General features: G+C 59.8%; 107 protein-coding genes and 1 tRNA gene (2 of these 108 only partly in view). 37 read left to right on the forward strand and 71 right to left on the reverse strand.

All coding sequences use genetic code 11. From position 1 onward, the window contains the following. The 3 genes from ehuR to HQN82_RS18980 form a co-directional block, all read right to left on the reverse strand. Positions 1-1350 carry the 5' portion of a MocR-like ectoine utilization transcription factor EhuR gene (gene ehuR, locus HQN82_RS18970; RefSeq protein WP_173615580.1) on the reverse strand. It extends 99 nt beyond the left edge of the window, so 1350 of the gene's 1449 nt are visible here — the first part of the coding sequence; its start codon is at positions 1348-1350; the stop codon falls past the left edge of the window. Positions 1351-1519: 169 nt separating this feature from the next. Beyond that, entirely contained in the window at positions 1520-2923 is a 1404-nt protein-coding gene (locus HQN82_RS18975) for an aspartate aminotransferase family protein (protein ID WP_173615581.1), read from the reverse strand. Positions 2924-2936: 13 nt separating this feature from the next. Then, a complete protein-coding gene (locus tag HQN82_RS18980; protein WP_173615582.1) occupies positions 2937-4415 on the reverse strand; it encodes an NAD-dependent succinate-semialdehyde dehydrogenase in 1479 nt (492 codons plus the stop codon). Positions 4416-4535: 120 nt separating this feature from the next. Between HQN82_RS18980 and HQN82_RS18985 the strand changes: the two genes are divergently transcribed. After that, positions 4536-5003 (forward strand): Lrp/AsnC family transcriptional regulator, encoded by a 468-nt coding sequence (locus HQN82_RS18985; protein ID WP_006699972.1) that lies wholly within the window; start codon positions 4536-4538, stop codon positions 5001-5003. Positions 5004-5221: 218 nt separating this feature from the next. On the opposite strand, the gene HQN82_RS18990 is transcribed toward HQN82_RS18985, so the two are convergent. The 3 genes from HQN82_RS18990 to HQN82_RS19000 form a co-directional block, all read right to left on the reverse strand. Beyond that, complete coding sequence (locus tag HQN82_RS18990; RefSeq protein ID WP_004437482.1) at positions 5222-5665, reverse strand: SRPBCC family protein; 444 nt, start codon at positions 5663-5665, stop codon at positions 5222-5224. 23 nt (positions 5666-5688) lie between these two features. Then, the gene (locus HQN82_RS18995) at positions 5689-6312 is read right to left on the reverse strand and encodes a TetR/AcrR family transcriptional regulator (protein WP_173615583.1); all 624 of its coding nucleotides are present in this window, start codon (positions 6310-6312) and stop codon (positions 5689-5691) included. 194 nt (positions 6313-6506) lie between these two features. Next, entirely contained in the window at positions 6507-7406 is a 900-nt protein-coding gene (locus tag HQN82_RS19000) for a LysR family transcriptional regulator (RefSeq protein WP_004437488.1), read from the reverse strand. A 119-nt stretch (positions 7407-7525) separates the two neighbouring features. Between HQN82_RS19000 and HQN82_RS19005 the strand changes: the two genes are divergently transcribed. The 6 genes from HQN82_RS19005 (at position 7526) to HQN82_RS19030 (ending at position 13871) form a co-directional block, all read left to right on the forward strand. Continuing rightward, entirely contained in the window at positions 7526-8458 is a 933-nt protein-coding gene (locus tag HQN82_RS19005) for a ring-cleaving dioxygenase (RefSeq protein ID WP_137069732.1), read from the forward strand. A gap of 140 nt (positions 8459-8598) precedes the next feature. Next, positions 8599-9291 carry a hydrolase gene (locus tag HQN82_RS19010; protein ID WP_173615584.1) on the forward strand — a complete coding sequence of 231 codons (693 nt, stop codon included), beginning with the start codon at positions 8599-8601 and terminating at the stop codon, positions 9289-9291. A gap of 70 nt (positions 9292-9361) precedes the next feature. Further along, positions 9362-9652, forward strand: coding sequence for a XapX domain-containing protein (locus tag HQN82_RS19015; RefSeq protein WP_173615585.1), 291 nt, complete (start codon positions 9362-9364; stop codon positions 9650-9652). Next, complete coding sequence (locus HQN82_RS19020; protein ID WP_173615586.1) at positions 9652-11634, forward strand: amidohydrolase; 1983 nt, start codon at positions 9652-9654, stop codon at positions 11632-11634. Before HQN82_RS19015 ends, HQN82_RS19020 begins: the two co-directional genes overlap by 1 nt. A gap of 201 nt (positions 11635-11835) precedes the next feature. Next, the gene (locus tag HQN82_RS19025; protein WP_173615587.1) at positions 11836-12276 is read left to right on the forward strand and encodes a DoxX family protein; all 441 of its coding nucleotides are present in this window, start codon (positions 11836-11838) and stop codon (positions 12274-12276) included. After that, entirely contained in the window at positions 12273-13871 is a 1599-nt protein-coding gene (locus HQN82_RS19030) for an MFS transporter (RefSeq protein WP_006700134.1), read from the forward strand. Before HQN82_RS19025 ends, HQN82_RS19030 begins: the two co-directional genes overlap by 4 nt. Positions 13872-13919: 48 nt before the next feature. Here HQN82_RS19030 and HQN82_RS19035 read toward each other — a convergent pair whose 3' ends face one another. Then, positions 13920-14702, reverse strand: a complete 783-nt coding sequence (locus tag HQN82_RS19035) for a pyrroline-5-carboxylate reductase (RefSeq protein ID WP_173615588.1) — start codon at positions 14700-14702, stop codon at positions 13920-13922. Positions 14703-14821: 119 nt separating this feature from the next. Beyond that, positions 14822-15673 carry a LysR family transcriptional regulator gene (locus HQN82_RS19040; protein WP_173615589.1) on the reverse strand — a complete coding sequence of 284 codons (852 nt, stop codon included), beginning with the start codon at positions 15671-15673 and terminating at the stop codon, positions 14822-14824. A gap of 170 nt (positions 15674-15843) precedes the next feature. On the opposite strand from HQN82_RS19040, the gene HQN82_RS19045 reads away from it, so the two are divergent. After that, positions 15844-17322: an MFS transporter gene (locus tag HQN82_RS19045; protein WP_427832751.1), complete on the forward strand. Its 1479-nt coding sequence runs from the start codon at positions 15844-15846 to the stop codon at positions 17320-17322. Between the two features lie 18 nt (positions 17323-17340). Here the strand turns inward: HQN82_RS19045 and HQN82_RS19050 are convergent, their stop codons facing one another. The 10 genes from HQN82_RS19050 to HQN82_RS19095 all read right to left on the reverse strand — a co-directional run bounded on the left by HQN82_RS19050 (position 17341) and on the right by HQN82_RS19095 (position 28202). After that, a complete protein-coding gene (locus HQN82_RS19050; RefSeq protein WP_173615591.1) occupies positions 17341-18507 on the reverse strand; it encodes an alpha-hydroxy acid oxidase in 1167 nt (388 codons plus the stop codon). Position 18508: 1 nt separating this feature from the next. Next, positions 18509-19801 (reverse strand): hypothetical protein, encoded by a 1293-nt coding sequence (locus HQN82_RS19055; RefSeq protein WP_173615592.1) that lies wholly within the window; start codon positions 19799-19801, stop codon positions 18509-18511. Positions 19802-19823: 22 nt separating this feature from the next. Then, the gene (gene hutC / locus HQN82_RS19060) at positions 19824-20555 is read right to left on the reverse strand and encodes a histidine utilization transcriptional repressor HutC (RefSeq protein WP_173615593.1); all 732 of its coding nucleotides are present in this window, start codon (positions 20553-20555) and stop codon (positions 19824-19826) included. A 58-nt stretch (positions 20556-20613) separates the two neighbouring features. Further along, complete coding sequence (locus tag HQN82_RS19065) at positions 20614-21627, reverse strand: zinc-dependent alcohol dehydrogenase (protein ID WP_173615594.1); 1014 nt, start codon at positions 21625-21627, stop codon at positions 20614-20616. 3 nt (positions 21628-21630) lie between these two features. Next, on the reverse strand, positions 21631-22959 hold the full coding sequence (hisD, locus tag HQN82_RS19070; protein WP_107341927.1) for a histidinol dehydrogenase: 1329 nt from the start codon (positions 22957-22959) through the stop codon (positions 21631-21633). 37 nt (positions 22960-22996) lie between these two features. Then, positions 22997-23797, reverse strand: a complete 801-nt coding sequence (locus HQN82_RS19075; RefSeq protein ID WP_107341926.1) for an ABC transporter permease — start codon at positions 23795-23797, stop codon at positions 22997-22999. Then, positions 23794-24738 carry an ABC transporter permease gene (locus HQN82_RS19080; RefSeq protein ID WP_173615595.1) on the reverse strand — a complete coding sequence of 315 codons (945 nt, stop codon included), beginning with the start codon at positions 24736-24738 and terminating at the stop codon, positions 23794-23796. Before HQN82_RS19080 ends, HQN82_RS19075 begins: the two co-directional genes overlap by 4 nt. A 125-nt stretch (positions 24739-24863) precedes the next feature. After that, positions 24864-25979, reverse strand: a complete 1116-nt coding sequence (locus tag HQN82_RS19085; protein WP_063947077.1) for an ABC transporter substrate-binding protein — start codon at positions 25977-25979, stop codon at positions 24864-24866. A 33-nt stretch (positions 25980-26012) separates the two neighbouring features. Continuing rightward, on the reverse strand, positions 26013-27143 hold the full coding sequence (locus HQN82_RS19090; RefSeq protein ID WP_173615596.1) for an ABC transporter ATP-binding protein: 1131 nt from the start codon (positions 27141-27143) through the stop codon (positions 26013-26015). 291 nt (positions 27144-27434) lie between these two features. Continuing rightward, positions 27435-28202 carry an SDR family NAD(P)-dependent oxidoreductase gene (locus HQN82_RS19095; protein WP_173615597.1) on the reverse strand — a complete coding sequence of 256 codons (768 nt, stop codon included), beginning with the start codon at positions 28200-28202 and terminating at the stop codon, positions 27435-27437. Between the two features lie 123 nt (positions 28203-28325). Here HQN82_RS19095 and HQN82_RS19100 point away from each other — a divergent pair, with 123 nt between their 5' ends. After that, on the forward strand, positions 28326-29435 hold the full coding sequence (locus tag HQN82_RS19100; RefSeq protein ID WP_173615598.1) for a histidinol-phosphate transaminase: 1110 nt from the start codon (positions 28326-28328) through the stop codon (positions 29433-29435). 103 nt (positions 29436-29538) lie between these two features. Here HQN82_RS19100 and HQN82_RS19105 read toward each other — a convergent pair whose 3' ends face one another. The 7 genes from HQN82_RS19105 to HQN82_RS19135 form a co-directional block, all read right to left on the reverse strand. Next, positions 29539-29823 carry a copper-binding protein gene (locus tag HQN82_RS19105; RefSeq protein ID WP_173615599.1) on the reverse strand — a complete coding sequence of 95 codons (285 nt, stop codon included), beginning with the start codon at positions 29821-29823 and terminating at the stop codon, positions 29539-29541. A 23-nt stretch (positions 29824-29846) separates the two neighbouring features. Continuing rightward, the gene (locus HQN82_RS19110; RefSeq protein WP_173615600.1) at positions 29847-30323 is read right to left on the reverse strand and encodes a cupredoxin domain-containing protein; all 477 of its coding nucleotides are present in this window, start codon (positions 30321-30323) and stop codon (positions 29847-29849) included. Between the two features lie 35 nt (positions 30324-30358). Continuing rightward, on the reverse strand, positions 30359-31708 hold the full coding sequence (locus tag HQN82_RS19115; protein WP_173615601.1) for a multicopper oxidase family protein: 1350 nt from the start codon (positions 31706-31708) through the stop codon (positions 30359-30361). Between the two features lie 14 nt (positions 31709-31722). Beyond that, on the reverse strand, positions 31723-33201 hold the full coding sequence (locus tag HQN82_RS19120) for a TolC family protein (protein ID WP_173615602.1): 1479 nt from the start codon (positions 33199-33201) through the stop codon (positions 31723-31725). Then, positions 33198-33428, reverse strand: coding sequence for a hypothetical protein (locus HQN82_RS19125; RefSeq protein WP_173615603.1), 231 nt, complete (start codon positions 33426-33428; stop codon positions 33198-33200). The genes HQN82_RS19120 and HQN82_RS19125 overlap by 4 nt, the downstream gene beginning before the upstream one ends. 87 nt (positions 33429-33515) lie before the next feature. Then, positions 33516-33944: a hypothetical protein gene (locus HQN82_RS19130; RefSeq protein ID WP_173616013.1), complete on the reverse strand. Its 429-nt coding sequence runs from the start codon at positions 33942-33944 to the stop codon at positions 33516-33518. A gap of 271 nt (positions 33945-34215) precedes the next feature. Beyond that, positions 34216-34659 carry an acetyltransferase gene (locus HQN82_RS19135; RefSeq protein WP_173615604.1) on the reverse strand — a complete coding sequence of 148 codons (444 nt, stop codon included), beginning with the start codon at positions 34657-34659 and terminating at the stop codon, positions 34216-34218. 226 nt (positions 34660-34885) lie between these two features. Here HQN82_RS19135 and bioB point away from each other — a divergent pair, with 226 nt between their 5' ends. Genes bioB through HQN82_RS19160 form a run of 5 tightly spaced genes read left to right on the forward strand, consistent with a single transcriptional unit; the run spans position 34886 to position 39996 of the window. Next, positions 34886-35905, forward strand: a complete 1020-nt coding sequence (gene bioB / locus HQN82_RS19140; protein ID WP_173615605.1) for a biotin synthase BioB — start codon at positions 34886-34888, stop codon at positions 35903-35905. Next, positions 35902-37047, forward strand: a complete 1146-nt coding sequence (locus HQN82_RS19145; RefSeq protein WP_173615606.1) for an 8-amino-7-oxononanoate synthase — start codon at positions 35902-35904, stop codon at positions 37045-37047. Before bioB ends, HQN82_RS19145 begins: the two co-directional genes overlap by 4 nt. Next, on the forward strand, positions 37044-37682 hold the full coding sequence (bioD, locus tag HQN82_RS19150) for a dethiobiotin synthase (RefSeq protein ID WP_173615607.1): 639 nt from the start codon (positions 37044-37046) through the stop codon (positions 37680-37682). Before HQN82_RS19145 ends, bioD begins: the two co-directional genes overlap by 4 nt. Further along, positions 37679-38971: an adenosylmethionine--8-amino-7-oxononanoate transaminase gene (locus HQN82_RS19155; RefSeq protein ID WP_173615608.1), complete on the forward strand. Its 1293-nt coding sequence runs from the start codon at positions 37679-37681 to the stop codon at positions 38969-38971. The genes bioD and HQN82_RS19155 overlap by 4 nt, the downstream gene beginning before the upstream one ends. A gap of 38 nt (positions 38972-39009) precedes the next feature. Continuing rightward, a complete protein-coding gene (locus tag HQN82_RS19160) occupies positions 39010-39996 on the forward strand; it encodes a beta-ketoacyl-ACP synthase III (protein WP_173615609.1) in 987 nt (328 codons plus the stop codon). A gap of 29 nt (positions 39997-40025) precedes the next feature. On the opposite strand, the gene HQN82_RS19165 is transcribed toward HQN82_RS19160, so the two are convergent. Continuing rightward, a complete protein-coding gene (locus HQN82_RS19165; protein ID WP_173615610.1) occupies positions 40026-40919 on the reverse strand; it encodes a DMT family transporter in 894 nt (297 codons plus the stop codon). Between the two features lie 44 nt (positions 40920-40963). Then, a complete protein-coding gene (locus HQN82_RS19170) occupies positions 40964-41365 on the reverse strand; it encodes a tautomerase family protein (RefSeq protein WP_173615611.1) in 402 nt (133 codons plus the stop codon). A 91-nt stretch (positions 41366-41456) separates the two neighbouring features. On the opposite strand from HQN82_RS19170, the gene HQN82_RS19175 reads away from it, so the two are divergent. Further along, the gene (locus tag HQN82_RS19175) at positions 41457-42299 is read left to right on the forward strand and encodes a LysR family transcriptional regulator (protein ID WP_173615612.1); all 843 of its coding nucleotides are present in this window, start codon (positions 41457-41459) and stop codon (positions 42297-42299) included. Between the two features lie 58 nt (positions 42300-42357). Here HQN82_RS19175 and HQN82_RS19180 read toward each other — a convergent pair. After that, positions 42358-42431, reverse strand: a tRNA-Gln gene (locus HQN82_RS19180). Between the two features lie 122 nt (positions 42432-42553). Then, positions 42554-42991, reverse strand: coding sequence for an Lrp/AsnC family transcriptional regulator (locus tag HQN82_RS19185; RefSeq protein WP_006698144.1), 438 nt, complete (start codon positions 42989-42991; stop codon positions 42554-42556). A 130-nt stretch (positions 42992-43121) separates the two neighbouring features. On the opposite strand from HQN82_RS19185, the gene rocF reads away from it, so the two are divergent. Then, the gene (rocF, locus tag HQN82_RS19190; RefSeq protein WP_173615613.1) at positions 43122-44042 is read left to right on the forward strand and encodes an arginase; all 921 of its coding nucleotides are present in this window, start codon (positions 43122-43124) and stop codon (positions 44040-44042) included. A gap of 13 nt (positions 44043-44055) precedes the next feature. Beyond that, positions 44056-45111, forward strand: a complete 1056-nt coding sequence (locus HQN82_RS19195) for an ornithine cyclodeaminase (RefSeq protein ID WP_173615614.1) — start codon at positions 44056-44058, stop codon at positions 45109-45111. Between the two features lie 23 nt (positions 45112-45134). Here the strand turns inward: HQN82_RS19195 and HQN82_RS19200 are convergent, their stop codons facing one another. The 5 genes from HQN82_RS19200 to HQN82_RS19220 form a co-directional block, all read right to left on the reverse strand. Next, positions 45135-46016, reverse strand: coding sequence for a DMT family transporter (locus HQN82_RS19200; RefSeq protein ID WP_004437576.1), 882 nt, complete (start codon positions 46014-46016; stop codon positions 45135-45137). A 293-nt stretch (positions 46017-46309) separates the two neighbouring features. Then, on the reverse strand, positions 46310-47302 hold the full coding sequence (gene iolG / locus HQN82_RS19205; RefSeq protein ID WP_173615615.1) for an inositol 2-dehydrogenase: 993 nt from the start codon (positions 47300-47302) through the stop codon (positions 46310-46312). A 232-nt stretch (positions 47303-47534) separates the two neighbouring features. Beyond that, a complete protein-coding gene (locus HQN82_RS19210; RefSeq protein ID WP_173615616.1) occupies positions 47535-48785 on the reverse strand; it encodes an adenylate/guanylate cyclase domain-containing protein in 1251 nt (416 codons plus the stop codon). A gap of 231 nt (positions 48786-49016) precedes the next feature. Then, positions 49017-49247, reverse strand: a complete 231-nt coding sequence (locus HQN82_RS19215) for a helix-turn-helix domain-containing protein (protein ID WP_004437583.1) — start codon at positions 49245-49247, stop codon at positions 49017-49019. A 248-nt stretch (positions 49248-49495) separates the two neighbouring features. After that, positions 49496-50608, reverse strand: coding sequence for an RHE_PE00001 family protein (locus tag HQN82_RS19220; RefSeq protein ID WP_173615617.1), 1113 nt, complete (start codon positions 50606-50608; stop codon positions 49496-49498). Between the two features lie 291 nt (positions 50609-50899). On the opposite strand from HQN82_RS19220, the gene HQN82_RS19225 reads away from it, so the two are divergent. Further along, entirely contained in the window at positions 50900-52204 is a 1305-nt protein-coding gene (locus HQN82_RS19225) for an MFS transporter (RefSeq protein WP_173616014.1), read from the forward strand. Between the two features lie 61 nt (positions 52205-52265). Here the strand turns inward: HQN82_RS19225 and HQN82_RS19230 are convergent, their stop codons facing one another. The 5 genes from HQN82_RS19230 to HQN82_RS19250 all read right to left on the reverse strand — a co-directional run bounded on the left by HQN82_RS19230 (position 52266) and on the right by HQN82_RS19250 (position 57615). Next, the gene (locus tag HQN82_RS19230; protein WP_107340608.1) at positions 52266-53603 is read right to left on the reverse strand and encodes a sensor histidine kinase; all 1338 of its coding nucleotides are present in this window, start codon (positions 53601-53603) and stop codon (positions 52266-52268) included. Between the two features lie 21 nt (positions 53604-53624). Continuing rightward, the gene (locus HQN82_RS19235) at positions 53625-54278 is read right to left on the reverse strand and encodes a response regulator (RefSeq protein ID WP_107340607.1); all 654 of its coding nucleotides are present in this window, start codon (positions 54276-54278) and stop codon (positions 53625-53627) included. 66 nt (positions 54279-54344) lie between these two features. Beyond that, the gene (locus HQN82_RS19240) at positions 54345-56012 is read right to left on the reverse strand and encodes a phosphoethanolamine transferase (RefSeq protein ID WP_173615618.1); all 1668 of its coding nucleotides are present in this window, start codon (positions 56010-56012) and stop codon (positions 54345-54347) included. A gap of 186 nt (positions 56013-56198) precedes the next feature. Beyond that, positions 56199-56462, reverse strand: coding sequence for a spike base protein, RCAP_Rcc01079 family (locus tag HQN82_RS19245; RefSeq protein WP_173615619.1), 264 nt, complete (start codon positions 56460-56462; stop codon positions 56199-56201). A gap of 241 nt (positions 56463-56703) precedes the next feature. After that, positions 56704-57615, reverse strand: a complete 912-nt coding sequence (locus HQN82_RS19250; protein WP_173615620.1) for a LysR family transcriptional regulator — start codon at positions 57613-57615, stop codon at positions 56704-56706. 141 nt (positions 57616-57756) lie between these two features. On the opposite strand from HQN82_RS19250, the gene HQN82_RS19255 reads away from it, so the two are divergent. The 6 genes from HQN82_RS19255 (at position 57757) to HQN82_RS19280 (ending at position 64940) form a co-directional block, all read left to right on the forward strand. Then, positions 57757-59931 carry a TonB-dependent siderophore receptor gene (locus HQN82_RS19255; RefSeq protein WP_173615621.1) on the forward strand — a complete coding sequence of 725 codons (2175 nt, stop codon included), beginning with the start codon at positions 57757-57759 and terminating at the stop codon, positions 59929-59931. 28 nt (positions 59932-59959) lie between these two features. Continuing rightward, positions 59960-60862, forward strand: coding sequence for an iron-siderophore ABC transporter substrate-binding protein (locus HQN82_RS19260; RefSeq protein WP_173615622.1), 903 nt, complete (start codon positions 59960-59962; stop codon positions 60860-60862). Continuing rightward, positions 60859-62823 carry a Fe(3+)-hydroxamate ABC transporter permease FhuB gene (gene fhuB / locus HQN82_RS19265; RefSeq protein ID WP_173615623.1) on the forward strand — a complete coding sequence of 655 codons (1965 nt, stop codon included), beginning with the start codon at positions 60859-60861 and terminating at the stop codon, positions 62821-62823. Before HQN82_RS19260 ends, fhuB begins: the two co-directional genes overlap by 4 nt. Positions 62824-62857: 34 nt before the next feature. After that, positions 62858-63667, forward strand: coding sequence for an ATP-binding cassette domain-containing protein (locus HQN82_RS19270; RefSeq protein ID WP_173615624.1), 810 nt, complete (start codon positions 62858-62860; stop codon positions 63665-63667). Positions 63668-63915: 248 nt separating this feature from the next. After that, the gene (locus HQN82_RS19275; protein WP_004437608.1) at positions 63916-64443 is read left to right on the forward strand and encodes a DUF992 domain-containing protein; all 528 of its coding nucleotides are present in this window, start codon (positions 63916-63918) and stop codon (positions 64441-64443) included. A gap of 98 nt (positions 64444-64541) precedes the next feature. Further along, positions 64542-64940 carry a c-type cytochrome gene (locus HQN82_RS19280; RefSeq protein WP_173616015.1) on the forward strand — a complete coding sequence of 133 codons (399 nt, stop codon included), beginning with the start codon at positions 64542-64544 and terminating at the stop codon, positions 64938-64940. 2 nt (positions 64941-64942) lie between these two features. Here HQN82_RS19280 and recX read toward each other — a convergent pair whose 3' ends face one another. The 6 genes from recX to HQN82_RS19310 form a co-directional block, all read right to left on the reverse strand. Continuing rightward, the gene (recX, locus tag HQN82_RS19285; RefSeq protein WP_173615625.1) at positions 64943-65533 is read right to left on the reverse strand and encodes a recombination regulator RecX; all 591 of its coding nucleotides are present in this window, start codon (positions 65531-65533) and stop codon (positions 64943-64945) included. Between the two features lie 62 nt (positions 65534-65595). After that, on the reverse strand, positions 65596-66516 hold the full coding sequence (locus tag HQN82_RS19290) for an SMP-30/gluconolactonase/LRE family protein (protein WP_006698128.1): 921 nt from the start codon (positions 66514-66516) through the stop codon (positions 65596-65598). Between the two features lie 32 nt (positions 66517-66548). Next, a complete protein-coding gene (locus HQN82_RS19295; RefSeq protein ID WP_173615626.1) occupies positions 66549-67496 on the reverse strand; it encodes an ABC transporter permease in 948 nt (315 codons plus the stop codon). Next, positions 67493-68434: an ABC transporter permease gene (locus tag HQN82_RS19300; RefSeq protein WP_173615627.1), complete on the reverse strand. Its 942-nt coding sequence runs from the start codon at positions 68432-68434 to the stop codon at positions 67493-67495. The genes HQN82_RS19295 and HQN82_RS19300 overlap by 4 nt, the downstream gene beginning before the upstream one ends. Beyond that, entirely contained in the window at positions 68431-69894 is a 1464-nt protein-coding gene (locus HQN82_RS19305; protein ID WP_173615628.1) for an ATP-binding cassette domain-containing protein, read from the reverse strand. The genes HQN82_RS19300 and HQN82_RS19305 overlap by 4 nt, the downstream gene beginning before the upstream one ends. 89 nt (positions 69895-69983) lie before the next feature. Further along, positions 69984-71000 carry an ABC transporter substrate-binding protein gene (locus HQN82_RS19310; protein WP_173615629.1) on the reverse strand — a complete coding sequence of 339 codons (1017 nt, stop codon included), beginning with the start codon at positions 70998-71000 and terminating at the stop codon, positions 69984-69986. Positions 71001-71301: 301 nt separating this feature from the next. Here HQN82_RS19310 and HQN82_RS19315 point away from each other — a divergent pair, with 301 nt between their 5' ends. Beyond that, on the forward strand, positions 71302-72537 hold the full coding sequence (locus HQN82_RS19315) for a GAF domain-containing sensor histidine kinase (RefSeq protein ID WP_173615630.1): 1236 nt from the start codon (positions 71302-71304) through the stop codon (positions 72535-72537). A 1-nt stretch (position 72538) separates the two neighbouring features. Further along, positions 72539-73261, forward strand: a complete 723-nt coding sequence (locus HQN82_RS19320; RefSeq protein ID WP_004437639.1) for a response regulator transcription factor — start codon at positions 72539-72541, stop codon at positions 73259-73261. 4 nt (positions 73262-73265) lie between these two features. Here the strand turns inward: HQN82_RS19320 and HQN82_RS19325 are convergent, their stop codons facing one another. Next, the gene (locus HQN82_RS19325; RefSeq protein ID WP_173615631.1) at positions 73266-74282 is read right to left on the reverse strand and encodes a DNA topoisomerase IB; all 1017 of its coding nucleotides are present in this window, start codon (positions 74280-74282) and stop codon (positions 73266-73268) included. A gap of 87 nt (positions 74283-74369) precedes the next feature. Further along, on the reverse strand, positions 74370-75599 hold the full coding sequence (locus tag HQN82_RS19330; RefSeq protein WP_173615632.1) for a PQQ-dependent sugar dehydrogenase: 1230 nt from the start codon (positions 75597-75599) through the stop codon (positions 74370-74372). Positions 75600-75782: 183 nt separating this feature from the next. Between HQN82_RS19330 and HQN82_RS19335 the strand changes: the two genes are divergently transcribed. Then, positions 75783-75968 (forward strand): hypothetical protein, encoded by a 186-nt coding sequence (locus tag HQN82_RS19335; RefSeq protein ID WP_107340591.1) that lies wholly within the window; start codon positions 75783-75785, stop codon positions 75966-75968. On the opposite strand, the gene HQN82_RS19340 is transcribed toward HQN82_RS19335, so the two are convergent. The 3 genes from HQN82_RS19340 to HQN82_RS19350 form a co-directional block, all read right to left on the reverse strand. Continuing rightward, positions 75969-76595 (reverse strand): class I SAM-dependent methyltransferase, encoded by a 627-nt coding sequence (locus HQN82_RS19340; RefSeq protein ID WP_173615633.1) that lies wholly within the window; start codon positions 76593-76595, stop codon positions 75969-75971. It lies immediately after the preceding gene. 7 nt (positions 76596-76602) lie between these two features. Then, on the reverse strand, positions 76603-77271 hold the full coding sequence (locus HQN82_RS19345; RefSeq protein WP_173615634.1) for a pseudouridine synthase: 669 nt from the start codon (positions 77269-77271) through the stop codon (positions 76603-76605). A 135-nt stretch (positions 77272-77406) separates the two neighbouring features. After that, positions 77407-77994 (reverse strand): IMPACT family protein, encoded by a 588-nt coding sequence (locus tag HQN82_RS19350; protein ID WP_173615635.1) that lies wholly within the window; start codon positions 77992-77994, stop codon positions 77407-77409. A gap of 68 nt (positions 77995-78062) precedes the next feature. Between HQN82_RS19350 and HQN82_RS19355 the strand changes: the two genes are divergently transcribed. Beyond that, positions 78063-79292, forward strand: coding sequence for a TIGR03862 family flavoprotein (locus HQN82_RS19355; protein ID WP_173615636.1), 1230 nt, complete (start codon positions 78063-78065; stop codon positions 79290-79292). On the opposite strand, the gene HQN82_RS19360 is transcribed toward HQN82_RS19355, so the two are convergent. The 3 genes from HQN82_RS19360 to HQN82_RS19370 all read right to left on the reverse strand — a co-directional run bounded on the left by HQN82_RS19360 (position 79284) and on the right by HQN82_RS19370 (position 82435). Beyond that, complete coding sequence (locus HQN82_RS19360; RefSeq protein ID WP_107340586.1) at positions 79284-80345, reverse strand: quaternary amine ABC transporter ATP-binding protein; 1062 nt, start codon at positions 80343-80345, stop codon at positions 79284-79286. The two genes, HQN82_RS19355 and HQN82_RS19360, sit on opposite strands and share 9 nt — an antisense overlap. After that, positions 80338-81225 carry an ABC transporter permease gene (locus HQN82_RS19365; RefSeq protein WP_006698119.1) on the reverse strand — a complete coding sequence of 296 codons (888 nt, stop codon included), beginning with the start codon at positions 81223-81225 and terminating at the stop codon, positions 80338-80340. The genes HQN82_RS19360 and HQN82_RS19365 overlap by 8 nt, the downstream gene beginning before the upstream one ends. A 211-nt stretch (positions 81226-81436) precedes the next feature. Beyond that, complete coding sequence (locus HQN82_RS19370; RefSeq protein WP_173615637.1) at positions 81437-82435, reverse strand: ABC transporter substrate-binding protein; 999 nt, start codon at positions 82433-82435, stop codon at positions 81437-81439. Between the two features lie 364 nt (positions 82436-82799). Between HQN82_RS19370 and HQN82_RS19375 the strand changes: the two genes are divergently transcribed. Continuing rightward, positions 82800-85763: a PAS domain-containing protein gene (locus HQN82_RS19375; RefSeq protein WP_107340585.1), complete on the forward strand. Its 2964-nt coding sequence runs from the start codon at positions 82800-82802 to the stop codon at positions 85761-85763. A gap of 18 nt (positions 85764-85781) precedes the next feature. Here the strand turns inward: HQN82_RS19375 and HQN82_RS19380 are convergent, their stop codons facing one another. The 10 genes from HQN82_RS19380 to HQN82_RS19425 form a co-directional block, all read right to left on the reverse strand. Next, on the reverse strand, positions 85782-86726 hold the full coding sequence (locus HQN82_RS19380) for a 2-hydroxyacid dehydrogenase (protein ID WP_173615638.1): 945 nt from the start codon (positions 86724-86726) through the stop codon (positions 85782-85784). A 245-nt stretch (positions 86727-86971) separates the two neighbouring features. After that, positions 86972-89320, reverse strand: coding sequence for a polysaccharide biosynthesis tyrosine autokinase (locus HQN82_RS19385; RefSeq protein ID WP_173615639.1), 2349 nt, complete (start codon positions 89318-89320; stop codon positions 86972-86974). Between the two features lie 108 nt (positions 89321-89428). Next, the gene (locus tag HQN82_RS19390) at positions 89429-90334 is read right to left on the reverse strand and encodes a UTP--glucose-1-phosphate uridylyltransferase (protein WP_173615640.1); all 906 of its coding nucleotides are present in this window, start codon (positions 90332-90334) and stop codon (positions 89429-89431) included. Positions 90335-90401: 67 nt separating this feature from the next. Beyond that, positions 90402-91397: a glycosyltransferase family 2 protein gene (locus HQN82_RS19395; protein ID WP_173615641.1), complete on the reverse strand. Its 996-nt coding sequence runs from the start codon at positions 91395-91397 to the stop codon at positions 90402-90404. Further along, positions 91397-92341 carry a glycosyltransferase family 2 protein gene (locus HQN82_RS19400; RefSeq protein WP_006698114.1) on the reverse strand — a complete coding sequence of 315 codons (945 nt, stop codon included), beginning with the start codon at positions 92339-92341 and terminating at the stop codon, positions 91397-91399. The genes HQN82_RS19395 and HQN82_RS19400 overlap by 1 nt, the downstream gene beginning before the upstream one ends. Continuing rightward, a complete protein-coding gene (locus HQN82_RS19405) occupies positions 92338-93336 on the reverse strand; it encodes a glycosyltransferase family 2 protein (RefSeq protein WP_004437687.1) in 999 nt (332 codons plus the stop codon). Before HQN82_RS19405 ends, HQN82_RS19400 begins: the two co-directional genes overlap by 4 nt. Positions 93337-93353: 17 nt before the next feature. Then, the gene (locus HQN82_RS19410; protein WP_173615642.1) at positions 93354-94535 is read right to left on the reverse strand and encodes a glycosyltransferase family protein; all 1182 of its coding nucleotides are present in this window, start codon (positions 94533-94535) and stop codon (positions 93354-93356) included. A gap of 65 nt (positions 94536-94600) precedes the next feature. Then, positions 94601-95392, reverse strand: coding sequence for an endo-1,3-1,4-beta-glycanase ExoK (gene exoK / locus HQN82_RS19415; RefSeq protein WP_173615643.1), 792 nt, complete (start codon positions 95390-95392; stop codon positions 94601-94603). Between the two features lie 4 nt (positions 95393-95396). After that, entirely contained in the window at positions 95397-96545 is a 1149-nt protein-coding gene (locus HQN82_RS19420; protein WP_272955773.1) for an acyltransferase family protein, read from the reverse strand. A gap of 371 nt (positions 96546-96916) precedes the next feature. Beyond that, complete coding sequence (locus HQN82_RS19425) at positions 96917-98395, reverse strand: lipopolysaccharide biosynthesis protein (protein WP_136883288.1); 1479 nt, start codon at positions 98393-98395, stop codon at positions 96917-96919. Positions 98396-98512: 117 nt separating this feature from the next. On the opposite strand from HQN82_RS19425, the gene HQN82_RS19430 reads away from it, so the two are divergent. Further along, positions 98513-99478, forward strand: a complete 966-nt coding sequence (locus HQN82_RS19430) for a glycosyltransferase family A protein (RefSeq protein ID WP_004437703.1) — start codon at positions 98513-98515, stop codon at positions 99476-99478. Positions 99479-99529: 51 nt separating this feature from the next. After that, positions 99530-100495: a polysaccharide pyruvyl transferase family protein gene (locus tag HQN82_RS19435; protein WP_173615644.1), complete on the forward strand. Its 966-nt coding sequence runs from the start codon at positions 99530-99532 to the stop codon at positions 100493-100495. Between the two features lie 171 nt (positions 100496-100666). Here HQN82_RS19435 and HQN82_RS19440 read toward each other — a convergent pair whose 3' ends face one another. Together HQN82_RS19440 and HQN82_RS19445 are read right to left on the reverse strand one after the other, a co-directional pair. Next, positions 100667-101656, reverse strand: coding sequence for a glycosyltransferase family 2 protein (locus tag HQN82_RS19440; protein WP_173615645.1), 990 nt, complete (start codon positions 101654-101656; stop codon positions 100667-100669). 109 nt (positions 101657-101765) lie between these two features. Then, entirely contained in the window at positions 101766-102044 is a 279-nt protein-coding gene (locus HQN82_RS19445) for an exopolysaccharide production repressor protein (RefSeq protein WP_004437712.1), read from the reverse strand. 339 nt (positions 102045-102383) lie between these two features. Between HQN82_RS19445 and HQN82_RS19450 the strand changes: the two genes are divergently transcribed. Then, positions 102384-102650, forward strand: a complete 267-nt coding sequence (locus HQN82_RS19450; protein ID WP_004437715.1) for a DUF6074 family protein — start codon at positions 102384-102386, stop codon at positions 102648-102650. A gap of 71 nt (positions 102651-102721) precedes the next feature. Here the strand turns inward: HQN82_RS19450 and HQN82_RS19455 are convergent, their stop codons facing one another. Further along, positions 102722-103621: a tetratricopeptide repeat protein gene (locus HQN82_RS19455; RefSeq protein ID WP_173615646.1), complete on the reverse strand. Its 900-nt coding sequence runs from the start codon at positions 103619-103621 to the stop codon at positions 102722-102724. Positions 103622-103754: 133 nt separating this feature from the next. Continuing rightward, the gene (gene rpsU / locus HQN82_RS19460; protein ID WP_003508541.1) at positions 103755-103982 is read right to left on the reverse strand and encodes a 30S ribosomal protein S21; all 228 of its coding nucleotides are present in this window, start codon (positions 103980-103982) and stop codon (positions 103755-103757) included. 316 nt (positions 103983-104298) lie between these two features. On the opposite strand from rpsU, the gene HQN82_RS19465 reads away from it, so the two are divergent. Genes HQN82_RS19465 through HQN82_RS19485 form a run of 5 tightly spaced genes read left to right on the forward strand, consistent with a single transcriptional unit; the run spans position 104299 to position 109792 of the window. Then, positions 104299-105552, forward strand: a complete 1254-nt coding sequence (locus HQN82_RS19465) for a sarcosine oxidase subunit beta family protein (RefSeq protein ID WP_003522141.1) — start codon at positions 104299-104301, stop codon at positions 105550-105552. Further along, positions 105552-105962: a hypothetical protein gene (locus tag HQN82_RS19470; protein WP_173615647.1), complete on the forward strand. Its 411-nt coding sequence runs from the start codon at positions 105552-105554 to the stop codon at positions 105960-105962. The genes HQN82_RS19465 and HQN82_RS19470 overlap by 1 nt, the downstream gene beginning before the upstream one ends. Before the next feature lie 11 nt (positions 105963-105973). Further along, positions 105974-106288: a sarcosine oxidase subunit delta gene (locus tag HQN82_RS19475; protein WP_173615648.1), complete on the forward strand. Its 315-nt coding sequence runs from the start codon at positions 105974-105976 to the stop codon at positions 106286-106288. Continuing rightward, positions 106285-109245 (forward strand): sarcosine oxidase subunit alpha, encoded by a 2961-nt coding sequence (locus tag HQN82_RS19480; RefSeq protein WP_173615649.1) that lies wholly within the window; start codon positions 106285-106287, stop codon positions 109243-109245. The genes HQN82_RS19475 and HQN82_RS19480 overlap by 4 nt, the downstream gene beginning before the upstream one ends. Then, entirely contained in the window at positions 109238-109792 is a 555-nt protein-coding gene (locus tag HQN82_RS19485) for a sarcosine oxidase subunit gamma (RefSeq protein ID WP_006698104.1), read from the forward strand. The genes HQN82_RS19480 and HQN82_RS19485 overlap by 8 nt, the downstream gene beginning before the upstream one ends. Here the strand turns inward: HQN82_RS19485 and HQN82_RS19490 are convergent. The 4 genes from HQN82_RS19490 to HQN82_RS19505 all read right to left on the reverse strand — a co-directional run. Beyond that, positions 109789-110832 (reverse strand): DUF2332 domain-containing protein, encoded by a 1044-nt coding sequence (locus tag HQN82_RS19490; RefSeq protein ID WP_173615650.1) that lies wholly within the window; start codon positions 110830-110832, stop codon positions 109789-109791. The two genes, HQN82_RS19485 and HQN82_RS19490, sit on opposite strands and share 4 nt — an antisense overlap. Before the next feature lie 21 nt (positions 110833-110853). Next, positions 110854-111342, reverse strand: coding sequence for a MaoC family dehydratase (locus HQN82_RS19495; RefSeq protein ID WP_173615651.1), 489 nt, complete (start codon positions 111340-111342; stop codon positions 110854-110856). A 54-nt stretch (positions 111343-111396) separates the two neighbouring features. Then, positions 111397-113352 carry a glycogen debranching protein GlgX gene (gene glgX / locus HQN82_RS19500; RefSeq protein ID WP_173615652.1) on the reverse strand — a complete coding sequence of 652 codons (1956 nt, stop codon included), beginning with the start codon at positions 113350-113352 and terminating at the stop codon, positions 111397-111399. A 197-nt stretch (positions 113353-113549) separates the two neighbouring features. Continuing rightward, positions 113550-113633, reverse strand: the 3' portion of a protein-coding gene (locus HQN82_RS19505; RefSeq protein ID WP_173615653.1) for an alpha-D-glucose phosphate-specific phosphoglucomutase. Its footprint extends 1545 nt past the window's final position; only the last 84 of its 1629 coding nucleotides appear in the window; the start codon falls outside the window, past its right edge — the gene reads right to left on this strand; it ends in the stop codon at positions 113550-113552.

A 113633-nucleotide genomic window follows, 5' to 3' on the forward strand; every position in this document is an offset into this window, starting at 1 on the left:
GCCGAGGCATATGCGGATGCCGCCGCCATGGCCGGGACCGGCAATGAATGGTTCTGATGGAGTAACCGCGACATTCTGGTTCGTCAGCGCGCGTACAAGGCCGTCCTCCGTCCAGCGCGGCGGAACCTTCAGCCACGCGCAGAAGGAAAGGGGATGGGTCGAGGCGATATGCTGGCCTAAGATATCCACGGCAATTTTCTGCCGCGCCCGCGCTTCGGCGCGCTGCACATCCAGCAGCCGCAAGGCAGTGCCGTTTTCGACCCAGCGCGTCGCTATTTCTGCGGTGAGATAGGTTCCGCTCCAGCTCGACACCCGCAGGATGGACGCGGCGCGGATGGAGTAGGCCGGCGGCACGACAAGATAGCCGACGCGCAGCCCCGTCAGGACCGCTTTCGTGAAGCTGGTGACGAAAAAGCCGAGATCAGGCAGCATTTCAGTGATGGATGGCAGATCATCCTCGATGATCGGGCGATAGACTTCGTCCTCAATGACAAAGATGCCATAACGTTCAGCGATCGCGGCGATCGCCTGCCGTCGCGCTGGGCCAGACACATGCCCCGTGGGATTGTTGAGGGTCGGAATGAGCACCAGCGCTCGCACACCTCCGGCTGCGCAAGCGGCCTCCAGCGCGTCCGGTAAAACGCCCTCTTCATCGGTCGGCAGGCCCTTGAGACTGAAGCCGAGGATGTTCGACAGGCCGATAATGCCGTGGTCCGTGAGGTTCTCGCAGAGAACCACGTCGTTCGATCGAATGATGCAGCTCAGGGCAAGGAAAATGCCGTGGGCTGCGCCGTTAGTAACGAGGATACGTTCCGCACCGGCGGTCACGCCCATCATGGTGAGCCAGGTTCGGGCGGTTTCCCGGTGGCTGTCGAGGCCGGCCACCGGCCGGCAGGGGCGCATGAAACCCGAATTGTCACCATCGGCCAATTCACGAAGGATGGCGCGTGAGGCGTTTTCATGCTCGTCGAGATAGACGCCGCGGATAATGGAGAGATCGAGGACCTCAGTCGGGCTGTGGTCGAGCATCATGCGGCCCGCCCGGTCCGTCACCCGTGTCTTCACGAAGGTGCCTCGGCCGATTTCGCCGCTGAGATAGCCCAGCCGCTCGGCCTCCTTGTAGGAGAGGCTGACGGTCTGGACGGAAAGGCCGAGTTCACGGGCGAGGTCGCGATGGGTCGGCATGCGGTCCATCGGCTTCAGAAGGCCGGCGTCGATATCGGCGATGATGCGTTCGGTCAGTGCCGAATGTTTCGTTTCGCCCTTCTGCTTGGCGAGAACTGGCCGCCATGCCACCGGTTTCGTTGCGTGAACCGGATCGAGGCTGAGCGGATTGGCTTGACGGCGCATGAAATTGTCTCGTTTTAGACGAAGATGATTTCATGACATTATGCACGGTTCGGCGAAAAGATGAAGCCTTATGCAGCGTGGATGACAATTGCATCCAAAACAGGCGCAATCGTCATCTCCCTGCTGTCCGGACGTGCAGTTCCCGGGTCCGGTAAACGCTGGCTGGTGATCAGATTTTTTCGCCAGCCTGGACCAGATCATCCATGACGCTGCGGACGGCGGCTTCGGCGATGGCGATGATCTCGTCCACCTCCGCCTTCGTCGTGACGAGCGGCGGTGCAAAGCCCAGAATATCGCCATGCGGCATGGCCCGCGCAATAAGGCCGCCATTGCGTGCCGCCTTCGAAACTCGCGCACCAACCGCAAGACCCGGTGCAAAACGTGTCTTCTTTTCCCGGTTCGCCACGAATTCGATGGCGCCCATCAGGCCCACGCCACGCACCTCGCCGACGATTGGAAGCTGTGCGAACCTTGCCTTCAACTGCTCCTGAAAATAGTTGCCGACGGCCCGCGCATTGCCCGGCAGGTCTTCCTTTTCCACGATATCAAGCACGGCGTTTGCCGCAGCCGCACCGATGGGATGTCCGGAATAGGTGTAGCCGTGCGAGAAGGCGCCGACGCGATCAGCGCCGTCCTCCATCACCTTATAGACTTTCTCTCCTACGATCGCGCCGGAGAGCGGGAAATAGGCTGATGTCAGCCCTTTGGCGACAGTGATCAGATCCGGCTCGATGCCGTAATGTTGCGAGCCGAACATGGAGCCTGTACGCCCGAAGCCGGTAATCACCTCATCGGCAATCAACAGGACATCGTATTTTTTGAGAACGTCCTGTATCGCTGGCCAGTAGCCTTCCGGTGGCGGCGTGATGCCCCCCGTGCCGAGCACCGGTTCGGCAATAAAGGCACCGATTGTGTCGGGGCCTTCGCGCAGAATGAGCGCTTCCAGTTCGTCAGCGCGCCGTTTTGAGAATTCCAGTTCTGTTTCACCGGCTTCAGCGCCCCAATAATGGTGGGGGACGCCGGTGTGCAGCACGCCAGCGCGCGGCAGGTCCATGTGGTCGTGATAAAAGCTCATGCCGGTCATGGAACCGGAAACGACGCTGCAGCCGTGATATCCCCGCTCGCGGGAAATGATCTTCTTCTTCTCCGGCTTGCCGCGCAGATTGTTGTAATACCAGACGAGCTTGGCCTGGGTCTCGTTGGCGTCCGAGCCGGACATGCCGTAAAACACCTTGCTCATCTTGCCGGGCGCCATCTTCACCAGCCGGTCGGACAGGATCGCCAGTTCGTCGGTCGTGTGGGCGGCGTAGGAATGATAATAGGCGAGCCGATAGGCCTGACGGGAAATGGCTTCCGCCACCTCGGTGCGACCGTAACCGACATTGACGCAATAAAGACCGGCAAAGCCATCGATCAACTGCTTGCCGTGCGCGTCCTGAATGCGGATGCCTTTGCCGGTTTCAACGATGGTCGGTTCCCCGAGCTTGCCGCTGGCGAAGTCTTTCAGCTGCGTGAAGGGGTGCAGAACCGCATTTCGATCCATTTCCGCGATATTTTTGATGTCGATGGTCATAGGCGGGTTCCTTTCAGGCAGCCAGATTGCCGAAGCAGACATATTTGGGTTCAAGATATTCCATCAGGCCGTGGCGCGAGCCTTCGCGACCGAGGCCGGATTGTTTCCAGCCGCCGAAGGGAATTGGCGCACCGGTGAATTTCGGCGTATTGACGGCAACCATGCCGTATTCCAGCTGGTCGGTCAGGCGCATCGCCCGGCCCAGATCGTTGGTGTAGACATAGGCCGCAAGCCCCATCTCGGTTGCATTGGCGCGGCGGACGACCTCACTCTCATCATCGAAGGGAAGGATGGCGGCCACAGGCCCGAAGGTTTCCTCACGTGCGATCAGCATGTCGTCAGTCACATCAGCCAGCACGGTTGGCGTTACGAAATTGCCTCCGAGCGGACTGTCCTGCCCGCCGCAGACGAGGCGCGCGCCGGCGGAGAGCGCCTGTGCGATCTGCTGACGGCACTTTTCGGCGACCGATGGCCGTGTCATCGGCCCAATGTCGATGCCCGGTTCAAGGCCGTGGCCAACGGTCAGTCTGGAAGTTGCGTCGGCAAACTGATCGATGAAGCGGTCATAGAGCGCTCGCTGAACATAGATGCGATTTGCCGCCAGGCAGTCCTGGCCAGATGTAGCGAATTTGGCGCTGATGCACCCCGCCACCGCTTGAGAAAGATCAGAATCCCCAAATACGATGAAGGGCGCATGACCACCCAGCTCCAGCGACGCTTTCTTGACGGTTGCCGCCGACTGGGTAAGGAGCAGCCGCCCGACCTCCGTCGAGCCAGTGAAGGAGAACGCCCGCACATCGGTATGCTCCAGAAGACGACGCGCCAAAGGCGCGGCTTCACCGGGCAGTACCTGCAATACGCCGGCCGGCATGCCTGCCTCCTCCGCAAGTTTTGCCAGAGCCAGTGCCGAGAGTGGAGTTTCGGGTGCCGGCTTGACGATCATGGTGCAACCGGCGGCAAGGGCCGCTCCTGCCTTGCGGGCTATCATGGCTGACGGGAAGTTCCATGGCGTGATCGCTGCCGTTACGCCGATCGGCTGCATCCGTACGGAGAGATTGCCACCTTTCAGGTGGCTCGGTATTGTCTCGCCATAGGATCGCTCGCCTTCGCTCGCGAACCAGTCGAGAAAATTGGCCGCGTAGGAAATCTCCCCTAGCGATTCTTCCAGCGGCTTGCCCTGCTCGGCGCTGATGATAGTGGCGAGATCGCGCGCATTGTCGCGCATCAGTCTGCCCCAGCTCCGCAGGATGTCGCCGCGTTCTACTGGCAGCGTCTCGCGCCAGTGAAGGAAGGCTGCGCTGGCGGCCTCTATGGCGGAATCGACATCATCGAGAGAGCAGGCGGTCACATCCACGAGATGGTCGCCGCCTGCTGGGTCGATAACGCTCAGCCCCTCGCTGCGCTCCACCCATACCCCGTCCAAAAAGGCGCGGTGCTCGATCAGATCGGGCCGGCGAAGGTTCTTCAACGCGGCGCTGGCAATACCTTTCATGAATATGCTCCGTTTTCATTTGCGTGGAGCTTAGCGTCGCTGCATGATCGATCTCCGGCATTTATTTCCTGCTTGACGCAGAAATAATGCTAATTTTACCCGTATACGCAGGAATTCTGCATGACCAATATTGATCGAGCCGACAGGGCGCTGCTTGACGCCGTGCAAAAGAACAACCGTCTGACGTCGGAGGAGCTGGCGCGGATCGTCAATCTCTCGCCGACGGCCTGCCAGAGGCGGCTCAAGCGATTACGGGAGGAGGGAGTGATCGAGGCGGATGTGGCGATCATCTCGCCCAAAGCCGTGGGACGGGGCATCACCATGATCGTCCTCGTGTCGCTGGAACGGGAGCGCGCGGACATCGTCGATCGCTTCAAGGCGGCGATCCGTGCGACGCGCGAAGTCATGATCGGCTATTATGTCACCGGCGATGCCGATTTCATTCTGGTAATCACGGCAAAGGACATGGAGGACTACGAGGCCTTCACCCGCCGCTTCTTTTACGAAAACCATGACATCAAGGGGTTCAAGACAATGGTCGTCATGGACCGCGTGAAGGCCGGATTCGCCTTTCCTATCGAAGACTGACCGGCCAGAGGCCTGCCAACATGTCTGTGTCGAGACTTCGGCCTTTTGTACGGTCGTTCTAGTTCTGGACGGGCTGCAAGGCCCTGCCCAAGCAGCGGGGAAAGGAAGGAGGCCCGGATATCCGTGCGATGACAGATCCGGAGCCTCGGGGAACTGGGAGTTCATGTCCTCCCTGCGCAGGCAGATCATGCGCTCGCAATTTGGAACATTGCCGCGCGCTATTGCGTGATTTCGGGTTCCACGAGCTTGGCAAGCTTGCGCAGTGACTCCTGCCAGCCGAGATAACAAGCATCAGCCGGAATGATATCCGGCACGCCCTCCTGTTCGATATTCACTTCGGTGCCGGATGCCACTGCCTTCATGCTCACCGTGACTTTCATCTCGCCGGGCAGGTTGGGATCGTCGAAGCGGTCCGTGTAGACAAGGCGCTCTCCGGGTACGAGTTCAACATAGGTCCCGCCAAAGGAATGGCTGTCGCCCGTCGTGAAATTTCGGAAAGACATCCGGTGATTGCCGCCGACCTTCGCATTCAGTTCATGAACGGTACAGGTGAACCCGAATGGCGGGAGCCAGCTTGAAATCGCGTCCGGTTCGATGAAAGCGCGATAGAGCTTTTCGGGTTTCGTTGCGAAGACGCGATGTAGACGAATGACGCTTGGCATGGTTTCCTCCTGTTGATGCGTTGTCATTCAACGTGGTCGATCATTGTCGGGCTGAACAGCAGCCGGATATAGCGGTGAAGATGGTCGAGGCTTTCGACGGCTTGCTGCGGATTCCCGCTCGCTTTTGCCAGAATGAAGGCGCCCTGGATGACGGCTTGAATGTGCAGGGCAAGACTTTCCGCCGTAAATGTCTCTGTTATCTTGTATTGATCCAGGGCTGCTTCGATATCGCTCACAAGTGTTTCGGCGTGGCCTGAAATGCTGTTCCAGCACGCCTGCCGGATCGCCTCGCTGGTCTCGTAAACCTCCTGCGCCATGGTGCCGACAAAGCAGGTAAAATCCGGCAAGTCGCCCTGTATCAACTGCTTGCGGAAGGCGACATAGTTCAGCAGTCGCTCCAGTGGATCAGCGGCATCATGATAGGACGCGGTTTCGAACACCGCACCGGTTACCTCCGACCAGTGCTGGGCAGCAGCGACCGCCATCTCCTCCTTGCTGGAGAAATGGTGGAAGAATGCACCTTTGGACAGTTCGGCCTTGGCGCAGACATCGTCGACTGTTGTCGCGGCGTAACCTTTCGTCCGGATGACGGTAAATGCCGCCTCCAGCAGGCCCGGCCTGGTCAGTGGGTTCTGTTTCCTTGCCACATCAACTCTCCCTTGCTTGATTAAATACAGACTAGTCGGTATTTAATCAAGCAGAATTTTACTGGAGTGTTGTCCGGTGACTTCCCGGTCCAATATTGTAGGGCGGGATGGTGCACAACAGAAGGCGCGCGCACGGATCCCGCCAGGGAGCGTCGCTCCCGCGCCGTCATTAAAATGCGCAGATTTGGGCAGTTCTACTCCAGCGCCACCATGTAGGCTGGTAACTGTTCTTCGAAAAATTTCGAGAAAGTTGCGATGCGGGGCGGCAGGGCCTGATAGGGCGGATAATAGAGCGTCAACCAGAGTTCCGGCGGCGACCAGCCGGGCAGGACATGGACGAGGCGCCCACTGTGGATATGCTGTGCGATGTTGAAGCCCGGAAGCAAGGCGACCCCTGCACCATCCGCAGCCATATCGGCCAGAACCTCGCCGCTATTGGCGCTGAAAGCACGACCTGCCGTTATCGTGATACTTGACCCGCCATCTGACAAAACCCAGTTCTCCCGACGGCTCTCGCCGCTGTAGGCAAGGCAATCGTCAGGCGTCAGTTCAGCGGGGTGTTTCATCTGCGCGAACCGGCTGCCCGGAGCCGCCACCAATATGCGCGGCACAGCCCTGATCTTGCGCCATATGGTGAATTTGTCCGATGGGGCGGACGAGATACGGATTGCCAGATCGTAGTCATCATCCACGATATTGACCAGGCCGTCCGATAACGAAATCTCGAAGCACATTTTCGGATAGAGTTCCCGGAAGCCCGACAGGATCGGCGGCAGCACCGTTTTGCCGAGCCATGTCGGCGCGCTGATCCTCAGGCGTCCCTCGTCGGCCTTGTGGGCGTTGCGAACATCCCGCCGGGCGTTCTCCAAAGCCTCGACTGCCGGCTGAATCTGTGCGGCGAAGACGGCCCCGTCCGTCGTGAGCGATACCTGACGGGTGGTCCGGACAAATAATTGCACGCCGAGATCATCTTCAAGTGCTGCAATCGCACGGGTGACGGCCGCTGCCGTCATGCCGAGTTCACGGGCCACCTGCGCGAAGTTGCGCTTTTCGGCCGCCATCAGGAAGGTTTTGAGAGCTTTGTGATCGTTCATCTCTATTATTTCAAAAATCGCAATTCATTCGAGAAAAATATTGCAATTCCGCGATGCAATCAAGCGGGTTACATCTCTCTCCATCGAAACGGGCACACCAAAAGCGAAAGGCGCCGACGATGATCAAGGATATCAAGGGCCTGCACCACGTTACCTCAATGGCGTCGGATGCGCGGCAGAACAACAGCTTCTTCACCGATACGCTCGGGCTGCGCCGGGTCAAGAAAACCGTCAACTTCGATGAGCCAAGCGTCTATCACCTTTATTACGGTGACGAAAAGGGAACGCCTGGCACCGTCATGACCTACTTTCCCTTCGCCAACATGATGGCCGGCCGTCCGGGCGTCGGCGAAGTGGGCGAGACACAGTTTTCCGTTCCCAAGGGTTCGCTCGGCTTCTGGAAAGATCGTCTCATTACGAAAGGTGCCGCCGGACTACAGGCCGATACGGTCTTCGGTGCACAGCGCCTGCGTTTCACCGGTCCGGATGGCGATGGACTCGCGCTGATCGAAACGGATAACGATACCCGCGCTCCATGGCTTGCCGAGGGCATTTCCGAAGACAACGCCATACGCGGCTTCACCGGTGCGCGCTTCAATCTGAATGATACGGCGGCGACCGAGGAACTGCTTCGCTTCATGGGATATGAGCGCGCCGATGCAGAAGGCGATGTAACCCGCTTCGTCATTCCCGGCGGCAACGGCGCCGATACGATTGATCTCGCCACACTGCCAAAGACGCCCTTTGCCCGTCCGGGAGCCGGTTCGGTTCATCACATCGCTTTCGCGGTTGAAAACCGTCAAAAGCAGCTGGACGTGCGCAAGGCGCTGATGGACACCGGCTATCAGGTCACTCCTGTCATCGACCGCGATTACTTCTGGGCGATCTATTTCCGCACGCCGGGCGGCATCCTGTTCGAAATCGCCACCAACGAGCCCGGTTTCGACCGCGACGAGGATACCGCGCATCTGGGCGAAGCGCTCAAGCTGCCAAGCCGTTATGAGCCTTTCCGCAATCAGATCGAGGCGAATCTCGCTCCCCTTGCGGCATAAAGCGGGTCCTTGATCCGCATCGACTGAAGAAATCATATCCACGCTTTCAAGACGGCTGCCCCTGCGGGGCAGCTGATCGGCGAAGCCTTGTCAATTTCACCGCCGTCGACCGGCAATCACCACCTGAATGGAGAACCACCATGTCGAAGCTTGAAGTCCTTACTCCCGCCAACAGCCAGCTCATCTTCATCGACCAGCAGCCGCAGATGGCTTTCGGTGTGCAGTCGATCGACCGCCAGACCCTGAAGAACAATGTCGTCGGTCTCGCCAAGGCGGCAAAGATTTTCAACATCCCGACGACCATCACGACGGTCGAAACGGAAAGCTTCTCCGGCAACACCTTCCCGGAACTGCTCGCGGTTTTCCCGGAAAACGACATTCTCGAGCGCACCTCGATGAATTCCTGGGACGACCAGAATGTCCGCGATGCGCTGGCGAAAAATGCCGCTGACGGTCGCAAGAAGATTGTCGTCTCCGGCCTCTGGACGGAAGTCTGCAACCTCACCTTCTCGCTTTCTGCCCTGCATGATGTCCCCGACTACGAAATCTACATGGTGGCGGATGCGTCTGGCGGTACTTCAGTCGATGCGCATAAATATGCCATGGACCGCATGGTGCAGGCTGGCGTCATTCCCGTTACCTGGCAGCAGGTGCTGCTCGAATGGCAGCGCGACTGGGCACATAAGGAAACCTACGACGCCGTGACGTCGCTGGTGAAGGAACATTCCGGCGCTTACGGCATGGGCATCGATTATGCGGTTACACATGTTCATGGCGGTGCAGAGCGCGTCAAGCACGGCAAGCGCATCGGCCCGAACCCGGCCAAGAAATAAGCTTTCAACCCACCGCACCGGAAGGATCGTCATCCAGCCGGTGCGGCTTCAACCTGTCGAGGAGGTTTCCATGAAAGTCTATCTTCTGTCACTTGGCGCCGGCCTGCTGGTCGGCATCGTTTACAGCCTGCTCAATGTGCGCTCCCCTGCGCCGCCCGTCATCGCGCTCGTCGGTCTGCTCGGCATTCTGGTTGGAGAGCAGATCATTCCCTTCGCGAAGACGATTGTCGGCAGGGAACCCGCTGCAGTCTCCTGGATCAACCAGATCAAACCACATATGTTCGGCCATATGCCCAGAGGTGGCGCTGAAGCAACCGACCTTGCCGAAGTCAAACAGACCATCAACCGGGAGAAAAGCTGATGCCGACCCGACGCACTTTCCTCGGCGCGGCATCCAGTCTCGCCTTTCCGAATCTGTTTTCACCGGCTAAGGCCGCTGATCCCATCAAGAGCGGAGCTTCGTCCATGCATCCAGATACCATCCTTCACAATGGCCGCGTCACGACACTTGATCGCGGCAATCCGAATGCATCAGCGGTTGCCATCAAGGATGGCCTGTTTCTGGAGGTGGGAAGCGATACCGAGGTCATGGCGCTTGCGGGTCCGGAAACGAAGATCATCGATCTCAAGGGCAAGCGGGTTCTGCCGGGCCTGATCGACAACCACACCCACGTCGTGCGTGGCGGCCTGAACTTCAACATGGAACTGCGCTGGGATGGTGTTCGCTCGCTTGCCGATGCCATGGACATGCTGAAGCGTCAGGTCGCGATAACGCCCGCCCCGCAATGGGTGCGCGTCGTCGGCGGTTTCACCGAGCACCAATTCGTCGAAAAGCGTTTGCCGACCATCGAGGAGATCAATGCGGTCGCGCCGGATACGCCGGTCTTCCTTCTGCATCTCTACGACAGGGCGCTGCTTAACGGCGCAGCGCTGCGTGCCGTCGGTTATACCAGGGACACGCCCAACCCGCCGGGCGGCGAGATCACCCGCGACGCCAACGGCAATCCCACCGGCCTGCTGCTCGCCAAGCCGAATGCCGGCATTCTCTATTCGACGCTTGCCAAGGGGCCGAAACTGCCGCTCGACTATCAGGTCAATTCCACCCGCCATTTCATGCGTGAGCTGAACCGGCTGGGTATGACCGGCGTCATCGATGCCGGCGGCGGCTTCCAGAATTACCCGGATGATTACGAGGTGATCCAGAAACTGTCAGATGAGAACCAGATGACGGTTCGTCTGGCCTACAACCTCTTCACACAGAAGCCGAAACAGGAAAAGGAAGACTTCCTCAACTGGACGCAATCGGTCAAATACAAGCAGGGCAACGATTATTTCCGGCACAATGGTGCGGGTGAAATGCTGGTCTTTTCCGCGGCCGATTTCGAGGATTTCCGTCAGCCGCGGCCCGATATGCCGCCGGAGATGGAAGGCGAACTCGAAGACGTTGTCCGTATTCTCGCGGAAAACCGCTGGCCCTGGCGTCTGCATGCCACCTATGACGAGACCATTTCGCGGGCGCTGGATGTCTTCGAAAAGGTCAATCGTGATATCCCGCTCGAAGGCCTGAACTGGTTCTTCGACCATGCGGAAACCATCTCTGACCGCTCCATCGACCGTATCGCCGCGCTTGGCGGCGGCATCGCCACGCAGCACCGCATGGCCTACCAGGGCGAATATTTCGTCGAGCGTTATGGCCAGGGCGTGGCCGAAGCCACACCACCGATCCGGCGCATGCTCGATAAGGGTGTGAACGTTTCGGCTGGAACGGACGCAACGCGCGTCGCCTCCTATAATCCGTGGGTGTCGCTGTTCTGGATGGTGACCGGCAAGACCGTTGGCGGCATGCAGCTTTATCCGCGCGCCAATTGCCTCGACCGCGAAACGGCGCTGCGCATGTGGACGGAAAAAGTGACCTGGTTCTCGAATGAAGAAGGAAAGAAGGGCCGCATCGAGAAAGGCCAGTTCGCCGATCTCGTGGTGCCGGACAAGGACTTCTTCTCCTGTGCGGAAGATGAAATCTCCTTCCTTACCTCGGAACTGACGATGGTGGGTGGCAAGGTCGTCTATGGCGCCGGCGACTTCAAGGCACTGGACGAGAGCAATATTCCGCCCGCCATGCCAGACTGGTCGCCAGTGCGGAAGTTCGGCGGCTACGCCGCCTGGGGTGAACCGGATGGCGCCGGCGCCCGTTCGCTGCGCCGCACGGCCATCTCCACCTGCGGCTGCGCCAGCGATTGCGGTGTGCATGGTCACGACCATGCCGGTGCCTGGACATCGAAGCTGCCGATTGCCGATCTCAAAGGCTTCTTCGGTGCCCTGGGCTGCTCCTGCTGGGCGGTATAAGCCTCATCGACAAAAGAACCCCCACGGGCGTAGCATGTGCCGCCCGTGGGATACGACCAATAGCCGATAAAAGAATATTACAAATTTCGCAATTATATCGAAACTATTGATGCAATTGTTGGCGATAATCCTTTGCGCCAATATCGCTCCATCAGATGAACGCCAGCGCCGCTCGAACCGAACGGCCAGTAGGAGCACATTATGACTGAGCCGTCTTCAACCCTTCGCCTTCGGGGCTTCCTTGCGGATATCATTGCCGCACCCGCCACAAAAACCCTTGCGCTTCTGGCGCTTTGCTCGGCCTATATTCAGGGACCGCTGACGAAGATTTTCGACTTTCCCGGGGCGATTGCCGAGATGAACCATTTTGGCCTTCAGCCGGCGGTCGCATTCGCCGTCGTCGTCATCCTGTTCGAACTCACCGCCTCCGCTCTGGTCGTGTCGGGCTTCCTGCGCGGGGTCGGAGCTCTGGCACTGGCGGGCTTCACTCTTCTCGCCACCTTCATCGCTCTCCGCTTCTGGGAAATGGCGCCTGGCATGGACCGCATGATGGCCACCAATGCCTTCTTTGAACATCTAGGTCTCGCTGGCGCATTTGTTGTCGTCGCTGCAATCGATCTCACGAAAGGAACGGGCAAATGAGCGCCGCAAAATCCTCCGCAAGCAGTTTTGCTCCGCTTGCACAACCGGTCTTCGCCGTCCTCTGGGCCGCGACGGTGCTGGGCAATACCGGCAGCTTCATGCGTGATGTCGCGAGTTCCTGGTTGATGACCGATCTTTCGGCCTCTCCGGCGGCTGTCGCCATGGTGCAGGCCGCTGGAACTCTGCCGATCTTTCTTCTGGCGATCCCGGCCGGCGTGCTGACCGATATTCTCGACCGCCGCAAATTTCTGATCGCGGTTCAGCTGCTGCTGGCCTCGGTCAGCGTCACACTTATGGTTCTTGCGCACACCGGACTTTTGTCCGTCAGCGCCCTGATCGGTCTCACCTTCCTCGGCGGTATCGGTGCGGCGCTGATGGGACCGACCTGGCAGGCCATCGTGCCGGAACTGGTGAAGCGCGAGGATATCAAGAGCGCCGTGGCTTTGAACTCGCTCGGCATCAATATCGCCCGTTCCATCGGTCCGGCTGCTGGCGGCATCCTGCTTGCGGCCTTCGGCGCGGCCTTTACCTATGGCGCCGATGTCGCCAGTTACTTCGTCGTCATCGCCGCCCTTTTGTGGTGGCCGCGGGTAAAGAACGCTGATGATGCGTTGGCCGAAGGTTTCCTCGGCGCTTTCCGGGCGGGCCTCCGTTACACCCGTGCGAGCAAGCCGCTTCATGTCGTGCTGCTTCGGGCCGCGATCTTCTTCGCTTTCGCCAGCGCCGTCTGGGCGCTGCTGCCCCTGGTTGCCCGGCAATTGCTCGGCGGAGACGCCAGCTTCTACGGTATCCTGCTCGGTGCTGTCGGCGCGGGCGCCATCGGCGGCGCGCTGGTCATGCCGAAGCTGCGCGAACGTTTCGATGCAGATGCCCTGCTTCTCGGTGCTGCCGTCATTACCGCACTCGTCATGGCCGCGCTTTCGCTCGCACCGCCCAAGTGGCTTGCCATCATCGTCCTGCTGTTCCTCGGCGGCGCATGGATCACCGCTCTGACGACGCTGAACGGGGCAGCCCAGGCAGTTCTGCCAAACTGGGTGCGTGGCCGTGGCCTTGCTGTCTATCTCACCGTCTTCAACGGCGCGATGACGGCCGGTAGCCTTGGCTGGGGTGCTGTTGGTGAAGCCACAGGTGTGCCGGGTGCATTGCTGATCGGTGCTGCGGGACTGCTGGTTGCGGGCCTAGTCATGCACCGCCTGAAACTGCCTGCGGGTGATGCGGATATGGTGCCATCCAACCATTGGCCGGAACCGCTCGTTGCCGAGCCGGTGGCCCATGATCGCGGCCCGGTTCTGATCCTGATCGAATATAATGTCGAAAAGCATCACCGCTCCGCTTTCCTGCATGCACTCGACGAGCTTTCCCAGGAACGTCGCCGCGATGGGGCTTATGGCTGGGGTGTCACGGAAGACTCCGCCGATCCGCAGAAGATCGTCGAATGGTTCATGGTGGAATCCTGGGCGGAACATCTTCGCCAGCACAAGCGGGTCTCCAATGCCGATGCAGATTTGCAGGGCAAGGTGCTGGCTTATCATTCCGGGCTGGAAAAGCCTGTCGTGCGCCACTTCCTGACGATCAACCGTCCGGGCAAGGCATAAACAGAAGGGGCCGAAAGGCCCCTTTTGTTCCTACCGTTGCAACGGCTGCTATCGCGCAATCCGCTCGAGCACGCGGCTCAATGCATCTTTCAAGGCCCTTGAACCGCCTTTGCCATCGAAGTCTTTGAGCACCTGTTCGTTGAGGCCGCCTTTGGTGGCGAATTCACGGCTGATCTCGTTAAAATCCGCCTTGCTTCCGGCCAACACCGCCACCTCAGAGAGGCCGCCAAAGAGGGGTGCAAGATAGGCACGCGCCTTTTCTTCCGGCAGTCCGTTTTCGGCCAACCATTCCGTTGCCGTCTGCATGATGCCGAAATAAGTAGCCATCAGAGCGCTTCCGGCGGCCAGAAGGTCGTATTCGGCCTTGGTCTCGCATTCCACCGCATTGCCGAGCACGTTGAAGATTGCTGCCGTATCCCTATCGGCGGGATAAATGGCGGTGACGCTTTTGCGGCGGGCGACGAAGGGCAGCGGGATCGCCTGGGTGAGATGTACATCCGCATCGATCCAGTCGAGAAGGGCTTCCCGGCTGGTCGCAGCCACGACGCTGATGACTTTCTGTTCGTCCCTGAACCGTAGCGGCCGGATGACCTCCTCGGCGATCTGGGGACGGATTGCCAGCATGACGGTATCGCAGCCATCGACGATCGCCTGATTGTCGCTCGAGACGATCACCTGCGAAAAATCGGCAGCCAGTTCAGCCGAAACATCCGCGCTGCGCTGGGACACCATGACATGTGGTACGGCGGCGGGTCTGGCAAGCAGGCCACGTACCATCGCGTCGGTGATGGCGCCTGTTCCGATAAAACCGATTTTTTGGGGCAGGGACATGAATACTCCACTGTGGCGGCTGGATCGAGAGATGGTCGGTCCTTCCAGTTTGGCGCGATGCTAGATTTTCCACCGGTAAATGTCGACAGGCGGTCGGGCTATCTGTGACGCCACGGCACTTAGGCCGGCCGATGCTCGCGAAAAGCGGCAGCGAGCGTTCGCAACGCCTCACGCGATCTGCTGTCCGTCAGGGTCGAGAACATGATGATTTCGGTGGAAGGCAGGGAAGGCAGCCCAAAACGCTGGCTCACTTCCACGGTGCCGGGTGGGGCAAGACGGGAGGAGAAGGCGGAAATCGCAAGTCCCGCCGAAACGGCCGCGGTTACCATGGACGATGTGCCGCCGAGGAAAACCTCCGTCCAGGCTATGCCAGCCCCGTCCAGGGCGCGGGTGGCTATATCACGCACGCCGCAAGCGGGAGACAGTGCCGCAAGCCGCAACGGTTCACCCTGACGATGTTCGAATTGCGGGGCTGCATACCAGCCGAAATGCTCCGGTCCGAGAACCTCGCCGTCGCGCCGATCGTCCTCGCGTCTGATGATGGCCGCGTCGATTTCCCCACGGTCGAACGCGTCGAGCAGGGAGCGTGAATGGTCCATCCGCACTTCAATCGTCAGGCCCGGGTCATGGTCGTTGAGGCGGGCCAGAAGGGTCGGCACCTCCGGTCCTGCCACGTGGGCGGCAATGCCGAGGCCAAAACGACGGCGCGGTGAGGAAAGGCCTGCCAATGCACGATCGTGTGCGGCGAGAAACTCGCGGGCGGGCGCCAAAAACACTGCACCCTGCGCGGATAGCCGCACCGAACGCGGTGTGCGTTCGAGCAGCCGCTGGCCCAACCTGTCTTCCAATCGCTTGAGCTTGACGCTGATTGCCCCTTGGGTGGTGCCGAGCGCTTCGGCCGCGCGGGTGAAGCTCTGCATATCCGCGATGGTAACGAAGGCTTCGACGGCCTCCACATCCAGCGTGCTCATGTCGACTATTCCAATTTGTTGTCTCTGAAATAGCCAATCATCCAATTCAGTTATGGTCAAGCTTTGTCTAGCCTGTCGCCTCCGTAGATCGGTTCACAGTTGCGAGCCGAGCCAAGAAAGGCTGAAGAATGACCCTTGTTATTACTGAACAAACGGGCAGCAGAAGCGCCATGGCGCTCGCTGCCGTTTGTCTCTCCGCTCTGATGTTCGGACTGGAAATCTCCAGCGTTCCGGCGATCCTGCCGACACTGGAACAGGTACTACACGCCGATTTCCGGCAACTCCAGTGGATCATGAATGCCTATACCATCGGCGTGACCATGGTGCTGATGGCAACCGGTGCGCTGGCCGACCGCTTCGGTCGCAAACGTGTCTTTATTGCCAGTATTGCTGCCTTTGCCTTGTCTTCCCTTGCCTGCGGAATGACGCAGAATGTTCCGGTGCTGATCGGCGCGCGCTTCTTTCAGGGCTTGAGCGGTGGAGCGATGCTGGTGTGCCAGATCGCCATCCTGTCGCACCAGTTCCGTACGGCGCGGGAGCGCGGCATGGCCTTCGGCTGGTGGGGCATCATCTCGGGCGTTGGGCTCGGTTTCGGCCCGATCATCGGTGGCGCCATTGTTGCGCTGTGGAGCTGGGAATGGGTTTTCCTCGTTCACGTAGCGCTCGCCATCGTGACGTGGCTGCTTGCTTCGGGCGGTGTGAGAGAATCGCGTGACCCGGAGGCGGCACGTCTGGATATCGCCGGCATGGCCACGCTTTCGCTGTCCGTTTTCTGCCTTGCCTTTTTCATCACACAGGGACCCGAGCTTGGTGTTGCGAGCCCGGCGGCGCTTCTGATCCTTGGCGCCTCGGCCGCGAGCTTCATCGCCTTCCTGATTGCCGAAAAGCTTAGTTCAAGACCGATGTTCGACTTCTCCGTGTTCCGCATCCGGCCTTTTTCCGGGGCGATCATCGGTTCGGCGGCGATGAATATCAGCTTCTGGCCGTTCATGATCTATCTGCCGATCTGGTTTCAGGCTGGCCTCGGTTATGACAGCGTCACCGCCGGGCTCGGCCTGCTAGCCTATACGCTGCCAGCCTTGGTGGTCCCGCCGCTGGCGGAGCGCCTATCGCTGCGCTACCAACCCCGCCTCGTCATTCCGGCAGGACTGTTCACTATCGGCCTCGGCTTCATGCTGATGAAGCTGGGAAGCGGTATCGAAGAGGCGAACTGGCTTACAATGCTGCCCGGCTGCATCCTCGCCGGAATAGGGCTCGGACTTACCAATACCCCCGTTACCAACACGACCACGGGCGCGGTTTCGCCCGCCCGTTCGGGCATGGCTTCGGGCATTGACATGAGCGCACGCATGATCTCGCTTGCCATCAACATTCCGATCATGGGCTTTATTCTGGTCGAGGGCGTGGGGGCTTCGCTTCGGGCGAACCTGCCTCCCGGTGTCGATATCGATACGCTACAGTCGGTCGCGGAGCGGATCGCTGCAGGCACTGCCGCTGCCTCGGCGCACGGCATTTCGGAGGAAACCGTCCATCAGGCGCTTGCGGACGGCTTTGGTCTGGTCATGCTTTATGGCAGCATCAGCGTCTGGCTGCTTGCTGCCGTCAGTTTCATGATCTTCGGCCCGGCGCGCAAGATTGACGCACGGTAGCGCGGATTGAAGCTCCCGCTAGTGGGTTGTTTCAAAACTCAGGCGATCAGTAACCACCTCACGACCGCGGGCCTTCAATTCATCGATAGAGGCAATCCCCATCAGCGTGAGGCTGATGGAGATTTCCTTTTTAAGAATGGCGATCACACCTGCCACGCCGTGTTCACCTGCAGCGGAGAGCCCGTATGCATAGGCCCGGCCGAGCATGACGCCATCTGCGCCGAGGCCAATTATCTTGATGATATCAGTGCCTCGTCGGATGCCGCCGTCCACCATCAGACAGAAATCCGGGCCGACGGCCGCGCGGATGCTTGGCAGTGCACGGATCGTGCTGGATGCGCCGTCCAGCTGGCGGCCACCATGGTTCGAAATCACGATACCGTCGCAGCCCGCGTCGCGCGCCTTGACCGCATCGTCGGCATCCAGAACGCCTTTGATAACGAGTTTCCCCCGCCAGCGCTCGCGTAACCAGGCGATATCTTTCCAGGATAGGGTGTTGTCTATACCGCGGGACAGATTGGCTGCCTGCTCCAGCGCGCCGCGGCCGAATTCTGCACGATGTTCAATCGCGCGGACCGATGGCGTTCCGCGTAGCGCTATGTCCGCCAGCCAGCGAGGCCGGAGTAGCAAACGGGCAAACAGCCCAGGCGTTACCTTCGTCAACGAACGGAAACCGTTTCTCACGTCGCGTTCACGGATGCCGGTAATGGCCGTATCGACCGTGACAAAGAGCGTATCGACACCAGCGTGTTCGGCAGCGACAATGAACTCCTCGCAAAGTGTACGGTCCTTCAGCACATAAAGCTGGAAATGCAACGGACCTGTTGTCTCGGCTCTGAGATCGGCGAGCGATGCGATCGAAAACGTCGACAGGCAGAAGGGAATTTCGACGGCATGGGCGGCGCGAACCGCCTTTGCCTCGCCTCCGCCGGCATAAAGGCCGAGAAATCCCACCGGCCCCAGCATGAAAGGCAGGGGATGGCGCGCGCCAAGATAGGTGGCGGAGAGATCCTGCGGCCTGGGTTCCACCAGCACATTCTGCTTGAGCGCAAAATCGCCGAAGTCCACCCGGTTGGCCTGCATCGTCATCTCGTCGAAGGATCCGCCATCGATGTAATCGAAGAAGATTTTCGGCAATCGACGGCGTGCGAGTTCGCGATAGTCGGAAACGTTGACCGGCTTCATTTCAGCCTCGGTCCGGATCGATAGCGTCGAAGAAGCGGGTCAGGGCGTCCTCGCCCTCGACCGGTTCGCTCCCCGCCATGACGGCACTCGACAGGCCGATCAGGGATGATACCGGGTTATGGCTCGTCGCGCCCGCGCGAAGGTTCATCACCAATGTCGGGCACAGGAAAAGGCCGAGGCGGACAACCCGGCGCCAGTCGTGGGGGAGCATGTCACGCGCTTTCAGCTGGGCAAGGAGCGGCCGCCACATGGCCTCGCCCTTCACGGCAAGCAGATCGCGCCGCACTACACTGGGCTCGTAGCTGGTGGTGATCCGAAGCATGTTGCCGTCGAGCGTGGCGCTTGCCGAATAGGTCCTGGCTGCAAGGGCGGGATCGTAGAGCCAGAGCGGATGGGCGAGGATGTTGTGGAACGTCGTCTTCACTTCCGCGAGGAGCGTCGGGATATTCTCACCGGCGAAAGCGGGGTCGAAGAAGGAGAGGCGGGCGTCGCTGCCGTCGTCCTCATACCAGACATTGGCGTTATGGGCGTCGCCATGGGCGGTAACGCCGCCTGCATCGGCGAGTTTCGCTGGGTTCAGCCGTTCATGGGCCTCATCGAAAAGCGCTGCGAGACTGTCACGATACGTGATGCCGTTGACGCAGAAGCGAAGTCCGGAGAGGGTTTGCCAATCTAGGGTCATGCCCGGCAGTTCGAACGTGTTGCCAACATAGAAATTTGCCAGTCTGCCACCGGGATAGATGCCAGTGATGGGATCGATCAGGCGCTCATAGAACAATCGATGAACCGGCTCGGCGGCCACTTGCGTGGGCGTGACGCCGTGCAGCGTTTCCAGATACACTTTCAGAACCGCCTCATTCAGCCTGCGCTCGGCCTCCACCGCCTTTGCGCGGGCCGCCGGATCGTCCTTGAGGTCCAGCGCACGCAAGACGTCGGAAAAGCGCGGGTCGCTGCGGCGGCGATAGACAAGTATCTGTTCACCCGGCAGCACGGACATGAGCAACGGCTGGTCGACCGGCAGACCTGCGCGGGCAAGAATATCGGCGCGGTAATATTCGCCGCTCATGGCCTCTTCCCCCTCCTCCTGATGGAACTTGAAGAAGAACTGCCCCTCGCCGGTTTCGAAAAAGCCATTGAGGGAATTGAGGCTGTATTGATCCTGATTGATCGCCACATTCCCTGCTTCGATGCTGAAAAGGTCACGCAGCAAGTCGGCGAGCATTTTTTCCGCTCTGCCATCGGCGGCCTTGGCGATTTTTCGGATTTCCGCGGTGCGGCTGGCGGGCTGGTTCATGGCAATTGTTCCGGATGTTGTCTTATTTGCTGCCGTGCAGATAGCGGCTTCCAAGCGAGTAGCGGCTGCCGACATAGGTCAGCGTGTTGACGGTCGCGACGATCGGGCCCGTCCAGGTCTTTCGGTGCAGGACGAGGCAGCTGTCGCCAACGCGGATCTGCAACAGACGCGCATGGGCGTCGCTGGCCGGCAGGGCGCTGATCAGGTGCTCGACTTCGGTGAGCGGTGTTGCGTTCTGGAGGTAGTCGTAGGTTGCCGCCGTGGTGAAGTCCTGCTCGACATAGCCCGAAACGAGGCTGGGGTTGACATAGCGTTCCTCGAGCTGCACCGGCAGGTCGTTTTCAAAATGAATGACGACCGAATGGTCGACGGGCCGGCTGGTGCTGAACTCGAAGGCAAGCAGGAGTTCGGGTTCCGGCCGTGCGATGCGTTCCAGCACGACAACTTCGGCGCGGTGGCGACCACCACGGGCTCTGATTTCGGTCATGATGTTGCTGATCTCGATCAGCGTTGACTGCGGTTTTGGCGGCGCGACAAATGTGCCCACGCCCTGGATGCGGCGCAGATGCCCTTCCGAGGTGAGCTCCCGAAGCGCCCGGTTAACTGTCATGCGCGAAACGCCCAGCGTCGAAACCAGCTCGTGCTCCGAAGGTAAGCGGCTGTTGCGCGCCCATTTGCCGCTGCCGATGTTGCCGAGAACGAAGTCCTTCACCTTCTCGTAGAGTGGCGAGGCGGAATCTGAAAGTGCAGTCATGGTCCCTGTCTCCGCCTCCGCGTCGCTGCGCCGGCATTGTTGAAGTGACGTGTCAGACCTATTTCGACACGTCTATTATCGTCTTCAAAGCGCTGCTTTCGCCCCACAGCAACCGGTCATAGGCGCCGGGGACATCATCGAGTGATGGCAGCACCTCGATAAAACGATGAAGAGCCGGCGCGAGCTCTGTCAGCAGCGCCGTTGCGTCAGACAGTTCGTCGCAAAAGGCGTGGCAACCGATCAGCGAAATTTCGCGCTCGACAAGAATATTGGGATCGAAATCAAGCTTGCCGTGGCTGATGCCGACAAGCGCCAGCCCGCCGCCACCGGAAAGCAGTTCGATGGCCCGCCCTATCGCCTGAATGCTGCCGGTGGCGTCGAGCGCATAACGAAGGCGGCCACCCGAAAGCGCGGCGTCTATCACAGGCTTGTCGAGTGTCACGATCTTGCCGCCTGTCACGTCACTGACGCGCCGGGCTCGCTCCGCATTCAGGTCGGCGAGCAGAACCGGGCCGTCGTGCAGGCGGGAGAGGATGAGAGCGCAAAGCCCGCCGATCGTGCCGCAGCCGATGACGAGCACCGGTTCCCCTCTGGGAACAGCAAGGCGGCGCACCGCATGCAGCGCCACGGCGAGCGGTTCTGCCATGGCAGCGATATGTGGCGAGAGTTGCGGATCATGGCCGACCAGCAGCTTGGCCGGTACCTGCACTTCATCGGCAAAACCGCCGTCGCAAACTTCGCCGACAAAGCCCAGGTTTTCACACACATTGCTGCGGCCACTCAAGCAGGCCGGGCAGACGCCGCACCACATGCGGGAATCTGATGAAACGACATCGCCGATGGCAAAACCGTTCACACCGTCGCCGATCGCGGTGATGCGTCCGCAGAATTCATGACCGGCGGTGGATGGACGACGGGAAATCCATTGTCCGGTGCGGTAATTGTGCAGGTCAGAACCGCAAATGCCCGCTGCCCTGACTTGCAGATTGACGAAGCCTGCCGGCGGCGAAGATGGGGAGGCCATCTCCTCCACACGCAGGTCGTTCGCATCGTAAAGCCGCACCGCCTTCATGGATCAGGCACCCTTTTTCAGATAGGCGTCGCGCACCGGGGACACCGCCAGGGCATGCGAGGAAAAGCCTTCGTAAAGAGCGAGGTTATGGGAATGTCTGGCGAATTCGGGATAGGCTGGCGGCGTGACATAGCCGATCGAGCTGCGCTTGACGAAGTCGGTCACCGAGAGCGGCCCGAAGGTGCGTGCCCAGCGGCTTGTCGGTAGGACGGCGTTGGGGCCGAGCGAGAAATTGGCAATGCTGACCGGCGTGTGGGTGCCCATCAGAATTTCGGAGGCTTCGGTGATATGTCCGAGATGGATGAAAGGTTCTTCCGACAGTAATTCGAGATGTTCCGGCGCATAGGCATTGACGAAAGCGTAGCTCTCTTCAATCGAGGACGTCAGGACGATACCGCCGGTCTTGCCGGTGAGAACGGTCTTGGAGAATGCGACGCGCTGCTCCGACATCTTGGCCCAGTGTTCGGGCAGGGCCGCGATCGCCTCTTCAACGACGCGCCGGCTATGGGTGACGAGATAGGCCGAGGAATCGGGGCCGTGTTCCGCTTCGATCAGCAGGTCAAGCGCGGCGAGGCCGCCATGCACCGTATCGTCGGCAAGGATCATGACTTCCGAAGGGCCGGCCGGCAAGCCGGTATCGATGACGCCGGACAGCGAACGCTTGGCGGCGACGACCCATGGGCTTCCCGGACCGACGATCTTGAGTGCTGGCTTCACGGTCTCCGTACCGTAGGCGACGGCGGCCACCGCCTGGGCGCCACCGACCTTGTAGACGGTATCGACGCCGGCGAGGCGCGCGGCAACCAGTGTGGCCGCATCGACCGAGCCATCGGGCGCTGGCGGTGTGACGATGGCAAGGTTCGGAACACCGGCAACGACCGCGGGCACAGAGGTCATCATGGTGACCGACGGAAAGGAGCCCTTGCCGCGTGGAACATAGAGCGCCACAGACTGGATCGGTGTGAAGCGGTCACCCGCAAAGGCACCGGGGCGAATTTCCTTCAGCCACATGGCTTCCGGCTTCTGTTCCTCATGGAAATGGCGGATATTGTCGATGCCGAACTGGATGGATTCGATGACGCTTGCATCAACCAGCTTGAAGGCTGCGTCGAATTCGGCTTCGGTGACTTTAAGATTGGCTTCGGTCACGTCGGCCTTGTCGAGTTCGCGACCGAAGCGAGCCAGTGCACTGTCGCCCTCGGTGCGAACGGCTTCGAGGATTGGGGCAACCTTTTCGATGAAGCTCGAGATGTCGCTTTCCGAACGGCGCAGCAGGGCGGCCTTCTCATCGGCATCGAGCTTGGAATAGTCATAAAAAGACACTGATGTCATCGTCTTGTCCTTGATGGCTGGCCATACGGCCGATTGGTCACTTCGATTTCAGGAAGATGTCGAGGCCGACGAGGCGGTCGAGCAGCGCGATCGCGATCCCGGCGCAGGCGATGAACACCACGGAAATGGCGGCAAGGTCCGGTGTGATGATCGAGCGGATGGAGTTGTAGATCTGGACCGGCAGTGTGACGCTTCGCGCGTCTACCAGAAGCAGGCTTACGAGGAACTCGTTCAACGCCAGAATGAACATTAAGAGCGAACCGGTGATCACGCCCGGCAGGACGGCGGGAAGCGTGATGTAAAGGAAACGCTGCAAGGGTGGCGCACCGCAATTTGCGGCCGCAAGTTCCAGATCCGGCGACAGGTTGCTCGCGCTTGCCGTCACCGCCCAGATCATGAAGGGCAGGTTGATGACCGAGCAGGCGATGCCGACGGGCCATAGCTTGCCGAGCACACCCATCTGTCCAAAGGCGAGCATCATGCCGATGCCGGAACCGATCAGCGGAATCGTGAAGGGAAGCAGCAGATAGATCTGGATGGAGCGGGCAAACCGCACCCGATATTTGGCGAGCGCAATACCGGCGAGCGTGCCAACGGGAATGGATACCAGGGTGCAGATCGCCGCGACGATCAGTGAGCGGAAGAAGGCCTGGCGCAGATCGGTGGCGTGGGCGATCTTGCTATACCATTGCAATGAAAACCCGTCCGGCGGGAAAGTGATGATGTTGCCCGAAGTAAACGAGGCACCGAGAACCACGATGGTGGGTGCCGACAACATGACGAGCGCGGTCGAGACGAAGGCCCAGATGACGATGGATTTGCTGCGGCTGCCGGTCATTTGCGGTCGCCCCCCATGGCAAGCGTGCCTGCACCGAAGACCATGAAGACGACACCGACGAGAATGGAGCCAACCGCGACGAGCAGCAGCGAGAGTGTCGCGCCAAGGCCTTGGTCGGAGGTGCGGAAGAACTGGTCGTAGATCGCGTTAGCGATGAAATCCTGCGTCCCCCCGCCAAGGATGGCGGGAATGGCAAAGTCCGTAAGGGAGAGCGTGACCACGACGAGACCGGCTCCGACGAGGCCAGGGCGGGAAAGCGGCAGGACGACATGGCGGAAGGTGCGCAGCCAGCTGGCGCCGAGGGAGGCAGAGGCGGCCTCGAGTTCCGCCGGAATGGCGGTCAGGGCAGGTGCCAGCATCAAAACAGCGAAGGGCAGCATGTATTGAACAAGGCCGAACAGGACAGCCGGGTAATTATAGAGAAGGCGTATCGGTGGGACACCGACCAGGCCGAGAGCCTCGTTGACCATGCCCTGGTTGCCTAGAATGATCAGCCAGCCATAGGCGCGTACCACCTGACCGATGAAGAAGGGCAGGAACAGCGCAACGAGCAGGAATTTGCGCAGCGCCGAGGACGGCGTGCGCACCATGAGGTAGGCGTAAGGAAAGGCGAATATCAGCGTGACGACGGTAACGATAAGCGAGCCTATCAGGCTGCGGCCGGCGACGGTGGCAAAGAATTTTTCCGTCAACGCTCGCTGGTAATTGGCGAGCGTGTAGGTCTCGGACATCAGAAACGTATTCGTGTCCAATGTCCGAAGACTTGTATCGCCGATCTGGATGAGGCCGAGGACCAGAAGGCCAACCAGCACGATGGCCGGCAGCAGCATCAGATAGGGCAGACCCTTCTTGAAGCTGGAAGGCCAGAAAATGGCCGCAAATCGTTCGAGCATATCCATGACGCGCCACGTCAGGGGATATGCGACACGGGAAGCGCGCATGAATACCGATCCTCGAGCGGACCCGGCAAAGGCTATGGCGCATTTGCCAAAGAGACCGCGTTACCTCTTAACCTCAAGTGGAATGCCCGCCGTCACCTGAACGACGCGACGGGCGGGACAGGGCTTCAGCCCTGCATGATTTCCTTGAACTTGGCGAACCACTGGCTTTCGTTTTCGACCTGGATCTTGGACGAAACCCGGATCAGGTGTTTGAACTCCTCTTCCGTCGTAGGATAGGAAGGATCGCCCACGAGGTCGGCCGGCGGTTTGACGCCCGGAATGACGCCGGGAAGTCCGAGGCCATCAAGCCAGACCTGCTGGGCTTCCTGGGTCAGGGCATGGTTGATGTACTGCTTCGCCCAGTAGAGCTCGTTCTCCGGCAGGCCCTTCGGAATCCACAGGCCGTCGGTATCGAATTTCGCACCTTCTTCCGGAACCACCCATGCGATCTCGATGCCGTTCTTCTTGGCTTCGCGGGCATTGGTTGAAATGGTGCAGGCGGCGTCGATTTCGCCTTTCTGGAACCAGGTGGTGAAATCGGGGTCTTCGCCCAGCAGCGGCTGCTGCGCCTTGATCTTCGAAATGAAGTCCCAGGCGGGTTGCATGTTGCCGGGAATGTCCTCGAGCTTGCCGCCACCTGCGACCTGCGCCGGGAAATGGAAGCCGATGCCGTCATTATAGAGCGCGATACGGCCCTTCAGCTTCGGGTCGAGAAGGTCCTTCCAGGACTTTGGTGCTCCGTTCGGGAATGCCGAGGGGCGGTAGGCGAGCACATAGACGTAGCCATAGGTGTTGACGATCGGATAGCCATCGAGACCGACCGGCTTGGCAAGATCGGTGGCATTTTTGAGATTGGGCAGGTCCGAGAGGTCTTCGGTGACACCACGCAGCGCCGACTTCGTGGCATTCGTCGTGGTGTCCCAGTTGATATGGATCGGCGGAACGCGCTTCTGGGCGACAGCGGCCCAGACCTTCGGCTGGATTTCGTTATCCTCGGTCAGATCGTGGCGCACCGCGATGCCGGTTGCCTTGGTGAAGCTGTCGGAGACACCTGCCTTCAGCGCATCTACCCAACTGCCGCCCCAGGCGCGAACGATGATTTCGGCTGGTTTTTCCGGCTCCTGCGCAAAGGCGCGGCTGACGCCGAGCGTCGACAGGCCGGCATAAGCGCCGGCTGCGGAGAACGACGCCAGCAACGTACGACGGCGGAGCTGGGCGGTCAGAAATTTATCATGCGACATTGAACATTCTCCTCTGGTCCGACCTTCTGGGGGTCATTTTTGAAAGATATGCATATCCCGTGCATTCCAGCCCAGACGAACGTCGTCGCCCGGAGCGAATTGTAGATGTGATTCCGGATCATGATCGAACACGCGCATCACGACACCGCCGAGAGCCTGGACCCGAATTTCATAAACCACGCGCTCGCCTTCGAAAATGCAGTCTTCGACCTTGCCCTCGACCACAGTCGAAAGGCCTTCGAGGCGGCCATTGGTCGAAGCGATGCGAATTTGCTCTGCCCGAACGGCCCCGGCACAGGCCGCGCCGACGGCGAGATTTTCGTCCGAAGCGACACCGATGAGATTGATGCCCGCCGCCGTGATCGTGACATTGGTTGGTGTGACTTCGGCAACCTTGCCTTCTATGAAGTTGGTGACGCCGATGAAGTTTGCGACGAAGGCGTTTGACGGCGCGCGATAGGCTTCCACCGGCCGTGCCTTTTGCTGGATTTCGCCGCCGTTCATCACGATGACCTCGTCTGAGACCACCAGTGCCTCGCGCTGGTCGTGAGTAACGTTGATGGTGGTGACGCCGAGTTCCTTCTGGATACGGCGGAACTCCAACTGCATTTCCTCGCGCAGCTTGCGATCAAGTGCCGCGAGTGGCTCGTCGAGCAAAAGCAGATCCGGTTCGAACACCAGAGCGCGGGCAATGGCGACGCGCTGTTGCTGGCCGCCCGAGAGTTCGTTAATGCGGCGATCACCGTAACCGCCGAGGCGAACGAGGTCGAGATAACGCTCGACCTTCTCGGGAATGGTGCGGGCATCATGTCGGCGCATTTTCAGGGGAAAGGCGACGTTTTCGGCGGCGGTCATGTGCGGAAAAAGCGCGAGCTTCTGGAACACCATGCCGATGGCGCGCTGGTGTGGTGGCACGGCGCTGACCGGCTGCCCGTTGATGAAGATTTCACCGCTGGTCGGGCGATCAAAGCCGGCAATCATCCGCAGCAGCGTCGTCTTGCCCGAACCGGAAGGGCCGAGGATGGTCAGGAAACGGCCCTTGGGCAGATCAAAAGAGGCGTGCTGGACGGCGTGGACATTGCCGAAGGACATTCCCACGTCTTTGACGGACACCGCGATGGGGCCAGCGGAAGGATCGACCGGACGAAGTACTGCTGCCCCCATGACATTTCCCCTGTCACGCTTTGATGGTGGCTAATCCCCTCAAAGCTGTCTATGCCCCTTCAGCGGTGTGTTCCGCCGCGCTATATGTACTTGTATATACATATCTGTACAACTGCCGTCAACCGGATTTGCGTAATTTTTCACCTGAAATCCTGTTGCGTAATATTTATGCAAGTGCGGAATATCTAGCGGCGGCTCAGCGACTTTGTTGGTCATCGCGTCGAATGACAAGCGCCGAAAACCTCTATTCGGTACTATTTCGCAGTCGTTTTAACGGGAAGTTTATCGCCCTCAGATCGAGGCCAGATAGCCGCCGTCCACCGGAATGCAGTGACCTGTAATGTAGGCCGCAGCATCGCTGCAGAGAAAAACGGCAACGCCGCCGATATCGCTTTCTTTGCCGAATCGTCGTTGCGGGATCTTCTCCAGCATCCGCGACTGCCAATCGTCGTTCTCGTAGAAAACCTCCGTCATGGCCGTGCGGAAATAGCCCGGTGCAATGGCGTTTACCCTGATGTCATGCGCCGCCCATTCGCTCGCAAGGGCATGGGTTATACCCAGCAGGCCGGATTTCGAAGCGCCATAAGGGGCGGCGGTTGGAATGCCGACATAGGATGTCAGCGAGCAGAGGTTGACGATGGCGCCCCCGCCGCTTTCGGCCATGATGCGCCCGGCTGCTTTCGCGCAGAAAAACGCGCCCTTCAGGTTTGTTGAAAGGATCGACTCCCAGAGTGCTTCGTCAACGTCGAACGACGCGCGAACGTTTTCGAAACCGGCGTTGTTGATGAGGATGTCGAGACCACCAAGTTTTTCCGCGGCTTCTGCCGTCACGCGGGCGCATGCCTCGATGTCGCGAACGTCCTGCGCGAGCGCCACGCAGCGTCGGCCAAGGTTGCTGATGCGCGAATGCGTTTGCGAGAGCGCCTCGACCGTGCGTGCGGTGATGGCGATATCGGCGCCAGCCTGCGCCAGCGCGACGGATATGGCCTGGCCAATGCCGCGGCTTGCGCCGGTCACGAGCGCGCGGCGGCCGGAGAGGTCGAAGTTCGGCTGAGTCATGGCGGCCCCATTGTTGTTCACCCATGCGATGACATCATTTTCATCTTAAAATGTCTATACATATTTACGGATGTGATTTGCGGGCTTATGACTTGTCCATCCGCATCTCATGGAGACTGCAAAATGGAAAAGCCTTCAAGCCCTATCCGCGACGAAATTCGCGCCATTGCCCCTTACAATGCAGGTCTGACGATTGAAGAGGTGCGAGCGAAATATGACGTCGGCACCATCGCGAAGCTTGGTTCCAACGAGAACCCGCTTGGGCCATCGCCTGCGCTGCGCCACCTTTTTCCCGATATCGGCGAACTGGCACGTCTCTATCCTGATCCGCAGGGCCGGGCCTTGTGCGGTCAGCTTGCTGCGCGGTTCGAGGTAGATGACAGCCAGGTGATCCTTGGCAATGGCTCGGAGGACCTGATTGCAGTTATCTGCCGATCAATCGTTCGCCAGGGCGATACGGTCACGACGCTTTATCCCTCTTTCCCGCTGCACGAAGACTACACCACACTGATGGGCGGTGTGATCGACCGTGTGCCTGTGATGTCCGATTTGACGATCGACGTCGATGCATTGCTCGCGGCCATCGCGCGCAAACCGCGCATGCTGATCTTCTCGAATCCGATGAACCCCGTTGGTTCATGGCTGACGCCCGCTGAACTCGATAGGGTAATCGCTGCGCTCGACAAGGACACAATAGTCGTCATCGACGAAGCTTATGCCGAATATGCGGCTGGCGAGGACTATCCTTCCGCTGTCGAGATGCTGCGGGATGCGAAAGTGAACTGGGTGGTCCTTCGCACTTTCTCCAAGGCCTTCGGCCTTGCGGGTCTCCGCATAGGTTACGGCGTCGTCGGTCGCGGGGAGCTCTGCGATTTTCTCCACCGCGCCCGAACGCCCTTTAATACCAACGCCATTGCGCAGGCTTCGGCCATTGCCGCTCTCAACGATGCTGCGCATCTGCGGAAATCCGTCGAGCTGGCTCTTCTGGAGCGTGCGCGTATCGCAGGCGAACTCAAATCGTTGGGTTACCGCATGGCGCCGTCGAAATGCAATTTCCTCTTCATCGATGTCGGGGTCAGCGCTGTGCATGTGGCGGAAAATCTGCTCCGCCTCGGCGTCATCGTGAAGCCATGGAAACAACCGGGCTTCGACACCTTCATTCGTGTCAGCATCGGCTCCCGCGAGGAGAATGATCATTTCCTCGACGCCTTCAGGCAAATAGCGGCTGGCTAGGCTTTGGCACCAGACCTCTCTGGAAGTGCATTCACCAGTAACAAAAGGGGCAGAAATTTTTCTCACTGCCCCTTCCGTTTCTTCTAAAATGATGACGCCAGTCTTATTTCACCTTTGCGACGACAAGCTTGCCGTCGGCGCGTTCGGCGATGAACTCGATATTGGCGCCTTCCTTGAGCTTGGCGAGCATCGCATCGTCCTTGACGCGGAACACCATCGTCATGGCGGGCATGTCGAGGTTCTTCAGTTCTTCATGGATGATGGTGACCTTCTTGGCGGCAGCATCGACTTTTTTGACTGTTCCCTTGGTGAATTCCTCTGCAAACGCGCTGAATGGAGCGGTGAATAGAAGTGCTGCTGCGACGGTGAACTTAATGATGGTCTTCATGGTGAGATTCCTTCGGTCGTGGGTTACTTGGCGGATACTTTGAGATCGCCGCGCATGCCGGCCTCGTAATGTCCGGGTTTCAGGCAGGCGAATTCGAACGTGCCGTCATTGGTGAATTTCCATATGATTTCGCCGCTTTCTCCCGGCGCGAGGGTGATAGCGTTCGGGTTGTCGTGTTCCATCTCCGGCGCCTTGGCCATTGCAGCCTTGTGCTCCAGATTGGCTTTTTGCTCGTCCATGATGAATTCATGGTCCAGCTCGCCGGCATTCTTGACAGCGAAGCGAACCGTCTTGCCTTTCTTGAATTCGAATTTGGCGGGCGTGAACAGCATCTTGCCATCGGGTGTCTCTTTCATCGTCACCTGAATGGTCTGGGTCACCTTTGCCTTGTCGCCCGGTTCGCCCACCGCCATCGCTTCATGGCCGCCGCCGTGGGTGCCGGATGCGAGCGCTGGCGTGGCAAGAGTGGTGAGAAGCAGTGCAATTTTCAGTCTGGTCATGTCATTGTTCCTTGATTCGTAAGGGTGGGTCGTCTTCAGCCGTGTTTCATCGGATGCGGCGTGATCTGCGTTTTGGGGTCGGTGTTTTTTTGGCTGTCCGGCAATTCACCGGTCCATTCCCAGGCTTGCGTGCCGGGCGGGTTTTCGTACCAGCCGGGATCGGCGTAATCGCCCGCGGAGATGCCTTCGCGAACCTTCACCACGGAGAACATGCCCCCCATTTCGATTGGGCCGTGCGGGCCCCACCCTGTCATCATGGGAACGGTGTTCTCAGGGATTTCCATTTCCATCGCGCCCATGTCGGCCATGCCGGCGGTGCCCATCGGCATATATTCCGGCCGGACCTTGCGGATCTTTTCGGTGACGCTTTTTTTGTCGACGCCGATGAAGGTGGGGACGTCATGTCCCATGGCATTCATCGTATGGTGCGACTTGTGGCAATGGATCGCCCAGTCGCCGACATATTTGGCGTCGAATTCATAAGCCCGCATGGCGCCGACCGGAATATCGATGCTGACCTCCGGCCAGCGCGCCTCCGGCCGCACCCAGCCGCCATCCGTGCAGGTCACCTTGAAATCGTAACCGTGCATGTGGATCGGATGGTTGGTCATGGTCAGGTTGCCGACACGCACGCGCACCCGGTCGTCCTTGGAAACCACCAGCGGATCGATGCCCGGAAACACCCGGCTGTTCCATGCCCAAAGATTGAAATCCGTCATCGTCATGATTTTGGGGACGGAGGTGCCGGGATTGATGTCGAAGGCGTTGAGCAGGAACACGAAATCGCGGTCCACCGGCATGAAGGTGGGGTCTTTCGGATGGACAACGAAGAAGCCCATCATTCCCATCGCCATCTGAACCATCTCGTCCGAGTGCGGGTGGTACATGAAGGTGCCCGACTTCACGAGGTCGAACTCGTAGACGAAGGTCTTGCCGACGGGGATATGCCGCTGCGACAGTCCACCCACCCCGTCCATGCCCGATGGCAGGATCATGCCGTGCCAGTGGATCGTCGTATGTTCCGGCAGCTTGTTGGTAACAAAAATGCGCACCCGGTCGCCTTCCACGGCCTCGATGGTGGGGCCCGGTGACTGGCCGTTGTAACCCCATAGACGGGCAGTCATGCCCTCGGCCATTTCGCGTTCCACCGGCTCGGCGACAAGGTGGAATTCCTTGACGCCATTGTTCATGCGGAAGGGCAGGGTCCAGCCATTCAAGGTGACGACCGGATTATAATCGGGACCGGTGGTGGGCTTTACCGGCGCCTGCGTTGCCGCCGTTTCCATCACTGCCGCTTCCGGCAGGCTACTGTTGGAGGTTTTCGCCCAGGCCGCCGAGGAGACCATCGCGGCGCTGACGCCCAGAAGTTGTCTTCTATTCAACATGGCCTTTTCCTTTCTCAATGTCCGCCACCACCGCCGCCGGAAGCGGCGGCAACCTCGGTCTCTCCGCCAGACGCGCCTGCGCCGCCGCCATAAATGGCAGGGGCGAGGCCGGCTTCGGCGAGCCAGAAGTCGCGTTTGGCATTGATGGCCAGCAGGTTTGCGTTGACCTTCTCGCGGCTGTCGGCCAGCAGCTCGAACGTGTTGGTGAGCATGCCGTTATAGGTCAGCAGCGACTCTTCTTCGATTTTGGTGCGCAACGGCACCACGCTCTTGCGGTAATGCCGGGCGATATCGTAATTCGAGCGATAGGCCTGATAGGCAGAGCGGGCTTCCGAGCGGATATTGACCGCCTTTTCCGCCAGCAGATTGGCTGCACGCATATAAGCGAGCTCGGATTCCCGCATGCGCGCCTGGCCGGAATCGAAGATCGGAATGACGAATTCCAGTTCCGCGTTGCCGGTCGTCTGCTTGTGCTTTTCGCCGTCTTCCAGCTCGCGCTCGGTCTCGAAACCGGAGCGCAACTCGAGATCGGTGACATAGCGGGTGGCTTCCGTGAGCTTGAAGGAGCGCGCAGTCGCCTCAAGATCGAGTTTTGCCATCTGCAGATCGACGCGGCGTTGCAGCGCCTCCGCCTCGATCATGTCACGCTTGGCGAGTGTTTTTGGAAGTTGCGGCAGGCGGTTGGGAATGGCGTATTCGATATCCGCTCCCCATAGACCCATCAGCCGCGTCAGTTCTTCCTTGGCAAGGCGGGCTTCAAGTCGCGCTCTGGCGATCTGGCCCGTCAACTCGGCATAAAACACCTGCTCGCGGGCCTGGCCTTCCTTATTGAGCGAGCCCGCCTCGCCAAGCTTCTTGGCGAGTTCAGAGGCGGCGTCCGCCGCGGTCTGCGCCTGCGCCAGTTGGCCGACATTTTCGAGGGCGGCAACGGCGTTGATCCATGCCCGGCGCGTATCTGCCGCCAGTTGCAGCGTTTTCAGCGCGGCGGCAAGCTGCGCCTTGCGGAAGTTGGTATCGGCAATCGCCACATTCTGCTTGAGGGTGGCGAGTGCCAGGATATTGGTGACGACCACACCCTCGATTGACTTATAGGCCCTGAGGCCGGGGGTGCCGATCCCCGTCAGCCCGATACCGACCCGCGGATTGACCAGCATGGTCGATTGCCAGGCGGTTGCGGCGGCTTCCCCCAGATCGGCATAGGCCGCCTGCAGGCCCTTGTTGTTCAGCAGCGAAACCTGTACGGCGGTTTCGGCATCAAGGACCTTGCTGGCCGCCATCAGCTTTTTGACGCGGGCCTGTGTTGCCTGCGCTTCGACCCGGTTCTGCACCCAGATGGCCTGTTTTCCGGTCGCTTCCGATGTCTTTGCCGAAACGTTGATGAAGCCAGCATCCGACGCCGCATATTGTGCGGCCGAGACACAACCACCGAGAAAAAGCGGCATGGATAGAACGGCTGCCAGTTTTGCGCCGAGTTTGAATGCACGTGGTGTCATGATGCGTCTCCTTTTGGAGCCTGCGCATCGTTCTGGTCACGCCAGGGTTTGGGATCGACCGGCATGCGGGCCGTGTAAGCCGAGACCGGGCTTTGGTAGCGGAGTGCGGCAACGGCAAGCGTCGGGTTTGCCGCGTCGTCATAGGAGGCGGCGTCATTCATCATCGATGTGGCTGTGCAGCCGCCCAGAAGCAGGGGCGCCGCAACCACAATATAAATTGGGTTCATGGGTCGTTTCCGAACAGGAGATGTAACGGCGTAGCGGCGCTACAGCCGCTCACGCACTGTCATTGCCCAAAGGCGGGCTCTGCCTGTTCAGATGTTCGGGGGGCGGTGAAGAAGCGGGGTCTGCCCCAGCGCCTTGCTGTCGTCGAGGAAGGAACGGATGCTGCTGACGACGGGCGTGCCGACTGTGCCGTGACCGATCAGAACCGCCATGCCGAGACAGAAATCGCCGCAGCATTGTGGCTTCGCGGTTTTTTTGACACCACCGTCCTCGTCGGACATTCCATGCAGGTCCTGGGCGCCGTGGCGACCATGAGTGTCGGACATCATCGCCGAGCCGCCATGATCCATCATCTTGCCGTGATCCATCGTGGCGGATTGAGTGTGTTGCATGCCTCCGGCGTCGGGACCATGCATTGCGGCATTCACGGTGGAAACGCTGTAGCCAGCCAGTGATAGGATCATCACCAGTCTAAACATAAGGGCCAGCAATTTCGATGCTCGCAACGTTTCACGCATGGCCTTAAGAAAAGCCGCTGTCCCGTGATTTGTCAATGGATATGGTTCATAACCATTGATGAAAACCTCGATGTGAAGCTGATCGCCCTTCCGACGTCATGCGAAAGACCACAGCCAGATGTGGCACTTTCGCCGGCGATGCGGGTAATATCGGCCTCGGCGATGAATTCGGGAGGAGGCAGCGCAAAGCGGCTCCGTCGCAGAAATTGCGGGCTCGGAAATGGACGATGGTGTGCATGGCACTGTCATCCCCCGCGCCGCCGGCAGTCTATTATTCCGTTGGGCGAAATCGAAGATGGATGAGCGGATAGGGCCGCCCCTGTCCGTCGAGATCGGAGCGTCCCGTCGGCTTGAAGCCCAGCCGGCGATAAAAGCCCAGTGCTTCGCCGTTTTGCTCGTTAACGTCGGTTGTCAGTGCCGGGTGAAGCGCAAGCGCACTTTCCACCAGGGCCTTGCCGATGCCTTTGCCGTGATGGTCCGGATCGATGAACAGCGCCTCCATATGGCCTTCATGCAAAAACATGAAACCCAGGGCGCGGTCTGTCTCGTCGACGGCAAGCGTCAACGGCGCCTGCGGCAAAAATGCCCTGACTTCCTCGCCGATCGCAACGCGATCCTGCGGAAGTAGAAAGCCATGGGTTGCGTCGACGGCCCTGCTCCATATGTCGAGGATGCGCGCCGCGTCGCCGTTGGTGGAGGTGCGAAGTGATATCATTTCCGAGCTTTAGCAATTCGGACGTATTCGCGCCATGGGCCTGCCCGATGTTTTCCTGGGCAAATATGTGGGGAATTACCACCCTCGAAATGCGGCCTGTCCCGATCCGATCCTGTCTGCCTTTCGCGTCGAAAAAACTCTCAAGAAAAAAAGCTTGCAAAATGCTATTGGAAAAAAATAGATAAAAACAAGTTCTATCTATTTATTTAAGGATTGGGAGTGATGTATGGATCAGATGGCGCTGCGGGCTGACGAAAAACCGGCCGCTTTGAGCGATGCTGAAACGAATTCCACCGTTGAAGAGGCAAAAATTATCTATAATTTACCTTTCAACGATCTTTTGTTTCGAGCGCAGCAGGTGCACCGGCGTCATTTCGATGCCAATGCAATCCAGATGAGCCGGCTTCTTTCGATCAAAACGGGCGGCTGCCCCGAAGATTGCAGTTACTGCAGTCAGTCCGCCCGAAATCCGACCGGTCTGAAGGCTTCCAAACTCATGGAAGTCGAGCGGGTACTGGCGGAGGCGCGCAAGGCAAAAGAGGGTGGGGCGACGCGTTATTGCATGGGTGCTGCCTGGCGTAATCCCAAGGAGCGCGACATGGAGGCTGTGGTCGCCATGGTCGAAGGCGTGAAGGCGCTCGGCATGGAAACCTGCATGACGCTCGGCATGCTGACGCCGGAGCAATCCGAGCGGCTGGCCGATGCCGGGCTGGACTATTACAATCATAACGTTGATACGTCAGAGCGGTTTTATTCCGAGATCATTACGACCCGCACCTTCGAAGACCGGCTGGCGACGCTCGCGAATGTCCGCGATGCCGGCATCAAGGTCTGTGCCGGCGGCATTCTCGGCATGGGGGAAACGGTTGAGGACCGGATTTCGATGCTGGTGACGCTCGCCAACCTGCCGGTTCCGCCGGAAAGCGTGCCGATCAACATGCTGATCCCGATCCCCGGCTCGAAACTGGCCAATGCCGATCCTGTCGATCCGATCGAATTCGTCCGCACCATTGCACTCGCACGCATCCTGATGCCGCGTTCGCATGTGCGGCTTTCGGCCGGGCGCACGGAGATGAGCGATGAGACGCAGGCGCTCTGTTTCCTGGCCGGCGCCAATTCCATCTTCATCGGCGAAACGCTGCTGACGGCGGATAATCCGGGGGAAGATCACGATACGGCGCTCTTCCGGCGGCTTGGCTTGAAGCCGATGGAATTGCCGCCTGTGGAAGCAGGAGGCTGCCGGTGAACCTTGCGGCTCTCTCCCCCTATGAGGCGCAGCTTGCCGGCCTCAGCCGCAAATCGCGGCTTCGTGCGCTTGCACCGCGGGAGGGGGTCGATTTCACTTCGAACGATTATCTCGGCCTTGCCGAAGCGCCGCGCCTGAAGGCGGCAATCGTTGATGCCATGGCTAGAGGCCTGCCGGTCGGCGCCGGCGGCTCGCGGCTGCTGCGCGGTAACCATCCCGAACACGAGGCGCTGGAAGCGGAAGCGGCGGCGTTCTTCGGGGCCGAAAAAGCGATCTATTTCAGCAGCGGTTTTGCCGCCAATGTCGCGCTTTTTTCCACCCTGCCGCTGCGGGACGATCTTGTCCTCCATGATGCCCTTATCCATGCCAGCGTGCATGATGGCATTGCGGCGGGCAAGGCCAAGGCGGTGGCTGTACCGCATAATGAGGTTGAGGCATTCGAGCGGGAAATAATCTGCTGGCGGCAGGCGGGCGGTCGCGGTCGCCCATGGATCGCAGTCGAAAGCCTTTATTCCATGGATGGCGATTGCGCGCCGCTCGCGGCGCTCGCCGATCTTGCCGAACGGCATGGCGGTTTTCTGGTCGTTGATGAAGCCCATGCCACCGGCGTCTTCGGCCCCGGTGGGCGCGGACTTGCTGCGGCACTGGAAGGCCGGGGCAATGTGGTGGCGCTTCATACCTGCGGCAAGGCGCTCGGGGCCTCCGGCGCGCTTGTGAGCCTGCCTGCGGTTCTTGCCGATTATCTCGTCAACCGCGCCCGCGGTTTCATCTATTCCACCGCCCCTTCGCCGCTGATGGCGGCGGCGGTGCGGGAAGCCCTGGGCATCGTCGCGGACGAACCCTGGCGGCGGTCGCGACTGGCTGAGCTGGTCAGTTTTGCCGGCGAAGAGTTGCACCGCCAACTCGGCGTGACGCCCAGCGGTTCACAGATCCTGCCGGTGATGATCGGCGACAATGCCCGCTCGCTGAAGATTGCCGCGCGGCTGCGGCAAGGCGGTTTCGATGTGCGGGCGATCCGCCCGCCGACGGTGCCGGAAGGCACGGCGCGGCTGCGCATCGCCATCACGCTCAATGTGCAAGAAGGCCAGATTGCCGACATGATCGGGCTGCTTGCCCTCTCGTTGCGGGAGGAAGCGGCATGAGCCCGCGTTTTGTCATCTCCGGCACGGATACCGGTATCGGCAAGACGGTTTTTGCAGCAGCGCTCACCCACGCCCTTCAGGCCCATTACTGGAAGCCCGTGCAGTCAGGACTTGAGGAAGAAACCGATAGCGAGACGGTGGCAAGGCTTGCAGGCGTGCCGCACACGCGCATCCTGCCGGAAGCCTATCGGTTGAAGACGCCGGCCTCGCCGCATCTTTCGGCGCGTCTCGACACTGTCACAATCGATCCCGCACTTTTACAGCCGCCGCGGCTGGATGGGCCGCTTGTCATCGAAGGCGCAGGCGGGCTTCTGGTGCCGCTGACGGAGAGGGTACTCTTCGCCGATGTCTTTGCTCGCTGGCAAATTCCGCTCATTCTGTGCGCCAGAACCGCGCTCGGCACCATCAACCACACGCTGTTGTCGCTCGAGGCGTTGCGGCAACGCGCCATTCCGGTGCAGGGCGTGGTTTTCATCGGTGAGGAAGACTGGGAAAACCAGCGCGTCATAACCAACATCGGCGCGGTGCGTCCGCTCGGGCGGTTACCACGCCTGGTGGATCTGACCAGCGAGGCGCTCCATCAGGCCTTCGCCCAACACTTCAATCTCGCTGATTTTCTGGAGGTGCCGGCATGAGCCGTTCCCCGGTCTGGCATCCCTTCACCCAGCATGGGCTGGAACCCCCGATGAAACATGTAGTCTCGGCGCAAGGGGCGTTTTTGGTGGATGAGGATGGCAATCGCCTGTTCGACGCCATTTCATCCTGGTGGGTCACCACCCACGGGCACCGGCATCCGGCGATCATGGCGGCCATCCGCGCCGCCACCGAAACCCTGGACCAGGTCATCTTCGCCGAATTTTCCCATGAGTCCGCTGAGACGCTCGCCCGCGGGCTGATCGAGCTTGCCCCTAGTGGGCTAAGCCATGTGTTTTATTCCGACAGCGGCTCGACGGCGGTGGAGGTGGCGCTGAAAATGGCGCTCGGTTATTTCCACAATCGCGGTGAAAAGCGCGATCGTATCGTGGTGATGGAGCATGGCTATCATGGTGATACGATCGGCACCATGTCGACAGGCGAGCGCGGCGTGTTCAATGCCGCCTACGAGCCGCTGCTTTTCGGCGTCGACCGTCTGGCCTTCCCGGAGGCGGGCAGCGAGCAGCGTACATTGGATATGTTCGAGACCTATTGCTGCTCGGGCCGCATTGCCGCCCTGCTGATCGAGCCACTGGTGCTGGGGGCCGGCGGCATGAAGATTTATGGCGCCGATGTTCTGGCCGAACTGAAACAGATAGCCGAAGGCCACGGCTGCCTCGTCATCGCCGATGAGGTGATGACCGGTTGGGGCAGGACCGGAACCGTGTTTGCCTGCGAGCAGGCGGGAATTTCGCCGGATATTTTTTGCACCTCCAAGGGGCTGACCGGCGGTTCCCTGCCGCTGGCGGCGACGCTGTGCAGCGAAGAGATTTTCGATGCGCATTTTTCGACCGACCGTCGCAAAACCTTTTTCCATTCGAGTTCCTATACGGCCAATCCGATCGCCTGCGCCGCTGCCGTCGCCAATTTTCAGGTCTGGCGGGATGAACCGGTTCTCCAGCGCATCGGGCTGGTGCAACAGGCGCTGGGCGATAATATCGGGCGATTTGCAGATGATGGCCGTTTCGCCAATCTCCGGCAGGCGGGCACCATCGCCGCGCTCGATCTCGTGGTGCCGGCCGGCGGCTATCTTTCCGAGGCCGGCCCGCGCATGCGCCAGCTGTTCCGCGAGCGCGGTTTCCTCATCCGCCCGCTCGGCAACGTACTTTACCTGATGCCGCCCTATTGTTCGACGCCTGACGACCTGACACGTGTCTTTGACGTCATCGATGAGGTTGCCGGGATCGTTACCCGGGGTGCACCGGTAAATTCGCGCGCCGCCGGGACATAGAAAATGGCGATGTTCAGACCATTGGGAAAGCCCTGACAATGCGGACACGCTCTTCCCGCATGGCCGGTTTTGGCCATGCCGTTCCGGCCCGTTGCGTCAACAATGCCGAGATCGAGGCCAATCTGGGGCTGGAGTTCGGCTGGATCGAGCGGCGTACCGGCATTCGCTCCCGTTATTGGGCAGAGAAGGACGACACGTTGAGTGGCCTTGCGCAAAAGGCGGGCCGGATGGCGCTGGCGGACGCGAAAATCAAAGCCGATGACATCGCGTTGACGCTGCTTGCCACCTCCACGCCGGACCATCTTCTGCCGCCTTCCGCGCCGCTGCTCGCGCACAAGCTGGGCTTGACGCGATCCGGAGCGATCGATCTTGCCGGGGCCTGTTCCGGTTTTCTTTATGCGCTTACCGTCGCAGATGGTTTTGTCCGCACCCATGGCCGCGCTGTCCTTGTCGTCGCTGCCAATATTCTCAGCCGTCGCATCAATCCGGCGGAAAGGGCGAGCGCCGTCCTGTTTGCCGATGCTGCCGGCGCGGTGGTGCTCACCCCCAGCCCTGAGGCGAAACGCGGGCTGTTGTCGGCCGATCTGGTTGCCGATGGCAGCGGTTACGATCTCATCCAGATTGCGGCAGGCGGCAGCAGCCGGCCCTTTTGCGCCGATATGCCCGCCGAAGATGCCCTGATGGCGATGCGCGATGGCAGGGAGGTTTTCTCCCGCGCCGTGGCGCTCATGACCGAGACCTCACAGCGCGTGCTGGAAAAGGCGGAACTGACCGCAGCCGATATCGGCCGCTTCGTACCGCATCAAGCCAATGCCCGCATGTTTGATGCCGTCTGTGGCAATCTTGGTATCGAGCGGGGAAAGACGGTTCGCACCATCGAAAGCTTCGGCAATTCTTCCGCCGCAACCATCCCGCTTTCGCTGTCCATGACCAACAGAGGACGACCTTTCGCGAGCGGTGAAAATCTGCTTCTGACGGCAGCCGGCGCGGGCATGACGGGCGGAGCCGTGGTTTATCGCGTCTAGCTTTACGGTTTTCCCGGTGAGGGGCTGCGTCAGCGCCAGAACACGAACGCCATGCCGATAACGACAAGAGCGGCTCCCACCCACGCACCAGATGCGGGCCGCTCCCCGGTTCTGAGCCAGAGCAATGGCAGGATGATGACCGGCGTGGTGGCCGAAAGTGTGGAGACAATGCCGACCTTGCCACCAGAAAGCGCAAACAGCAGCAACGTCATGCCGAAGCCGAGCGCGATCGTGCCGGTCAGCGCCGTCTGGAGGAAAATGCTGCCCGTCAATGGCCCCTTGGGTTTTACGGCCTTGATGGGGAGCATTGTCAACATCGTAAGGCAGATTGCGGCGACGCCCACCCGCAGCATGGATGCGGCGATGGGATCGATACCTGCTGCCATAACAGGCCTCGCGATCAGCGAGCCAACGGCCTGGCTGAGAGCTGCGAGAAGGCCGACGAGGACGCCGAGCCAGAGCGGTCCCTTCACGCTTTCCCATGCGTGCAGCTGGGATTTGCGTTTGCCGAAAAGGATAGCGAGCAGCACGCCCGCAAGGGTGAGGCCTATACCGGCCATGGCTGTCACGGAAAGCTGTTCCCCGAGAACAGCCCATCCAAGCACGGCGGCGATGGGAGCGTTGAGCGCAAACAGGATTCCCGAGCGGCGTGGCCCCAGCCGGTTGAGGCAGGTGAAAAGCAGCGTGTCGCCAACGAAGATGCCGATGACGCCGGAAAGCAACAGCGCCCACAGCGCATCCGGTTGCAGGTCCCGCCAGATTCCTGATGCGAGGACGTATAGACCGAGCACCGAGGCGACAAAAAGCTGCCTTGTCCTGTTGAAGGCAAGCGCGCCAAGATGCCCCGCCGGGCGGGCGGCAAGCAGCCCCGTTATCGCCCAGCAGGTTGCGGCGCCCACGGCGGCCAGTTCATAGAGTACCATCTCGTTCCACTGCTCCGCGGGCTTTTCTTATTCACCCGCCCCCATCATGCGTGCTTGCGCGCCCACCGCTGGTTCTGCGTTTGCCCGCCATAACCATAGGTGTCGCCATCCACGGCGTGAACCAGCACATAGCTTGCTTCGTGCACGGGGCCAAGCAGCCTGTTCATCTCTTCATAGACACGGCGTACCCACTCGGTCGTCTCGTCCTTGATGTTTGTGTGATCGGTAATCGAAACCTCGACATAAAATGTGCCGATCTTCTGTTCGGCGACACTCGATCCGGCGATGATCCAGTCGGCGGGATCGGCACTTTCGACGAGAACGGCGGTAACCGCCGGGTCTTTGTGCAGGATGTCCGCAGTCAACCGGGACAGGACAGCGGCGATTTCCAGCTTCGGATCGTCTGCGTCTTGGGGTTTGGTGTAGCGGGCTTTGATCATGGGCATGGTGTTATCTCCTTGTTGCCGAAAACCACCTTGCGTAAATTTTATCATAATGAGAAGATAATGAATGCTATTCCATTCATAGCGATTTTATATGATTGATCTTGAAGGCGTCCGCCTCTTCATTCTCGCCGTTGAACTGGGCAGCCTGACTAGGGCGGCCGAGGCTGCGGGAACCGTGCAGCCCGTCGTCAGCCAGAAGCTGAAGATGCTGGAGCAGCGTCTCGGCAGACGGTTGATCGACCGCTCGCCACGCCACCTTCGGCTGACGGAGGATGGGCAGGTGTTTCTGCCGAAGGCCCGCGAGCTGCTGGCCAAACATGAGGATGCGCTGAACTTCAGTGACGAGCCACCGCTGCACTTTGCGCTGGCGGCCAGCGATCACGCGATCGGGACCCGCCTTTCGGCGGCGATAAGAGCAATGCGCGCATCGCTGCCGGCCAATGCTGTGATTGATGTGACCTTGGCTTTTTCCCGGCAGGTGAAGGAAAGCTTCGCTTCCGGATTGGCCGATGCCGCAATCATCCGTCGCAATGGCGGCGGGTCCGATGGCGAAGTGCTGCGCACCGACAGGCTGGGATGGCGTGTGGCCCCGGACTGGCGACCGCGCACCAACAGCGCCGTTCCGCTCGTCTCTCTTGGGGCGGGGTGTGGTGTCCGGGATATTGCGATAGCCGAGCTTGGAAAGGCTGGCGTCGCCTGGCGCGATGCATTCACCGCTGGAAGCTGTTCTGCGCTCCTGGAAGGAGTGCTTGCCGGCGCAGGCATCGCAGCCCTCGGCGAGATCAGCGCCCGAGGCTTGCCGGATCGCGGCCCCGAGCTGGGCCTGCCACCATTGCCAATCTCTGACATCGTGCTTCTTTCCCGCGCGCGCACACCGTCCCACGCCTCAGCCATCAGGGCGCTCGCCGCCGCGATATCGGCCGCAGGCGAGTAGCGTCGGAATGATATCCGCTACGAGACAAAAATCGAGGATGTAAAGGGAGTTAAGGTGTTGGCTGGGGAACCTGGATTCGAACCAAGATCGACGGAGTCAGAGTCCGCTGTTCTACCATTGAACTATTCCCCAAAAGCCTGAAACGCGTTGTCGCGTTCGCTTTGGTGGGTCGTCATATAGATGATTTATTCCGGGGCGCAAGTCGAAAAAATCGAAAAATGCGTTTTATCCTGCTTTTGCCTTTCGTCTCTGTGTCAAAGCCTTGCGCGGGTGGAACGCGGGGTGGAGAGCAGCAGGCTGGTCTCGCTGCCGGTAATCCCGGGCACGAGGCGGATGCGGCGGAGCACGGCGTCGAAATCGCTAAGTGTCGCGGCATTCAGTTCCACGATCAGATCCCAGCGGCCGTTGGTGGTGTGGATTTCGGAGATTTCCGGAAAGCCGCCGAGCGTGCGGATAACGCGGTCCGTCACATGGCCTTCGATCTCGATCATCATGATGCCGCGGATTGCGGCTTCAACGGCATCGGCGCGCAGGATGACGGTATAACCGATGATCGTACCGTCATTTTCCATTCTTTCGACGCGCGAGCGAACCGTCGCGCGCGAGGTTTCAGTCTCCACGGCCAGGTCGGAGATGCTGCGCCGGCCATTATGCCGCAGAAGGGTGATGAGGCGTTCGTCGAGTTTGTCCATACCTGCCATTTCGATAAAACGATTTTACCAAAACGGTAGGTTATTTCGATAATATTGCCAATCTTTGATGTTCGTTCTGCCATGTCTCCGTGGTCTAGTGGAGTTGTCGGTCGGGAAAGTGAGGATGGGAATGGATATCAGGCTTGTTGGTGCGCCGTTGCAGATCGGGGCCGGGCAACTGGGATGTGAAATGGGGCCGAGCGCCTATCGCGTCGCGGGGCTTGCCCATGCCCTCGAAGAGCTGGGGCATCGGGTGGTGGATACGGGCAATGTGACGCCCGCGCCGCTCCGGGAATTTTGCCACCCTAACGCGGCCGTGCATCATCTGTCTGAAACAGTGGCCTGGACAGAGGCGCTGACGGAAGCGGCCTATCGCGAAAGCGCGGACGCCGTGCCGATCTTCCTCGGCGGCGACCATGCGATTTCGGCGGGGACGGTTGCCGGCATGGCGCGCCGCGTGGCTGAAACGGGTCGGCCATTCTTCGTCCTCTGGCTCGATGCTCATACAGATTACCACACCCTTGAAACCACACGCAGCGGCAATCTGCATGGCACGCCGGTCGCCTATTTCAGCGGGCGTGATGGTTTTTCCGGTTATTTCCCGCCGCTTTCCCATGCTGTTCCGGAAGACAATATCGGCATGATCGGCATCCGCAGCGTCGACCCTGCCGAGAGGGCCGCTCTGGAAAAAAGCGGCATTACCGTTCACGACATGCGTTCGATTGACGAGCATGGCGTTGCCGTGCTGCTGCGTGAATTCCTGGCGCGGGTTCAGGCGGCAAACGGGCTTTTGCATGTCAGCCTCGATGTCGATTTTCTGGAGCCGTCCATCGCGCCGGCTGTCGGCACCACGGTTCCGGGCGGCGCGACATTCCGCGAAGCCCATCTTGTCATGGAGATGCTGCATGACAGCGGGCTGGTCTGCAGCCTCGATCTCGTGGAACTCAATCCGTTTCTCGATGAGCGCGGCAGGACCGCGACGCTGATGGTGGATCTTGCCACCAGCCTGATGGGCAAGCGGGTCATGGACCGCCCGACGCGGGCCGGCTGAAAGGGGTGATGTGATGACCGTGATACCAAACCTCAATATCGTGCCTTTCGTCAGCGTCGATCACATGATGAAGCTGGTGCTCAAGGTGGGGATCGACACGTTCCTGCGTGAGCTCGCCGATGTGGTGGAGGAGGATTTCCGTCGCTGGCAAAGCTTCGACAAGACCCCGCGCATCGCCTCCCATTCGACGGAGGGTGTCATCGAGCTGATGCCGACCAGCGACGGCACGCTTTACGGCTTCAAATATGTCAACGGCCACCCGAAGAACATGAAGGAGGGCCGCCAGACCGTGACGGCCTTCGGCGTGCTTTCCGATGTCGGCAATGGTTACCCGCTGCTTCTGACCGAAATGACGATCCTGACTGCGCTGCGCACTGCCGCCACCTCCGCCGTTGCGGCGAAATATCTCGCCCGCCAAAACGCCCGTTCAATGGCCATTATCGGCAATGGCGCACAGAGCGAATTCCAGGCGCGGGCGTTCAAGGCCATTCTCGGCATCGATACGTTGCGGCTGTTTGATATCGACCGCTCCGCCAGCGAGAAATGCGCCCGCAATCTCGCCGGGCAGGGCTTTGCCATCAAGATCTGCGACAGTGCGGAAGAAGCGGTGGAAGGCGCGGATATCGTCACCACGGTGACTGCCGACAAGCAATATGCGACGATCCTGACTGACAACATGGTAGGCCCCGGCATCCACATCAACGCTGTTGGTGGGGATTGTCCCGGCAAGACGGAATTGCACCGGGACATTCTGTTGCGATCCGACATTTTTGTCGAATATCCGCCGCAGACGCGTATTGAGGGCGAAATTCAGCAATTGCCGCCGGATTACCCCGTTACCGAGCTGTGGCGGGTCATAACGGGTGAACAGCAAGGCCGGGCAAACGACAGGCAGATCACACTGTTCGACAGCGTGGGTTTCGCGACTGAGGATTTTTCGGCGCTGCGTTATGTACGCTCAAAACTGCCGTCCACCGGGCTCTATGCGGAGTTGGACCTGCTGGCGGACCCGGATGAGCCGCGGGATCTTTTCGGCATGCTGCTGCGCTGCGAGGCGGCTCTCGTCTAGGCCGGCTCCGGCCGGCAGGCATATCAGCCTTGCCGGCGACCCTTCCGTGCGGTCATGTGTTCCCGCCAGATGGTGAAAAGACCGGCTGCTATGACGATGGCCGCGCCGATCACCATATTGGAAGTCACGACCTCGCCATAGATGGTGACGCCGATGATGGAGACGAGCACGAGCTGGTAATAGGAAAAAGGCTGCACGGAAGCCGCATCCGCCAGTTCGAAGGCTTTAATCAGGCAGTAATGGCCGCTCATGCCGGTAATGCACAGGGCCAGCATCCATCCCCAGTCATGGGGCGCCAGGCTGACCCAATAAAACGGGCCAACCAGCGTCAGGGCGGCAGCGCCCGCCACGCCGGTATAAAAGAAACTTGTCATGGCCGTATCGCTCCGGCTGCCGAGCCGTGTCAGCACACCATAAAGCGCCAGCATGAATGCGGCGACGAAGGTGATCAGCAGGCTCTTGTCGAAACCTTCGCCATCGGGTTTGAGAATAACGAGAACGCCGATGAAACCGACAAAAATAGCGCACCAGCGCCGCCAGCCCACTTTTTCCCCCAGCAGCGGCACGGAAAGCGCCGCGACGATGAGCGGGGCGGAAGCGATGATGGAATGGCTGTGGGCAAGGCCGACGATTGCGAAGGAGAAAATCGAAAAGACGATCTGTACGGCGAGGAGGACACCACGGCTGATCTGCAGCCAGGGGCGATTGGCGATGGCGGCACCGCGAATGCCGCCTGAAGACTTCGCCGCCATAAGCAGAACGAAAACGGCAAAGGCCCAGTAGCGCAACATGGCGACGAAGACCGGTGGATAGGCGCTGCCCAGATGTTTCGATATGCCATCCTGCGCCGCAAAGATCGTGAAGGCGACAAGCGCATAAAGAAAACCGGTCTTGGCTGATGGCATGGAAAAACCGCTGTCCGGAGTTTGCCGGCAAAAAAAGGATTCGGCGTGAATGAGATGGATATGGCCATATGTTATGGCCGCACCTTGTCAGACAACCTTATTTTCCGAATAGCAGCCATGCAAGCCCGGAAGCAGCCTGTTGTGGATTTGAGCGCCGCAGATCAATGTGGGATCTGGACGATGTGCCCGATATGCCCGCTGGCGAGGCCTTGGGAAACGCACGGCTGTCCGCCGTCGATAATTGCACGGCGGACAGAGAGTTTGGCAAGATGCGCGGCGCTCTAGCCGCTACCTCAGGCGATCGTCACGACCGTTTTCGACGTTGCGGATTTCAGCGCCGCATCGGCGAGCTTCAGCGCGACCAAACCGTCCTTGATGGAAGGAGAGGGCGCGGTGTTATTTTCGATGCTGTCAATGAAAGCAGTGATTTCCGCAGCATAGGCTGCCGTGTAACGCGTCATGAAGAAATCATGCAGCGGTGGCCGGGTGTAGCCATCAGCATTGGCGATTTCGATGGAAACCGGGCGCTGGTTTTCGGCTGCTGCCGAACCGAGAGAGCCGTGTACCTCGATGCGCTGGTCGTAACCATAGGTCGCGCGGCGAGAGTTTGAAATAATCGCCTGCCTGCCGCTTTTCGTCGTCAGAATGATGCTTGCGCTGTCGAAATCACCGAGTGCGCCGATCTCCGGATTGACCAGAACGGAACCGGTGGCGAACACGCTTTCCACTTCCTCACCGAGCAGGAAACGGGCCATGTCGAAATCATGAATGGTCATGTCGCGGAAAATGCCGCCGGAAACCTTGATATATTCGGCCGGGGGCGGGCCGGGATCGCGGCTGGTGATTGTCACCATTTCGACCTTGCCGATGCGGCCGTCGTCGATCGCCTTGTGAACAGCTTGAAAATGCGGGTCGAAACGGCGGTTGAAACCGAGCATGACCTTCGCACCGGTCTCTTCCACCACCTTGGCGCAGGCTTCCGCGCGGGCAACATCGAGATCAACGGGCTTTTCGCAGAAGATCGCCTTGCCGGCGCGGGCGAAACGCTCGATCAGATCAGCATGGGTGTTGGTCGGCGTGCAGATGATGACCGCGTCGATCGTTTCGTCGGCCAGAACCTCCTCGATCGTGCTGACCTTGCAGTGGGCCTCACGTGCGATTGCTTCCGCAGCGCCGGCCATGGCGTCCACGACAGCCACCAGCTGCGCGCGGCTGTCGGTGGTGATCGCCTTTGCATGGACCTTGCCGATCCGTCCGGCGCCAAGCAGGGCCAATTTCGTAACCATTTTTCCTCCGGTTCCTTCACACGTCCGCCCGTCACTCCCGGAGAGGCAGAATATGAATGCAAACAATGTTTCGATATAGAATATATGTTCCATTTTGCTAGATCGACAGGCATGGCGTGTCAAGCGATTTGACGTCGCGCAGGGCAGCCGAAATCACGGCTCCGGAGGGTGTCGGGGAGGTGCCGTTCGGCTTAAAATGCGCCGTTACAAGCCGGGCAGCCAGCGCAGCCAATCAGGCGGCGACGGGCGCCGATGCGGGATTTTGCGGAAGAGCGTAAACTTCGACCGGGGTTTCGAGGCCGCGCAACAGCCAAGGGCCCAGACTTTCGAACCCGGTCCCGTTGCCGGCCATGCGCACGAATTCTTCGGAGAAGAGGACGTTGCGCCCTGTTTCCTTGGTCAGCGTCTCAAGCCGCGATGCGATGTTGACGGCGGGTCCGATGACGGTGAAATCGAGCCGGGTTTTCGAGCCGATATTGCCATACATGACATCGCCGACATGAACGCCGATGCCATAACCCAAGGGGTCATGGCCTTTTTGACGGTTGATCTCGTTGAGTGCGATCAGGCTTCGTTGCGCCCTGGCAATGGCCTTCAGGAGGTTTTCGCTGGCATCCGGGTTGCTGAGCGGGAAGATCGCCAGCAGCCCGTCGCCCATGAATTTCAGGATTTCCCCGCCAAATTCCTCGATCGGATCACACATGGCGTCGAAATAACCGTTCAGAAGCTCGATCACATCGTCACGCGGCCATAGATCGGAAATATGGGTGAAATTGCGCAGGTCGCAGATCAGGATTGCTGCTCCCACCGTCATGCCGCTGCCGCGTGTCGTCGCGCCGTTCAGGATTTTTTCGCCCGCATGTGGTCCCACATAGGTTTCCAGAAGGGTGCGTGTCATCCTGTTTTTCAGGCGTATCTCGCTCACCAGCGCGAGCGCGGGCAGGAGGTTTTTTAGCGCGACGATCTCCTCGTCGGAAAAACCGCCGGGGCGATCGCTGGAAAACGATGCGACGTGGCGTTTGCCGAACGTGTGCTCAATAGGCCAGGCGCAATAATCCGTCAGCCCTTCCGACCGCAGCTCCTCATAGATCGTGTAACCTGTTTCGTCGATGGCGTCGACGTTCAGGCGATGCCGGATTTCGCTCGCGCCCTGGTGAATGTCCCTGATCGGGCTGTTGAGATATTCGGGGGTGTTTTCCGAGCCGTAGCCATAAGTGACGATCTCGGCTTCGGACATGCCGGCTTTCCATAAAATCCGCGCGCCCAGCCATTGCGGATGGCGGATACGGAAAGCCAGAACGCCGCGCGCCACCGAAATTCCGCTTGCCCGCAAGCGGTTGCAAAGCTCCACGAAGATTTCGTCGATGAAGCGTTCGTCCTTGGTGCCGGTGACCAGCCAGTCGAGAGTCTCGGTTTTCTCCGCCGGCCACAATTCAGCCAATGCTGAAGAAACCCGTTCTTCGGTGTCGAGCGTAAATGTCATGGCAGGATTCCGGAGGTTGTTGCTGCTCTCGGCGGGCGGGATACATGTTGAATGTCGCTGAACGTCCCCGCTCGCGAACTGCATGTGGTGCCGGATAACGAAAATGTTAAGGGAGCGAATGCGGAAAATGTTCCGAAAGAACCGGCAGTCTCCGGGCTGCGCGCGCCGCCTCGATGTTCCCGGGAACATCTTCCCGGCGGCGCTGAGATTTTTCGTGATCGATATGAAAGATCAGATAACGGTTTCGACCGGAATATGCAGCGCGGCGGCAACACGCCGGATGCGCAGGGGATCGCTGTCCGTGCCGTCTTCCAGGGCACGTATTTCGCTCGTGGTGAGGCCACAGGTCACGGCAAGCTGCTCGATCGTATAGCCGGCAAGATTACGCGCTGCCAGGACCTTTTTGGCGAAAGGAGCATCGGTTTCGTGATCGGAATCGGGTTGTGAAACTGAAATTGTCATTATTGCATCTCCCTGATGATGGACACTTAAATGCGGGCGGCAGAGAAAAGTTGCCGGGCCGAATGCGACCGCGTTGCCGGAGAAGAAATCGGTGTTGCAACGCAGCGAGGAACATAGCCGCTTCGTTGACCTACGCAATAGTTAAATTTTGTTAAGATTCGTGATCGCCGGATTGGCGAGACACGTTTCCATGCGAAAGTGGCTGGGAAACGGTCCTTTTTACCTTCCGGATAGTCTGCAAAGGGCTGCTACAGCATGCCCCAGGCGCGGAAACGGCCGCGACCGGTGACCTCCCGCAATTCCAGCTGGTTGGCGAGGCCGATTGCGCCCTGTGGCGTGGTGCCGAGTTCCTTCACGATCATGGCTGCCGAGACCACGGGGCGGGAAACGACCAGCTCGACGAGTTCGGGCAATCGCGAAGAGGAACGGCGGCCGGCCAACTTGCGCATCATCCGCTCCCGCGCATGGCTCAGCCGGTCGTGTTCCTTCATGCTGGCCAGCGCCGCCTCATAAAAACTGTCGAGAAGCGCGAGGATGCGCTGTGTCTGGTTTCTGGCGTGCCGCCGCTCCCTCGGGATGGCACGAAGACCGGCGCTCAGGGCCGGCAGATGATCGGGCGTGACAGCGCCATCGCGCAGAAAAGCCGAGGCCAGAAGCCGCCCAAGCCAGGGGCTGCGCTGGAGAACCTCTATCATGTTCCAGGAATCAAGCAGGATGGCGGTGCGCAGAATTGCCGGCAGTTCCTCCGTCCGCGACTGCACGTCCCACCATTCTTTCAGCCGTTCGTCTTCGTCCCAGTCAGGCTCGTTGATGAGCGCATGGCTTTCCTCCCTGTGCATCGACGGAAGCGCGTTGCCGGCGGTGATCGCATCGAGCGTGGCTGCGCTTCGCGCCAGAAGGGCGTCGAGTTCGGAAAAAGCGCCGTCCAGCGATGTCTCAGCCTCCTCATGTACCTGCTCGCCTGCGGGCTGATCGACGGTCTGCCGTGCGGGCAGCATCTCTTCGGCCGCGGGCGACGCCCTGCCGCGCAGCCGGGAAAGACCCGGTGCGGTGAAAGCCCAGCCGGCCGCATTGGCAAAGATCAGCCGCCGTGAGCGGAGGATTCGGTGTGCCGCCGTCATTTCATGGCTTGGCGCACGCACATCCATATGGGCGTCATGCAACACGAGGTCTTCCATGTGCACGAGTTCGCCGTCCACCCACATGGAGGAGATGGCGTCGGTGAAATCCTGCCTTTCGATGAAGCCCTCTCTCATCGGTGATCGGCTTATCCGCTCGTCCAGCCGCGCCAGCGCTTCGCCCGCCCGGGCGGCGGCGATGAGGAGCTTCTCAAGCTGGATGTCGGATATGTCGTAAATCATTGATATATTTTAGTTGAGCCGGCGCGGCTTACAAGGCGGTTCAAGGTCGTCCAGTTTTCCTTTGATGGTTTCTGCCCAGCAATCGTGATAAAAACGGGTGGCGAAAATGCCGGGGAGGAGGAAGTCTTTCAGACGCCACGGCTGCTTTTTCAGCAATATTGCAACGCGGTATAAACTTGCGCATCGCAGCATGGCGAGTATATACCCTCGACAGGAGCGACAAATTATCACACCTTCCGTTCGCCCTTCCATCTCCAGACGAAGATGAATTGGAGTCAACCCGTGAATATTATGGCAAATGGTCCCGCCGCCGCGCCGGACCAGAAAACCCGTTTGAAATCCATTATCGGCGGATCGGCGGGTAATCTCGTCGAATGGTACGACTGGTATGTCTATTCGGCTTTCACCCTCTATTTCGCGCCGGTGTTCTTCCCCTCGGGCAATCAGACGGCCGAACTCTTGAGTGCCGCTGCCGTTTTTGCCGTCGGATTTCTGATGCGGCCCATCGGGGCCTGGTTCATGGGCACCTATGCAGACCGCAAGGGCCGCAAGGCGGGTCTGACCCTGTCCGTCACGTTGATGTGTCTCGGTTCGCTGCTGATCGCGATTACGCCCGGCCACGAAACGATTGGCATTGCCGCCCCTGCCATTCTGGTATTTGCAAGGCTGCTGCAGGGCATCAGCGTCGGTGGCGAATATGGCGCAAGCGCGACTTACCTCAGCGAAATGGCCGGCAAGAACCGCCGTGGTTTCTTCTCCAGCTTCCAGTATGTGACGCTGATTTCCGGTCAGCTCCTTGCGCTTGCCGTTCTTCTGGTATTGCAGCGGGTTTTGACCCCAGAGCAGCTCGGTTCCTGGGGCTGGCGGATTCCCTTCTTCATCGGCGGCCTTCTGGCCATCGCGGTATTTTATATCCGACGGGGCCTCGTCGAGACCCAATCGTTCGAAAACGCCAAGACTGGCGCCGCCGACAAGCCGAAATCCAGCGGATGGGCGCTTTTCAAGCATTATCCGAAGGAAGCGCTGATGGTCATGGCATTGACGTCGGGCGGCACGCTCGCCTTTTACGCCTATACCACCTATCTCCAGAAGTTCCTCGTCAACACCTCGGGCTTCAGCAAGGAAAGCGCCACGGAAATTACCACGGCGGCGCTTTTTGTCTTCATGCTGTGTCAGCCGCTTGCCGGTGCGCTGTCGGACAAGATCGGCCGTAAACCGCTGATGGTGGGCTTCGGCATTCTGGGAACGCTGTTCACCTATGTCATTTTCAGCACGCTTTCGATCACAACCGATCCGATCATGGCTTTCGGCCTCGTGCTGATCGGCCTGCTGATCGTCACCGGCTATACCTCGATCAATGCGGTGGTGAAGGCGGAAATGTTCCCGGCCCATATTCGCGCGCTCGGCGTGGCGTTACCTTATGCGCTGGCAAACACCATATTCGGCGGAACGGCGGAATTCGTAGCCTTGAAGTTCAAGCAGATCGGCCACGAGAACTGGTTCTTCTGGTATGTGACGATCATGATCGCGTTGTCGCTGGTGGTTTATGTGAAGATGCGCGACACGCGCGACCACAGCCATATCCACGAAGACTGATCGGCTTACACAAAAACCAGCAAAGCCCCGTCCTTCCGGCGGGGCTTCTTCTTTTTTGCGTTCAGGCGGCTTCGCTAGGAATGATCACGCGGGCTTCAAAACCGTCCTGCTGACCTTCTGCGGGAGAGGAAAGCACCAGTTTTCCGCCGGTCTGTTCCACCAGGCTTTTGACGATGGCCAGACCAAGCCCGGTGCCGTCAGCCGTAGACTGGCCTCTGGTGAAACGTGTCGTCAGCTTGGGCAACAACACCGGATCGACGGTCGGCCCGGCATTTACGACGCGGATCGCGCCGTCTGTTTCCGCAATCACCTGCACGGGGCTTTTCGGCGGGCTGTGAATCAGCGCGTTTTCGAGAAGGTTGCGGATGATGATACCGAAGGCATCCGGACCGATCCTGCCGGACAGGGCGCCTTCACATCGATTGGTAAAGCGGATGCGAGACGCCCCTATCGCCGTCCTGCTCATATCGTCGATAACGAGTTCGAGCACGGGAATGAGATCACTCGTCTTATCCGTGAGGCCGATCCTGGCTTCAGCCCGGGACATCTGAAGCAGTTTCTCAGCGAGGTGGGCGAGGTGCTGCAGGGATTTTTCGATGTTTTCAACGCGTGGCGCAAGCTCCGGGGGAATATCGGCGTGCAGCCGCTGCGCCTGCGCCAGCGCGCCGGCAATCGGGGTTCGCAATTCGTGGGCGCTATTGGCGGTGAATTCCCGCTCCGCCTCGATTGTAGAGCGCAGCCGCCCAAGCAGCAGGTTGACCGATCGCGCAATGGGGTGCAATTCGGGCGGGAAGGGCTGAGTTGCAAGCGGCGCGAGATTGCCGCCGTCCTTCTTGCCGATTTCGTCGCGTAAGGTTTGCACCGGCTGAAGCGTTCGCCGCACGACGACGATGACCGCAAAAATGCTGGCAGGAATGAGAATGAGCACGGGCAACACCAGCGCGGTTCCTGCCTCCACGATTGCCTCGCGACGATTTGCGAAGGCATCGGCGACCTGCAGGAAATAGTTGCCGTCGGGTGAGGCGACCGTGAAGATGCGCTGCGACGATGTTTCTGAAAACCCGGGATCGAGCGAGACTTCGAAAGGCTCCGTCGAACTGTCATGCGAATGCAGCACAACCTGGCCTTCTCGGTCGCGAACCTGATAGGTCAGATATTCCGCTCCCTCCGCCGACTGGTTGAGCTTCTGCGCGGCCGGCGCGGTATTGTTCTCACGCAGGTCGTCGAGCAGAAGCGGCAGCAGTCTTTCCGCGGTTTCCTCGAGACCGGCATCGAAAATCTCAGCGAACTCGTCCTGCATCACCATGACGCCCAACCCGCAGGCGAGAAGCCATGATATGGCGACAACGCTAGTCAGCGCCATCACGAGTTTGCGGGTCATGCTGGTCGGTCTGGCCATCTGTATCTGCCTGGGGTTCGTCTATTTGATCGTGTAGCCAACGCCACGCACCGTCTCGACGCGGTCATGGCCGATTTTCTTGCGCAGCCGGCTGATATAGACTTCGACCGTGTTGCTCTCTATTTCCGCGCCGAATTCGTACAGGGTATCGTGCAGCTGCGCTTTCGAGACGACTGCGCCGGGATGCTCGACCAGTTTCTCCAGCACGGCCCATTCGCGGGCGCTGAGCGTCTGCGCCGTCCCATCGACCGTGATGTTGCGCGCCACCTGGTTGATCTCGATGCCGGGCAGGCGGATAACGGGGGCAGAACGCCCCTCGTAACGACGCGAGACCGCCAGCATGCGTGCTGAAAGTTCGTTGAGATCGAAAGGCTTGACCAGATAATCGTCCGCGCCGGCATTGAGCCCGGCAATCCGGTCGGAGACCTGGTCATGCGCCGTCAGAATGATGACCGGCGTGGCGTCGTCGCGCTTGCGCAGGCTTTGCAGAAGGGTGATGCCCTCGCCGTCAGGCAGTCGCATGTCGAGAAGGATCAGGCCGTAAACCATCGTCAGCGTCGCCGCCATGGCGTCGCCCAGCGTCTTGAACCAGTCGACAGCGTGACCCGCCGCGGCCACATGGTCCCGCAGCGCCTCCCCCAGCACATGATCGTCTTCAACAAGCAGAACCCGCAAGACAGCTCCCTCTATCGCGTCGTCTTGCGTATCTTGTTCTCCGGATAAGCGTCAAGCACTGTCTGTTCAGCTCGTCCGGCGTTGGGTACAGCCGCTGAAGACATCGAGCGAGGGATCGTAGACCGAGGTGGAGACGTTCATCATTCCAAGGATGCTGTGGAAATAATTGTCGTGCGAGCGCCCGCCCTCTGCCGCGCTTTTCGCAAGGCAGGCCTTGTCCAGTCCCATGGATTTGGCAAAATCGTCATCGAACCACACGAAAAACGGCACATGGGTCTGCTGGTCGGGCGCGAGGAGATAGGGCGCGCCATGCAGGTAGACGCCGTTTTCGCCAAGCGACTCGCCGTGGTCCGAGGCGTAGATCATGCCTGTTGCCAGCTTGTCGGAACGGGCCTTCAGCTTGTCGATCACGGTCGAGAGGAAGTGGTCGGTATAAAGAAGCGTGTTGTCGTAGGAGTTGACGATTTCGGCGTCGCTGCAATTGCCAAGCTCGGCGGTGCGGCAGTCCGGCGTGAACTTGCGGAACTCGTCGGTGTAACGCAGGTAGTAGGTCGGACCATGGCTGCCCATCTGGTGCAGCACGATGACACTGTCCTTCTTGACGTTATCGAGCCAGGCATCGAGCTTGTCGAAAAAGATGTCGTCGCGGCATTCCCCGCCGGTGCAGAAGCGGCTGTCATTGGTGGAAGGCAGGTCGAAATAGGGAATACGGTCGGCGACGTCCTTGCTACCGGTATTATTGTCCAGCCAGGTCGCGCTGACCCCTGCATGGACGAGGACATCCATGACATTTTCATTCGCAAGCGCCTTCTTGTGGCTATATTGCGAGCGTGTGAGTTGCGAGAACATGCAGGGAATGGAAATCGCCGTCGCGGTGCCACAGCTCGTTGTGCTGGGGAAATAAACCACATCGCGCTTCTTGAGCTCCGGATTGGTTTCCCGCCCGTAGCCATTCAGCGAAAAATTCGCCGCGCGGGCAGTTTCGCCCGCAACGATGACGGTAATGCGTGGCTTATGCACGTTACCCAATGCGGGCAGGACTTTGGCGTCCTTGCCGATGGGGCTGACCTGAATATCGACTTCCTTGCCGGCCTGCGTGAAATAATGCACCGTCGACATGATCGGTGACAACGGATTAACGCTCTTGACGATATCCTTGTGCTGGCGAATGGCGGTTGTGAAGGTCTTGGAGTTGGCGAAGCTGATGATGCCGGTTATGGCAAGGCAGACCAGGATGCTGATCGTGTTCCACAGAAGCTTGTCGAGGATCGGCCGGTGCCGGATGCGGACGGCGACGACGACGAGGGACGGCACCAGCCCGTAAATCGCCATATGCCAGAGAAAGCCGGGCGTGATCAGATTGCCCGCTTCCGCCTGCGTCGTCTCCATGGCGTTGCGGATCATGTCGCTGTCGATGACGATACCGTAGCGATCCATGAACCAGGACGCCGCCGCCGCCGCGAAGATCAGGACGATCAGAAACGGCCTGAGGAGATATTTGGCGGAGAAAATCGTGATGAGCGCGCCAAAAAAGGCGATCATGGCAACATAGAGCGCGACGATGGCGACCGGATAGGCGGAAAGATAGGTATGAACCTTCGACCAGAATGTCCGGTTCGTGAAAAACAGGAGATAAGCCGCCGTCAGCAGGCTCAGCGCCACGCTGCCGATTTCCGGACGATAAGTTGTTGTTCCCGTCGCTTTCGCGGTAAAAAGAGCCACTGCCAGATCCACCAAATTTTCGATAGGCCGGCGGCAATGACAAGCGAGCGCAAACGCCCCTTTCAGGTTTGCCGCATGGGCCGGTCAATGGCGCATGCAGGATTTTGCTGACATCAACCTGAAAGCTTGTCATGAAAGTGTCATGTTGCATGGCATTGCCTCCATAGTGTGTGTGGCGCTGTTGCTGCGGAAAAAGCATCAGTTGAGCCCGACAATGCCGGTTGCGGTGGTGCGCGTCGAAAATATCCGCGTTGCGCGGACCGGCAGCAGGCTGCCGGCGGGCAGGTTCTGGAAGGTCACGGTTGCCCCGGAAAGCAGTGTCAGGCAAAGATGTCCGCCATTGCCCACATAGATCGCGCGTGTGGCGGAAGGAAGCGGCTTTGCATCGTCCGGAACGACGTCAAAAGCGTGGGAAGCCGGTGATTCGAGGCCGGCGGCATAGTGATCGTAAATCTCAGCCATTGCTGTCTCCCATAAATCGAAATCTGTCGCGATTATGCAGTGGGCCGGGGCGGCGGGCAGATGCGGGGAAGGAGATTTTTACCCTGGTCACCGGAACGATGTCCGGCAGGCAGCCATCTGCCCGGCAATTCCGGGCATTGCGGAGCATCGTCGTCGCTGAATCAATGCCGCGCGACGGAGGACGGCGGATTTTTCGTCCCCGGCGAATAAGGTGCGACACGGATATTTCCTTCCACGCGGCTCAATTGCGGGCGTGGAGAATGAAGGCCCTGACGGCGGGGGAGGCTTCGGTTTTCCGGTGGGCGATGGCGAGGTCCGACGTCGTGGCGCTTGCCGCAAGCGGCACATAACGCACGCCGGGCAACCGCAGGCAATCGAGCGAGCGCGGCACCAGTGCAACGCCAAGGCCAATGGCCACCATGCTGACAATGGTCGTGTAGTCCCTGCCTTCCGGGCTGATTGCCGGCTGGAACCCGGCCTCGTTGCAGGCCTCGATGGTGTTGTAATGAAAGCCGACATCCGGCGGCTGCCGCGGCGTGATGAAGGTCTCACCGGAAAGATTTTTCAGATCGATCTGCGGGGCAAAAGCCGAAGGATGGTTTTCCGGCAGCGCTGCCATCAAGGGCTCCCGCAGCACCACGTGGGTTGTCACACCTTCCGGAACAGGGGCGGGCGGGCGGATAAAGGCGAAATCCAGATTGCCGTCGGCAATCCTGGCCAGTTGCAGCCGCATTTCCATCTCGATCAATTGCAGCTCCACATCGGGATGGGAGGCGCGGAAACTGGCGATCGACTGTATCATTAGCCCGGAATAGGCGGCCGAGGCGACATAACCGATGGAGATACGCCCGGTTTCGCCGCGGCCGACACGCTTCAGCGTTGCAAGCGTCGCCTCGGCATTCGAGAGGATTTTCCGGGCATCCTCATAAAGAAGCTGGCCGGGCATGGTGAGCTTCACCGACCGCCTTGTGCGATCAAGCAACGGCATGCCGACGATCTGTTCAAGCGCCATGATCTGCTGGCTCAAACCCGGCTGGGCAATGCCGAGGCGGGCAGCGGCGCGCTCGAAATTGCGCTCGTCCACCAGCGTGGTAAAATAGCGCAGATGCCGCAGCTCGAACGCGTCAGCCCGGTTCGCCGGTTTTCTGCCCATTGTCAGCGCCTCCAGGTTTTGAATAATTCCAAACTATTATGGAGACGTATTTCATAACCAAAAATTATGAAAAAATCCAGTTTCACTTATTGGATCGAAATCCACACCTTGCGTAATAAGATGACTTTAATTCTCCAGTAAATGACCGCCTTATGGCTGGTGCGGGTGACGAGGGATTTTGGCGTGCAGGGAAAAACCAAACACATTTCCATTCTGGCTGGTGGCTGCGCCGCCATTGCTTATGTGGCGTTCCTTGCCCCGGCTTCCGCCCTTGCACAGGACGCCGGAACCACGGTGCTGCAGACCATCACCGTCGACGGCGCGAAAAATCAGGACCCCACGGCGCCCGTGCAGGGTTATGTGGCGAAAACCAGCGCCAGCGCCACCAAGACAGGGCGATCCCTGATCGAGACGCCGCAATCGGTATCCGTCATCACCAGAGATCAGATGGATGCGCAGGATGTCCGCAATCTCGGCGAGGCGCTGAATTATGTGCCGGGGGTGGTTGCGCAGCCGTTCGGCGCCGATCCGCGTTTCGATGCGCCGCGCATTCGCGGCTTTCAGGGGAATCAGCTGCAGTTCCTCAATGGTCTGCGGCTGATGCGGACGGCCGGTGCGCCTTCTTTTGAGGTCTACGGTCTGGAGCGCGTGGAGGTCATTCGCGGGCCCGCTTCCGTGCTCTACGGGCAGGGCAATCCCGGCGGCCTTATCAATCTCAGCAGCAAACGGCCGACCTTCGAACGGTTCGGCGAAGTCGGTGCGCAGATCGGCAGCTTCGATTATTATCAGTCGATGTTCGATATTGGCGGCCCGGTGGCGGATAGCGACAGTTTCGCCTATCGCCTGACCGGCCTTGCGCGCAACGCCCATGCCCAGACGGACAATTTGCAGAACGACCGTTATTTCATCGCGCCGGCTCTCACATGGCAGCCGGACGAGGATACGAAGCTGACGGTTCTTGCCTCCTATCAGCACGACAATCCGAGTTCGCCCTCCGGCCTGCCACCGGCGCTGACCTATTTCAGACCCGGCAATATGCTGGGCCGTAGCTTTTATGTCGGTGATCCGTCCTTCGATACATCAAACCGCAAGTTCACCAATATCGGTTATGAATTTGAACACCGCTTCGATGAGACCTTCACCTTCCGTCAGAATGCGCGTTATTCCAATTTCGACTGGTCCTACCGCGCGCTCGGCATGTCTTCGACCAGCGGCGGCATGATCGGCAATCTCATCCGTCGCAACGCGACATTCCAGGACGAGCTGCTGAACACCTTCAACATCGACAACAGCCTCCAGGCGGATTTTTCCACGGGGCCGATCGATCATACCCTGCTTGTCGGGCTGGATTACCGCTATTTCGACAATAACGTCAAAACCGAGTTCTGGGCCGCAACGCCGCTCGATCCCGTCAATCCTGTTTATGGCGGGCCGATCAGCCTTACCTCGCGCACGCTTTATGCCGATGTGAAGACCGATATTTCCCAGATCGGCCTTTATGCGCAGGACGAGATGGCGATCGAGAACTGGCGCGTCACTGCCGGCCTGCGGCAGGACTGGGCAAGCACCAGCGGCAGGACCTTCAATGGCACCACCTATCGCACGCTCGACAAGGATGACCACAAGCTGACCGGTCGTGTCGGCGTCAGCTATCTGTTTGATGGCGGAATCGCGCCCTATGTCAGCTATGCAACCTCCTTCGAGCCGGTGCCGCAGCCGGCTGTCGGTGATGCGCCAAAACCGACCACCGGTGAACAATGGGAAGCGGGTGTCAAATACCAGCCGGAAGGTTTCGACGGTTTCTTTTCGGCGGCGATCTACGATCTGAAACAGAAGAACGTCACAACGACGGTGGGTGGCGTGACGCAGCAGATGGATGAGGCGCACGTGAAGGGCCTGGAGCTTGAAGGCGTTGCAAGCCTTGTCGACGGGCTCGACCTGCGCGCGGCCTATACCTACATGGACAGTGAGGTCTCCGGCCGTGTGAATAACGGGAAGGAGCTTGATAGCACCCCCCGGCACGCCGCCAGCCTCTGGCTCGATTACACCTTCCCGGAAGATACCGCGCTCGAAGGTTTCGGCATCGGCGGCGGTGTTCGTTACGTTGGAAAACGTTATGGCGATGCCGCCAATACCTTTGAGATGAAGGGGCTCGCCCTGCTCGATCTCGGCGTGCATTACGAGAAGAACGGCTACCGCGCCTCGCTTATGGTGCAAAACTTGACTGATAAAGAATATATTTCTAGTTGCTCCACTTTCGGATGCTATTACGGTGACGGAAGAACGGTCATGGGCAAGCTTACCTATCGTTGGTAACGCCACATCTAAGTGAAGCAGCAGGGGCATGACGCGCAAGGATCGATGGATGTCTCCCGTTTGGGGACGGCGGGAGTTTTTGGCCCTGCTCGCTGCTGCGGCCTTTGCTGGCACGACGCGGGCACAGTCGACCCCGCGCATTGCCGCCATTGACTGGGCGATGCTCGAAACAGCCGTGGCCCTTGGCGTCATGCCGGTGGCGGCGACCGAGCTTATCCAGTTCCGGGCGGGTGCGGTTGAGCCCGAAATCCCGGAAACCGTAGCCGATCTCGGCCTGCGCGGCGCTCCGAATTTCGAGCTCCTGCAACTGACCCGACCCGATCTCATTCTGATCTCGCCCTTCTACACCCGCTACACCGGCAGGCTTGAAGCTATCGCGCCGGTCTTCTCGTTGCCCTTTTACGTAAAGGGCGAACCACCTTTCGCAAAGGCGCTGGCGGCAGTCACGGCGCTTGGTGAAAAGCTCGGGCGGGCCGGAGAGGCGCGCAGAGTTCTGGATGAAACGGAAGCGGCGCTGCACGCCATGCGGACACGCCTCGCCGGATTTGCGGCGCGGCCGACCTATGTGATCAATATCGGCGACGCGCGGCATTTTCGCGCTTTCGGCGCGGACAGCATGTTCGGGGATGTTCTTGGCCGGCTGGGGCTTGCCAATGCCTGGGTGGATCGTTCGCAATTCACTTTCGCGGCTCCGGTCCCGATTGAAAACCTCGCGGCCTCGCCGGATGCCCGCATCATCGTCGTCTCCGATATTCCGGTCGAGGCACGGGAAACGTTGCGCAACAGCGCAATCTGGCGGGCACTGCCTGCCGTGCGGGAAAACCGCGTTGTGACGCTTGCCAATGTCGCCCCCTATGGCGGCATCACCGCCGGCATGCGTTTTGCGCGGCTTCTGACCGAAGCGCTTTCGGTGCGGGGGGAAGCCCTGTGACGGCGCGCCCTCTCCACATTGTCCTGGGGCTGCTGTTCGCTCTCGCCTGGGGGCTCTCCCTGCATGCAGGGCTGCTCCGGCTGCCGTTCAGCGCATGGCCCAGTCCACCGTTCGATGCCGCCAACCTGTCGATGGATCAGGTGATTTTCGCCTTCAGCCTGATGCCCCGTGTGGCGGTTTCCGTTCTGGCGGGCGCGATGCTCGGTCTGTCCGGGGCGCTTTTCCAGCAATTGCTGCGCAATCCGATTGCCGATCCTTCGACGCTCGGCATCTCGGCCGGCGCGCAACTGGCAATCGTCATCGCCACCCTGTTTTTTCCGTCTGTTCTGGATGGCAACCGCGCCCTGGTGGCGCTTGCCGGGGCCGCTGCGGCCGCGGGTATTGTCTTCCTGCTTGGCTGGCGGCGCTCCTTCGAGCCGGTGACCATGGTGGTGTCAGGATTGCTGGTCGGCATCACCGCCGCTTCCGTTTCCGCGGCGCTGACGCTCGCGCAGGGCGAATATCTGATGTCTCTGGTGGTCTGGAACGGCGGCTCGCTCAGCCAGCAGGACTGGTCGAACGCCCTGTCTCTCACCTGCCAGCTTCTGGCAGGGCTCGTTCTGACCGGCCTGCTGATAAGGCCTTTGACGGTTCTCGGTCTCGGCGATTCCGGTGCGCGATCGCTCGGTGTATCGCTCTTTTCGATCAGGCTCGCGGTTGCGGCCGTCGCGGTCATGCTGGCCGCCTTCGTTGCTTCTGCGGTTGGCCTCGTCAGCTTTATCGGTCTTGCCGCGCCGGCACTCACCCGGGCGCTGGGCGTGCGGCGCTCGTCTTCCGTTCTGTTCGTTTCGCCCCTGCTCGGCGGTCTGCTTCTCTGGTTCTGCGATAGTCTGGTCCAGCTTCTGGCGAGCACGACGGCGGAAGTTTTTCCAACGGGTGCGGTGACGGCCCTGATCGGCGGTCCGCTGCTTCTGTGGCTTCTGCCGAAAATCCAGCCGACAGACGTGCAGCGCGGTGAAGGCGTCGAGCTTGCGACAAGACGCCGGCTTAGGTCCCTGCTGCCTGCGCTGGCCATCATGGCGGTGCTGGTGTCTGCCGCACTCGCCGTCGGCAAGGGACCGGATGGCTGGGAAATGCTGAAGGCGGACGATCTGCAAAGCCTGTTGCCGTTCCGCTGGCCCCGGCTGCTGGCCGCCATGGCCGCTGGCGGTCTTCTCGCGATGGCGGGTGCTCTCTTGCAGCGGCTGACAGGCAACCCGATGGCGAGCCCGGAGGTGATCGGCGTCAGCGGCGGTGCGGGCCTCGGTTTTGCCGTCGCCATCACCATTTTTCCGGCAGCAGGCCTGCCGGAACTGTTTTGCGGCGCCGGCATCGGCTCGGCGGCAGTCATGATCCTTGTGCTCTTCTTCGCAATGCGCAGGCACCTCACGCCGGAAAAGATACTGCTCGCGGGCATTGCCGTCAGTTCGCTCTGCTCGGCGGTGCTTTCGGCGCTGCTTGCCATTGGCGACCAGCGGGCATGGCAGATCCTCGCCTGGCTCAGCGGCTCGGGTTCGACGGCAACGCCGGCTTCGGCGATCTTTCTCGCCGTTCTTTCCATCGTGCTTCTGGCGGGGGCATTATCGGTCACGCGCTGGCTGACGATCCTGCCGCTAGGGCGGGATGTGCCGCTTTCCCTCGGCCTGCCGCTCGGCGCTGCGCGAATCGCCGTCATCGCCGTGGCCGGCATTGCCACCGGTGCCGCCTCGCTGCTGGTTGGTCCCTTGAGTTTCGTCGGGTTGATGGCGCCCCATATTGCGCTGCGCTCCGGTTTCACAACGCCACGTGACCATCTCTTCGCCTCCTTCCTGTTCGGCGCGGTGCTGATGGCGCTTTCCGATCTTGGCGCGCGGACGGTGACCTTTCCCTATGAACTGCCGCTCGGACTTTTTGCGGCGCTTGCCGGCGCGCCCTATCTGATCTGGCTTTCAGGCAGGCGATGATGAATTTTTTGAAAGATGTATGGAGATGAGAAGCATGGGTCAGGCAGCGCCCGCGGTCGGTTACGATGATATGCCGCTTTTTTCTCTGGATCGCGTCACCATGGAAGTGCCGGGCAGGACATTGCTGCAGCCGCTGACGGCCAGTTTTGCGACCGGCAAGACCATCGGCCTGATCGGCCATAACGGTTCGGGAAAATCCACGCTGCTGAAGATTCTCGCACGGATACAGGAGCCGACGGCGGGCCGGGTGTCCTTCGAAGGGAAGGCGCTTGCCGCCTGGAGCAATCGGGAATTTGCGCGAAAGCTCGCCTATCTGCCGCAATATACGCCGGCCGCTTCCGGCATGCTGGCCAAAGAACTCGTTGCACTTGGCCGCTATCCCTGGCACGGCGCGCTGGGCCAGTTTACGAAGGCGGATCAGGAAAAAGTGGACGAGGCGATCGAGCTCACCGATACCGTTGCCTTCCGCGACCGGCTGGTGGATACGCTTTCGGGTGGCGAGCGTCAGCGCGTATGGCTTGCCATGCTGGTGGCACAGAACGCCGAAAGCCTGCTTCTCGATGAACCCATCTCGGCACTTGACCTGGCGCACCAGATCGAGGTGCTTTCGCTGGTGCAGAGACTGTCGCGGGAAAAAGGCCTTGGCGTCATCGTCGTGCTGCACGACGTCAACATGGCGGCACGCTTCTGCGACGAGATCGTCGCGCTGCATTCCGGCCGGTTGATTGCCCGGGGAACGCCGGAAGAGATCATGACGCCGGAGACGCTGGAGCGCATCTATGGCGTGCGAATGGACGTGATGACCCACGCCGCCACCGGCCTTCCCGTGGCCCTGCCGCTCTGACGTTGTTGCTGCAGAACCACGTTTGGCAACGCTTGCTGTTTATAGTGATTCCGCACGCATTTCCCGCCCTAACAATGTCTTAATGGCATCCTACCGCCATCAGACATTGTTAACCGTTCGGCTTTCATCGCCTCCAATTAAGTTGTTTTGGATCGATTTCAGGGAACAAACGTTAACAGTGCGGAATTCAATATCCGGAGAGGGCAAGAAGGGCTGCTGCGGGTAGGAATAAAACAGGAGATAATCAGATGAAAAAGGCTGTTGCCGTAACTTTTGCCGCATTGACGATGGGCCTTGGCGGAACTGCATCCGCACTCGCTGCCGACCTTGCACGATACGAGCCGGCTCCGCAGGAGCAGGACGATCGCAACGGCGTCAAGATCGGTTACCTCACCTGCGATATCGGCGGCGGCGTCGGTTACGTTCTCGGCTCGGCCAAGGAACTGGATTGCACCTTCCAGTCCACGATCGGCGCACGTCGTACCGACCATTATAGCGGCGCTATCCGCAAGATGGGCGTCGACCTTGGTTTCACCACGCAGGGCCGTCTGGTCTGGGCCGTTTTCGCCCCGACCGCCGGTTACCACCGCGGTTCGCTCGGCGGCCTTTATCAGGGCGCAACGGCCGAAGTCACCGTCGGTCTCGGCGTTGGCACGAACGTTCTCGTCGGCGGTACTTCCGGCTCGATCCAGCTGCAGACAGTGAGCGTGACCGGCCAGGTTGGCCTCAACCTCGCCGCCACCGGCACCTCGGTGACGCTGACGGCCATGAACTGATCCGGCTGATGCCCGGAGGCTAGAGCCGGGCATTAGGTCGCATGACAAAACACGCCCTCTTCGTTGTCAGACGCAGAGGGCGTTGTATTATCAGGGGTATGATGTCCCCAATCAAAAAAGTCGCGGCCGCGGTCGCGTTCATCCTCCTCCCGGCGTCGAGCGCTTTCTCCGAAGGCGATGCTGCGCATGGCGAGAAGGTTTTCAGTCGCTGCTCCACCTGCCACAGCATCGACGCGCCGCGTACCCGCATGGGGCCGCATCTGATGGGCGTGGTCGGAAGACCCATCGCATCTATCGCTGACTACAGCCACTATTCACAGGCGCTGAAGGATGCTGGAGCGGCAGGCAGGGTTTGGTCGGAGGAGGAGTTGCAGAAATTTCTGTCCAGTCCGAAGAAGGCGCTCCCGGGAAATTCAATGCGCTTTTTTGGCCTCTGGAGTGAGAGTGATATCGCCGATCTCATCGCTTATCTGAAAACCCGTCCACTGCCGCAATAACGTCAGAGCGATACTTCCGACAAAATATCTTCCGCTTCTTCCGTCGTCATCGACATAACCTTCGACCCGATTTCGAAACCAAAACCATTGCGGGCAAATGCCGAAAACTCCTTTGCCTTGCGCTTCTCATCAAGCTCGACCCGACGGTAAGGGCCAAAAGCGCGTTTTCGCGCAAAATTGATGGCTGCGACCAGATCGTTGGTTTCCTGAAGGGCGACGGCTGCGGTCTCCCGGTCTATCCCCTTAAGCTGCAGCTTTTGCGCCAGCCCCCGTTTCGATTTGCCGCTGCGCTGCCCGCTTCGCACGGTGATTTCCGCAAAGGCTGTATCGTCAAGCGCCTTGATCTCATAAGCGAAACGCACCGCGAAATCGCCAAGCGCCTTTATCTGCGCGGTGCCGATATCCTCGAATTTTTCCCGTGCCTTGCGCATGATGGCGTCGCGCAGCTGCTTCTCCGTCATCATGCGCTGTTCCAGCCGGTAGAGAGCGGAATTGCGTGCCCAGGAGAGCATGCGGCTGGTTGGTTCAACGGCCGGCGCTTTGCCGTCGAACTCCATATCGTCAGTCAGGGAGAGGTTGGAATCGTCACTCATGGGCCAATTATAGCGCTCTGAAGCGATCTTGCCACTTCCTGCCAGACCAGCGTTTTCGGATTTCAGGGTGTCTGTGCACCGGTTGCGGCGACATAGACCGAATAGAGCGATTTTGTCGCGGTGATGAACAGGCGGTTCTTTTTTGGCCCGCCGAAGGTGAGGTTCGCCACTGTCTGCGGCACCTTGATCTTGCCGATGAGCGTGCCGTCAGGCGCAAAGCAGTGCACGCCATCGCCGGCGCTCGTCCACAGATTGCCGGCCGTGTCGAGGCGAAAGCCATCTGGCAGGCCATTGTCGATATTGCAGAATTCCCGGCCGTTGGCGAGTTTTACGCCATCCACGACGTCGAAGACGCGGATATGGCGGGGTCGGGTGACATCGTGGCTGTAGGAACTGTCGGCAATGTAGAGCTTCGTTTCGTCAGGCGAAAATGCGAGGCCGTTCGGCTGCACGAAGTCGTCGATGGCGATGTCGATCTTTCCGGTAGCGGGATCGAGCCGGTAGACATTGCGGGTCTTCTGCTCCGGCTCGGCCTTGTAGCCCTCGTAATCGGACAGAATGCCGTAGGTCGGGTCGGTGAACCAGACGCTGCCATCTGATTTCACCACCACGTCATTGGGTGAGTTCAGCCGCTTGCCGTCGTAGCTATCGGCAAGGACGGTGATCGAGCCGTCGACCTCGGTGCGGGTGACGCGGCGGCCTCCATGTTCGCAGGACACAAGACGTCCCTGCCGGTCGCGGGTGTTGCCGTTGGTGAAGTTGGAGGGCTGGCGATAAACCGAGATTCCGCCATCCGGCACCCAGCGAAGCATGCGCTCATTGGGAATATCGCTGAAAAGCAGGCAGTTCAGGTCGGCGAACCACACCGGTCCTTCTGCCCAGCGGCAGCCCGAATAAAGCTCTTCCAGCTCGGCATTACCGACGATCAGGTGGCGGAAACGGTCGTCGTGAATTTCGTAAGGTGAAGTCTTGTCTGTGGTCATGAGCGTGGTCCGCTTTGGCTTGTCGTTCGGGGTCAGCGCGTGGCCTTCGGGCCGCTCGCCAGAAGAATGACGGAGATGATGATGAGACCGGTGAGGATGAGGCGGATGCCCGCGCCGAAACCATAGGTATTCAGCATCGAGACAACCAGGAACATGAAGAGCGATGCGCCCCATATGCCGGGCACGTTGGAATCCCCTCCCGCCACCGCCGTGCCGCCAATGACAACGACGGCGATGGACATCAGCAGATATTCCGAGCCCATGTTGAGCGCCGCACCGCCGGAGAAGCTGGCGAGCAGATAACCCGCAATTGCTGCCAGTACCGCGCAGAGGACGTAGGTGACGAAGCGTGCGCCATCCACGGGAATGCCGGTCATGCGCGCAGCGAAGGTGCTCTGGCCGATGGCGGCAATCCAGCGTCCGTAGAAGGAGCGGTCCAGCAGCAGCCATGCAATGACGGAAAGCAGCAGGGCGACCAGGGCGACGTTGGGAATGCCGAGAAAACTCGATGTGGCGAATGTGGTCAATGTTTCCGGCGGCTTGATGCGCAGGCCGCGGTTCGACCAGATGGCGATGGACTGCACGATGAAGCTCATGGAGAGCGTCGCGATGATCGGCGGGATGCGCAAGAGCTTGATCAGGGCATAATTGCCGATGCCGATGGCGATACCGATGAGGATGGCGATCAGCAATCCCGGCAGAATGAGGCTGTCCGATACATCCATGAACTTCAAGGCAAGCGTCCCCGACAGCGTCATCGTCGCGGGAACGCAGAGGTCGATATTTCCGGGCCCGAGCGTGATGACGAACATCTGGCCGATGCCGACGATGACAGAAAAGGCCGCGAAGGTGAGCGCTGCGTGCGACAGGCCGAATGAGCTTGCGCCGCCGGTGAAGAGCACGGTGATGATCCAAACCGCAATGGTTGCGGCGAAGGACCAGATCCACGGTTTTCTGGTGAGGGAAGAGAGCCCGTTCATTGGTTTTTCTCCCGCTTTTCGAGACGGTTGAGCAGGATGCGCAGTGCAAGCACGATGATGAGGATCGCCCCTTGCGCGCCGATTTGCCAGTCCGGTGAAATGCGCATGAAGGAGAGGAAGGAACCGGCAAGCGTCAGCGTCAGCGCACCGATGACGGCGCCGATAGGCGAAACCCGACCGCCGACGAATTCGCCGCCGCCGAGGATGACGCCCGCAATCGACAGCAGCGTGTAGCGCAGCGCGATATTGGCGTCGGCCGATGTCGTCAGGCCCACAAGGGCGATACCGGACAGCACCGCGAAGAAACCGGCCAGCGCAAACGTGGCGGCGCGGATGCCGATGACCGACCAGCCGGAACGCTCGACAGAGCGGAAATTCCCGCCGACGCCGCGCATCAACACGCCGAACGAGGAGCGCATGACGATGTAGTGGGCGATGACCGCAATCAGGATGCTGGCGACGATCGCGATCGGCACGAAAGGCGGTTTTGCCGTCATCAGCGTGCGGATGAAGGCAGGCGCCTGGCCGCCGGGCGAGGGGAGGATGAGAACGGCGAGGCCGCCCCAGACGAAACTCATGCCGAGCGTGACGACGATGGAGGGCAGGGCGCGGATATGGATGATGGCCCCAAGCAAAGCGTAAACTGCAATCGCCCCGGCAAAGATCGCAATACCGAGCAATGGCGTCGTTTGCAGGAAGGTGGCGGTGACGCAGGCGCAGAAACTGACGAAGGTGCCCATCGACAGATCGAGATCGTTGACCGACATGATCAGCATCTGCGCAATGGTGGCGAGTGCGATCGGCACTGCCAGATTGAACAGCAGATTGAGGCCGTTATAGCTCATGGCACGCGGCTGCATGTAGAAAACGGCGGCGAGCAGAAAGGCGAGCGAGGCGGCGGGAATGATGAGGCGGAGTGCGTTTGCCGAGAGTTTCATGCGTTGTCTTCTCCCGCGAAGGAAGCGGCCAGCACATTCTGTTCGGTGATGTCCTCGCCCACCAGTTCGTCCTGAATGGCGCCGTCGCGGAAAACATAAACCCGGTCACAAAGGCGAATTTCGTCCATTTCGGTGGAGTACCAGATGAAGGTGCGGCCGTGAGAGGCTTCGGTTCTCAAGATATCGTAGACCTCCTGTTTGGTGCCGATATCAACGCCGCGCATCGGGTCGTCCATCAAAACGGTGCTGGCGGTGGTGGCGAGTGCGCGGGCGAAAAGCACCTTCTGCTGGTTGCCGCCGGAGAGAGACAGGATCTTGTTGCCCATGTCGGGCGTGCGAATTTCGATGCGCTTCTTCCATTGCGCGCCGAGGTCGCTCTCCTTGCTCCTGTCCACCATGCCCGCAGATGAGATATCCCGCAGCGACGCGATGGAGAGGTTCTTCAGGATGCTCCACAGCGGGAAGGTGCCGTTGAGGCTGCGGTCGCCCGCGACGAAAGCGATATCGGTCTTGCGCGTCGGCAGCCAGCTGCTGTTGCGGGCAAGATAGAGGTCGAGAAGCGCTTCGGTCTGGCCATGTCCGCCGAGGCCGGCAAGGCCGATGATCTCGCCGCGAAAGGCCTCGAAGGCGATGCCTTCGCCGCGCCGCGCCGGCATCGAAAGCACCTTTTCGCCTGCCTTGCGGTTTTCGCTTTTCTGACGGTCCTGTTGCTTGACGACGCTGCCCATGGCTTCCACCAGTGTTCGTGTCGTAAAATCACCCGCCGCCCGGTCGGCCACCACGCGGCCATCCTTCATGACAACGATGCGGGTGGCGGTTGAAAGAATTTCACCGAGAATATGCGAGATCAACAGAACGGAACCGCCGGTGCGCACAAAACGCCGGACATAATCCATCAATTGTTCGGCCAAGCCGGCATCGAGCGAGGATGTCGGCTCGTCGAGAATGACCAGCCTCGGGGCTTCAGGTGTGCGGCAGAAATTGATGGCGATTTCCACCATCTGCCTCTCCGCAATGGAAAGCTCGGCAATCGTCAGTTCGCAATCGATGCCGTGGCCGGGAAAAATCTCGTCGAGCGTCTGGCGGATCATGGAAAGAGCGCGATTGCGCCAGTTCCGCCCGTTTATGGCGGCATGCATGATGCGGACGTTTTCGCTGATTGTCAGGTTTGGGCAGAGCGAGAGTTCCTGAAAGACGCAGCGCACGCCGCTCGCACGCGCAGCGGCTATGCCGTGGCGGTTCTGGTTCCCATGATAGGAAATGGAGCCTTCATGCGGTGTGAGCCCGCCATTGATGACATTGACGATGGTGGATTTGCCCGCGCCGTTGTGGCCAACGAGCCCGAGGCATTCCCCGGCGCGGATGACGAGATCGGCCCCATCCAGCGCCCTGACCGCGCCGAACACGACCTTCACGCCGCGCGCGGCGACGACTTCTTCCGCCTCGATGATGTCATTCATGAGCAATTACGCCAGTGATTTGAAATTGAATGTGGGATCACTGCGGCGCTTCCATCGAAAGCGCCGCAGGATCAGGTAGGAACCGCGGGTTACTTCGCCGCGGAAATCACCTTCTGGGCATCCTCAAGCGAATATTCCACATTCGCCACGCCACCCTTCTGGGTGTTCTTGAGGTTGTCCTCGAGATTTGCCTGGTCGATGCGCAGGAAGGGAACCGTCAGGTCCTTCTTCACATCCTTCCCGTCGAGAATCTGCTGTGCCACCCAGAATGCCAGCGTCGAGACGCCGGGAGCGATGGAGACGGACATGGTCTCGTAGCCGCTGGCATCCTTCTGCTGTTTCCACCATTGCAACTCGTCTTCGCGATTGCCCATGACGATCGTCGGCGTCGGGCGCTTGGCGGCGGCGAAAGCCTGCGCTGCACCGTAACCGTCACCCCCCTGCGTCACGACGGCCGCGACTTCTGGAAGGCTTGGCAAAATGCCGGCAACGGCGCGCTGGGCGACATCCTGCGCCCAGTCGCCATTAACCGAACCGACGATCTTGAACTGCGGGTTCTTGGAGACGGCATCGACGATACCGGCATGGATTTCGTCATCGACCGAAACACCGGCCAGGCCGCGAATTTCGAGCAGATTGCCTCCCTTCGGCATGGCCTTGGCGAGGTAGTCGATCTGGCTTGCGCCCATGGCCTTGAAGTCGACGGCGATGCGCCAGGCGCAAGGCTCGGTAACGATGCCGTCGAAAGACACGACGATGATGCCGGCATCACAGGCTTCCTTCACCGCGCCGTTGAGTGCGGTGGGGGAGGCGGCATTGATGACGATGGCGTCGTAACCCTGCAGGATCAGGTTCTGGATCTGCGCCGCCTGTTCGGTCGCCTGGTTTTCGGCTGTCGTGAAGGCGTCAGCTGCGGCCACCTGCTTGTCGGCAACCGCCTGCTTGGTGATCTTGTCCCAGCTGGTCAGCATCGCCTGACGCCAGGAATTGCCTGCGTAATTGTTTGAAAGCGCAATCTTTTTTGCCGACGTATCGGCATGAGCGGTGATCGGCAGCGCTGCACATGCGACAGCGGCCGATGCCAGAAGCATCTTCCTGAAAGCCATTTGATTTCCTCCCTCGTGGCTTGCCCTTTTCGAGCCCGGAATCTCGCACGCCGCAAATCTCCTCGGCGGCAGGCGGAATTCCTTTGCACTGGAGCTCCTTTCCCCAGTAGAAGCGAGAATGACCAAGAAGATTTGGCTTGTATAGGCGGATCGCGGCAATCTTCCTGCGGATTTCCGCATAAAGCTTGCGGGAACCCGCAGGACGAAAGGCCGCTGCCAAGCGCAGAATGGATGACGCGGCGTTCCGATGTGTCGAAACTGCGCCGCCGGAGATGGCAGACGCTTGGGAGGGCGTCGGCAAATGTTGGATACGCCCAAAAGCGCGCTTTTTTATCACTACATGGGTATTTCAAGGCTTCTGGCCGGGCAGCTGGAATTCAACGCCATTATTCAGGCGGTCGCGACCGAGATCAGCCATATCATCCCGCATGACCACATGGATGTCTGCATCAAGCAGCTGGATGACAAATACCACATCGCCTATGAGAGCGGGCTTGTCAGTGCCTGGAGCAAACATCCGCCTGCACTTTTGACCGGAAGTCCTATCCGCTCCCTGCTGTCGGGCGAAGTCGAGCATCTTCTGAGCGGCGATGCATGCGCCGATCCGCGATTTCATTTCAACGGCGCCTTTTCCAGTCCCATCCATGAGCTCGATCTGCATAGCCGCCTGCATGTTCCGATGAAGGTCCACGGCGATATTATCGGCGCCCTTAGCTGTTCCTGCCATCGGGCCGATGCCTATACGATGGAAGATGTCACCAATGCCCGCGCCGTTGCGGATTTGCTGGCGCCCTATTTCTACGCCATTCGTGCGGCTGAACAGGCCAAACGCTCGGCCATCGAGGAGGCGCGCGCCAATGCCCGCGAAGAAGGCCTGCGCCTTGGGGCGCTGCAATTGACGGAAGCGCTGGAGGCCGAGCGGCAGCGCATCGGCATGGACCTGCATGACCAGACTCTGGCCGACCTGACGCGGCTTGCGCGGCGTATCGAGCGCATGAGCCATACCCCAGACGTGTCGGGGGAGATGCTGGAGCCGGTGGTGCGCAGCCTGCAGCATTGCATGCAGGATCTGCGCGAGATCATCGAGGAGGCGAAGCCCTCGATCCTGCAATTGTTCGGTGTCGTTGAAGCTATCGAGACCTATGTAGACCGCTCCGTGCGCGACAGCGGATGCGCTATCGACTGGTCAGTGACGGACGAGACGGAGGGGCTGGTTGAAAGGCTGGACAAGACGGTGGCCATATCGCTCTTCCGCATCGTGCAGGAGGCCGTGAACAATGCCATTCGCCATGCCCAGCCCGAAACGATCGCCGTGAGACTAACCGCAATCGACGGCGGGTTGCGGGTGACCGTGAGCGATGACGGCAATGGCGGCGGTGACAGTGGTGCCCCCGGCGGTCTCGGCATGGACAACATGAAGACGCGGGCGCGGCTGATCTCTGCACGGTTCGACAGAGGCGGCAACCGTGATGGGGCGGGTACATGCATCACCGTCACCCTGCCTGCGGGCGCTTTCAATTTCCGGGAGGAGATGTGACATGGACGTGCTCATCGTCGAGGACGATGCCCTGCACCGGGCCTATCTGAACGAGGCGGTAAGAGCCGCCCTGCCGGAATGCGACAAGGTGCTGGAGGCGGCAAACGGCAGGACGGGCGAGAAGCTCGCGCGGGAAAATCGCGCCGCCCATATCGTCATGGATTTGCAGATGAACGAGCGCAACGGCATCGAGGCGGCGCGCACCATCTGGAAAGAGCGGCCGGATACCCGCATCCTGTTCTGGTCCAATTATTCCGACGAAGCCTATGTGCGTGGTGTTTCCCGCATCGTGCCAGAAGGGGCTGCCTATGGCTATGTGCTGAAATCCGCCTCCGATGACCGCCTGCGGCTGGCGCTGCGCAGCATCTTCATCGAGGCGCAATGCGTGATCGACCGGGAAGTGCGCGGCCTGCAGGAAAAGAGCCTCGGCAAGGCGCATGGTTTTACCGATTCCGAATATGAAATTCTTGTCGATGTCGCACTGGGGCTCACCGACAAGGCGATCGCGCGCCGCCGGAACCTGTCGCTGCGCAGCGTGCAGAACCGCTTGCAAAGTCTCTACGAGAAGCTGAACGTGCATCAGGCGGCCGGCGATGACGAGGCGGAAGGCCGGTATAATCTTAGAACCCGCGCCGTTACCGTCGCTTTCCTGCGCAAGCTTTTGAATTACAGCGCGCTGGAAAAGGCGGAACGCGAACTGGCGGAATGGGTGGGAGGCCGCTGACCTGTCAGGGTAAAAAGGCCAGCAGACGTCGTTCATCCGCCCTGAGGCCGGAGACGGGTTTTGCCCCGACCTTCAAGATGCGGCTGAGCTTTTTCTGGGCCTTTTCCTCCGTGGCGATATCGAGAACAGCGGGGTGCACATAGCTCTTGCGGCAGATGGCAGGCGTATTGGAAAGCTCGGTCGCCGCAGCCTGGCACATGCCTTTTATGCTCGGTTTTTCACCGGCTGCCACATGCTCCATGGCATTGCAGAAGGCCGCGAGCGTTCCGCCCCAGGTGCGGAAGGTCTTGGCGGAAATGCCCTGGCCGCCGATACGTGAGAGATATGCGTTGAGATCGCTGGAATCGACGGAGTGAACCCGGTTTTCACTATCCTGCCAGACGAACAGTTCCTTGCCGGGAAGATCGGCAATCTCCTCCAGGATTTTCTGTAGCCGCGGGTGTCGCAATTGCCTTTTCACCTTCTGCCCGCCTTTGGCGGCGAAGCGCAGTTCAATGGTTTCGCCGAAGGAAACGTGGCGCTTGAGGAGTGTCGTTGCGCCATAGGTGCCGTTACTCTCAAGATAGGAGCGATTTCCGACGCGCAAATAGGCGGCATCAAGCAACAGGGTCAGGGCTGCAAGCGTCATTTCCTGCCCATGGTCCTGTTTACCGACGTCGGCCATGGCGCGACGGCGGATGGCAGGGAGCGCCCTTCCGAAGCTTTTGAGTTGGAAGAACTTCGTTTCTCCCCTGAGCGCATGCCAGTCGGGGTGATAGCGATATTGTTTTCGCCCGCGCGCATCAAAGCCGGTGGCCTGCAGATGGCCCGACGGGTCGATGCAGATCCACACATCCCTGTAGGCGGGCGGCACGCCGAGCGATTTGATGCGCCTGAGTTCTTCATTGTCGGAGAGAAGCTCGCCGCCCGGTAGCCGGTAACAGAAGCCACGGCCGCGTTTCTCGCGGGCAATACCCGGCTCCTGATCATTGACATAGGCAAGTCCGATTTTGGCGAGAAGGCGGGTGGAAGGCTGTGGCATGGTTGTTTCCGGCACGTTTAAGGTTGCAGGAAACGAGAAAGAGGCCGCCTTCGTTCCGGCGCCCTGCTGTTCCGGTTACGACTTTTCTCAGCCGGCCTTGGCGATCCGCAAAATTTGCGAGTCGCCGCCGCCGCGCTCTTCGGTCACGGCATAGACGGCGCCATCCGGACCCACTTTCACATCACGAATGCGCGCTTCCAGCGGCAATCGGCTTTCCGTCGCAACCTTGTCGCCGTCAATGTGCAGGATGACGAGGCCTTGGCTCACCAGACCGCCTACGATGAAGGCTCCCTTCCACTCGGGAATCTGGTCGCCGTCGTAAAAGGCCATGCCGGACGGGCCGATAACGGGGTCCCAATAATAAACCGGTTGTTCCATGCCTTCCTTGGCAGTGGCACCTTCGCCAACGGACCGGCCGCTATATTCGACACCGTAGGTGATGACCGGCCAGCCATAATTGAGGCCCGCCTTCGGCAGGTTCAGCTCATCCCCGCCTTTCGGGCCATGTTCCACTGTCCAGAGCCTGCCCTGCCCATCCAGCGCTGCCGACTGGAGGTTACGGTGGCCATAGCTCCATATCTCGGGGAGGGCGTTCTGTTGGCCGGCGAAGGGGTTGCCCTCGAAGGCCTTGCCTTCGGCATCAATCCGGAAGACTTTTCCGAGACCGCTCGACAGATCCTGCGCCTGCACGCGCGGTGTGGCATCCGAACGCTCCCCGACGGTGACGTAAAGTTCGTTGTTCGGTCCGAAAACCAGCCGTGATCCGAAATGCTTGTCGCCGTCATAGGTCGGCATCTGGCGGAAGATCACCGAGACGTCTTCCAGTTTCGCCGCTCCACCTTCTTCTGTCAGTTTGGCCGATGCGACGGAGGTGCCATTACCGCCATCCCGTGGCTCGGAAAAGGAGAAGAAGATTTTACGGGAGGTTTCGAAATCGGGTGCCAGCGCTATGTCGAGAAGCCCGCCCTGTCCATCGGAAGCCACCTCCGGCACGCCTTCTATCGCCGGCCCGGCCTTGCCGTCAGCGACGATATGCATGGCGCCCTCCTTGGCAGCGACGATTATGCGGCCATCGGGCAGGAATTCCATGGACCACAGATGCGGCAGACCATCGGCGACGATGGTTTTTTCGATGCTCGGCTGGGCAGCAGCCTGCGGCGCGCGCGTCTGGCCCTCAAAAGCCGGTTTCTGATCCGGCGCATTCGGCCGTTTCGTTTCGGCAGCCGGGGCGGTCTGTGCGTTGGCTGCGCCGGCCAAAGGAACGGCAAGCATCGCGCACAGGATCGTCGAATTCAGAAATCGGTTGTTGTGGAACATGGGTCTCCCTTCCGTCGTTAAGATCACGCAGGAAACCATTTGGGGAGGATTTCGTTTCCTTCGACAGTTTCAAGAAAACTTGATCATTGCGTGTGCAGGCGCCACGCTCTTTCTCATCCATGCGAATTCATAGGGAACCGCGAGCCGTGCGCTGCGTTTGGCCTCTGTTATACGGAGGGCGCCATGCAAATCATCGACAACAAGACCATAGACGCGAACAGAACCAAGCCGATCCTCAACGTGGCGGAGTTCTGCCGCCGTTATCGGCTCGACAAGGCTGAGGAACTCAGGCTCAGAAAGCTGTTCGGCGAGTTCGCCTCGCGGCATGAGCTTCTGATGAACGCGCAGCGAAAGCCGAACTTCCGCTGATCATTCATCCTCGTCGTCGGATTTTCCGAAGATCATGAAGACATCATAGCGGGTGTTCTTACCCAGTATCTGATGTGATGGCTTGCGAACACCCGGCATCGGGTCGGCGCGGAGCGGCCACTTCAGAACCACCCGCTTCGTCGCATTCTCCAGCGCAGCCTCCATCAGCTCAACCTGGTCCGGGTCGGCGCCGACCAGTTCTCTCAGCACCCGCATCTCTTTTTTCACCAACGCCGTGTTGTGGCGTGGCGGATGCATGGGGTCGACAATCACCACCTCCGGTGACAGCTCTTTCAGCAGATGCCGGGAGTCGCCGTGGAGCAATGTCATGCGCGCCGCCGCCTCGGCATAAGCGCCGCCCGCTTCCAGTGCACGACTGATGCCATCGGCGAGATGGGCGTGCATCTCCGGCGAGCGCTCGATGAGGGTGACGTCAGCCCCGAGCGATGCGAGCAGGAAGGCGTCCCGCCCGAGCCCGGCCGTGGCATCGACGATTTTTGGCGTGCGACCCTTGGTAAAACCTGCAGCCTTGGGCAGCGCCTGCCCGCGCCCCTCGCCGGAACGAAAACGGTGCCCCACCGCACCGCCGACGAAATCCACAACGAAGCTTTCGTTTTGTTCCTTCATATCGACCTCAGAACGGAGAGGGCACGGTATAGATGACATCCCGGCCGTCCGGGTGACGGAATGCCACTTCCTGCGCATGCAGCATCAGGCGGGGCGCGGCGGAAAGCGCCTCACCTTCGGCATAAAATTCATCGCCGAGAATGGGATGGCCAAGCGCCTTCATATGCACCCGCAATTGATGAGTGCGTCCGGTCAGCGGAGTGAGCGCCAGCCGCGTTGCGGGAAGCGGCAATCGTTCCAGCACCTGCCACAGGCTCTGCGCGGACTTGCCGTTTACGTGATCGACCCGGTGGCGGGGCTTGTTCTCGGGATCGATGGCGAGCGGCAGGTCCACTTCTCCGGCCTCTCCCTCAACCTCTCCCCAGACAACGGCAACATAGGATTTGCGCGTCTGGCGGTTTTCAAACTGCGACGCAATTGCCGCGTGCGCCCTGCGGTTCAGCGACATCAGCACGATGCCCGAGGTGTCCTTGTCCAGCCGGTTGATCATCAGCGCTTTCGGGAACTGCTTCTGCACACGCGTCATGAGGCTGTCGGAAAGCGCCGGATCGCGCCCCGGCACCGATAACAGCCCGCTCGGCTTATCAAGCACCAGCAGATCGTCATCGCGGTGCACGATGGTGAGCCAAGGGTCGAGTGGCGGACTATAGACGGGGTTGGAAAGCTCGGATGACATGTCGCCTCCTTAGCACGAATTGCGCATTCGGACAGGCGCTAGTGCATTTCCAGGAAAAGTGGGCCCCGTTTTTCCTGGAAATACGCCAAAATAAAGAGTTGGAGTGTTTTCGCGATTCGAAAAAAAGCGAAAACTCTAGTCCGGAATATGGAGATTGACGCGTCCGCTGGTCAGGTCGCTGAGGAGCCGGGTCAGTCGTTCGGTTTTTTCGGCCGGAACAGAGAGCACCATATCCGCGCCGGTGCCGGTAAACTCCTCCCTCTCAAGTCGCAGGTTCGGCGTGGCGGAAAGGCGTGATTTCACCAGTGCCAGGTCTGAGAAGGGGCAACTCAACGTGGCGCTGACATAAGCGATGACCGGTGACGTCTCGCCGAGGCGGAGACAGGCGGCCGCCGTGCCGCCATAAGCGCGCATCAGCCCGCCGCTGCCGAGCAGAATGCCGCCAAACCAGCGGATGACGAGAACCGCGACATTGTCGAGTGCCTGACCGTCGATAGCCTGAAGGATCGGTTTACCGGCCGTTCCCGAGGGTTCGCCATCATCGCTAAAACGATAGGTCTGACCGCTTCGCCAGGCCCAGCAATTATGGTTTGCATCGGGATCGGAATGTGCCGCGAGGAATGTTTTCGCATCCTCTTCACCCGTCACCGGCGCGGCAAAGGCGATGAAGCGGCTTTTCTTGATATCCTGCGAAAAGGTGACGGGGCGGTCGAGCGTGAACATGGGCGCTTCAATATCGCATATATTCGCCTGCGGAAATCGCTATAAGGCTTTCAACGGTGAAGATGGCAATGGAGAGGGTTTTGGGCGAGGCGAGGCAGGTCGCAATTGTCGGCGGCGGACCAGCGGGGCTGATGGCGGCGGAGATGCTTTCCGCTACAGGCCATGCTGTGACGGTATTCGAGGCGATGCCGACCGTGGCGCGCAAATTGCTGATGGCCGGAAAATCCGGCCTCAACATCACCCATGCCGAAGACTACGACAGCTTCCGCCACCGGTTCGGCGATGCGGAACCGAGGCTGCGCGCCGCTCTCGATGATTTCACGCCCGATATACTGCGCGACTGGGCGCAGGGGCTGGGGCAGGAAACTTTCGTCGGCACTTCGGGCCGGGTGTTTCCCACCGTCATGAAGGCTTCGCCGTTGCTCCGGGCATGGCTCGCCCGGCTGGAGGCGCAGGGGGTGACCATCAGAACGCGGCATCGCTGGACGGGTTTTTCCGGCGAGCACCTGGTTTTCGCGACACCGGAGGGCGAGATCATCATCAAGGCCGATGCCGTTCTTCTGGCGCTCGGTGGCGCAAGCTGGCCGCGTCTCGGTTCCGACGCCGTATGGGTTCCGGCGCTGGCGGAGAGAGGCGTGGTGCTTTCCCCGTTCCACCCCGCCAATTGCGGTTTCGACGTTGACTGGAGCGATGTCTTCCGCTCGCGTTTTGCGGGGGAAGCGGTGAAATCCACCATCACCATTTCGCCGGCCGGGGCCTTTCAGGGCGAATTCGTGATCACGAAGCATGGTATTGAGGGCAGCGTGATCTACGCCCATTCCGCCGCGCTGCGCGACCGGCTGGAAGAGGTGGGCAAAGTGTCGCTCGCAATCGATCTTGCGCCGGGACGTACGGTGGAACGCCTCAGCGGCGATCTGGCGAAACTCGGACGGAAAGAGAGCTTTGCAAACCGCATGCGCAAGGCGGCCGGCTTATCGGCCGTGAAGGTCGGGCTTCTGCGGGAAATATTTCCCGACATCGCCGCCATGCCGGATGAATTCGTCGCCGCGAGAATAAAACATGCGGAGATTCCGCTTTTGCGGACGAGGCCGATTGCCGAGGCAATTTCGTCCGCCGGCGGTATCGCGTGGAACGGCCTTGATGAAAACTACATGCTGGAAAAGCTCCCCGGCATATTTGCTGCCGGGGAAATGCTGGATTGGGAAGCGCCCACCGGCGGTTATCTCCTGACCGCCTGTTTCGCCACCGGCAAGGCGGCCGCAAAGGGCATGGCCGCGTGGCTCGAAGGCTCAGCCTGACAAACGTTCAGCCATGCCTGCTTCCTCACCATGTGCGGTTCGGACGAGGCAGCGCATGATGGCGTCGGTGGTGATGGCGCCAAGCGCCTTGCCGTTTTCCCCGACGACAGTGGCGCTACTGACATTTTCCCGGACCAACGCGCGCAAGCCCTCTTCAACCGTCATATCCGCATCGAGCTGAAGGCGGGACTGGCCGGCAAATTCTGGCTGCACCACGGCCCCGACGCGAATGACGCGGCCGCGATTGACCTCCTCCACGAAGGCCTCAATATAACTATCCGCCGGCGACATGACGATTTCGGCCGCCGTTCCCTGCTGGATGATTTCGCCGTCGCGCAGAATGGCGATCTTGTCACCCAGCCGCAGCGCTTCGTCGAGATCGTGGGTGATGAAGACCACGGTCTTCTTCAGCTCCTTTTGAAGTTCCAGCAGCACCGTCTGCATGTCGACGCGGATGAGTGGATCGAGAGCCGAATAGGCCTCGTCCATCAAAAGGATTTCGGCATTGTTGGTGAGCGCCCGGGCGAGACCCACACGTTGCTGCATACCGCCGGAGAGCTGGTTGGGGTAATGGTTGGAGAAGCCCTCAAGGCCGACCCGCCTGATCCAGACCTCTGCCCTTTCTTCGCGCTCGCGCTTGTCGACGCCCTGCACCTCAAGGCCGTAGACGACATTTTGCAGCACGTTGCGGTGGGGCAGGAGACCGAATTTCTGGAACACCATCGCCGTCTTGTGGCGGCGGAATTCCAGAAGATCCGCTTCGTTGAGGCTGCACACGTCTGTGCCACCATAGAGGATTTCGCCGGCGGTCGGGTCGATCAGCCGGTTGACATGGCGGATCAGCGTGGATTTGCCGGAGCCGGAAAGGCCCATGATAACGGTGATCTGCCCGCCCGGCATGGTGATGTTGATGTCACGCAGGCCGAGCACATGGCCGTGCTTGGCGTTGAGTTCCGATTTGGACATGCCGGCTTTGACGGCTTCGACATGATCCCCCGCTTTGGAGCCGAAAATCTTGTAAAGACTGCGAATTTCGATCGATTGACTAGCCATGCGCCACTTCCCGGTGTTTTTGCAGGCGAAGGCCATAGGCCTGGCTGATGCGGTCGAAGATGATGGCGATACCGACGATGGCAAGCCCGTTGAACACGCCGAGCGTGAAATACTGGTTGGCGATGGCCTTCAGCACCGGCTGGCCAAGACCCTGTACGCCGATCATGGAGGCGATGACGACCATGGCAAGCGCCATCATGATGGTCTGGTTGATGCCGGCCATGATGGTGGGCAGCGCGAGCGGCAGCTGAACTTTAAAAAGTTTCTGGCGTTTGGAGGAGCCGAAGGCATCGGCCGCCTCCAGAACGTCACGGTCGACCATGCGGATGCCGAGATTGGTGAGCCGGATCATCGGCGGAATGGCATAGATGACGACGGCGATGACACCTGGCACACGGCCGATGCCGAGCAGCATGACAACCGGAATAAGATAGACGAAGCTCGGCATCGTCTGCATCACGTCGAGAACGGGGTTGATCACGTTTTGCAGGCGGTTGGAGCGCGCCATGGCAATGCCGATGGGCAGGCCGACGATGATGGACAGCACGGCGCAGACGAAGATCATCGAAACCGTCTTCATCGTGTCTTCCCACATGCCGAACCAGCCGATGGCGAAGAGAATGCCGCAACAGAGCGAAACAATGGTGGCGCTGCGGCTGCCGAACCAGGCAAGAGCGCCGACAATAAGAATAACGACCGGCCAGGGCGCGCCAATCAAAAGCCTTTCCGCCCAGATGAGGAAGCTCTGGAGTGGGGTGAACAACCCCTCGATTGCGCCGCCATAGGTTCGGGTAAAAGCCCGGAACCCCTCGTCGATGACTTTTTTCAGCGCGCGCAGAGCATCGTCATTCATGGTCGGAAATTTGAAAAGCCATTCCATATCCTGTTCTCCATGACGAACCGGAGGCGGGGATCGATGTCCTCCGCACTCCGGAGTAAAATCGCCAGAGCGCCGCGCGGCCAACTGGACGCATGGGCGGAACGCTCTGTTGAACCGGCGCATCGTTATCAGCCAAAGCCGGGTAGCCGATGCGGTTCGGCGTCGCCGCGGGAGACGCCGGTTGCCGGGCAGATATGTCAGGACGCGCCTTTTAAAGGGCGGCCTTGACCTTTTCTGCAACCTCGGGCGAGACCCAGCCCTTCCACAGGGCTTCGTTTTCCTTCAGGAACTGCTTGGCGCCGTCTTCGCCGGTGGCCTGATTATCCGTCATCCAGGCGATCAGCTTGTTGACGGTGGCGTTGGTCCAGGCGCGCTTGTTGAGATAATCCATTGCCGGACCGGCACGATCGGCAAAGGATTTGCTGACCAGCGTCTGTACGTCATCGATCGGCCAGGCGTTCGGCTTCGGATCGGCGCAATCGGCAACGGATGTGCAGCGTTTCCATTCGGCCGCGTCGTACTCCGTGCCGAATCCAAGTTTCACCATTTCGTATTTGCCGAGCAGGGAGGTGGGCGCCCAGTAATAGCCCACCCAGGGCTGCTTGGCTTCATAGGCCTTGGCGATGGAGCCGTCGAGACCTGCGGCAGAGCCGGTGTCCACGAGGGTGAAGCCGGCCTTCTCGCCGCCAAACGCCTTGAACAGCTGCGCGGTGACGACGGTGCCGCCCCAGCCCTGCGGGCCGTTGAACACAGCGCCCTTGGACTTGTCTTCAGGCGACGGGAAGAGCTCGGGATGCTTGAAAAGATCAGGAATTGTTTTGAGATCGGGGTTGGCTTTAGCGACGTATTTCGGAATCCACCAGCCCTGAACAGCGCCATCGGAAAGGATTTTTGCGGCCGCGACCACTTTGCCGCCTTCCAGACCCTGCTTGACGATTTCCGGCTGCAGGCTGACCCAGGCCTCAGGTGCGATATCCGGCTGGCCTTTTTCGGCCATGGAGGTCAGTGTCGGCACCGTATCGCCGGTAACGATTTCGGCGGAGCAGCCATAGCCTTTTTCGAGAATGAATTTGTCCAGGTTGGCGGCAACTTCGGCGGATTGCCAGTTCATGCTGGCGATTGTTACGTTTCCACAGTCGGCGGCATAGGCTGCGCTGCCTGAAAAGGCGAAGCCGGCGGAAAGAATTGTGGCACCCAAAAGTATTTTCATTTTTGTTCCCTCTGGTCGCGGTGTGGCGAAGACCCGGGCGCTGACGGCACCGCGACCGCCAGCACCCTTATTGAGGCTTAATAAATCCTTTGTCGCCATCCCGTTTGCGGCAATTTCTGGCGTATTGAGGATGCCATTCGCCGGACGAAGGCGCGATCGCAGGGCCATATTAGCGAAAATTTCGGAATTAAGCTGTTGAAACATATAGTTTTTTAGCGGCGCATCGATGATTTTTCACAAGCGAGGGAACTTTTTCATTTTTTTGAAAAGTCTGGGAACAATCAGGCGAAGTTTCTGTTCTCTTGGACTTTTATCCCGTTCTGTATTACGGGAGATTTCTTCTCGATTTTTGTGGTGATTTTGAATGACCAATCTTCGTGCTGCCCCGGTATGGCCCATCGGCGGCGGTGAAACGGGTGAGCTTGTGCGCCGCTTCGACTGGTCGAAGACATCGCTTGGTTCGATTTGCGACTGGCCGCAAAATCTGAGGCAAAAAGCCAATTCCGTCGTCAATTCACCTATTCCGCAGGTGCTGATGTGGGGCCACGATCATGTGATGATCTACAATGACGGTTATGCGGAGATCGCCGGTAATTACCATCCGCAGGCGCTGGGCGGCACGGTGCCCGGGATCTGGCCGGAAATCTGGGACTGGAACAGCCGCATTCTCGAAGCCGGTTTTCGCGGTGAAGTCTTGGCCTATCGCGACCAGCCAATGACGCTGATGCGACATGGCATACCGGAAGAGGTGATCTTCGACCTGTTTTACACGCCGATCTATAATGAAGGTGGCACGGTTGATGGCGTATTGTGCACCGTGCTCGAAAACACCGACAAGGTGAAAGCCGTTGAGGCTATGGAGCAGAGCCGCAAGGAATTGAGCCGGCTCACCAACGCCCTGCCTATTCTGGTCGGATATGTCGATCGCGATTACATCTATAAATTTGCCAATGACGGTTATCTCGAATGGTTCGGCCGAAGTGGTGAAGACGTCATCGGCCGCAGCGTTCCCGAGATTGTCGGCGAGGCATTTTTCGAGGCGCGCAAGGCCTATCTCGACCGGGCGCTCGCCGGTGAGAAGATCGTTTCGGATACCGTCATCAGCAGACCGGACGGCACCAAGCGCGCCGCTGAAATCCGGTATGTTCCGCGCTACATTGCCGATGGCTCCGTCGACGGCATCTATGTCCTGATCATCGATATCGAAGAGCGGAAGCGCTCGGAGCAGGAAATCCTCATCAGCAACAACCGTTTCCGCGCGGCGGTGGAGGCCGTGCACGGTGTGCTGTGGACCAACAGTGCCGAAGGCAGGATGCTGGGTGAGCAGCCGGCATGGGCGGCGTTGACGGGCCAGACGCCCGAAGAATATCAGGGCTTTGGCTGGGCGGACGCCGTTCATCCGGAAGACAGGCAGGGTTCGGTCGATAGCTGGAACAAGGCGGTCGCGGAAAAGTCGACCTATATCTGGGAACATCGCGTGCGCAGACATGACGGTGTCTATCGCACTTTCGCGATCCGCGGCGTGCCGATTTTCGACAAGGCAGGCGCTATTGCCGAATGGGTCGGCGTTCACACCGACATCACCGAGCAGCGGTGTGCCGAAGACACCCTCAAGGAACATGCGAGCAATCTTGAGCGTGAAATTCGCCATCGCATCCGGGCGGAAGAGCAGCTCCGGCAACTGAATGAGGGGCTGGAAGCCCGGGTCGAAGCTGAAATGGCGGAGCGCCGTCAGACCGAAAAGGCCCTTCAGCAGGCGCAGAAAATGGAATCCATCGGTCAGCTGACCGGTGGTGTGGCGCATGATTTCAACAATCTACTGCAGGTGATCGCCGGCAATCTGCAATTGCTGTCGAAAGATGTGATCGGCAATGAACGTGCGGAGCGCCGCCTGGAGAATGCGCTCGCGGGCGTTCAACGTGGCGCGAAGCTTGCGAGCCAGCTTCTGGCCTTCGGCCGCCGTCAGGCGCTGGAGCCGCGGGTCATCAATATCGCCCGTTTCGTAACAGGCATGGATGACCTGCTTCGCCGCTCGCTTGGTGAGGCGATCGAGGTGGAGGTCATCACGTCAGGTGGCCTCTGGAACACCTATGCCGACCCCAACCAGGTGGAAAACGCGCTTCTCAATCTCGCGATCAACGCGCGCGATGCCATGGAAGGGCACGGAAAGCTCACCATCGAGGTAGCCAATGCGGTTCTCGACCGCGATTACGCCCGCAAACATTCCGAGGTCACAGCCGGGCAATATGTGATGCTCGCGGTCACCGATACGGGTTCGGGCATGTCGCCGGAGATACTCGAAAAGGTCTTTGAACCGTTCTTCTCGACCAAGCCCGAGGGCAAGGGCACGGGCCTTGGCCTTTCCATGGTCTATGGTTTCGCCAAACAGTCCAGCGGGCATGTGAACATCTATAGCGAGGTGGGGCAGGGCACCACGGTGAAAATGTATCTGCCGCGTTCCGCAGCCGATGAGGACAGGGAGGTCGTGGTGCATAACGGCCCTGTCGAAGGTGGGACGGAGACGATCCTTGTGGTTGAGGACGATGAAGAAGTGCGCGGTACGGTCGTCGAAACTCTGAGCGATCTCGGTTACAGGGTGCTGACCGCACGCGACGCACAGGCGGGTTTGACGGTGGTGGAAAGCGGCATTCCGATCGATGTCATCTTCACCGACGTCGTGATGCCAGGCCCCTTGAAAAGCCGGGAAATGGCACGTCGCGCGCAGGAGCGGTTGCCCAATCTCGCCGTTCTTTTCACCTCGGGTTACACCGAAAACTCCATCGTGCATGGCGGCAAGCTGGATGCAGGTGTGGAACTGCTATCCAAACCCTATACGCGTGAAGCGCTGGCGCGGCGCATCCGCCACGTCATAGCCAACCGCAAGCAGGTTTCGCTGTCGAGGGCGCGGCCTGGTTCTTCAAAAATCCCCGAATCCGCCATGGCGGTCGACAACCGGGAGCGGTCAATCCAGGTTCTTCTGGTCGAGGATGACGAGCTGATCCGGATGAATTCCATGGAGATGCTTTCGGAGAGCGGCTTTGCCGTTGTTGAGGCTGGCAACGCGGCGCAGGCGCTGAAGGTTATCGAATCGGAGCAGATCGACGTTCTCGTTACAGATATCGGCCTGCCGGACATGAAGGGCGGTGAACTGGCGGTGGAGGCCCTGCGCCGCAGGCCGGGTCTTGCCATCGTCTTTGCGACCGGCGACAGCCATCTGCCGGAGGGGGCGCCGGAAAGCGCAGTTCTGCTCACCAAGCCATACGATGAACAGCAGATCATTGCAGCCGTTGAAAAGGCCCATACGGCCAGGCCGGTGGCGGCCGAATAAGGCCGCCTTGGCGCCGGTTCAGTAACCGCGGTCCATGTCGACGGTTTCCGGCAGCTTGCCTGTTTCCCGCCATGTGCGGACGTTGCCGGCCACGATCCGCGCCGAACTCTCCCGGCTTGTCGGCGCGGAAATATGCGGCAGGACCGTAACTTTGGGATGCTGCCAAAATGGCGAAGCCGCAGGGAGTGGCTCCTGTTCGAAGACATCGAGTACCGCATGCGAGAGCTTGCCGGAATCGAGCGCCGCGATCAACGCATCGGCGACGATGACGGCGCCGCGGGCGAAATTGATGACTGCCGCGCCCTGTTTCATTGCGGCGAGACGGCGGGCATCGAGAAGACCGCGCGTCGCATCGGTAAGCGGCACAAGGCAGATGAGAATGTCGCTTTTTTCCAGCAATGCCTGCAGCCCTGCATCGCCGGTCGACGTTTCCACGCCTTCGATTGTTTTGGCCGAACGGCTCCATCCTGCGACGTTGAAGCCGGCATGGATAAGGCGCTCCGCCGCGGCCGCGCCGAGTGATCCGAGCCCCAGGAGACCGATGGTCATCTCGCCGGGGTGGCGGTAATCCAGTTCCTGCCAGAGCGCCTTTCGCTGATTTTCGCGATAGGCGGGCATGTCACGCTGCAGATAATAGGTCCATGCCAGCACCGCTTCGGCCATGACGCGGGAAAGTTCCGGGTCCTTCAGCCGAACGATGGGGGGAGCCTTGTTGCCCAGTTCCAGCACCAGCCGCTCCACGCCCGCCCACAGGCTGTGGATCCATGAGAGGCCCGGAAGAGCGGCGATATCGGCCGGATCGGGATTGGCGACAATGGCAAATTCCACTGCCCGCCGCTGCTCGTCCGTCAATTCGGAAAAGGAGAGGATCTCCTCCTCCGGCATGGCGGCGCGCAACGCCTGTTTCCAAACGGCCTCCGTCTCTGCATTCATCCGTGAAACAAAGGCGATTGGTGAAGACATGGTATTGGTCCTGCTTGCGATTTTTGCATGACGCCATCAATGCGCAATTTCGGCGGGTAATGCCATGGGTGGAATGGGGGAATTTGTGATTCTTCCGTCATGCCGGACTAGATCCGGTATCCAGCCGCCGCGCGTCTGCGCGGCGCCAAGACTTCTTTCAGCCCAAGGGCTTGGGCTGGCTGGACCCCGGCTCGGCGGCAGGGGTGACGGAGTGTGGATGCGACCGGCCTGTTAAATCTCAACCATTACGCATCTTCTTTTACCGGCGGCTTCGCATCGCCGTAATAGGCCGAGAACGACTCGTGGTAATGCTCCGAACCGCCAGGTCCGGCATAACGCTGCAGTTCCGTCATGTCGGTCTTGTTGAGCACGATGCCGAGCGTCTTGTTGGCGATCTGCGGTTCGTTGGCCATCAGGTTCTGCACCATCTGGATCGGTGTCTTGCCCCATTCGGTGACGAAGACGAAGCCGTCCACCTGCGGCGCAAAGGCCTTGGCGTCGATGACGGGCACAACGGGTGCAAGGTCGACGATGATGTAGTCGCAGGCCTCGCGAGCCGAGTCGATAAACTTGCGCATGCCGGAAGAGGAGAGCAATTCGCTTGAATGGGCGAACTGGTTGCTGGTCGAAACCGGCAGAATGCCCATCTTGGTGCGCGTGTCCACTTTCACCGCCTGCGTCCATGGCACCTCGTCAAGCACGACCTCCACCAGACCGGCGGATTGGCGCGTGGTTAGCATGCGGCTGAGACCCGGGTTGCGGATGTCGGCATCCACCACGAGCGTGCGCTTGCCGGTGGAGGCGATCAGGCCGGCGAGGTTGAGGGCAACGACCGATTTGCCCTCATTCGGCAGGCAGGAAATGACGCCGATGACCCGGCATTGGCGCTCCTGAATGACGACATCCGCCGTCAGTTTCACGTTGCGCAGCGTTTCCGCGAAACTGGAGCGCGGACTGTCAACGGCGAGGCGCAGCATTTTCTGGAACGAGACCTGGCCGCTGTCCTCAAGCGTTGCATTCTCGCCGCCGGGGGTTGCGGCGCTGTTTCCGGTCTTGGCGTTTTCCACACCCCTTTCGCCGATGAAGGGAAGGTAGCCGAGAAAGCGCATGCGCAGGTTATCGCGCACATCGTTGCCGGTGTGGAAGAAGCGGTCGCGGAATTCGAGAAGTGCCGCAATGCCCCCACCCAGCATCAGGCCCAGTACGACCGAAAGCGCCATTGTCATGGTCTTTTTCGGGCTGGAAGGCGATGTGGGAAGACCAGCCTCGGAGATGATGCGGGCTTTGGCGATCGGCAGCGACTGCTTCTGCGAAGCCTCTTCGAAGCGTCCGAGATAGGACTGGTAGAGGGTGCGCAGGGCCGTCGCCCGCTGCTCGAGCTCGCGCAGCTGCACCATGGTGATGTTGGCTTCCGAATTACGGCCAGCCACCTTGTCGATACTGTCGCGCAACGACTGTACGCGCGAATTGGCGACGTCGTATTCGTTCTTGAAGCTGCCGGTCAGCTGCTGCAGTTCCTGGAAGATCTGCTGCGCCACTTCTTTCTTCTCGGCGTCCAGCGCGGTTGCCTGCGGATGGTCTGCTCCGAACTGCTGCACAATGCCCCGCTGCCGGTCGGAAATGGTGATGTAGCGCTTGCGCAGATCCTGAATAACGGAATTGTCGGTATCACGGGCCGAGACGACGGCGTTGTCCACGGCCGTTTCCGGGCCGCGGTCGATGATGGATTTATACTGATTGTAACGGGCGGAGGCCGTCGCGGCATCCGCCTGTGCCGCAATCAGCTGGCCATTGAGATCGGCAAGCTGGCCTTCCGACATCAGTTCGCCGCGCGAGGACACGATATTGTTGTCGGACCTGAATTTCTGCACCGCAAGCTCTGCCGCCTGGGCGCGCTGGTTAAGGTCGGTCAGGCGTTCCTGCAACCAGACAGAGGCCCGCTCGCTGGCGTCGAAATTGGCGTTCAGCTGCTCGGTGAGATAGGCCTGCGCGTAGGTCTTGGCGATGTGTGCGGCCAGCTGGCGGTCAGTCGAACGGGTGGAGATGGCGATGACGGAACTGCGACCGACCCGCTCCACAGTCAGCGACTGCTGCAGCACGGCGGCGGCCTTTTCGCGGCGTCCGGCGCGGATTGCGGCTTCGGAGACCGGCGGATCGCCCGGCAGGACGAGATCGAGGATACCGCGCACGGAGGATTTGACGAGCTCGACCGGCGACATCGGCGGATTGACGATGGTGTCGTTCTCGTCAAGCTTGGCCTTGTCCACCACGGTCAGCGCCATTTCCTTGGATTTCAGGATTTCCACGGCGCTGGCAATGCGGTTGTCGACAATCTGGGCTGCGGGCACAGGCGATTCCTCTTCCGCATAACGGGAGAGGCTTTCATCGAGCAGCACCTGCGTCATGGCCGTATAAACAGGGGTCGCAAGCACCAGGTAAAGTCCGGCCAAAACTACGGCGGCAATGACGGAGGCGGCAATGACGTTGGCACGGCGCACCACGGCGGCCCACAGGCGGTCGAGGTCGATGAACGTGTCGGAATCCTTGCCGGACTCCGGAAAACCGATATTGGATTTAAAGGTCTTGTGGTGCATGGACCTACCTTGTGAATTAAAAATGGTACGCGGGAAGCCGAGCAACTCTCGCCTTCCCGCCTCCCGTTATTGGTGCGCCAGCCGCCTCCCCCGGCGGCGCGATGAAAGTCAGGCCGCCTGCACGCGGCTTTCGTGGTTCGCCACCAGTTCCTTCACCGAAGCGACAACCTGCGCTTCCATGTCGGCGCGCAGCAGCGAGAAGGCGACGTTGGCGGCAATGAAGCCCTGCTTGCTGCCGCAATCAAAGGTGCGGCCCGAATATTTCTGCGCGTGGAACGGCTGCTTTTCCGCAAGACGCTTCATGCCGTCGGTCAGCTGGATTTCGTTGCCCGCGCCGCGCTCCTGCTTGGCGAGAATATCGAAGATTTCCGGCTGCAGAATATAACGGCCATTCAGGTAATAATTCGAAGGCGCCCTGGATGGTTCCGGCTTTTCGACCATTTCGGTCACGGCGAAGCCGTGATTGACCTTCTGGCCGACGCCGACGACGCCGTAGGACGAAACTTCTTCCGGCAGGCATTCCTCGACACCGAGAATATTGCCGCCAACCTCATCGTAAAGCTCCATCAGACCGGCAATGCAGCCGCGCGCGCCATAGGAGACCATGTCAGGCAGCAGCAGAGCAAAAGGCTCCTTGCCGACCAGTTCACGCGCACACCAGACGGCATGGCCGAGGCCAAGCGGCACCTGCTGGCGGGTATAGCTGACGGTGCCGGCAACCGGCAGCATCTTTTCCAGCTGCAGCACCTGCACGGTCTTGCCGGAGCGGGTCAGCGTGTTGATGAGTTCAGGTGCGTTGTCGAAATAGTCTTCGATGGCGGTCTTGTTGCGGCTCGTGACGAAAATAATGTGCTCAATGCCGGCCTGCATGGCTTCATCCACGGCATATTGAACGACCGGCCGGTCAACGATCGTCAGCATTTCCTTTGGCATCGCCTTGGTGGCGGGCAAAAACCGCGTGCCGTTGCCGGCTACCGGAATGACGGCTTTTCTGACAGTTCTCTTCAGGTCCATCGCGTTCTCCTTCATCAAGGTTTGATCTGTCCCCAGTCCCCGCGCAGACATGGTCCGCGCGCAAATTTCACGAAATCTGCCTTTTCACCCCTGTATTCGCTGCGGGCGCAAACATGGCGTCCCGCAGCCTCCTCAGCCGCACTGCAATCGGCATTCTCAGGTGCCCCAGCACGGCAGGATCTCGGATTGTGGTCTTCAAGGCGCCGAGTACCGAGCGGCGCTTGATGTTCTCCACCAATGTCAAAAAATTATGCGCCAGCCGCAGGCTGCGGGCTCTCGCCTGCTGCGCATCCATGGCGGCCGGCAGCAAGGTGTAGTGGCTCAGGAATTCTTCGTCCGCTCGCATCATCGCTTCGACGTGATGAAGTTCGAGGACGCGGGAAATCGAACCTTCGCGGATATTGTAGATGTAACCCGGCTGCGGTTCGATGACGCAGAGGCCGCCAGCGGCAAGCGCCGAGGCGAGAAGAATATAGTCTTCGCCGATGCGGATATCCTCCCGGAAGCGCAGTGCTTCGTTATTAAGGAAATCGCGCCGGAACATCGGTTTCATGTAGCCGAAGTTAAAGGTGGAGCGGAACAGGATGTTGGAGGAAATGAAGTCCTCCAGCGTGAGAACAGGCCGTTCCTCCAGAAACTCTTCGGGAAACATCGTCTCCATCGGCCGGCCATCGGTGTAGACGACATCGAGATTATCGACAGCGATGTCAGCGTTGGCGGCTTCTGCCCGGCACATCATGCAGGCGGAGCGCTCCGGGCGGATGACATCGTCGGAGTCGAGCACGGCGATCCAGCGCCCCGTCGCGGCCTCGATGCCGGCGTTGCGGGCGCCGCCCGGACCGCGGTTTCCTTCGAGCGCAAGCAGCCGCACGCGCGGATCGATTGCGGCGATCGCTTCAACGAAGGGAATGGTATCGTCTGCGGAGCGGTCGTCAACAACGATCACTTCCAGCGTCACCCCCTGCTGATCGAGCGCACTTTGGATGGCGGCCTCAATCGTATCGGCGGCATTATAGGCGGCGATAACGAAGCTGATGTCTGGCGGAGAGGTGAGGTTTTCCATCAGGTCGCCTCCACGGCACCATATTGGCGGATTTCGCGCACACCGAAGGCGCCGCTCATCGAACCCATATGCAGCGCGCCTCGCAACGCATAACGGTTGCGGCGTACGGCATTGAAACCGCTCAAGGCGGCAAAAAGAGCGCAATAAAGCACTTTCGAACCAGCTTTCACCACCTGGACGACGCGGCGCGCACCGGGTTTCTTTTCAGCCAGCACCCGTCCATGGGTCTGGCCGGAACGGAACCGGCGCTTGGCAAGCCATAGAAAGCTTGCCCGATTTTCCGGAACCGGCTCCGACAAGACAGCGTCTTCCGCAAAGACGATACGGCCGCCGGCGGCGTGGAGATGCGAGAAGAAATGTGTGTCTTCGCCGCCGCTCTGGCCAAGCGCCAGCGCGAAGCGCCGGCCCTTTACCGATGGCGCTTCCATCCTGAGCAGCGTGTTGCAGGTATAACCGGTGATGATCTCGCCATTGACCCAGACCGGAACGGTCGAGTGGAAATCTCCGCGTTTCATCCAGCCCGGCGCGTTGTCCCGGTAAACCGCAGTGACGGGGCCGAGAACGGTTTCTGCACCGGTCTCGTCGGCCTTTTCCAGAAGCGCGGCCAGCCAGTGTGGCGGCGCCGTTTCGTCGTCATCGATAAAGGCGAGATAATCCGCCTTGCATTCCGACAGGCAGGCATTGCGGGCAATCGAAATATTAGATTTCGGGCAATGCACATAGGTGATCTCGAAGGGGGCGGTTTCGCGCAGGCGATCGACGCTTGCCTTTGCGCTGGGCTCCTCGTCATTATCGGCGACAATCAGCCTAACTTTCACGCCTTCAGGCACATCCAGCTCGAAGAGTGACAGAAGTGTGGCGACAAGCGCCGGGCGTCTGTAGGTGCAGATGCCGATATCGACGGTCTTGAGATATTGCGTGCCGGTGACGGTGTTGTCGGTCATGAGACAGCCTTTCTTCCCCGGAATTTCAGGAGTTCCAGCCAGAAGCCGGTGGACCAGGCCAGATGCATCACCATTGCCGAAAAAGCGGCGAGCGGGCCGTATGGATTTTTCTGACCTATTGCCATCCACAAGCCATAACCCACACATGCGGCAATCCAGAGGCCGAGCGGAATAAGGGCTGCCCAATGCACCAGCGACAGCAGCGCGAAGATGAAGACCGGCAGCACGGCGAGCGGAATCATCTGGCGGATTTTCGGGATTGAGCGATGTTTCAACAGGTTCTTCGCCCGGCCGCGGCCATAGGCGAGATATTGCTTGAAGAGCGGCATGACGCTGGCGCGCGGATAATAGGTCATGCGGGTCTTGTCGGTCATCCAGATGCGGAACCCGGATTTGCGCAGCCGGAAATCCAGCTCCGCATCCTCATTGTGGCTGAAGCTCTCATCATAACCGCCGACCGCATCGAAAGCGGCAATCCGCATCAGCGCGTGGTGGCCGTGATCGATCCAGTGGCCTTTTGCGCCTTCGCGGTGCTTGGAACCGCCATTGCCGAGCTTGGAATTCTGGGCAATGGCAGTCGCCTTCTGGAACAGGCCGTGGCCGACTGTATCCATGGCGACGACGACGGAGTCCGCACCCGTCCGTTCCGCATCCTCGATCAGCCGCTGGCAATAATCATCGGGATAATCGCCATGGGCGTCGATGCGGATGAGATAATCGAAATCCTCGCCGAAGGTGGCGACGGCAAGGTTGATGCCGGCGCTCTGGATACGCTTCGGATTAGCGAGAAGCGTGACGCGTTCGTCCTTTGCCGCAAAGGCGGCAACGATATCGCGCGTTCCATCCGTGCTGCCGCCATCGGCGACGACGATGCGGAACAGGCGCCCCTGCATTGCGCCGGTGAATTTGACAAGCAACCCCTCGATCGTCTTCGCCTCATTGAGGCAGGGTATGACGATCAGCGTTCTGATGCCGGAATGACCTGGACCTTCCATGATTTGCCCCCTACGCACTACACGGGTGAAAACTGCGCTTCACGGGCGTGGCCGGAAGCGGATTTGGCGAGTGAGGACAATTGCTGCACCAGCAGACGGCAATCGTCGCGGTCGGTCAGCCATTGTTTCCTGTCTGTTGCCGACAGGGTGTGGAAGCCATCCGCATAGGTTTGCGGGGTCATCCGGTTGAAGAGGGCGGCAAGATCGTCAGCACCCGCCTTTTGCAGGACGAAGCCGATGTTGCGTTTTTCTATGAAGCGAGCCGTTTCCGTGCCGGAAAGCGCAATCGGCAGGGCGCCATAAAGGCAGCCTTCATAAAGCCGGTTGGGCAGCAGCCAGCTGGAATTCTGGCCTTCCTCGAAAAAGTCGATCGCCCAGGTAAATTGCACCTCGTTATAGATGGCGGCAAGGTCCTCGGGGTTTTTGTAAGGTCCGTTGAAATGCACATGCGGGGCTGCTGCCACGAAGCCATCGAAATCGGCAAACTCCGAATAGGCCGGCCGGCCACGCAGGATGATTTCGACCCTGCCTTCCATGCGGCGAGCGAACTCAGCGAGAATTTCAAGCGATTTGCCGCAGCGAAGCGCGCCGAACCACCCGATTTTCCATGGCTCGCCGGGCGCGGGCGCACGTGGTCTTGGCGTGGCGGCAACGGTGTCGTCGAGCGCCAGCACCTTGTTTTCCTGCAACAGGACAGGAAGGTCGAGGCCCGACACGGGCTTGAAATAATGCTCCACGAATGCCGGGGAACTTGTCACCAGAAGCTTTGCGTCGCGTGCGAAATAACGCTGAGCGGCATTCAGCATCTGTCCGGGCTTGCCCTTGTTGAGCAGCAGACGGTGAATATCGAGACATTCGTAAACCAGCGCCGGCTGGCCGCCATAGATCGACATGGCGCGCTTTGCCAGAGCCAGCATTTCGAGATTCCTGGCGAGAACGACGTCGGGTGCCGGAATTCCGTTCAAGACTTTGCCGAGCGAAAGGCTGGCTTTTGCCACCGCCGCCATGCGCTGCAGAAATTGCCCGTCGGCGGTTTCCCCGAGCACGACGGGTACGACGCCTTCGATCTCCGCCAGCCGGTTCTGTCCGCGCCGGAAACCGGCCAGCGTGACCCGCGCCCCGCCCGCAAGCAGCGTCAGCACCCGCCGACGAATGGCGGGGTCTGACAGATCATGCGCGAGGTAGAGAATATGGATCATGCAGGGTTCCGGTCGGTTCGCGGGTCAAAGACGCCGCAGCACAGGATTTGGTTCAAAAAAATCGGTCAATTTAGAGCGCAGGCGATGCTTTCCGGGAACTGGCATTGATCGCCGAGCGCGGTGAAGGCGAAGCGGTCAACGACCATTTCCGACGGCCCGGCATAAGCAAACTTGCCCATCCAATCCTTCAGCGTATCGGTGCCCCAAAGGCTGAAGAAGATTTTCTGAGCGTTCTGCGGGATTTTCGTTGCGTCCGTGACTTCGTGGACCAGCTTGCCGTTGACATAATAACGCAGGCGCTGCGGCTCCCAGACGAAGGCGTAATCGTTGAAACCGGCATCGGCTCCGCCTTCCACCGGCACCAGCTTCTCATTGCCGCCCTTGGCGGAGATATATTGGTTGAGCTGCACCTGACCGGTATTTTTGCCCAGAACCTCGAAGTCGATTTCGTCGTGCGGTTTTTTGTCGGTCGGGCCGATATAGGTGAAGAAGGCGGAGTTCAGGCCGGGGCCGGTGGCGGCCTTCATGCGCGCTTCATAGGTGCCGTAACGATAACGGCCCTTGGTCTGGATTTCACCGCAGGCGAAGTTGCGGTCGCCGGCCTTGGCTTCCTCGAAGCCCAGCGTCAGCTGGCCGTTCTCCACCGTTGCCAGCTTCTTCGACCAGGTGCAGTTCTGGTGCGCGCCATTGTTCCAGCCGTCTGAAACGTACCAGAAGCTTCTGTCCATCTGGTCGAAATTCTCCATGAAGGACGCGCCATTGCCCTCTTGGGCGTTGACGGGGGCCGTGAATGCCGTTGCAGCGAGGGCGGCGGCAAGAAGAATGCGTATCTGAACGCGGGTGACAAATGTTGTCATTGGTTCACCTCTGTCGTTGCGAATAAAGTGTTTCGGATGTGGGTGGACCTATCGTGGAAGCCCGTTTGGCCGCGAATTCGGCCTTTGCCTTGCCTTTGCCGCTGCGGCTTCCGGTCAATACGGCATAGACGGCCGGCAGGTATTTGCGGGTCTGGGCATTGCTGATCACCAAAATGACGAAGGCGCAAAGCGTCGCGCTGATGTAGAAAGCGGGATAGAAATCCGGCCCGCCCTTGTTCCAGACCATCCACATGATGACCAGCAGCGGATAATGGGCGCAGAATATCCAGAAGCTGAGACTGCCGGTCTCGGCAAGCCTCTGACCGAGCCGGCTGCGGATCAATATCGATGAAGACACCCAGAAGCCGAGCGCGCCGAAGACCGCGAGCAGATTGCGCGACATATTCAGCCAGAATGTGAATTCAGGCCCGGTAAAATAGAGACCTGTGGCGAGAATGGCCGACGCGGCAAATGTCAACAACATGATCGGCAGGGCATAAGGATCAAGTGCCTTGACGTCGACCCGGTGCAGCGCAAGCGCGATGCCGAGCGAAAAGCTGAAGAGGATGGATTTTTTCTGGACAATGAAGATCTTCAGGTCCGGCATGGCCGTGATGATCAGCAGGATTACGAGCGTCGGCAGCGCAAAGCGTCGCATCAGAAATGCGAGCACCGGCGACAGCAGAATGCAGACAAAAAGGTCGCGCAGGAAATAAAGCGGCACATTCACCGGCAGCTCTTCCAGCGCCGTACCATGGCTGAGTATTTCGCGCGGGCTGGCATTCCATAGGTCAGGAAAATATCCGACGCCAACCTCGAACAGCTGGATCAGAAGCACGGCGGCAAACAGTGCGCCATTCCACAAGAGGAATGGCAGCAGCACGGTTTTCGTCTTGGAGCGGATCGTCGCCGGATAATCGAAAGCGCTCATGCCGCGGCGAAACAGCAGATAACCGGAAATGGCGCTGAGACAGGGCACGCCGATGCGGAACAGTGCGTCGCCCAGAAAAACCCGCAGCCAGTCAAAAAAGCCGTAAAGGCCAAGAAAGGGGCTGGTTTCGGCATTGTGCGGCACATGCACGAACACGATTCCTGAAATCAGCAATATGCGCATCAAGTTGATACGGGAGGATAGGTTCTGATCGACAGTCACATCAGTCACCCCTATTGGGCGGCGTCTCCCCACGCCGCGTTGCAACCAGAGCGAACTTAAGCCCGCACTGGGAAGTCTGGTTTCGACTTTGGGATAAAATGTGGCGACGCGGGAAAAACACAAGATTAGATTTTGCGGGTGAATGTCTGGCGTCAGCGCAGTTTCTATCACGAGAAAAAATTAACTAGTTGAAATAAATGAATTTTATCTAAATTCACGCCTCATTAAAAATCTCTGAAGCGTGCGAATTTGTCATTTGCCGTGATGTTGCGCTGCAAAAAGAGCGCCGAACCCACCTTGCCACGGCGAGAAAAATCACCGTGGCAAGGCCCCTTAACGGCAGAAATGAGGCGCATTTTTCTGTGATATTTCTAACCTTGGGTTGCGGTATTCGGCATACGCCGTGATTTGACCATGCCCAGGATTTTCCCCAGCAGGGCACGTTCAGTCAGCAGAATCAGTATTGCATAGATGGCGCCGCCCACGGCAGCACCGATAAGAACCTGAAGGGTGGCATTGGGAATGCGATCGGCGAGAAGGTGAAGCAGATAGCGCACCGCAACGGCCATCACGAAAGCGGCGATCATCGGCCGACTGCTGACATAAAGGCCCCGGAAGAAAGGCGTGTCGCTGGCCTTGAACACGGCCCAGGAGTAAGCGACCAGTGTGACCGCGTTGACGATGCAAAGCCAGACCATGGCGTCTATCAGCGTGCCATAAAGTGCGGCGAGCCACACTGCCACCGTGGTGACGATGGCGCGGATCGTCGCCGACCAGAACAATACGCGGCCGTAACCAGCACCCTTCAGATACGGGATGAAGGTGCTGCACGGTGTGAGAATGGCCTTGGACAGGGCGAGCAGCCCGAGGACAGGCCAGGCATAGGCCCAGTTCTGGCCGAAGATGACAAGCATGGCCGGCTCGGCCACGGCCCAGAGACCGAACATCATGGGCGCGAGCAGTACGGTCAGCACCTGCGTGCTGAACATCAACGCATCACGACGGCGCTGCGGGTCGTCCATCATGCGGCTGAAGGCGGGAAACAGAACCCCCATGACGGCGGATAAAACCACCTGGTTGGGAATGCTGGCGAAACGGTTGGAGGCGGAATAGGCGCCGGCATCCGCCAGACCCAGGTGACGGGCAATGACCACCATCGGAGATTGGAAGGTGACAAAATTGGCGATTTCCGAGCCCATCAGCCCCGAACTGAAGCCGAGAAGCGGCACCAGCCGGCGTGGCTTCATGACAAAACGCGGGCAATAGCGGGAAACCGCATAAAGCCCGACGAGACGGATGAGAGCTGCGGCAAAAAGCTGGATGATAAGTGCCCAGACGCCGAACCCCATGAAGGCGAGCGCGACCGCGACAATCGCTGCGATGCTCTCCGAGGCCATGCTCCAGAGCGCATCCTTGCTGAAGTTCATCCGTCGCGCCAGCAGCGAATAGGCGACATCGCCAGCAAGCTGCAATGGAATGAGGAAGGCCATGATGCGCAGCAGGTATGCGCTTTCCACCGCCCCCAGCAGTCCGCCGAAAAATTCCGCCCAGATGTAGAGGACGGCTGCCATGGAGCAGGAGATCGCCAGATTAGCCCAGAAGACGGTATGGATCGTTTCCATATCCTCTTCCTTCTCAACGATGAGAGCGGAGGTGAGCCCCGCGCCAGCAATCATGGTCAGGAACTGTACAACCGTTAGTCCTACCGCTACCACCCCGAATTCCTCCGGGGAAAGCAGCCTTGCAAGAATAGGGACCGTGACAAATTTAAGCCCGAATGTCCCTGTTTTTGATAAAACGCTCCAGCCGACATTCGTGGTGATGGTCTTTACATTTGGCGCTGGGGGCATACAAGCATCCTGTTTCTGGAGGCCGGCGGGAGGAAGCCGGTTGGGAGTTGCCGATACCATCGGGGCCGCTTTTAGGATCGGGCCCGACACTTCTTGATCAACGCAAGGGGCGAAACAATGGCAAGATTTACTGTCGTCATTCCCTACTATCAAAAGCAGCACGGTGTCCTGGGACGTGCACTCGCATCGGTTTTTGCGCAGACCTACCAGGACTTCGATCTTGTCATCGTCGATGACGAATCGCCATACCCGATCGATCAGGAACTTGCGGAACTTTCGCAAGAACAGAAAGACCGGATTCTTGTCATTAAGCAGGCCAATGCCGGCCCGGGCGGCGCCCGTAACACCGGTCTGGACAATGTGCCTGACGGCACCGACTACGTTGCCTTTCTTGATTCCGACGATATCTGGACGCCCGATCATCTGCGGAATGCGGCCTTTGCGCTCACGACCTATGGCGGCGAGTGCTACTGGGCGTCCATGCAGGCAAGTGACGAATTTTATTATCATTTCGCCATTTCCGAGCTGGAGAAGAATGAGGGTGCGGCACGGCTTTCGGAGAAGCCGCTGGTGATCGAACTGCCGGATCTCGCAAGCGTCATGCTGCGGAACTGGAGCTTCCTGCATCTCTCCTGCATGGTGATCGGTCGTCCTCTTTTCGAGAAGATCCGTTTCGATCCGGCGCTCAGACTGGCGGCGGAAGACGTGCTGTTTTTCTGCGATTCCATCCTTGCATCGAAGCGGACACTGCTCTGTGACGACGCCGGCGCGATGCGCGGCATGGGCGTCAATATCTTCCACAGCATCGACAATACCTCGCCGGAATTCCTGCGCCAGCAGTTCAATACCTGGGTGGCGCTCGATACGCTGGAGGGACGTTTTTCTCGCCGGCCGGCCGACGTGGCGTCCATCGCTTCCTATAAAAACACCGCGCGCAAACAGGCTCTCTGGAGCCAGGCTGGCAACCTGAAACGGCGCAAGGCTCCCGAATTCGGTTTGCTCCTGAAATGGGCAATGCGCGATCCGGCACTGCTGCGCGCCGCTTTCGAACTCGGCGCCGGAAAAATCGTCCGCTCCAGATGAGCGAATTTTCGCCCGCAACAATTTATATGTTTTTCACCCAGGAGTGACCTCATGAAACCTTACCACTGGGAATCTCATCACGGAAATTTCGGTGACGATCTCAACCTGTGGCTGTGGGACTTTCTGCTTCCGGGCCTGCGCGATGTGCATGACGATGTCATGCTCGTGGGCGTCGGAACGGTGCTCAACGACGTTCTTTTGCCCGCCAAGCAGCGCAAGCTGGTGATTGGCAGCGGCTATGGTTATGGCGCGGTGCCGGATACCGGCACCGAGTTCTGGGATATCCGGTGTGTGCGCGGCGAAAAAACCGCCGCCAAGTTGGGGCTCGCTCCCGAAAAAGGCATTGTCGATCCCGCCGTGATGGTCACCGAGATGCCTGATTTCAAAGGGCTGCCAAAGCTCCACAAGAAGACTTTCGTCCCCCATTGGGAATCGGCGGAATTCGGCATGTGGGAAGCCGTCTGTGAACCGGCAGGACTCACCTATCTCGACCCGCGCGGCGAGGCAAAAGCGGTCATCCGCGCCATTGCCCAATCGGAATTCATCGTGGCTGAATCCATGCATGGTGCAATCCTTGCCGATGCCTTCCGCGTGCCGTGGGTCGCCGTCAGCACTTCACCATCGATCAACAGCTTCAAATGGAGCGATTGGGCCGGCAGCGTCGGAGTCGAATATCAGCCGCGCTATGTGCCGGTTTCAACCCGCGCGGAAGCGGCGAAAAAGGGCTCACGCTTCTGGGGCATTAGCTTCCCGCCACCGCCCGCCCCCGTTGTCACCGCCGATTCCGTCTCTCCGCTTGAGGGCCGGGCGCATGAGGGCGATGTAATGGTGCGTCCGCAGGAAACGCAATCCCGCTCGTTGCGGAAGCTCGCCAAGCAGGTGCTGGCTGCACCTTCCACACTGGCGCTCTGGCAGGCAAGCCGAGCGGAACCGCGTCTTAGCCCGGATGGCAGACTGGAGGAACGCAAGGAGCGTTTCGCCGCCGTTCTGGAAACGGTAAAGCGGGATTATCTCTAGAGGTGAGGAGCGGATGCCGCAGGGAATTTTCTGCGGCTTTTGCTTGAGGACACCGCCATGCTTCGGCCTGTCCCGAGCATTTGCGACTGAACGCTTAGAGGATACGTGAGCAAATCCCCGGGACAAGCCCCGGGGCGGACGGCAGAGATTTGTCGTGAGTTGTCTTTTCCCTTAGGAAACCGGCGTGCCGTCCAGCAGATAACGCACGTCCCGCACCGGCGCCGCTTTGCGGAAGCGGGCGGTCTTGTCGCTCCAGATACCGCGTGTAATGGCGGGCAGGGCGGGCAGACGCGCAAGGGCGTGGCTCAGCGCTCCGCTCACACCCTTCTGTTTTTTTGTATCGAGAAAATGGCGAAGCTCGAATTTGGCGCGGATGTGTTTCTCGTGCTCGCGCAGGATCGCCGTTTCCTCTGCCGAGAGCCGGCAACCGGCGAGAATCGCCCTGTCTGCTTCGTAGAGAAGACGGAGATCTTCGGTTCGGTGGCGGCCACTCAGCGAGTTGCCGCGAACGATCGCACCGTAACCGCAATGACGGATGACCTTGTAGCGCGCGCCGGCCGCCAGCGCGCGCACGTAAAGTTCGTAATCCTCGCCAAGTCGCAGAGCCTCGTCATAACGCAGCGCATGTTTGTCGAGAAAGGCGCGGCGTATCACCGGTTTCAGGAAGCCGGTTTCCCCGCGCTCCACACCCGGCCTGGAAATATTCCCTTCCACGAATTCCGTCAGCGACAAAAACCGCGCCTGGGGCTCGAAGCGGGCCGGCTGCATGGAGGACGCGCCCGGAACGGATTGCTGGATGAAGGCGATATTATCGGCCACGAGGTCCCAGTCGTCATCGGCCAGCATGGCAGCGAAACGGCCGTGGAAGAAAAAATCGTCCGCGTCGAGAATGCTGATGAGGGGAGCGGAGGAAATCGAGATGGCATGATTGCGCGCAGCCGATGGCCCGCGGTTGACGTCGAATCGCACCACCCGCAGGCGGCCCGTGCCGTCATCCGCCGCATGCGCCACGTCGCTCGTTGTATCGGTGGAACCATCGTCGATCACCACGACTTCGCCGACCTCTGGCTCCGCAAGGGCGGAACGAATGGCGATATCGATGGTATCAGATGCATTCTTTGCAGCGATGATGACGCAAATGGGCTGTGAACCGCTCACCATGGGGTGTCCTTCTGCTTTGACGAACCTTCAGGATTTGGCCAGCAGAAAGTGTCAGCGATATGGATGCAAGCGATTTTTTGCGATGCAATAAAAGCGGATGCGAAAAAACTTACATATCCGTCAGCTTTGCCCCATGCGGCGGTGCGCTTTTCGCGGTGTCTGCTGCAATTGTTTCAGCGCTGAGGTCCCGGGAAAAGGTCTCCCGCATCCGGCGTTTTTCACGGGCGACCAGAACCAAAATCGCCACGAAGTAACCGACTTGCAGAATGACTGCGCAAATGAGGGTCTGAATGAACGCCGTATAGAAGGAGCCGTGGATGAAATATGTCGCAACCGCAAAAGCAAGCAAAGCACCGATCATGCTGAAAAAAACACGAGGTGCATACATGTTGCTCTCCTCCCGAGAACGATTTCTCCATTTTTGACTGCGCTGCGGCATTTTTCTTCTTTGCAGGAAATATACGATGAGACCGGTGCTGTTTCAACACACATATACTTCTTCTACCTCCCGCGGCATGAAATTTCGGTAATCTTGATTGGTAAATTCCTCAGTAACTGCCGATTCGCATCGATGACGTCGGCCAGACAACAGTGATGCCTGCTTCTGATAAGTCTAAAACCGCCTCCGGTGCAGGCCTTGCGGAGTGTCTGGCCCGCTCTGCAGACTTCGTTAACCATCTCGCCTTTAAAAAGTCGGTATTGATTCCTCGAAGAGCAGGGTGCCCGCGTGACGACGAGTTCAGAAGTAATCGCCTTTCCGGCAAAGAACCGCATTGCCGACGTAAAACGATGTGCAACCATGCTCGACCGGCTGCATGGTGTGGAGGCGAATGATTTCTGGCGCAGGGAGTGCCGTGAACTGGCCGCCCGTCTGACGGCGCTTGGCTATGAGGACGCCGCGATGCGGCGCGAGGTCATGGAATTTCAAAACGCCGTGCAGGCTGAATTGTGGGCGGTGGATGCCGCGCCCGAGGCACGCCGCGACAGCCATTGATGGTTCTTTTTCTTCATTAAAAAAGCCGGCGGGTTATAAACCAGCCGGCTTTTTTATTGGTTCCGGACGCCTTAGGAGGCGCCAGCGGCGCCGCGCGTGCGGGCAACGCCATCCAGTGCGGGCTTGTATTTGGGATCGAGTCGCGCCGCATGCGCATAGGACTTGGCCGCCTTGGCCATCTCACCGCGTCGCTCATAGACCAGCGCCTGGTTGGCCCAGGATTCCGCCACATTCCCGTCAAGCGAAATGGCGTGATTGAAATCCGCGAAGGCGTTTTCGTCGTCATTGAGCGCGACGTAGGAAAGGCCGCGACCGTTATAGGGCTCCGGTGACGTCGATGACAACGAGATTGCCTTGGAGAAGTCCTCGATGGCCTGGGCATGCTGGTTACGCAGCTGGTAGATCAGGCCGCGATTGTGCCATGCGCGACCGTCGGTGGTTTCCAGCTCGATGGCGCGGGAGAAATCGTTGAAGGCTTCGTTGACGCGTCCGGACTGCCGGTAAAGATTGCCGCGACCGATCAGCGCCACATCGTAGCTCGGATTGATCTGCAGGGCGGCGTTGTAGTCCTGAAGTGCCTGCTGCTGCTGGCCGCTATTGCGGTAAACCAGCGCGCGGTTGGCATAGGCCTGGTAAAAGCGCGGGTTGAGCTGCAGCGCCTTGTTGAAATCTTCGATGGCGCGGCGCGAATCGCCGGCGCGGCCGTAGGCCGAGCCGCGGACGTTGTAACCCTCGGGATCCTGCGGATTGGCGTTGATGACCGAGGTGAGCGAGGCGATATTTTCCTGCGAGCCCTGTGCGCGGTCGATCCGGAACACATCTTCCGTCTGGTTGGATGTCGCGCAGCCGGAAAGACCGGCAAGGACGGCGCAGACGACCAGAGAAGCGCGGAACCCTCTGTTGTTTTTTAATTGCAACCGGCGCGTGGAGGCATCGGCGTTTTTCACAACACAGGCGTCGACAGCGATCATTCGGTGTGGGTTCCCTCGCAGGCCGGTCTCACGGTCGTTTTCAAGAGCGTTCTCCGGCCACAAACACAAAGAGCGGCGGCGAATTGATCGCCCCCGCCCAACAAGCATTCAAAAACGTCCAAAAGACGGCCTATTAACGGCCTGCGCGGGGGCCAGCAACCAGACCTTCGCGCTGTGCACGCTTGCGTGCCAGCTTGCGAACGCGGCGAACGGCTTCAGCCTTTTCGCGAGCGCGCTTCTGGGAGGGCTTTTCGTAATAATCACGCATCTTCATTTCACGGAAAATGCCTTCGCGCTGCATCTTTTTCTTCAGGGCGCGGAGCGCCTGATCAACGTTATTGTCGCGGACTAGTACCTGCACGTTAAACCCGTTCCTTTAGTTTGGTTATCTTGCTGTGTGAATAAAGGCATTCGCACGCAAACAAAAAGTGGTTCATCCGGCTGTTGAGCCGGGCGATTGGTGACGTGCAATAACAGATCATTTGCAGCAAGTCCAGCCGGTAGCGCATATTCAGCCACAAAATGCGCGCCGTCCCGCAATCTTTCGGCCATGTCGAAACAAAACCATTGCCGCGTCGCAAAATGGATATTGCCTCCCATCCCGATTTGCCATGTGTATGATACGGGCCGGGGCTATGTTCCAGGCCTCTGGCCGGTTCTCGAGGAGCAGATTGCGAATGCGCAAATATTCCGTTTTTGCCGTGGCGCGTGAGGCGCTCAGGGGTCATAAGGGCTGGGATGCGCAATGGGCCTCACCCGAGCCGCGCAAGGACTATGATGTCATCATCATTGGCGGGGGCGGCCACGGTCTCGGAGCGGCATATTATCTTGCCAAGGAACATGGCATTACCAATGTCGCGGTTCTGGAAAAAGGCTGGCTCGGCGGTGGCAATACCGGCCGCAACACCACCATCATCCGCTCCAACTATCTCTATGAAGAGAGCATGGATATTTACGAGCATTCCCTGAAACTGTGGGAAGGCTTGAGCCAGGATCTCAATTATAACGTCATGTATTCTGCGCGCGGCGTGATGATGCTGTCGCACAATATCCATGACCGGCAGTCCTTCAGCCGTCATATCAATGCCAACCGTCTTTATGGCATCGACAATGAGTGGCTGACGCCGGAGCAGGCAAAGGCGTACTGTCCGCCGCTCGACATATCCGGCAATGCGCGTTACCCGATCAATGGCGCAGCCCTTCAACGTCGCGGCGGCACGGCACGCCATGACGCTGTCGCCTGGGGTTATGCGCGCGCGGCCTCCGACCGCGGCGTGCATATCATCCAGAACTGCGAGGTGACCGGCATTCGCCGCGGGCCCGATGGCGCGGTGACGGGTGTCGAGACCAATCGTGGCTTCATCGGCGCAAAGAAGATCGGCGTATCGGCCGCCGGTCATTCCTCCGTCATCATGAAGATGGCAGACGTGCGCGTTCCCCTGCATTCCAACCCGCTGCAGGCGCTGGTTTCGGAGCCGCTGAAGCCGATTTTCCCCTGCGTTGTCATGTCCAACACCGTGCATGCCTATATTTCGCAGTCGGACAAGGGCGAGCTGGTGATCGGAGCTGGCACCGACCAGTATAATTCCTACTCCCAGACCGGTGGTCTCCAGATCATCACCCACACGCTGGACGCCATCTGCGAGCTGTTTCCGATCTTCCGCCGTGTGAAGATGATGCGGCAATGGGGCGGCATCACCGATAACACACCTGATCGTTCCGCCATCCAGAGCGTGACGCCGGTGCCAAACCTCTTCGTTAATTGCGGCTGGGGCACCGGCGGCTTCAAGGCGACGCCGGGTTCCGCCAATCTCTTCGCGCATCTCATCGCCCGCGGTGAACCGCATCGCCTGGCGGCCGGGCTGACGCTTGACCGGTTCCGCACCGGCCGCCTGATTGATGAGGCTGCCGCTGCCGCGGTGGCGCATTGATGCTGGCGGCGGCCATGCTTGCGATCAATATATCAGGCGCGGCCGAGGCCGTGCCCGCCGGTAGCGTCATTCCCGGGGGCGAGGATTTTCGCAGCCAGAAGATTGCGAAGATGCAGGGTGAGAAAGACTGGCCCTTCACGGCGGAAAAAGGCCTGCTTTTGTGTGCTCCCAGTCTCGCGAACAAGATGGTTTATTTTGTCGGAGAGAATGAGGATGGCGAGCAGGATTATCCCTTCGCGATCGACACCGACATGATGGCGGTTGCCATCGTCAATATGGGCCGGGCCTCGGCGTTGCGCCCCTTCGATAATTTCGAGCAGCTTTTAAAGCGGCTTTCCCCTTTTGTAGCCATGGGGAAGCGGCTGTGTGACCAACCCGCCGGAACAGCGCTTCCGGAAAATTCTCTCTAGGTGGAGCGACGATGCTTCTGATCCATTGCCCCTATTGCGGGGAAGACCGTTCCGAACTGGAATTCCGCTGGGCGGGCGAGGCCCATATCGCCCGGCCGGAAAACATCGCCGATATCTCCGACGAGGCCTTCGCGGAATATTTCTTCATTCGCGACAATGACAAGGGCCTTGTTTTCGAGCGCTGGCGTCACATTCACGGCTGCGGCCGCTTTTTCAACGCCGCCCGTGATTCGGTGAGCGACAAATTCCTGATGACCTACAAGGCGGGTGAACCGAAACCCGATATCGAAACGGTCCTTTCCGCAGAAAAGGGAGCCGGGCAATGAGCGGCGACTATCGTATCAAGGGCGCAGGCCGTCTCACGCCGGCGAGAACCGCTCGCTTCACCTTCGACGGCAAGATCTATCCGGCGCTGGAGGGAGATACGCTTGCATCAGCCCTTCTGGCCAATGGCGTGCATCTGATCGGCCGTTCGTTCAAATATCACCGTCCGCGTGGTTTCCTCTCCGCCGGGCCGGAGGAGCCGAATGCGCTGATCGACGTGTCGCGCGACAGCCTGCGCAAGCAGCCCAACGTGCGTGCCACGGTGCAGGAAGTGTTCGACGGGGCGATTATCGCCTCGCAGAACCGTTTCCCGTCGCTGTCTTTCGATCTGAGCGCTATCAACGATCTTCTGTCGCCGATGTTCGCGGCCGGTTTCTACTACAAGACGTTCATGTGGCCGAAGGCCGCCTGGCACAAGATTTACGAACCGCTGATCCGCCGCGCCGCCGGCCTCGGCAAGGCGCCGAGCGAGCCGGATGCGGACCATTATTCCGGCCGTTACGCCCATTGCGACGTGCTCGTCGCCGGTGCAGGCCTCGCCGGCCTGACGGCGGCGCTTGCCGCGGCAAAAACCGGTGCCAGCGTCATTCTGGTTGATGAGAATGCCGAGATTGGTGGTGCGTTGCGCTTCGATACTGGCGCTGTAATCGACGGCCTGCCCGGTTATGAATGGGCGCAGAAGGTGCTTTCCGAACTGCAATCCATCCCCAATGTGCGGGTTCTGACGCGCACGACGGCTTTCGGTTATTACAACCACAATTTTGTCGCGCTTGCCGAACGCGTCACCGATCATCTCGCGACGCCGGCCAAACATCAGCCGCGCGAGCGCCTGTGGCAGGTCCGCGCCAAAAAGGTCGTGCTCGCGGCGGGTGCAATTGAGCGCCACATGGTCTTCGCCAACAATGACCGGCCTGGCATCATGCTGGCTTCGGCCGCCCGCACCTATCTGAACCACTACGGCGTCGCCGTGGGCCACAATGTCGGTGTCTACACCGCTCATGATTCCGCCTATGAGACTGCCTTCGATCTGAAGAAGGCCGGGGTGAAGATCGCCGCCATCGTCGATTGCCGCGAAAATCCGGACCAGCGTCTGCTGGACGAGGCCCGGGCACTCGGCATCGAGGTGCTGGCGGGTCACAGCGTTTACAATACCGCCGGCCGCCTGCGCGTATCTTCCATGACGGTCGGTCGCAATGGCGGGTCGAACAAGCGCAAGATCGCCATCGACGCGCTTGTTGTCTCCGCCGGCTGGACGCCTTCAGTGCATCTGTTCTCGCAATCGCGCGGCAAGCTGAAGTTTGACGCGGCTAACCAGCGTTTCCTGCCTGACATCCATGTGCAGAACTGCGTCTCCATCGGCGCCTGCAATGGCACGGATGATCTTTCGGCGCTGATCGCCGAGGCCGCGGCTGCGGGTGGCGGCGCGGTGGAGTTTTCCGGTGAAAATGCCCGGGCCTGGACAGGCGGCATGATTGGTGCGGCGGAGGGCGCAGGCGAGGGCACAGGCGTCAAGGCTTTCATCGATTTCCAGCACGATGTCTGCGCCAAGGATATTCGCCTTGCCGTGCGCGAGGGCATGCATTCAGTCGAACACATCAAGCGCTTCACCACCAATGGCATGGCGTCGGATCAAGGCAAGATGTCGAACATGCATGGCCTTGCCATTGCATCGGAAGCGCTTGGCCGGGATTTGCCCAAGGTCGGCCTCACCACCTTCCGCCAGCCCTATACGCCGGTTACTTTCGGCACGCTCATCAACCATTCACGCGGCGCGCTGTTCGATCCCGCGCGCAAGACGCCGATGCACGACGAAGAGCTGGCGGCTGGCGCGGTATTCGAGGATGTCGGCAACTGGAAGCGTGCCTGGTTCTTCCCGCGGGCGGGCGAGGACATGCATGAAGCGATCAACCGTGAATGCAAGACGGTTCGTGAGAGCGTCGGCGTGTTTGATGCCTCAACCCTCGGAAAAATCGAGGTGGTTGGCCCGGATGCGGCGAAGTTCCTGAACCTCATCTACACCAATGCCTGGGATACGTTGAAACCCGGCCGCTGCCGTTATGGCATCATGACCCGCGAAGACGGCTTCGTTTACGATGACGGCGTTGTTGGGCGCCTGGCCGAAGACCGTTTCCACGTAACGACGACGACGGGCGGCGCGCCGCGCGTTCTCCAGCATATGGAGGACTATCTCCAGACCGAATTCCCCGATCTCAATGTCTGGCTGACATCGGCAACCGAACAATGGGCCGTGATTGCCGTCCAGGGGCCGAAGGCGCGCGAGGTTATCGCGCCTTTCGTCGAGGGTATCGACCTTTCGCCGGAGGCCTTTCCGCATATGGCGGTGGCGGAAGGCAAGTTCTGCGGCGTGCCGACGCGGCTTTTCCGCGTCTCCTTCACCGGCGAACTCGGTTTCGAAATCAATGTGCCTGCCGATTACGGCGCGGCCGTCTGGTCTGCAATCCGGGAGAGGGCGGAAGCCGTCGGCGGCTGCCTCTACGGTACCGAAACAATGCATATCCTGCGTGCCGAAAAGGGCTATATCATCGTCGGGCAGGATACGGACGGCACCGTGACGCCCGATGATGCCGGGCTTGGCTGGGCTGTCTCCAAAAAGAAAACGGATTTCGTCGGCATTCGCGGTCTGAAACGCCCCGATCTAACGCGCTCCGGCCGCAAACAGCTTGTTGGCCTGAAGACGAAGGACCGGCTGACCGTTCCGGACGAGGGCGGTCAGATCGTTGCCGATCCGAACCAGCCAAAGCCAATGACCATGCTCGGCCACGTCACCTCCGCCTATTGGTCGGAAAATCTCGGCCATTCCATTGCTTTCGCCTTGGTGGCGGATGGCAGGGCGCGCATGGGCGAAACGCTCTATATTCCGCTTGCTGATAAAACCATTGCCGTCGAAGTGACCGACATGGTCTTCCTCGACAAGGAAGGAGCCCGTCTCAATGGCTGATATGCTGCACGCAAAACGCAAATCCGTGCTTGAGGATTTTCACGGCGGTTCGCCCTTTGTATCGCTGAAGCCTGCGGCTTCTGCCTCGCGGTTGTCGCTGCGGGCACGCGAGAGCGCCGTGCCGGCGCTGTCCGAAGCGCTCGGTCTTGCCTTGCCGACCAGCCCGAAAAGCTCGGTCACCTCTGGTCTGCGATCCGCTCTGTGGCTCGGCCCGGATGAATGGCTGGTGATCGATCAGGGCGAAAGCGATCTCATGGTGGCGCTTGCCGGCGTTTCCGGCCTGTTTTCGGCAACTGATATTTCCCACCGCAACACCGCCATCATCGTTTCCGGCGCTGGCGCGGAAGCAGCTCTCAATGCCGGCTGCCCGCAGGACCTTTCTCTTGCGAGGTTCCCGGTAGGTGGCTGCTCACGCACTATTTTCGGCAAGGCGGAAGTGGTCCTGCTGCGCACGGGGGATGACACATTCCGGGTGGAGTGCTGGCGCTCCTTCGCGACCTATGTCGGCGGGCTGCTGCAGGAGGCGGCTGAGGACGTGGCGGTTTAACTCTCTGTCCAACCCCGCCATTCCACCCATCGCCCATGGAAATCGGCGCGGCCGATTTCCTGCTTTTCGCCGCCCGGCCAGATTTGAAGCATAATTGCAGCACCGCCGGGCGTCGCATCCGCTTCCATTTGCAGCCGGGCAAGCGGGGCGTCCCGCGTGGCGCGGGTGCCGGCCTCGGCAATCACAGTCTCGCCGGCCTGTTTCAGGTCATCGGGCAGATATTGCCAGGCGACGGAATGATAGATGACATGGGCAGCGCCCGGATATTGCGTCGCAAGGCGGCGTTGCAGCCAGTCGACAGCGTCGGCCTTCTCGACATGCAGAGCGTGTTCCATCGCTATGCGCAGGGCGGCGGCCGTTCGTTCGAGCCTGTCCGTCTGGTCGGCCCAGACATAGGACATCAGCCGCAGACGATCTTCCGCGGATGACGGATCAAGTGGGTTGATATCGCAGCCGGCGCGCTCGATAACGTCGATCCGCTCATGGGCGGGGGTGTCGCCGCGCCACTCCGGTGACAGGAAAACATCGGACTGTTCACCCCAGACGAGATCGCCGAGGCGATATCGGTAACGGTCAAATTGCAGGTTGAGGCCAGCGCTGGCTCCGACTTCGGAAAGCACCAGCGGCTTGCCCGTCATTTTCGCAATCGAAAGAAAGCCAGGCAGCAGAACGGCAGAACGGCGAACCTCGTTGGTCTGCGGCGGTGATTGCAACCTTTCGAGGATGAAGGCGGAATGAAAACGCAGGGCGTTTGCACATGCCTGCCAGAGCGCTTCTTCGTTTTCCGGCGGAATATCGGCGAGCGGCGCGATCTTTTCCTCTATGGCAAGCGCATGAAGGGCGCCGGCCAGCCGTAGCGGTACGGAATCTCCGGATGGGCCGACATCGCCGGACCAGGACAAAATTCGCTCGCCGACCTCTGTCTGGCGGTCGAGCCTTGTTGCCATGGCGCGGCAAAGCCGTGCCGTGAAGGGAGAGCCGAGGCTGTCGCAGGCTCTTGCCTGAACGAGAAACGCATTCCTCACGGCTTCGTCATGCATGCGGTCTCTCCCTCGTGGGTTTCAGGCGTCTTCCGGCCTGTCCTCCGGATTGAACTGGCTGATGGTGGTCCAGCGCGCGGTTAGCGCCGGCTTTTTCTCGTTTTCGATTTCCACCGTCACATCATAGGTGGTCATCAGCAGGGAGGCTCCGCGAAAGCGCGTCTCCGCCAGGGTGAAACGGCCGCGCACGCGAGCACCGCTTTTGACCGGAGCGACGAAACGAATGGCGTCGAAGCCGTAATTGATGCCCATGGTCTGCTCGCGAATGCGCGGCAGGGCGTCGTAATTCAGGGCCGAAAGCAGAGACAGCGTCAGGAACCCATGCGCAATGGTGCCGCCAAAGGGACTTTCCGCTTTGGCGCGTTCCGGGTCTGTGTGGATGAACTGGTCATCCAGTGTTGCTTTTGCGAAGCTGTCGATCATTGTCTGGTCGACCGTGATCCAGTCGGAAACGCCCATTTCTGTGCCAACGTGGTTTTTCATCTCGGCCAGCGCAATTTCTTTTGTCATGTTACCTCGTCCGCATTGTCTCCCGCGACTTATACGGCTCGTGACGCGACGGGATCAACCGCGCAGATAAAACACCACCGAACGGGCTGGAAGGAAGGCGGGGCTACCGAAATCCGTGCCGATGGCGGCCCAGCCATCGCCCGGCAGGGTGAAAGGCACGATCTCACGGCTGCGGTTTATCAGCACGGCAAGTTCAGCGTCGGCACCGGTTTCCCGGTCGAGCGTGGAAAGCACCATGGCAAAAGCCTGCGCAATTGGCCTTTCCCAGTCTGCCGTCGTCATCGGCTCGCCGGCGGGGGCGAGCCATGTCACATCGCCATGGCCTGAGAAGAAGCCTGTCCCCGAAAACACGTCGAAACGTTTGCGCAATGAAGCGAGAAAGGCCGTATGGTCGATCAATTCGCGGGAAAGCGATGACCAGTCGACCCAGCTTATCTCATTGTCCTGGCAATAGGCGTTGTTGTTGCCTTGCTGGCTGCGGCCGCCCTCGTCGCCCGCCGTGAGCATCAGGGCGCCGCGAGAGACGAAAAGCGTGGAAAGCAGCGCCTTCACATCTGCAATCCGGGCTGCTCCAATGACGGGATCGTCTGTCAGCCCCTCAAAACCATTGTTCCAGGAATGGTTGTCATTGTGGCCGTCGCGATTGCTCTCGCCGTTTTTCTCATTGTGCTTATGTTCGTGGCTGACGAGATCGTACAGGGTGAAACCGTCATGGGCAGCGAGAAAATTGACGCTGCGGGTGTTCTGGCGGCCATGGCGGGAAAAGATCGGCGAGGAACCGGAAAGCGCATCGGCCAGCGCCCCGGTCGTGCCGGCGTCCCCGCGCCAGAACCGGCGCATGTCATCGCGGGCGCGATCGTTCCATTCAAGGAAGCTTTCCGGAAAATTGCCGAGCTGGTACCCGCCGGGGCCGATATCCCACGGTTCGGCGATTAGCAGGCGGTCATAAAGCAATGGGTCCGAACGCATGGCCGAGAGCGTTTCGCTTGCCATTTCGAAGCCATTGGCCGTTCGTCCGAGCACTGTGGCCAGATCAAAGCGGAAACCGTCCACGCCGGCACTCAGAACGAAATGCCTGAGAGAATCGATAATAAGCTGCCGGATATAGGGATGGTCGCAGGCGACCGTGTTGCCGGTGCCGGTATCGTTGACCAGAACCCCCGGTTTGCCCGGCGGGTGACGAAAGGCGGTGAGATTGTCGAGCCCGCGCAGCGATAGAACCGATCCTTCGATATCGCTTTCACCCGTGTGGTTGAAGACCAGATCGAGAATGACGCCGATGCCCTGCGCATGCAGCGCTGCAACCGTCTCGCGCAGTTCCCGCACGCCACCGGGACAGAGTCGCGGATCAAGCGCCATGAAGCCGACGGGATTATATCCCCAGGCATTGGAAAGGCCGAGAGGCGGCAGGTGACGCTCGTCGATCCACGCGGTAATCGGCATCAGCTCCACCGCGTCGACGCCGATTTTTTTCAGGTGGGCGAGGATGGCGGGATGGGCGAGCGCGGCGACGGTGCCCCGGATGTCTTCCGGCACCTCGGGATGCAGCTGCGAAAAGGACGTCACGGAAAGTTCGTAAATCAGCCCACCTTCGGTGAAAAGCGGGGGTTGGCGCTTGAGCGGCTCATGGCTGGCAAGAATTGCCTTGGGCACGATGTGGCCCGTTTCCTGACCAAAGGCAAAAAGGGCTGGATCATGCCGGAAGCAACGGTCTATCTCCGTGGCATAGGGGTCGAGCAGCAACTTTGCGGGATCGAACCACAGGCCATGTTCGGGCGAATAAATACCGTGAGCGCGAAAGCCGTAACGCGTACCCGGGCCAGCGTCGGAGACGATCAATCCGTGAATGTCGCCTTCGCCGCGCACCATTGGCAGGCGCGCCATCTCTTTTTCCCCGGCCGTATCGAAAAGACAAAGATCGATCTGGGAGGCGTGCCGGGAATAGACCGTGAATTCCGTTCCGTTTTCCGTCTGCAGCGCGCCTTTGGGGAAAACGGAAGGTGTCTGCATTATCTGTCTCCGCTAGATAATATCTCTTTTGAAAGGTATCGGCAGAATAGGAGGGTTGGAAACCCTCCTCCGTCATCCTCGAGCAAGCCCGAGGATGACGCCGAGCAGGGCGGCGGACGTGTCACTCCAACGAGTTGCTTTGTGAACTCATCGTATTGTGCCCGGCGCTCTCAGGAGAAAGCAGCGCCGCAGCCAGCTTACGTGATAACGCTCGGCGCGCTTCGTCCCGTATGGGCCTTGATGCCGGCGATCGTATCGGCAACGGCAATCAGGTCGGCGAG

The sequence above is a fragment of the Agrobacterium pusense genome (assembly GCF_013285525.1).
Classification (GTDB): domain Bacteria; phylum Pseudomonadota; class Alphaproteobacteria; order Rhizobiales; family Rhizobiaceae; genus Agrobacterium; species Agrobacterium pusense.

Excerpts from the sequence above, each read along its gene's own strand:
- HQN82_RS19400 (WP_006698114.1), bottom strand. The coding sequence starts at position 92,341 with ATGACCGACAACACCGTCACCGGCACGCAATATCTCAAGACCGTCGAT.
- HQN82_RS19445 (WP_004437712.1), bottom strand. The coding sequence starts at position 102,044 with ATGTATGCACCTCGTGTTTTTTTCAGCATGATCGGTGCTTTGCTTGCT.
- HQN82_RS19220 (WP_173615617.1), bottom strand. The coding sequence starts at position 50,608 with ATGATTTACGACATATCCGACATCCAGCTTGAGAAGCTCCTCATCGCC.
- HQN82_RS19080 (WP_173615595.1), bottom strand. The coding sequence starts at position 24,738 with ATGCGCGCTTCCCGTGTCGCATATCCCCTGACGTGGCGCGTCATGGAT.
- HQN82_RS19325 (WP_173615631.1), bottom strand. The coding sequence starts at position 74,282 with ATGCCACAGCCTTCCACCCGCCTTCTCGCCAAAATCGGACTTGCCTAT.
- HQN82_RS19085 (WP_063947077.1), bottom strand. The coding sequence starts at position 25,979 with ATGTCGCATGATAAATTTCTGACCGCCCAGCTCCGCCGTCGTACGTTG.
- HQN82_RS19385 (WP_173615639.1), bottom strand. The coding sequence starts at position 89,320 with ATGCACCACAAGACCTTTAAATCCAATATCGGTTTTCCGGAGTCCGGC.
- HQN82_RS19055 (WP_173615592.1), bottom strand. The coding sequence starts at position 19,801 with ATGAACCAGCCCGCCAGCCGCACCGCGGAAATCCGAAAAATCGCCAAG.
- HQN82_RS19015 (WP_173615585.1), top strand. The coding sequence starts at position 9,362 with ATGAAAGTCTATCTTCTGTCACTTGGCGCCGGCCTGCTGGTCGGCATC.
- HQN82_RS19425 (WP_136883288.1), bottom strand. The coding sequence starts at position 98,395 with ATGCCCCCAGCGCCAAATGTAAAGACCATCACCACGAATGTCGGCTGG.
- HQN82_RS19410 (WP_173615642.1), bottom strand. The coding sequence starts at position 94,535 with ATGATCCATATTCTCTACCTCGCGCATGATCTGTCAGACCCCGCCATT.
- HQN82_RS19050 (WP_173615591.1), bottom strand. The coding sequence starts at position 18,507 with ATGAAGCCGGTCAACGTTTCCGACTATCGCGAACTCGCACGCCGTCGA.
- HQN82_RS19295 (WP_173615626.1), bottom strand. The coding sequence starts at position 67,496 with ATGAACGGGCTCTCTTCCCTCACCAGAAAACCGTGGATCTGGTCCTTC.
- HQN82_RS19115 (WP_173615601.1), bottom strand. The coding sequence starts at position 31,708 with ATGTTGAATAGAAGACAACTTCTGGGCGTCAGCGCCGCGATGGTCTCC.
- HQN82_RS19440 (WP_173615645.1), bottom strand. The coding sequence starts at position 101,656 with ATGGTGAGCGGTTCACAGCCCATTTGCGTCATCATCGCTGCAAAGAAT.
- HQN82_RS18975 (WP_173615581.1), bottom strand. The coding sequence starts at position 2,923 with ATGACCATCGACATCAAAAATATCGCGGAAATGGATCGAAATGCGGTT.
- HQN82_RS19020 (WP_173615586.1), top strand. The coding sequence starts at position 9,652 with ATGCCGACCCGACGCACTTTCCTCGGCGCGGCATCCAGTCTCGCCTTT.
- HQN82_RS19430 (WP_004437703.1), top strand. The coding sequence starts at position 98,513 with ATGGCAAGATTTACTGTCGTCATTCCCTACTATCAAAAGCAGCACGGT.
- HQN82_RS19390 (WP_173615640.1), bottom strand. The coding sequence starts at position 90,334 with ATGGACCTGAAGAGAACTGTCAGAAAAGCCGTCATTCCGGTAGCCGGC.
- HQN82_RS19075 (WP_107341926.1), bottom strand. The coding sequence starts at position 23,797 with ATGACCGGCAGCCGCAGCAAATCCATCGTCATCTGGGCCTTCGTCTCG.
- HQN82_RS19130 (WP_173616013.1), bottom strand. The coding sequence starts at position 33,944 with ATGCGTGAAACGTTGCGAGCATCGAAATTGCTGGCCCTTATGTTTAGA.
- HQN82_RS19310 (WP_173615629.1), bottom strand. The coding sequence starts at position 71,000 with ATGGCTTTCAGGAAGATGCTTCTGGCATCGGCCGCTGTCGCATGTGCA.
- HQN82_RS19210 (WP_173615616.1), bottom strand. The coding sequence starts at position 48,785 with ATGACATTTACGCTCGACACCGAAGAACGGGTTTCTTCAGCATTGGCT.
- HQN82_RS19160 (WP_173615609.1), top strand. The coding sequence starts at position 39,010 with ATGCGGACACGCTCTTCCCGCATGGCCGGTTTTGGCCATGCCGTTCCG.
- HQN82_RS19260 (WP_173615622.1), top strand. The coding sequence starts at position 59,960 with ATGACGCGCAAGGATCGATGGATGTCTCCCGTTTGGGGACGGCGGGAG.
- HQN82_RS19470 (WP_173615647.1), top strand. The coding sequence starts at position 105,552 with ATGCTGGCGGCGGCCATGCTTGCGATCAATATATCAGGCGCGGCCGAG.
- HQN82_RS19320 (WP_004437639.1), top strand. The coding sequence starts at position 72,539 with ATGGACGTGCTCATCGTCGAGGACGATGCCCTGCACCGGGCCTATCTG.
- HQN82_RS19200 (WP_004437576.1), bottom strand. The coding sequence starts at position 46,016 with ATGCCATCAGCCAAGACCGGTTTTCTTTATGCGCTTGTCGCCTTCACG.
- HQN82_RS19255 (WP_173615621.1), top strand. The coding sequence starts at position 57,757 with ATGACCGCCTTATGGCTGGTGCGGGTGACGAGGGATTTTGGCGTGCAG.
- HQN82_RS19105 (WP_173615599.1), bottom strand. The coding sequence starts at position 29,823 with ATGAAGACCATCATTAAGTTCACCGTCGCAGCAGCACTTCTATTCACC.
- HQN82_RS19250 (WP_173615620.1), bottom strand. The coding sequence starts at position 57,615 with ATGGGCAGAAAACCGGCGAACCGGGCTGACGCGTTCGAGCTGCGGCAT.
- HQN82_RS19350 (WP_173615635.1), bottom strand. The coding sequence starts at position 77,994 with ATGTTCACGCTCGACCGCCCCGTCACCTTTTCGCAGGATATCAAGAAA.
- HQN82_RS19225 (WP_173616014.1), top strand. The coding sequence starts at position 50,900 with ATGGCAAATGGTCCCGCCGCCGCGCCGGACCAGAAAACCCGTTTGAAA.
- HQN82_RS19045 (WP_427832751.1), top strand. The coding sequence starts at position 15,844 with ATGGCGCTCGCTGCCGTTTGTCTCTCCGCTCTGATGTTCGGACTGGAA.
- HQN82_RS19090 (WP_173615596.1), bottom strand. The coding sequence starts at position 27,143 with ATGGGGGCAGCAGTACTTCGTCCGGTCGATCCTTCCGCTGGCCCCATC.
- glgX (WP_173615652.1), bottom strand. The coding sequence starts at position 113,352 with ATGCAGACACCTTCCGTTTTCCCCAAAGGCGCGCTGCAGACGGAAAAC.
- HQN82_RS19165 (WP_173615610.1), bottom strand. The coding sequence starts at position 40,919 with ATGGTACTCTATGAACTGGCCGCCGTGGGCGCCGCAACCTGCTGGGCG.
- HQN82_RS19405 (WP_004437687.1), bottom strand. The coding sequence starts at position 93,336 with ATGGAAGGTCCAGGTCATTCCGGCATCAGAACGCTGATCGTCATACCC.
- exoK (WP_173615643.1), bottom strand. The coding sequence starts at position 95,392 with ATGACAACATTTGTCACCCGCGTTCAGATACGCATTCTTCTTGCCGCC.
- HQN82_RS19355 (WP_173615636.1), top strand. The coding sequence starts at position 78,063 with ATGGAGAGGGTTTTGGGCGAGGCGAGGCAGGTCGCAATTGTCGGCGGC.
- recX (WP_173615625.1), bottom strand. The coding sequence starts at position 65,533 with ATGAGTGACGATTCCAACCTCTCCCTGACTGACGATATGGAGTTCGAC.
- HQN82_RS19030 (WP_006700134.1), top strand. The coding sequence starts at position 12,273 with ATGAGCGCCGCAAAATCCTCCGCAAGCAGTTTTGCTCCGCTTGCACAA.
- HQN82_RS19245 (WP_173615619.1), bottom strand. The coding sequence starts at position 56,462 with ATGGCTGAGATTTACGATCACTATGCCGCCGGCCTCGAATCACCGGCT.
- HQN82_RS19485 (WP_006698104.1), top strand. The coding sequence starts at position 109,238 with ATGGCTGATATGCTGCACGCAAAACGCAAATCCGTGCTTGAGGATTTT.
- HQN82_RS19195 (WP_173615614.1), top strand. The coding sequence starts at position 44,056 with ATGACCGTGATACCAAACCTCAATATCGTGCCTTTCGTCAGCGTCGAT.
- HQN82_RS19170 (WP_173615611.1), bottom strand. The coding sequence starts at position 41,365 with ATGCCCATGATCAAAGCCCGCTACACCAAACCCCAAGACGCAGACGAT.
- HQN82_RS19005 (WP_137069732.1), top strand. The coding sequence starts at position 7,526 with ATGATCAAGGATATCAAGGGCCTGCACCACGTTACCTCAATGGCGTCG.
- HQN82_RS19465 (WP_003522141.1), top strand. The coding sequence starts at position 104,299 with ATGCGCAAATATTCCGTTTTTGCCGTGGCGCGTGAGGCGCTCAGGGGT.
- HQN82_RS19395 (WP_173615641.1), bottom strand. The coding sequence starts at position 91,397 with ATGGAAAACCTCACCTCTCCGCCAGACATCAGCTTCGTTATCGCCGCC.
- hutC (WP_173615593.1), bottom strand. The coding sequence starts at position 20,555 with ATGACTGCACTTTCAGATTCCGCCTCGCCACTCTACGAGAAGGTGAAG.
- HQN82_RS19125 (WP_173615603.1), bottom strand. The coding sequence starts at position 33,428 with ATGAACCCAATTTATATTGTGGTTGCGGCGCCCCTGCTTCTGGGCGGC.
- HQN82_RS19495 (WP_173615651.1), bottom strand. The coding sequence starts at position 111,342 with ATGACAAAAGAAATTGCGCTGGCCGAGATGAAAAACCACGTTGGCACA.
- HQN82_RS19490 (WP_173615650.1), bottom strand. The coding sequence starts at position 110,832 with ATGCATGACGAAGCCGTGAGGAATGCGTTTCTCGTTCAGGCAAGAGCC.
- HQN82_RS19435 (WP_173615644.1), top strand. The coding sequence starts at position 99,530 with ATGAAACCTTACCACTGGGAATCTCATCACGGAAATTTCGGTGACGAT.
- HQN82_RS19380 (WP_173615638.1), bottom strand. The coding sequence starts at position 86,726 with ATGTCTTCACCAATCGCCTTTGTTTCACGGATGAATGCAGAGACGGAG.
- HQN82_RS19305 (WP_173615628.1), bottom strand. The coding sequence starts at position 69,894 with ATGAATGACATCATCGAGGCGGAAGAAGTCGTCGCCGCGCGCGGCGTG.
- HQN82_RS18990 (WP_004437482.1), bottom strand. The coding sequence starts at position 5,665 with ATGCCAAGCGTCATTCGTCTACATCGCGTCTTCGCAACGAAACCCGAA.
- iolG (WP_173615615.1), bottom strand. The coding sequence starts at position 47,302 with ATGGTTACGAAATTGGCCCTGCTTGGCGCCGGACGGATCGGCAAGGTC.
- HQN82_RS19340 (WP_173615633.1), bottom strand. The coding sequence starts at position 76,595 with ATGAAGGAACAAAACGAAAGCTTCGTTGTGGATTTCGTCGGCGGTGCG.
- HQN82_RS18985 (WP_006699972.1), top strand. The coding sequence starts at position 4,536 with ATGACCAATATTGATCGAGCCGACAGGGCGCTGCTTGACGCCGTGCAA.
- HQN82_RS19365 (WP_006698119.1), bottom strand. The coding sequence starts at position 81,225 with ATGGAATGGCTTTTCAAATTTCCGACCATGAATGACGATGCTCTGCGC.
- HQN82_RS19230 (WP_107340608.1), bottom strand. The coding sequence starts at position 53,603 with ATGGCCAGACCGACCAGCATGACCCGCAAACTCGTGATGGCGCTGACT.
- HQN82_RS19135 (WP_173615604.1), bottom strand. The coding sequence starts at position 34,659 with ATGATATCACTTCGCACCTCCACCAACGGCGACGCGGCGCGCATCCTC.
- HQN82_RS19375 (WP_107340585.1), top strand. The coding sequence starts at position 82,800 with ATGACCAATCTTCGTGCTGCCCCGGTATGGCCCATCGGCGGCGGTGAA.
- HQN82_RS19175 (WP_173615612.1), top strand. The coding sequence starts at position 41,457 with ATGATTGATCTTGAAGGCGTCCGCCTCTTCATTCTCGCCGTTGAACTG.
- HQN82_RS19155 (WP_173615608.1), top strand. The coding sequence starts at position 37,679 with ATGAGCCGTTCCCCGGTCTGGCATCCCTTCACCCAGCATGGGCTGGAA.
- HQN82_RS19275 (WP_004437608.1), top strand. The coding sequence starts at position 63,916 with ATGAAAAAGGCTGTTGCCGTAACTTTTGCCGCATTGACGATGGGCCTT.
- HQN82_RS19025 (WP_173615587.1), top strand. The coding sequence starts at position 11,836 with ATGACTGAGCCGTCTTCAACCCTTCGCCTTCGGGGCTTCCTTGCGGAT.
- HQN82_RS19330 (WP_173615632.1), bottom strand. The coding sequence starts at position 75,599 with ATGTTCCACAACAACCGATTTCTGAATTCGACGATCCTGTGCGCGATG.
- HQN82_RS19185 (WP_006698144.1), bottom strand. The coding sequence starts at position 42,991 with ATGGACAAACTCGACGAACGCCTCATCACCCTTCTGCGGCATAATGGC.
- HQN82_RS19315 (WP_173615630.1), top strand. The coding sequence starts at position 71,302 with ATGTTGGATACGCCCAAAAGCGCGCTTTTTTATCACTACATGGGTATT.
- HQN82_RS19480 (WP_173615649.1), top strand. The coding sequence starts at position 106,285 with ATGAGCGGCGACTATCGTATCAAGGGCGCAGGCCGTCTCACGCCGGCG.
- HQN82_RS19040 (WP_173615589.1), bottom strand. The coding sequence starts at position 15,673 with ATGAGCACGCTGGATGTGGAGGCCGTCGAAGCCTTCGTTACCATCGCG.
- HQN82_RS19110 (WP_173615600.1), bottom strand. The coding sequence starts at position 30,323 with ATGACCAGACTGAAAATTGCACTGCTTCTCACCACTCTTGCCACGCCA.
- HQN82_RS19475 (WP_173615648.1), top strand. The coding sequence starts at position 105,974 with ATGCTTCTGATCCATTGCCCCTATTGCGGGGAAGACCGTTCCGAACTG.
- HQN82_RS19065 (WP_173615594.1), bottom strand. The coding sequence starts at position 21,627 with ATGAAGGCGGTGCGGCTTTACGATGCGAACGACCTGCGTGTGGAGGAG.
- bioB (WP_173615605.1), top strand. The coding sequence starts at position 34,886 with ATGGATCAGATGGCGCTGCGGGCTGACGAAAAACCGGCCGCTTTGAGC.
- hisD (WP_107341927.1), bottom strand. The coding sequence starts at position 22,959 with ATGACATCAGTGTCTTTTTATGACTATTCCAAGCTCGATGCCGATGAG.
- HQN82_RS19360 (WP_107340586.1), bottom strand. The coding sequence starts at position 80,345 with ATGGCTAGTCAATCGATCGAAATTCGCAGTCTTTACAAGATTTTCGGC.
- HQN82_RS19290 (WP_006698128.1), bottom strand. The coding sequence starts at position 66,516 with ATGACCACAGACAAGACTTCACCTTACGAAATTCACGACGACCGTTTC.
- HQN82_RS19000 (WP_004437488.1), bottom strand. The coding sequence starts at position 7,406 with ATGAACGATCACAAAGCTCTCAAAACCTTCCTGATGGCGGCCGAAAAG.
- HQN82_RS19370 (WP_173615637.1), bottom strand. The coding sequence starts at position 82,435 with ATGAAAATACTTTTGGGTGCCACAATTCTTTCCGCCGGCTTCGCCTTT.
- HQN82_RS19120 (WP_173615602.1), bottom strand. The coding sequence starts at position 33,201 with ATGACACCACGTGCATTCAAACTCGGCGCAAAACTGGCAGCCGTTCTA.
- HQN82_RS19280 (WP_173616015.1), top strand. The coding sequence starts at position 64,542 with ATGATGTCCCCAATCAAAAAAGTCGCGGCCGCGGTCGCGTTCATCCTC.
- rocF (WP_173615613.1), top strand. The coding sequence starts at position 43,122 with ATGGATATCAGGCTTGTTGGTGCGCCGTTGCAGATCGGGGCCGGGCAA.
- HQN82_RS19345 (WP_173615634.1), bottom strand. The coding sequence starts at position 77,271 with ATGTCATCCGAGCTTTCCAACCCCGTCTATAGTCCGCCACTCGACCCT.
- HQN82_RS19100 (WP_173615598.1), top strand. The coding sequence starts at position 28,326 with ATGGAAAAGCCTTCAAGCCCTATCCGCGACGAAATTCGCGCCATTGCC.
- HQN82_RS19215 (WP_004437583.1), bottom strand. The coding sequence starts at position 49,247 with ATGACAATTTCAGTTTCACAACCCGATTCCGATCACGAAACCGATGCT.
- bioD (WP_173615607.1), top strand. The coding sequence starts at position 37,044 with ATGAGCCCGCGTTTTGTCATCTCCGGCACGGATACCGGTATCGGCAAG.
- HQN82_RS19035 (WP_173615588.1), bottom strand. The coding sequence starts at position 14,702 with ATGTCCCTGCCCCAAAAAATCGGTTTTATCGGAACAGGCGCCATCACC.
- HQN82_RS19270 (WP_173615624.1), top strand. The coding sequence starts at position 62,858 with ATGGGTCAGGCAGCGCCCGCGGTCGGTTACGATGATATGCCGCTTTTT.
- HQN82_RS19335 (WP_107340591.1), top strand. The coding sequence starts at position 75,783 with ATGCAAATCATCGACAACAAGACCATAGACGCGAACAGAACCAAGCCG.
- HQN82_RS18980 (WP_173615582.1), bottom strand. The coding sequence starts at position 4,415 with ATGAAAGGTATTGCCAGCGCCGCGTTGAAGAACCTTCGCCGGCCCGAT.
- HQN82_RS19300 (WP_173615627.1), bottom strand. The coding sequence starts at position 68,434 with ATGAAACTCTCGGCAAACGCACTCCGCCTCATCATTCCCGCCGCCTCG.
- HQN82_RS19010 (WP_173615584.1), top strand. The coding sequence starts at position 8,599 with ATGTCGAAGCTTGAAGTCCTTACTCCCGCCAACAGCCAGCTCATCTTC.
- HQN82_RS19455 (WP_173615646.1), bottom strand. The coding sequence starts at position 103,621 with ATGATCGCTGTCGACGCCTGTGTTGTGAAAAACGCCGATGCCTCCACG.
- HQN82_RS19095 (WP_173615597.1), bottom strand. The coding sequence starts at position 28,202 with ATGACTCAGCCGAACTTCGACCTCTCCGGCCGCCGCGCGCTCGTGACC.